Here is a 114,596-nt window from a genome sequence, read left to right as displayed (position 1 = left end):
GTACGTGACCGAGCGGGCGCTCTCCTCCTCGGAGACGTCGGCCGCCTCGGCGCTGTCCGCGCCCGCCGTCGCCTTCGCCGACTCGCGCTCGTCGGTCAGCTTGAGGGTGAGGCCCTTGTTGAGGAAGGCCATCTCCTGGAAGCGGCGCGAGAGCGTCTCGAAGGAGTACTCGGTCGTCTCGAAGATGTCGCCGTCGGCCCAGAAGGTGACGGTGGTGCCCGTCTCGTCGGTCTCCTCGTTACGGGCCAGCGGGGCCGTCGGGACGCCGAACTTGTAGTCCTGGGTCCAGCGGTAGCCGTCCGTCTTGACCTCGACGGATACCCGGGTGGAGAGGGCGTTGACGACGGAGACACCGACGCCGTGCAGACCACCGGAGACGGCGTAACCGCCGCCGCCGAACTTTCCGCCCGCGTGCAGGACGGTGAGCACGACCTCGACGGCCGGCTTGCCTTCGGACGGCACGATGCCGACCGGAATGCCACGGCCGTTGTCGACCACGCGCACCCCGCCGTCGGCGAGGATCGTGACGTCGATGGTGTCCGCGTGCCCGGCCATGGCCTCGTCGACCGAGTTGTCGACGACCTCTTGCACGAGGTGGTGGAGACCGCGCTCACCGGTCGAGCCGATGTACATGCCAGGTCGCTTGCGGACCGCGTCCAGGCCCTCGAGCACGGTGATCGCGCTGGCGTCGTACGACGCCTTCACCTCGCCCGGGACGGGAGCAGCGCCGCTCTCGCCGGGGGTGGACGGAATGTTCTCGTTGGGGTTGCCGGAATCGGCCACGAAGCGCCCTTTCTGGCACAGCACAGGCCGTTCTCCGGGCAGGCGGGAGCGGCTGCGTCGTTCGGCTTGTATCGACGAATCCCGCAAGACGCGGGATTGTTCACCAGTCTACCGGTAGCCCCGACCCGAATGGGGGTTTGCCGGTACCTGAGTACGCATGTGCCGCCCTGAATGAGCGCCTGCCGACTCCCCATATTCGGGAAGGGGCCTCAAGAGGCTCACGCGGGCATTGTGCGCTTTCGGCCTGTCAGCCTCCCGCTACGGTGAGGGACGCCCGGACACCACCATCCGGTTTCCACCACCACGTACCCGCCGCCCGAAGGCTTACGGACGCTCGACCGCCCCTCGGTCCCGCCGGTCCGCACCCGCCCGCCCGCACCGGAAGACGGCCGCGCGAAGAGGCGAAAAGCCCAGGTCATGGCGGGTCAGCCGTAGGTGTCGCCCGGGCCCGTACTCCCCGGAGCCCGCAGCGGGCCGTACCGGCGCTGCGGGCCGCCGGGCCCCAGCACCTTGATCATCCGCACCGTGCCGTGGCCCAGGTCCGTGTTCAGCCGGGCCACCAGCTGCGGCGCCAGCAGCCGCAGCTGCGTCGCCCACACCGTCGAATCGCACTGCACCGTCAGCACACGCTGATCCGGCTCCTCGTCGTACCGCACCGGCACGCAGTGCAGAGCGAGATCGCCACCGACGATCTGCGGCCAGCGGCCCATCACCCCGCCCACCGCCGCCGGCGTCTCCCAGCCGCGCTCGGTGATCAGCCGGTTGATCGCCGCCCCCAGCGGCAACGGGTCACGCCCGTCCGCCCGCGCACCGGAGCGCAGCCCTCCGCCCCGCCTGGCCTGCTTCTTCTGCTGCGCCGCCGCACCGCGCGCCCGCGCCTGCTCCTTCGCCGCGCGCAGCGCCACCCGGGCCAGGTCCACACCGGACGGCTCCGCCGGCTTCGCCCCGTCCCCGGCCGGTCCCGTTCCTTCTCCGTCGCCGCTCACAGCCGCTCCACCTCACCGGCCGACACCGCGTACCGCGCCCCCGCCAGCACGCCCGGCACGTCCTCGCCCACCGCCGCCGTCACCAGCACCTGCTCGCCCGGCGCCACCAACTCCGCCAGCCGCTCCCGGCGGCGCGCGTCCAGCTCGGCGAAGACGTCGTCCAGCACCAGCACCGGCTCGTTGCCCTCGCCGCGCAGCAGCTCGTACGAGGCCAGCCGCAGCGCCAGCGCGTACGACCAGGACTCGCCGTGGCTCGCGTACCCCTTGGCGGGCATGGAGCGCAGTCCCAGCACCAGGTCGTCCCGGTGCGGGCCGACCAGCGTCACGCCCCGCTCGATCTCCTGCTTGCGCACACCGGCCAAGGCCTCGATGAGCTGCGCGTACAGCTCCTCGCGCGTCCGCGCGGGACCCACCTCCGCGCCGACCGAGCTGCGGTACTCCAGCGTCACGGGGCCACCGCCCGGCGCCACGTCCGCGTACGCCTTGTCCGCCAGGGGCTGGAGCGTCGCGATCAGGTCCAGACGCTGGGCCAGCAGTTCGGCGCCGACCTGGCCCAGATGCTGGTCCCACACATCGAGCGTCGAGAGGTCCAGGGAGCGTCCGCCGTGCCTGCGCGCCATCGCCGCCGACTTCAGCAGCGTGTTCCGCTGTTTCAGCACCCGCTCGTAGTCGGAGCGCACCCCGGCCATCCTCGGCGAACGCGCGGTGACCAGCTCGTCCAGGAACCGCCTGCGCTCCCCCGGATCGCCCTTCACCAGGGCGAGGTCCTCCGGCGCGAACAGCACGGTCCGTACGATGCCGAGCACATCTCGCGGTCTGACCTGCGACGACCGGTTGATCCGGGCACGGTTCGCCCTGCCCGGGTTCAGCTCCAACTCGACCAGCTGCGAGCGCTCGCCCTGGGTGACGGCCGCCCTGATCACCGCCCGCTCGGCGCCCATCCGCACCAGCGGGGCGTCGGAGGAGACGCGGTGGCTGCCGAGCGTGGCGAGATAGCCGACGGCCTCGACCAGATTCGTCTTGCCCTGGCCGTTGGCCCCCACGAACGCGGTGACGCCCGGATCGAGAGGAACCTCGACCCGGGCGTACGAGCGGAAGTCGGCCAGCGACAGATGCGTGACGTGCATGGTGTGCGCCGACCTTCCCGGCTTCCTGCTCCGTGCTCCGTTGAGCGGGAGGGGCGGTCGGCCCCGTCCCGCTCCTCGTTGCGGGTTACTTCTTGTTCTCGACCGCGTGGCCGCCGAACTGGTTGCGCAGCGCGGCGATCATCTTCATCTGCGGGGAGTCGTCCTGGCGCGAGGCGAAGCGCGCGAAGAGCGACGCGGTGATCGCGGGCAGCGGCACGGCGTTGTCGATCGCGGCCTCCACCGTCCAGCGGCCCTCGCCCGAGTCGGCGGCGAAACCGCGGAGCTTCTCCAGGTGCTCGTCGTCGTCCAGGGCGTTGACCGCCAGGTCGAGCAGCCAGGAACGGATGACCGTGCCCTCCTGCCAGGAGCGGAAGACCTCGCGCACGTCGGTGACGGAGTCGACCTTCTCCAGCAGCTCCCAGCCCTCGGCGTACGCCTGCATCATGGCGTACTCGATGCCGTTGTGGACCATCTTGGCGAAGTGGCCGGCGCCGACCTTGCCCGCGTGGACCGAACCGAAGTCGCCCTCGGGCTTGAGAGCGTCGAAGATCGGCTGGACCTTCGCGACGTTCTCGGCGTCGCCGCCGTACATCAGGGCGTAGCCGTTCTCCAGGCCCCAGACGCCGCCGGAGACACCGCAGTCCACGAAGCCGATGCCCTTGATGCCCAGCTCCACCCCGTGCTTCTCGTCGTCGGTCCAGCGGGAATTCCCGCCGTCCACGACGATGTCGCCGGGTGAGAGGAGCTCGCCCAGCTCGTCGATCGTGGACTGGGTCGCGGCCCCGGCCGGGACCATCACCCAGACGACCCGGGGGCCCTTGAGCTTGCCCACAAGCTCTTCCAGGCTGTGGACATCGGCGACATCCGGGTTGCGGTCGTAACCGATGACGGTGTGGCCTGCGCGGCGGATGCGCTCGCGCATGTTGCCGCCCATCTTGCCGAGGCCGACGAGACCGAGCTCCATCAGAGATTCCTTTAGCGTTGTGCCGATTCGTACCCAGGTCCGAGCCTACGCCCGGAAGGGGACAGGACGCCGGGCATGCTCGGCGCTGAACATGCCCGTCGGGCCCTGCCGAAGCAGGGCCGGTGACCGGATCAGCCCGAAAGGCGGACCGGCATGATCAGGTACTTGTACGCGTCATCCGCCTCGGCGTCCACAGCCGGGCGGCCGCTGAGCAGCGCCGGTTTGGTGGAGGTCGTGAAGGAGAGCTGGGCCACCGGGGAGTCGATGGCGCTCAGGCCGTCCAGCAGGAACGTCGGGTTGAAGGCGATCGAGATGTCGTCACCCTCCAGCACGGCGTCGACCCTCTCCACAGCCTGTGCGTCGTCGCTGGAACCCGCCTCCAGGATCAGCACGCCCTGCTCGAAGCTCAGCCGGACCGGGGTGTTGCGCTCGGCCACCAGGGCGACACGCTTGACGGCCTCGACGAACGGGGCGGTCTCGATCACGGCGACGGAGTTGAACTCGGTCGGGAAGAGCGTCCGGTACTTCGGCAGGTCGCCTTCGAGCAGTCGGGTGGTGGTGCGACGGCCGGCGCCCTCGAAGCCGATGAGGCCTTCGCCCGCGCCCGAGCTGGACAGCGCCAGGGTGACCGTGTCACCGCTGGTCAGCGCCTTGGCGGTGTCGAGCAGCGTCTTGGCGGGCACCAGGGCGACGGCGGAGGCGTCGGCGTTCTCCGGCTTCCAGAGGAACTCGCGGACCGCGAAGCGGTAGCGGTCGGTGGAGGCGAGGGTGACGGTGTCGCCCTCGATCTCGATGCGCACGCCGGTCAGCACGGGCAGGGTGTCGTCGCGGCCCGCGGCGATGGCCACCTGGGCGGCGGCGGAGGCGAAGACCTCACCGGGCACGGTGCCGGTCGCGGTCGGCATCTGCGGGAGTGCCGGGTACTCCTCCACAGGCAGGGTGTGGAGTGTGAATCGCGAGGAGCCGCAGGACACGGTCGCCCGTACACCGTCTGTGGAGATCTCCACCGGACGGTTGGGCAGGGCGCGGCAGATGTCGGCCAGCAGGCGGCCGGAGACGAGGACGGTGCCGTCCTCCTCGACCTCCGCTTCCACCGAGACCCGCGCCGAGACCTCGTAGTCGAAGCTCGAGAAGCTGAGGGCGCCGTCCTCGGCCTTCAGCAGAAGGCCCGCGAGAACGGGCGCCGGCGGACGGGCCGGGAGGCTGCGGGCCACCCAGGCCACCGCCTCCGCGAGTACATCGCGCTCCACCCGGATCTTCACCGGAACCGCCTCCTGCTGTTGCTCGCTCGCCCTGCTGGCCTTCGTCGTCTGGTCGGGTCGCTCCGCCGATGCCGGGGGGAGGACGCCGGGGACCAGTCTGACGCACGGCACCGACACTCGGTGCTGCTCGGGGTCAAATCGCGGCAAGAGGCTCGGACCGCTCCGAGGCCGAGTTGTGCACAGGCCCCACTTCGAAACGGATTCCGAGCTAACTATGAGGGGTAGTAGTAGTAGGCCTTGTGGAAACGGTGGATAACGTCATTTGCGCAGGTCAGCGCCCGTTTTTTATCCACCGGCCCTGTGGGTGGCGCGGTGGACAACCCGGGCTTTCTGTGGACAGCCGAAAGTTGTGCACAAGCCGTACACAGGACAGGGCAGTTTCTCCCCAGGTCTGTCCCCAGTTTTACCCACGTTCCCCACAGGCCAACCGCCCCTCGTGGTGTGACGCCTTTCACTCGGGCCGGTGACGGCGGGTGTTGTGTTGCCGAACAGTGGACAGTCATGTGGAGAAGCGCCCTCCAGCTGGGGAAAACAGCCGCTGTCCTGTGGGCAGCCGGTGGACAACGCAGAGCGACCCCTGTGGACGAAAAAGTTGTCCACAACCTGTGGATCATGGTTGACCACAAATCCCCAGGCCTCTGAGCTGCCCTGATGGCATATCGGCGGGCGTGCCTGTGGAAGCAGTATGGACAACTTTTGGATCCCCAGGCTGTGGAGGGAAAAAACTGCCCTGATCTGTGGAGAACACCCGTGTCCTGGCCGGGATTCGAACAGCGCGGGCGTCCGGAAGCCGCGCCCGTCGCCGCCTGAACACCCCGCCGGGGCCGCGTGAGCGCGTCGTGGAAGCCGTGCGGAGGGGTTGCAGGGCGGCTTCACGAGGAATGCGGAAGGGCGCTGTGCGGACTCCTGACGAGTCCGCACAGCGCCCTTCGGGTGCGTGCGGGTTACGGCTGCGGGGGCGCCGTCAGCCGTTCTTGATGCGGTTGGTGAGCTCGGTGACCTGGTTGTAGATGGAGCGCCGCTCTGCCATCAGCGCCCGGATCTTGCGGTCCGCGTGCATCACCGTCGTGTGGTCCCGGCCGCCGAACTGTGCGCCGATCTTGGGCAGCGAGAGGTCGGTCAGCTCGCGGCACAGATACATGGCGATCTGCCGGGCCGTCACCAGCACGCGGCTGCGCGACGATCCGCAGAGGTCTTCCACCGTCAGGCCGAAGTAGTCCGCCGTCGCCGCCATGATGGCCGCCGCCGTGATCTCCGGAGCCGTGTCCTCGCCGCCCGGGATCAGATCCTTCAGCACGATCTCCGTGAGCCCCAGGTCCACGGGCTGGCGGTTGAGGCTGGCGAAGGCCGTCACCCGGATGAGAGCGCCCTCCAGCTCACGGATGTTGCGCGAGATGCGGGAGGCGATGAACTCCAGCACCTCCGGCGGGGCGTTGAGCTGCTCCTGCACCGCCTTCTTGCGCAGGATCGCGATGCGGGTCTCCAGCTCGGGAGGCTGCACATCGGTGGTCAGCCCCCACTCGAAACGATTCCGCAGCCGGTCCTCCAGCGTGACCAGCTGCTTCGGCGGCCGGTCGGAGGACAGCACGATCTGCTTGTTGGCGTTGTGGAGCGTATTGAAGGTGTGGAAGAACTCCTCCTGCGTCGACTCCTTGCTCGCCAGGAACTGGATGTCGTCGACGAGCAGGATGTCGACATCGCGGTACCGCTTGCGGAAGGTGTCGCCCTTGCCGTCACGGATCGAGTTGATGAACTCGTTGGTGAACTCCTCCGAGCTCACGTACCGCACCCGGGTCCCCGGGTAGAGGCTGCGGGCGTAGTGCCCGATGGCGTGCAGCAGGTGGGTCTTGCCGAGCCCGGACTCCCCGTAGATGAAGAGGGGGTTGTACGCCTTGGCGGGCGCTTCGGCGACGGCGACGGCCGCCGCGTGAGCGAAACGGTTGGACGCCCCGATGACAAAGGTGTCGAAGAGGTACTTCGGATTCAGCCTGGCATGCGGCTCGCCGGGCCCGGGGGCCGGCGAGGGCTGGGCGCCCATCGGGCCCGGGGCTCCGCCGGGCCGGCCGGTGCCGCCGCCCCCCGGCCGGTGCTGCAGCTCCGGCAGCTCGTGGCGCTCGGGGCGGGACCGCTCGGGGTGCTGCGGCTCGTAGCCCTGGCGCTCCGGCGGCTGCTGCCGGTAGTCGTGCTGCGGGGAGCGGCCGCCCCCGTACGGCTCGCGCCACTGATCGGCGGAGGGCTCGCGGTCCTGGAACCCGCCGAGCCGGGGCTGCTGCCAGGACAGGTCCTCCTGGGTGCGCGGCCAGGCCCCGGGCTCCGGGCGCTGCTGCTGGTAGTCCGGGTAGGCGGGACGGGCGGTCGGCATCCCGTCGTCCGAGGGCCGGTGCCCGTAGCCCTCGTACGCGTCGCCGTGCCGTCCCTCGTCGTGCTGCGGCCCCTGGTAGCGGTGCTGCTGCGGCTGGGGGGACTGGTGCATCGGGGGCGCCGGCGGGGACGACGGTTCGCCCGCGGAGTCGTCGACCGTGATCGCGATCCGGATGGGGCGGCCGCACTCGCGGCTCAGCGTCTCGCTGATGAGAGGCGCGAGGCGGCCTTCGAGGACCCGCTTGCCCCATTCATTGGGGACGGCGAGCAGCGCGGTGTCGGCGACCAGGGCGAGCGGCTGACAGCGCTCGATCCACTGCTTGTCCTTCGGCTCGATGCCCTGCTGCCCCTCCCCGAGGAGTTGCTCCAGCACTCGTGGCCACACTGCGGCAAGATCGGCAGGTACGTCAGCCACAAGGCACGCTCTCTCGCTGGTCCCACGAATGTGTGGTTCTCGGGACGGTATGGGTCGGGGTGGGTGAGGACCGGCAGGCGGGAAGAAAAAGAACCGGGGTTCAGCCACGGTAGTCAGCCCGACCCGCGCGGTTCAAGTCGTTGTCCACAGGCTGTGCACAATGGGGGGCCCGACAGGGGCGGTTTGACCGGATGGCGTAGCCGCGCGTACCGTGGCCAGGTCGAGTTGTCGATGGCTGCTGCCGCCTGCCTCCGATGGGCAAAGATCACGATCTGTGATTGTGAAGCGGTGCACTAGGGCGTTTACGCGAGTCTCTCGTGGGCGCACGGTGACAGCCAGGCGATGTCCCGCCAACACACGAGTCATTTCTGGAGCCCCCGAGTGAGCAAGCGCACCTTCCAGCCGAACAACCGTCGTCGCGCGAAGACCCACGGCTTCCGGCTGCGTATGCGTACCCGTGCCGGCCGCGCGATTCTTGCGTCCCGCCGTAGCAAGGGTCGCGCCAGCCTGTCCGCCTGATCGCGTACAGGTCGTCATGACGTGCTGCCTACCGAGAATCGGCTGAGGCGGCGCGAGGACTTCGCGACCGCAGTACGACGAGGGCGCCGGGCCGGTCGCCCGCTCCTCGTCGTCCATCTACGCAGCGGTGCAACCGACCCGCACGTGACTGGGGAGACCCTTCCCCCGCCGCGTGCGGGTTTCGTTGTCAGCAAAGCAGTGGGTGGTGCGGTCGTCCGCACAGCGGTGAAGCGAAAGCTTCGCCACCTGGTCCGAGAACGGCTTGCCCTGCTGCCCCCCGGTAGCCTGGTTGTCGTACGTGCGCTGCCCGGTGCGGGCGACGCCGACCATGAACAGCTGGCCCGAGACCTGGACGCCGCCCTGCGGCGGCTACTGGGAGGGGGCGCGCGATGAAGTACCCGCTGCTGGCTCTCATCAAGCTGTACCAGTGGACGATCAGCCCACTTCTCGGGCCTGTCTGCCGTTACTACCCGTCGTGTTCCCACTATGGATATACGGCGATCGACCGGCACGGAGCGATCAAGGGAACGGCGCTGACAGCCTGGCGCATCCTGCGATGCAATCCGTGGTCACCCGGCGGCGTGGACTACGTTCCACCACGCAAACGTCCGCGTTGGCACGAAATGCTGCGCAGTGCCCTACGCGGCAGCAAGGGCGGGGACTCCGCCGCTGACGTGCCTCCCGGGGGGCCGGCCACCGACCTCCCGAGTTCGGCCGCAGAGACTTCGCCCAATGCTCAAGGAGCCTGATTAGTGGACACGATTGCCAGTCTGTTCAGCTTCATCACATGGCCCGTTTCCTGGGTCATCGTCCAGTTCCACAAGTTGTACGGGGCGATCTTCGGCCCCGACACGGGATGGGCCTGGGGTCTGTCCATCGTGTCCCTCGTGGTACTGATCCGCATCTGCCTGATCCCGCTGTTCGTCAAGCAGATCAAGTCGACGCGGAACATGCAGGTGCTCCAGCCGAAGATGAAGGCGATCCAGGAGCGCTACAAGAGCGACAAGCAGCGTCAGTCCGAAGAGATGATGAAGCTGTACAAGGAGACGGGTACCAACCCGCTCTCCTCGTGCCTTCCGATCATCGCGCAGTCGCCGTTCTTCTTCGCGCTGTACCACGTGCTCTCCGCGATCGCGTCGAACAAGAAGATCGGCGTCATCGACCAGTCGCTGCTGGACAGCGCCCGCCAGGCCCACATCGTCGGTGCCCCGCTGGCCGCCAAGTTCATGGACAGCGCGGACAAGGTCGACGCGCTCGGCGCTTCGCTGACCGACGTCCGGGTCGTCACCGCGGTCATGATCGTGATGATGTCGGCCTCGCAGTTCTTCACGCAGCGCCAGCTGATGACGAAGAACGTCGACCTCACGGTCAAGACGCCGTACATGCAGCAGCAGAAGATGCTGATGTACATCTTCCCGCTGATCTTCGCCGGCATGGGCATCAACTTCCCCGTCGGTGTCCTCATCTACTGGCTGACCACCAACGTCTGGACCATGGGTCAGCAGATGTATGTGATCAACCAGAACCCGACGCCGGGCAGCAAGGCCCAGGAGCAGTACCTCGGACGGCTGCTGAAGAGCGTCACCGCGCACGGCGAGGTCCGTGGCCGGACTCGGCGCAACACCGTCAAGCGGATCGTGGCCAAGGGTCCGGACCGCAACGACATCGAGCGGAAGTTCGTCACCGGACTGGCCAAGCTCGGCCTCGCTCCGCAGGAGGACGGCACGGTGGCCAAGAGCGACACCGCTGTGGCCGACGCCGAGGGCGGAGCCGCGCAGCGGCGCCAGCAGCCCAAGCGGCAGACCAAGTCGAAGCGCCAGACCGGTACGGTCCACCCGGGCGGGGCGAGGGACAGCGACTCCTCCGAGTCGGCGTCCAGGACCTCCCTGACCAAGAAGGCCGCGCAGGACGACAAGCCCAAGCCGGCGGGCAAGACCGCGTCCGGCTCCTCACGCCAAGCCAAGACCGGGCAGCGCAAGGGCCCGCAGCGGCCCAAGCACCCGTCCAAGAAGTAAGAAGGAGTCCATCCCGTGACGGAAGGCACCACCTCCACGGCCGCTGAGGGCAGCGACACCTTGACCCGTCTTGAGCAGGAAGGGGAGATCGCAGCGGACTACCTCGAGGGCCTGCTCGACATCGCCGACCTCGACGGCGACATCGACATGGACGTCGAGGCGGACCGGGCCGCGGTCTCGATCATCAGCGAATCGGCGCGCGAACTGCAGAAGCTCGTGGGGCGCGACGGCGAGGTCTTGGAGGCGCTCCAGGAGCTGACGCGGCTGGCCGTGCACCGGGAGACCGGCGATCGGAGCCGTCTGATGCTGGACATCGCCGGCTTCCGCGCCAAGAAGCGTACGGAGCTCGCCGAGCTGGGTGCCAAGGCGGCGGACGAGGTCAAGAGCACCGGCGCGCCGGTGAAGCTGGACCCGATGACGCCGTTCGAGCGCAAGGTCGTGCACGATGCGGTCGCCGCCGCGGGCCTGCGCAGTGAATCGGAGGGCGAGGAGCCGCAGCGCTTCGTCGTCGTCCTGCCGGCCTGACCGGCCCTTCTCCTGTCGGCCCCGTCTGTTCGCAGACGGGGCCGATCTTTGTCAGCCTGATAGACAGCCGCCCATGGTGCGGTACTGCGGTATGGAAGGACGGTCCCCCGTGACGGAGGAAGTAGCACTTCCCCAGGCCCCCGACGAGGCCCGGGCGGTGTTCGGTGAGAGCTATCCCGAGGCTGTCCGGTACGCAGAACTGCTGGCGGACGCGGGGGTCACGCGCGGGCTGATCGGTCCACGTGAGGTGCCGCGCCTGTGGGAGAGGCATCTGCTGAACTGTGCGGTGCTCTCCGAGGTCGTTCCCGAGGGGGTCACGGTCTGCGATGTGGGCTCGGGAGCGGGGCTTCCGGGTATTCCGCTGGCGCTGGTGCGCCCGGACCTGAAGATCACCCTGCTGGAGCCGCTGCTGCGGCGGACGAACTTCCTCCAGGAGGTCGTGGAGCTGCTGGGGCTGGACCATGTAACGGTCGTCCGCGGCCGGGCCGAGGAGGTCCTGGGCAGCCTGCAGCCCGTCCACGTGGTGACGGCCCGGGCGGTGGCTCCGCTGGACCGGCTGGCCGGCTGGGGGGTTCCTCTGCTGCGCCCGTACGGCGAGATGCTGGCGCTCAAGGGCGATACCGCCGAGGAAGAGATCAACGGTGCCCGGGCAGCGCTCAGCAAGCTCGGGGTGGTGGAGACCGAGGTGTTGCACGTGGGTGAGGGCGTGGTCGACCCGATGTCCACCGTGGTGCGTGTGGTGGTCGGGGAGAGCCCCGGGGGTGTGAGGTTCGCCGCAAAGCGGGCCAAGGCCGCCAGGACCAGCCGGACGCGCCGCCGCCGCTGAGTGCCCGGTCACGCTGAGATCGTGGTCGCTACGTACGGCTTGGTCCAGGAATCGGTAATTTCTCCTGTCATGGAGCCGTACGTGCCCCGCGCGGAGTGTCGTGCCCCTGTAGCTACGCTGCGGAGGCATCGTGTTTCACGTGAAACGTCGTTCTCTGCTGCATGGAATCATCGGCCGCGGTCGTGCGGCTGCCGCCCCTTCCCATCGCAGGCCCGTTAGGGCTACGGAGTTGTCCACAGAAGCGGATTCCTCCACAGAAGAGCGGGCCTCGCTGGTTCACGACCCCGAAACCATGGCAGGCTCTGTGCATTGCGAGCCTGAAGCCGAGGAGAGTGAATCCTTGCGGTCCGACGCCAACATCGCGGGACCGATGACCGAACCGGTCCCCGGTCCCCGAACTGAATCGGCGGGGGACGGTGTTTCACGTGAAACACCGCCGCCGATGGACGACACACCCATCGGGCGCGCGGCCCAGCTGGCGGTGGAGGCCCTCGGCCGAGCCGGCGAGGGGCTGCCACGACCTGAGCAGACACGCGTCATGGTGGTGGCCAACCAGAAGGGCGGGGTGGGAAAGACCACCTCGACGGTCAACCTTGCCGCGTCGCTGGCACTTCACGGTGCACGGGTCCTGGTGGTCGACCTCGACCCACAGGGCAATGCCTCCACGGCTCTGGGGATCGATCACCACGCCGAAGTTCCCTCGATCTATGACGTCTTGGTGGAGAGCAAGCCGCTCTCCGACGTGGTTCAGCCCGTCCCGGATGTCGAAGGCCTCTTCTGTGCCCCGGCCACCATCGATCTCGCCGGTGCGGAGATCGAGCTGGTGTCGCTGGTGGCGCGGGAGAGTCGACTCCAGCGGGCCATCCAGGCGTATGAGCAGCCGCTGGATTACATCCTGATCGACTGCCCGCCCTCGCTGGGGCTGCTGACAGTCAACGCACTGGTGGCCGGTGCGGAGGTGCTGATCCCCATTCAGTGCGAGTACTACGCGCTGGAGGGACTGGGGCAGCTGCTGCGGAACGTCGACCTGGTCCGCGGCCATCTGAATCCCGATCTCCATGTGTCCACGATCCTGCTCACCATGTACGACGGCCGGACGAGGCTGGCGTCGCAGGTCGCGGAGGAGGTGCGCAGCCACTTCGGCAAGGAGGTGCTGCGGACCAGCATTCCTCGTTCGGTCCGCATCTCCGAGGCACCGAGCTACGGACAGACCGTGCTCACCTACGACCCCGGTTCCAGCGGGTCGCTGTCGTACCTCGAAGCGGCCCGGGAGATCGCGCTGCGAGGGGTTGGGGTGCAGTACGAGGGCCAGCACGCCCACACGGGCGGTTCGATCAGTCAGCAGAGTAATTCGGAGGGGAACCAGTGAGTGAGCGCCGTCGAGGGTTGGGGCGAGGGCTCGGTGCCCTGATCCCAGCCGCTCCGCAGGAGAAGCAGCTGTCGTCCGGCGGGCCGGGGTCCTCCTCGCCCGTCCTGACCTCGGAGCGGGGTGTGGCCGCCGCGAAGGTGACGACGCTCGGGTCCGCCCCTGTGGTGCCGGAGCCGAGCGGGCCCGTGTCGGTGCCCGAGCCGACGGTGTCGGGAGACGTGGCCGGTGCGTACTTCGCCGAGGTGCTGCTCGACTCCATCACGCCGAACCCGCGTCAGCCGCGCGAGGTCTTCGACGAGGACGCGCTGGCGGAGCTGGTCACCTCCATCAAGGAGGTCGGGCTTCTCCAGCCGGTCGTGGTGCGGAAGACGGGGACCGATCGCTTCGAGCTCATCATGGGCGAGCGTCGCTGGCGGGCGTGCCGGGAGGCGGGCCTGGAGCGCATCCCGGCCATCGTCCGCGCCACCGACGACGAGAAGCTGCTCCTGGACGCCCTTCTGGAGAACCTTCACCGGGCTCAGCTGAACCCGCTGGAGGAGGCAGCCGCCTACGACCAGCTGCTCAAGGACTTCAAGTGCACGCATGACCAGCTGGCCGACCGGATCGGGCGTTCGCGGCCTCAGGTCTCGAACACGCTGCGTCTGCTGCGGCTGTCGCCGCCGGTGCAGCGGAGGGTCGCGGCCGGCGTGCTGTCGGCGGGCCATGCCCGGGCACTGCTGTCGGTGGACGACTCCGAGGAGCAGGACAAGCTGGCCCACCGCATCGTGGCCGAGGGACTTTCGGTGCGTGCGGTGGAGGAGATCGTGACGCTCATGGGGTCCAGGCCCGCCAGCGCCACGAAGTCCAAGGGGCCTCGGGCAGGAGCCCGGTTGTCACCCGCGCTGTCCGACCTGGCGTCCCGCTTGTCCGACCGGTTCGATACCCGGGTGAAGGTCGACCTCGGGCAGAAGAAGGGCAAGATCGTCGTCGAGTTCGCTTCGATGGAGGACCTGGACCGCATCCTCGGCAGTCTCGCCCCGGGCGAGGGCCGGGTGCTGGACCGCGCTCCGTCCGAGGAGCCGGCCGAGGATGACGAGAGCTGACGCGCCCGAGCGATGAGGGCGGGCTGTTTCCGGTGGGTCACGGAACACAGCCCGCCCTTTGCTTTCTCACGGTGTCCGCTTGATTCGTGGGTGGATACGATGCGTTCTGGCAGGGCATTTCCGTTCATGACGCAGTGGGCGAGAGAAGTGAGGAACAGCCTTCATGGGGCGTCGGCTCGTACCGCTCACGCTGGACAACCTTCCCGACCTACCCCGGCGCTGCCGCTCCTGTGTGTTCTGGGAGCTCGATCCGGTGAGCGGGGAGGCCGCGGTCAAGGGTGGAAGGGCTGAGTCGGAGAAGGAGGCATGGATCTCCGCGGTGATGCTGGAGTGGGGCTCCTGCGGGCGTGTGGTCTATGTCGATGACGTGCCGGCCGGCTTTGTGCTCTACGCGCCGCCCGCATACGTTCCGCGGGCGACCGCCTTCCCGACGAGCCCCGTCTCCCCCGACGCGGCCCAGCTGATGACCGCGTTGATCATGCCGGGCTTCCAGGGCCAGGGGCTGGGCCGGGTCATGGTGCAGACCGTTGCCAAAGATTTGATCCGCCGGGGCTTCAAGGCGATCGAAGCCTTCGGGGATGCCCGGTGGAAGGAGCCGGCCTGTGTACTGCCGGCCGACCACCTTCTGGCGGTTGGGTTCAAGACGGTACGGCCGCACCCGGTGCACCCGCGGCTGCGGCTGGAGCTGCGTTCGACGCTCTCCTGGAAAGAGGATGTCGAGATGGCCTTGGACCGGCTGCTGGGCGCCGTGCAGAAGGAGCCCGCGCTCCGTCCGCTGTGACAGTCCTCGTCCGAGAACACGAAACGGGCCCGTCCTCGGAAGGAGGGGCCCGTTTCACGTGAAACAGCGGGTGCTGCGTCTGCCTTACTCGGCGATGAAGCCCGCGAGGTCGCGGAGGATCGCGGCCTTCGGCTTGGCGCCCACGATGGTCTTGGCGACCTCGCCACCCTGGTAGACGTTCAGTGTCGGGATGGACATGACGCCGTACTTGGCGGCGGTGGCCGGGTTCTCGTCGATGTTGAGCTTCACGACCTCGATCTCACCGTGCTCGGCCGCGATGGCCTCCAGCGACGGGGCGATCTGGCGGCACGGACCGCACCAGGCGGCCCAGAAGTCCACCAGCACGGGCTTGTCGCTCTTGAGGACGTCCTCCTCGAAGGAGTCGTCGGTCACGTTCTTCAGGGCGCCGGCCACGGCGGCCTCCTTAACTTCGCGGGGTGTGCCCGGGGATGTGGGTGAGACGTGTGTCAGACGGCAGCCGCAGGAGCGGCCTTCTCGTCGTCGGCGAGCGCGGCAAGGAAGCGCTCGGCGTCGAGGGCGGCGGAGCAGCCGGTACCGGCAGCCGTGATCGCCTGGCGGTAGGTGTGGTCGACGACGTCGCCGGCACCGAAGACACCGGCCAGGTTGGTGCGGGTCGAGGGAGCGGCCACCTTCAGGTAGCCCTCGTCGTCAAGGTCCAGCTGGCCCTTGAAGAGCTCGGTGCGCGGGTCGTGGCCGACGGCGATGAACAGCCCGGTCACGGGCAGCTCGGAGGTCTCGCCGGTCTTGGTGTTGCGCAGGGTCACACCGGAGAGCTTCTGTTCGCCGTTGACCCCTGCGACCTCGCTGTCCCAGGCGAACTTGATCTTCGGGTCCGCGAAGGCGCGATCCTGCATCGTCTTGGAGGCGCGCAGCGTGTCACGGCGGTGGATGATCGTGACCGACTTGGCGAAGCGCGAGAGGAAAGTCGCCTCCTCCATCGCGGTGTCGCCGCCGCCGACCACGGCAATGTCCTGGTCCTTGAAGAAGAAGCCGTCGCAGGTCGCGCACCAGGAGACGCCACGTCCGGAGAGGGCGTCCTCGTTGGGCAGTCCGAGCTTGCGGTGCTGCGAACCCGTGGTGACGATGACCGCCTTGGCGCGGTGAACCGTGCCGGCGGTGTCGGTGACGGTTTTGATCTCACCGGTGAGGTCGACGGAGACCACGTCGTCGGGAATGAGCTCGGCACCGAAGCGCTCGGCCTGGGCACGCATGTTGTCCATGAGCTCCGGGCCCATGATTCCGTCCTGGAAGCCCGGGAAGTTCTCCACGTCGGTGGTGTTCATCAGTGCGCCACCGGCGGTGACGGCCCCCTCGAAGACCAGCGGCTTCAGCGAGGCGCGCGCGGTGTAAAGGGCGGCTGTGTAGCCGGCGGGGCCGGAGCCGATGATGATCACATTACGCACGTCGCTCACGGGTTTCTTCCTCGTCTCTGCAGACTGCCTACTGTCCACGCCTAGTGGGGCCAGTTCAACCACTCCCACCCCACCCAACCGATCCTACGGGGGATGCATTCCCGACGTACGGGGGCGGCGGGCGGCGGGCGGCGTGGTTTTCAGGGGCGCGCGTAGGCGTGCGTCAGGAGGAGCCTCCCCTTGGCCGGAGGCTCGGCGTCGACGCAAGCCGCGTCCACGACGTAGGCCTGGACCCTGGTGGCGTCCGTGAGGTGTGGGAGAACGACGAGGAAGGCGGCGGTGCCCTCGTATGTGCCCTTCTCTATGGCGAGGGCGGCGGTGTTCCGCCCGATGCCCTCTTCCACGCAGGAGGGGATGGTCACGGCCGGGGAGCGAAGGGGGGACTCGGGCACCACGGAGTCCGAGGGCTGGGAGTTTGAGGGCTGGGAGTCCGAGGGATCGGTCTGGGACGAGGATTTCGCGCCGACGGACGGGGCCTGTTCCTTGCCGCTGGAGTTCTGCGGGCTGGTGGCGTCAGTGCCAGAGCTCAGCAGGTCGTGTACCTGGCCCGCGAGGGTGGACTGTGAGAACGCCTGGGCGTTGTTTGCGGGGGCCGTTGCTTCCCTCCTCAGTGCACCGGCGTCTGCATTGCTCTGTGACACCGAGACGTTCTGCAGCAGCAAGACGCTCACACCGACCATGGCAGCAGCGCCGAGAGCCGTAGCGAGCACGGTGGTGCGGCGCCGCCTTCGCCCGGGGCGACGTCCGGGGCCGGTGGCCGCACGCGGATGCCCGGTCGGGCGGTCCGGGGGTTCCGGGGCTATGGGGCGGGGCTCTGTTTCACGTGAAACATCGTCCACCGCATCCGGTTCCGTACGGGTCCGGGCCTCGTCGGCGAGTGCCGCATCGATGCGGGCGGCGACATCGGCGGGCATCGGCTCAGGGGCGGGCAGATCGCTGAGCAATCCGCGGATCTCCTCCAGCGAGGCGAGGACGTCGGTACAGAGATCGCAGCCCGCCGTATGCCCGCGGACCTCGGCCGCGCGGGTCTCGGAGAGCAGACCCTCGGTCAGGTCGGAGATCTCCGAGACATCTGGGTGCTGGGCCGTGTCGGCTGTCGACGTCATCAGTGTCCACCTCCGCCCTTCATCACAGTGGGATCGCTCGCTCCCGCATCTCGTGGTCCTGCCGCCGGTGGGACGGATGCTCTGGGCGTTCGGTTCCCTGCCGTACCGGCCGCCCCGCTGCCCTCGCCCCCACTGCGGAGATGGGCGAGCAGAGGGGCCAGCCGGGCACGGCCCCTTGCACAGCGGCTCTTCACAGTGCCGACGGGCACGTCGAGGATGCGGGCCGTCTCTGCCACGGGGTAGCCCTGCATGTCGACGAGGACGAGAGCTGCCCGCTGTTCGGCGGGGAGCGTGGCAAGGGCGGCGAGCAGTTCGCGGTGGAGATCCCGGCGTTCCGCCGGAGCCTCCGCGGACTCGTGGGGCTCCAGGAGCCGGTCGAGCCGTTCGGGGTCGTCAACGGGCGAGGTCTTCCGGGACGCGGCCTTGCGTACCCGGTCGAGGCAGGCGTTCACCGTGATGCGGTGCAGCCAGGTGGTGACGGCGGACTGGCCGCGGAAGGTGTGGGCGCCGCGGAAGGCGGAGACCAGAGCGTCCTGTACGGCGTCGGCCGCTTCCTCACGGTCCCCCAGCGTCCGCAGCGCCACGGCCCACAGGCGGTCACGATGGCGCCGCGCCAGCTCACCGAAGGCGTCCGGTTCCCCGGCCACATGCCGGGCGAGGAGGTCTGAGTCGCTGAGATGCTCGAACAGCTCGGCGGCCACCTCCCCCTCCCTCCCGTCTCCGTATCGAGGTGCGTCTGTCTATCACGGTTCCGGTGGCAGGGGGAGTGCTGATCAGCCGAGTACGGAGATCTCTGAGATACCTCCGCGATAACCACTGCCGGTGTCGTCCAGTGGCAGTTCTGTGATGTGGATCAGGAGGTAGCGGGTGTGTACCGGTTTGGAGAAGGTCTCCTTGAGGGTGCTTCCCGTGGTCTGGAGCTGAGTGAGGTGGTGCGGGAAGTCCGCGAGCGACGAGGGCGCCGACGCGTTCTCGCCGGCCGCCAGCACTTCTGCCTTCTGACCGCTGCGGTACATGGTGACGTCGATGCCTGAGACGTCCTTGACGCTGCCCAGGTCAACGACTATGCCGCTGCCGTCCTTGCGGGACGGGAGGTTACCGAAATTCGAGTAACCCCGGTAGCGCAGAGTGACCCACGAGGTGGCGGACTTGCCGTCGACGGCCTTCGGCGCATCCTCCGGCTTGATGCCCGAGCCGCTGGGCATGAACTCCGAGGCGGCGGCGATCTGCAGGGGCGCGGCAGGTGGGGGCTTGGGCTTGTCGCCGTTCTCCGGATTCGACTGGGTGGTGCCGGGGTCGCCGCCCGAGTTGTTGTCGTGGTTGAGGAGCGTCTCGGCGAGCTGCCAGCTGCCCAGGCCCAGTGCCGCGATCAGCAGCGCGGACACGGCCCACTTCAGGGCCCTTCCCGTGCGGCTCTGGAGGGGAGCGGGGGGCGCGGGGACAACGGGCTGGGTGACGACGGCACTGGGCGCGGCCGGCCGGCCGTACGTGCCCTGCTGGTACGTGGTCCGCTGGTACTCGGGCGGGGCGGTGAAGGTGGGCTCGGGCGGGCGGATGCGCGGCATCGCCGCGACGGCCCTGGCGAGCTCGTCAGGGGTGGTGCACGGCTGCTCCTGACGGGAGGCGGTGGCCCCGTCGTTGGCGAGCGCCCGCATGGCGATCTCGGAGAGCCCCCGGTGGACCCCTGCCCGCACCTGGTCGGGCGGAAGCAGCCCCACACCCTTGGGCAGGCCGGTGAGCCCGTACGCGTCGCTCTCGTACGGCCAGCGCTGGGTCAGCGCGGCGTACAGGAGGGCGCCGATGGCCTCCGTGTCGGCACGCTGGGGGCCATCGGAGGTGATGCCCCGCAGGGCGGCGTTCACCGCGAGACCGCGGATGCGGTACTGGCCCGACGAGCTGCGCAGCACGGCTCCGGGAGTGAGCCTGAGATGGGCCAGGCCCTCCCGGTGTGCGGCCGCCATGGCCTGGGAGATCTGGCTGACGAGCTGGTACGCGTCGTGGGCGTCCATCGGGCCCGCGCCCAGCAGGGCCGTGAGCTCGGTGGCGTCGGGGAGCCATTCGTGGACGACGTAGACGAGGTCGTCCTCCTCGACGGCGTCGAGGACCTGCACGAAGCGCGGGTCACCGAGCAGGGCGGAGGACCGGGCGGCGGCCAGCACCGAACGTGCCCGTGGATGGTCGGCGGGAAGGAGGTGGACGCCCACCGCACGACGCAGCTTCTCGTCGACGGCACGCCAGCTGCTGAACCCGTCCAGACGGGTGACGCACTCCTCCAGCCGGTATCGACCGGCCAGTTTGTGGCCACTGTGCAGGTCCGGGGTCGCTGCGGAGGCTTCCGGGGTTGGTTCGGAGGCTTCGGGGGCGGCCTGCTCGCCGTCCCCGTCCTGGGAGTCGTCGCCCGCCGCGCGTTGCGCTTCTGCCGTTCCGTCGGTCGTGGCCTCGTCCGCCTTGGCGGCCAGCGGTTCGTCCCCGCTGTTGTCGGCCACGTCGACGGCAGCCGTGCTACGTTCCGCCACCGTCGTTCCTGCCTCCCCATCCGTTGCGCGATGCCAGCCAGCTCTGCACAGTCACGCCAATTGTGCCCACACTCCGGCGCTATGCACGACACGCGGAGGCCGGTGATGGTTGTGCGGGCGGCTCATCCTCAGCGGCCGAGCCGTCCCCGGACCATGCCGACCATGCCGTTGATCTCTTCGATCCGCATCCTCCTGGCCGCGACGAAGAACACCCCCAGCAGCATGACCCCACCGAAGACCAGCGCGACGAGTGAGCCGAAGGCGCCTTCCCCGAGCACGTGCAGGAGACCGAAGCCGACGGCCCCGCCGACCACGGTGGCGGGAAGCGCGGCGAGGCACAGCCGGGCATAGGTGCGGACCACGTGGGCGCCGTCCAGGTCCCCGCCCAGGCGGTTGCGCAGTCGGCGCCAGGCGATCCCGACGCCGACGGCGTAGGCGAGTCCGTACGAGGCTGCCATGCCGACCACGGCCCACTGGGCGGGCAGCACGACGTAGCAGAGGGCCGAGGCAGCCGCGTTGACCAGGGCGACGATGACGGTGTTGTAGAAGGGCGTGCGGGTGTCCTCGTACGCGTAGAACCCTCGCAGCACCACGTACTGCACGGAGTACGGGATCAGTCCAAGTCCGAAGGCCATCAGGATGAAGCCCATGGAGCGGGCGGCCTCGGGGCCGCTGGACGCGTAGAGCAGTGTGCACATCGGCACGCCCAGCGCGAGGAACGCGAAGGCGACCGGCACGATGGCCACGGCGGAGTTGCGCAGCCCCTGCGAGATGTCGTCGCGGACCGCGCCGGGGTCGTTGTCGTGGGCTGCCCGGGAGATCCGGGGCAGCAGGGCGGCCATGACCGAGACGGTGATGATCGCCTGCGGCATGCCCCAGATCAGCTGGGCGTTGGAGTAGGCGAGGAAGCCCGCCCCGTTCTTTCCGGACGCCTTGCCGGCCGAGGTCGCGAGCTGGGTGACGACCAGCACGCCGGCCTGGTTGGCGAAGACGAACAGCACCGTCCACTTGGCGAGCTTGACCGTCTTGCCCAGCCCGTGGCCCTTCCAGTCGAACCGAGGACGGAAGCGGAAACCGGCCTCGCGCAGATACGGGACCATGGCCAGCGCCTGCACGATCAGGCCGAGCAGGGTGCCGATGCCCAGCAGCCGCACGCCCTCCGGCGGGATCGTCTGGACGCCCATGTGGGACTGGTGCGAGGTGCCGTAGACCCAGATGAACATGCCGAAGGTGAAGATCATGACGATGTTGTTGAGGACCGGGGTCCACATCATCGCGCCGAACTTGCCGCGGGCATTGAGGATCTGGCCCATCACGACGTGCACACCCATGAAGAAGATGGTGGGCAGGCAGTAGCGGGCGAACGTGGTGGCGACGTTGTTGGCAGCCGGGTCGTCCGCGATCGTCGACGACATCAGCCGGATGAGCCAGGGCGCGGCGAAGACCACCACGGCGACGATCACGCCGAGCGCGACCATCACCAGGGTCAGCAGCCGGTTCGCATAGGCCTCGCCGCCGTCCTCGTCGTCCTTCATCGAGCGGACGAGCTGGGGGACGAAGACGGAGTTCAGACCACCGCCCACGGTGAGGATGTAGATCATCGTGGGCAGCGTGTAGGCGATGGTGAAGCTGTCACCGAGCAGGGCCGCACCGAGGGCCGCGGTGATCACGAGGCTGCGGACGAAGCCGGTGAGGCGGGAGACGAGCGTGCCCGCCGCCATCACGGCACTGGACTTCAGCAGACCGGAGGCACGGCCGCCGGACTTGGGCGGCGCGGGAGCGGGGGCGGGCTGTGGCTGGGCGGGCGCCGGAGAGGCGGCCGGGCCCGCAGGCCCCTCCTGGTCCCGGAAGAGATGAGCGAAGGCGTCGGGCTCCTCGCGGTTCGTGGAGGCCTGGGTGACCAGATCGTCCACGCCGACGAACTGGGTCGTCGCGGCGCTGTCCCCGTACGGGAGGTGGCGCGAGGGCCCGTCGGGCTCGGGCGGCGGTGTCTGCGCCCAGATGCGGGGGTCGGGGGCGTACTGGGATGCCGGCGGCTGCTGGTAGAGCGGCTGCGGCTGCTGGTAGGTGCCGGGGGGCGGCGGCGGGTGCGCGGCGCGGTCGTACAGCGCCTCGCCCACCGGGTCCTGGGCGGAAAGGTCCTGGGACCGGTAGGGGTCGTAGTCGTACGCGGCCTGCAGATACGGGTCCGGCGCCGGTTCCTGCTCCGGCCCAGGGGGCACCGGAGGGCCGCCGGAGTACCCGGCCCCGCCCGTACCCTGACCGCGGTCACCGTCGTACGGCGCGTTCATCGAAACCCCACCTCATCGTCCCCGGCCGACCGGCCACGACAGACATCGCTCAACGGTCCACTTTCTCACCCGCGCCCGACGGCTCCGTGCTTTCGGGACCGGTGTCCGGCGTCGGGTCACTCGGCTGCTCGGGTTCACTGCCGTCGTCGCCCGCCGCGCCGCCCGCGTTGGCGCGCTTGCGATGTGCATACATCCTGATGCCGGCGAGGACCAGCAGCAGTAGCCCGCCGGCGATCACCAGAAGCACCGTCGGCGTGATCTCGGAGACCTTCACGGTGAAGGCCATTTCCGCGCCGTACGGAGTTCCGTCCTCCGTGTAGAGCTGCGCGGTCATCTGGACCTGGCCGTTGATGTTGGCCGCCGCGTCGAATTTCACCGACTGGCTGTGACCGGCGCCGATCTGGATGGGCTGCTCCGCAACACTGCCGCCGTCGTTCAGCTTGAGCCGGGTCTTGTTGTCCGACTTCAGCCGCAGCACCAGGTGACCGACGTCCTGCAGCAGCCTGTTCTGCACGGTCACGGGGATCGTGGCGCTGCGCCCGGACAGCGTGATGTCCGACTTAGAGATGAGCTGGACCTCGCCGATGAGCCCCTGCAGATAGCCGCGTACGGAGTCGCGGTACTGCTGGGCCTCCAGGGGCCTGCCTCGCCACGACGTCGACATGGACCGGTTGACCGCGTTGCCGAAGGGCGTCACCACCCGCTCGGGGTGGGTGAGGATGACCTGGAAGTTGCCCAGCGAGGACTGGATGGACTTGATGTCCTGGAAGGCCTGTGTGGGCAGCTCCTGGCTGCGCAGCTTCTTGGGGTACTGGGAGGCCGGCGCTACCTCGGTGGTCGCCTCCGCGTCGGGCTTCGTCGCGGACGCCTGGATCAGCCCCTTGGACTGCGTCCAGCGGTCGTCCTCCAGCGTGTGCAGTGCGCGCGCCATCGACTGGGCCTGGGCGACCGTCGGCATGCGCTGAGGCGCGACGACGATGCTGCGGTCCTTGTCCGTGTCCTGCTCGGCCAGAGCGAGGGTCAGGGCGAGGAACTTCTGCACCGCGAGCGTGGAGTTTCCCGCATTGCCCATGTCGCCCTGGAAGGCCGTGGAAAGCCTGGCGTCGGCGACCACCGCCGTGGTGCCGCCGCCGATCGGGCGGGCCGCGGAGGGCGTGTACGACAGGCTCCCGGTCTCTTCGAGACTGTCGCTGCGGGCGATCACGTGGTGGGCACCGGCCGAGGTGGCGACGTCCACGATGGACGGGTCAACCGCTCCGTCCACCGGCCAGGCGAAGTCCGTCGACGGCTTCAGGTGGAGGATCGTCTCCACCGTCATCCCGGCGACCTCACTGGCGGTCTGAAGATGGCTGAGGGTGCCCGATACGTTCTTGCCGCGGTGGGCGATCGACGCCAGGTCCGGGTCGCCGAACGGCAGGGCAACGACCTTGCCCTCCGACACGGCCGCTTCCAGCGAGGTGAGCCACTTCTTGGCCACCTCCTGGTTCGTCCCGGCAACCGTGGTGTCGCCGGACCTGACCCGGTAGGGCTTGGTCATCGCGTCGACGCTGGCCAGCAGATCCGGGTCGATGACCCAGGTCACGGGCAGCTGCCTGCCCAGCGACACCATCTGTTCCAGGCGGCCGCCCGGTGCGATCTCGGCGGCCAGGTCGTCGTCGGCGAACACCGGCGTCTGCTGCTCGTCGGAGCCGGTCTCCGCGGTGAGGTGTGCGGGCGCGATCAGCGGCCACAGGTAGCTGATCCCGATCTTGGAGTCGTGGTCCCCGTCCTGCCAGGGCAGGAAGGTCCGCTTGATGCCGAGCACCTGGTCGTAAACGGTGTGCGACGTGCGGCCCGACAGGGAAACGCCCAGCTGGTAGACCCCGTCGTCGCCGAGGCCCAGCTTGCTGACCGGAACCGACAACGTGAAGTCCTGGCTGATGCCCGAACGGAGCTTGTCGATCTCGACCGTGTACTTGCCCCCGATCGGATAGGGGTCGGTACCCGGCAGATATCCGGTGCGGCGGGCGGCTGTGTCGATGGCGGACCTGCTGTAGAGCCGGGGCCCCACCCGCAGGTCGACCTGGCCGTGGGTGACCGTCTCCTTGCCCTTGTTGGTCAGGGTTCCGGAGATCGTCAGCGTGTCCCCCTTCTCGGGGGCGCTCGGGGTGACCTCGTCCAGAGATACCGAGACCGTGCTGGAGCCGGTCGGAGCTTTCGCCGTGCCGCCGGCCTGCGCCTGCGGGGCGGACACTCCGGCCAGCAGAGCGGCGACGAGCGGAGCCCCGGCGAGCACGGCGGCCGTGCGCCGCAGCCACCGGCGGGCAGGAGAGGGAATCATCCCCTGGTTGTCTGCCGCCTCGGCCACGCGTACCCGTCCCTCGTCATCGTCAACTGCTGTTGATCGTCGTCCGTTGCTGCGTCCCCGCATGGTAACGAGGTGTGTCGGGACTAAGTGCTGGGGAGTGCGCTGCATGATCGGGAGAGTCTCGCAGGGTGAGGGAAACGCATGACGCCCGGACCGGCCCGGGCACGTACCCTTTTCTGTTGTGCCGAACGCCAATGAAGACAACTCCAGCGCCCTGACCCAGGTGCAGCACCGCGCAGTCAGCGAACTGCTGCGGGTCTCCCCGGTCGCCGACGATCTCGCCCGCCGATTCCAGGATGCCGGATTCAGTCTCGCACTGGTCGGCGGCTCGGTCCGCGACGCACTCCTCGGCAGGCTCGGGAACGACCTGGACTTCACGACCGACGCCCGCCCCGAGGACGTGCTGAAGATCGTCAGGCCGTGGGCCGACTCCGTGTGGGAGGTCGGGATCGCTTTCGGCACCGTGGGCGCGCAGAAGAACGGCTACCAGATCGAAGTCACGACATATCGGTCCGAGGCGTACGACAGGACCTCGCGCAAGCCCGAGGTGTCCTACGGCGACTCCATCGAGGACGACCTCGTGCGGCGCGACTTCACGGTCAACGCCATGGCCGTCGCACTCCCGGAAAAGGACTTCATCGACCCCCACGGCGGGCTGGAGGACCTGGCCGATCGGGTGCTGCGCACCCCCGGAACGCCCGAAAACTCCTTCTCCGACGACCCGCTGCGCATGCTGCGCGCCGCACGGTTCGCGGCCCAGCTCGACTTCGAGGTCGCACCCGAGGTCGTCACCGCCATGACGGAGATGGCAGGCCGGATCGAGATCGTTTCCGCCGAGAGGGTGCGCGAAGAGCTCAACAAGCTCCTGCTCTCTTCGCACCCCCGCAAGGGCCTGTCCCTCCTCGTCGGTACGGGGCTCGCCCAGCAGGTCCTGCCGGAGCTGCCGGCGCTCCGGCTGGAGAGTGACGAGCATCACCGGCACAAGGACGTGTACGAGCACTCCCTGACCGTCCTGGAGCAGGCCATCGACCTGGAGCAGGAGGGGCCGGATCTTGTTCTGCGCCTCGCTGCTCTTCTGCACGACATCGGCAAGCCGAAAACGCGTCGCTTCGAGAAGGACGGGCGGGTCTCCTTCCACCACCACGAGGTGGCGGGCGCCAAGATGGTCAAGAAGCGCATGACCGCGCTCAAGTACTCCAACGACATGGTCAAGGACGTCGCGAAGCTGGTGGAGCTGCATCTGCGCTTCCACGGGTACGGCGACGGTGAGTGGACCGACTCCGCGGTGCGTCGCTATGTACGGGATGCAGGCCCCCTCCTGGAGCGGCTGCACAAGCTGACCCGCTCGGACTGCACCACCCGGAACAAGCGCAAGGCCGCTGCTCTCTCGCGTGCCTACGACGGGCTGGAAGAGCGCATCGCCCAGCTCCAGAGCCAGGAGGAGTTGGACGCGATCCGCCCGGACCTGGACGGCAACGAGATCATGCAGGTTCTCGGTGTGGACCCTGGCCCGGTCATCGGCAAGGCGTACGCGTTCCTGCTGGAGCTCCGCTTGGAGAACGGTCCGATGGGGCACGACGCGGCCGTCGCGGAACTCAAGAGGTGGTGGGACGCACAGAGCTGAGACCCCTCACTTCTGATCCGGCCTGGCGAGCGGCGCTCATGTTTCACGTGAAACATGAGCGCCTTCGCATTCGCCGAGAGCGCTGTTTCACGTGAAACAACGCACTCGGTGGGTGTGCTGTGAGTGCCCCCGTGACTCGTGCGTCTGTCTCTGACGTGGGCGCGCTATAGGGCCTCCCCTTCCCGTCTCCAACGGGCCAAGCTCGCGGCCGCGACGGCGTAGAGGACAGCTACGCCGATCACCAGCTCGACCGACCGCCCGTCAGGAGGCAGCAGTAGCGCGGCGACTGCGGCTGACGCGACGAAAGCCACGTTGAACAGCACGTCGTAGAACGAGAAGGCCCTGCCGCGATAGGTGTCGTCCACGGACGTCTGCACCACCGTGTCCGTCGAGATCTTCGCTCCCTGGGTGACGAGTCCGAGGACGAATGCGGCGACGAGCATCGGCACAGGTGCGAACCACAGCCCCAGGGCCGGTTCGAGGACTGCGGCCGCTGCTGCGCACACCATCATCCAGCGGAACCGGCCGAGCCGCCCCGCAGCCCAAGGGGTCAGCAACGCCGCCGCGAAGAAGCCGGCACCGGACACCCCCACCGCCAGGCCGAGCAGCGCCAGACCGTCGGCCTCGCTGTCCGTCCAGGCGTACCGGCAGAGCATCAGAACCATGACGGTCAGCGCGCCGTAACAGAAGCGGATCACCGTCATCGCGGCCAGCGCCCGTGAAGCGCTCCGGTGTTCCACCAGATGGTGCAGCCCGTCGCGGAGCCCGCCGGCGGCGGTGGCGAGCGCCACCCGCAGCGGCAGTCGCACGGTGTCGCGGTCCGGCCCGAGGAGCCCTGCGGCAAGGCTCAGCGAGGCCAGTGCGGCGGCTAGGTAGAGCGCCGCCCCGAGGAGCACCACGACGGCATCGGAGTCGGCCAGCAGCAGGCGCACGACGAAGGCGAGCCCCCCGCCTGCGGTGGCCGCGAGGGTGCCCGCGGTCGGCGACAGCGAGTTGGCCAGTACCAGGCGCTCCCGGGCGACCACCCGTGGCAGAACGGCGGAGAGTCCGGCGAGGACGAAGCGGTTGACCGCGGTGACGCAGAGAGCGGAGGCGTAGAAGAGCCAGTCGGGAGCCGCCCCGATGATGAGGAGCGCGGTGCAGCAGGCCAGTGCGGCGCGCAGCAGGTTGCCGTAGAGGAAGACCTGGCGCCGGGGCCAGCGGTCCAGCAGCACACCGGCGAACGGGCCGATGAGCGAGTAGGGCAGCAGGAGCACGGCCATCGCGGAGGCGATGGCGCCTGCGGACGCCTGCTTCTCAGGGGAGAAGACCACGTGCGTGGCCAGGGCCACCTGGTACACGCCGTCGGCCGACTGGGACAAGATCCGCACGGCCAGCAGGCGGCGGAAGTTCCGTAGGCGCAGAAGTATGCGCAGGTCATGCACGACGGGCATGGGAGCAAGGGTCACATACGCCGAGGGCCCCCGGGTGGATTACCCGGGGGCCCTCAACGCTTGCGGCAGTCAAGGAGCGTTGCCGCACCTCGCTGGCCGCGCCTGCTCACGTGTGGGGTGAGTCAGTTGGAGACCTCACCGCGGATGAACTTCTCGACGTTCTCGCGGGCCTCGTCGTCGAAGTACTGAACCGGCGGGGACTTCATGAAGTACGACGACGCCGAGAGGATCGGGCCACCGATGCCGCGGTCCTTGGCGATCTTCGCGGCACGGACGGCGTCGATGATGACACCGGCCGAGTTCGGGGAGTCCCAGACCTCGAGCTTGTACTCCAGGTTCAGCGGAACGTCACCGAAGGCGCGGCCCTCGAGGCGCACGTACGCCCACTTGCGGTCGTCCAGCCACGCCACGTAGTCCGACGGGCCGATGTGGACGTTGTCCGCACCGAGCTCGCGGTCACGGATCTGCGAGGTGACGGCCTGCGTCTTGGAGATCTTCTTGGACTCCAGGCGCTCACGCTCGAGCATGTTCTTGAAGTCCATGTTGCCGCCGACGTTCAGCTGCATCGTGCGGTCCAGGATGACGCCCCGGTCCTCGAAGAGCTTCGCCATCACGCGGTGCGTGATGGTGGCGCCGACCTGCGACTTGATGTCGTCGCCGACGATCGGGACACCGGCCTCGGTGAACTTGTCCGCCCACTCCTTGGTTCCGGCGATGAAGACCGGGAGGGCGTTGACGAACGCGACCTTGGCGTCGATGGCGCACTGGGCGTAGAACTTCGCGGCGACCTCGGAGCCCACCGGGAGGTAGCAGACGAGGACGTCGACCTTGCGGTCCTTGAGGATCTGGACGATGTCGACCGGGGCCTCGTCGGACTCCTCGATGGTCTGGCGGTAGTACTTGCCCAGGCCGTCGTGGGTGTGGCCGCGCTGGACGGTGATGCCGGCGTTCGGCACGTCGCAGAGCTTGATGGTGTTGTTCTCGCTCGCGCCGATGGCGTCCGAGAGGTCGAGGCCGACCTTCTTCGCGTCGACGTCGAAGGCGGCGACGAACTCGACGTCCCGCACGTGGTAGTCGCCGAACTGGACGTGCATCAGACCGGGCACCTTGCCGGCCGGATCGGCGTCCTTGTAGTACTCGACGCCCTGGACCAGCGAGGCGGCGCAGTTGCCCACGCCGACGATGGCTACGCGAACCGAACCCATTCCGGTTGCTCCCTGTGTGTAATGGATGTTTCTGATGAACTCTCCGCGGATCTGCGGTGAGCTCACTTGGCGGTGTCGCCGGGCGTATCCGGCGGGTTGTCACCCCGCCGGGGCAGGCCGCCCGACTCTCCTGCGGTGTTCTGCTGAGCTGAGCCCTCGGGCGAGGATCGTCGCTGATCCCGTCCCGACCGCTCGCTCTCGATGAGCTCGTTCAGCCAGCGCACTTCGCGCTCCACGGACTCCATGCCGTGTCGCTGCAGCTCAAGTGTGTAGTCGTCGAGACGCTCGCGGGTGCGGGCCAGAGAGGCACTCATCTTCTCGAGGCGCTCCTCCAGCCGACTGCGACGGCCTTCCAGCACTCGCATCCGCACGTCGTGCTCCGTCTGTCCGAAGAAGGCGAAACGAGCCGCGAAGTGCTCGTCCTCCCAGGAGTCGGGGCCGGTGTGCGAGAGCAGCTCCTCGAAGTGCTCCTTACCTTCCGCCGTCAATCGGTAGACGATCTTGGCGCGGCGCCCCGCAAGGGACGAGGCAGGAGCGACGGCCCGGCCGGAACCGGGTGCCGCCTCTGCCGGAGCGTTCCCCGGCTCCTCGATCAACCAGCCGTTGGCGACCAGCGTCTTGAGGCAGGGGTAGAGGGTTCCGTAACTGAAGGCACGGAAGATCCCCAACGAGGTGTTGAGGCGTTTGCGCAGCTCGTAGCCGTGCATCGGGGATTCACGGAGCAGTCCGAGGACGGCGAACTCAAGGATGCCGGAGCGTCTGCTCAACCTCGCCTCCTCCTTCTCCGAGTGCTCTCGCGGGCCCTTGTGCCGAGTCGATGTACCGAGCTGATGTATCGACTCGATACATCAGCACGATAGATCGGACTGTTCGTCGCGACAAGGGGAGCCTCAGTGAGCGGCGTCACATCGCTAATTCCTAGGAACCGACTTGCGTTATTTGGGGTGAAGTTCGGTCCTAGAAGGGTTTTGACCGTGCGTAGTCTGTGCGGCATGCAGACCACCGGGAACCGCGAGACGCGCGGGCGCGTCAGTGTTCGCGGGCCAGCCGGATGCACTGCGGGCAAGCCTGTCGCCGGGCTGGTCCGTCATTTCGGGGGACCGGATCTCACCTGCCGCTTCCAGGCGTTTCGCCTGCCCGAGGAGTAGTCGTTCGATGAGCGAGCACCGTCGCAAAACGTCGCAACCGCAAGGTGGCGGACGTGCCGCGGCCCGACGAGCCGCCCAGCAGTCTTCAGGACGCCGTGCAGCACCGTCACGCGGAGTCACCTCAGATTCACCTTCCGAATCGCACGGCGAGGAGGCCCCCTACGGCGGGCGTGCCGCCGCCAGACGGGCCGCCCAGCGCGGCGGCGGAGGTCGTGGAGGTTCCGACGGCGGTGGTGGCCGGCGTCGCGGTGGCGGGGACGGAGGGCAGGAGGGCCCGGGCCGTGGACGCGGAGGCCGCCGACCGGCGAAGAAGCGCTTCATCGACTACCCGCGGGCCGGCAAGCAGGGCCTGCGGCGCTGGATGCCGTCGTGGAAGCTGGTCTCCGGCCTGTGCATCGGCTTCCTCGGCCTTCTGATGGGCCTCGCCGGCCTCGCGTACGCGATGGTCGCCAAACCGGACATCAAGGCGACCGCGGAGGCGGAGAACAACGTCTACTTCTGGAAGGACGGCACCCAGATGGTGGCCACCGGCGGTGAGGTCAACCGCCAGGTCATCGACTACGCGCAGATCCCGGAGGCGATGCGCAACGCCGTCATCTCCGCGGAGAACAAGTCCTTCGATCACGACCACGGCATCGACCCGATGGGTATCGCCCGGGCCCTGTTCAACATGGCCAAGGGCGGCGAGACCCAGGGCGGTTCGACGATCACCCAGCAGTACGTGAAGAACTCGCGGCTTTCCCAGGAGCAGACCCTGAGCCGCAAGTTCGAGGAACTCTTCATCACGCTGAAGGTCGGCAGCGAGATGAAGAAGAAGGAGGTCATGGCCGGGTACCTCAACGTCTCGTACTACGGGCGTGGAGCCTCGGGCCTGCAGGCGGCGGCCCGTACGTACTACGGCAAGGACGCCAAGGACCTGAATCCGAGCGAGTGCGCCTTCATGGCCAGCCTCCTCAAGGGCGCCAGCTACTACGACCCCGCGGGCGCGCCGGGGGTCGACTCGGTGCAGGCGACCGCCGAGAAGAACACGGCCAGGGCGATCAAGCGTTGGAACTGGATTCTCGACGAGGAGGTGAAGGACGGCCGGATGTCGGAGAAGGAACGCCTTACGTACAAGGAGTTCCCGATGCCCGACAAGCCGAAGAAGAACGCCCAGCTGAGCGGCCAGATCGGCTACCTCGTCAATACGGCCAAGGCCGAGTTCCTCAACAACACCGACGTCACCAGCGATCAGCTCGATCAGGGCGGCTACGAGATCCACACGACCTTCGACAAGAAGAAGGTCCAGCAGCTCAACAAGGCCGTCAAGAGGGTCTACGACGAGAAGATCGACCCCAAGAAGCGCCCTGAGACGGACACCCACGTGCAGTTCGGCGGCTCGTCGGTAGACCCCAAGACCGGGGCCATCCAGGCGATCTACGGTGGTGAGGACGCGACGAAGCACTACACCAGCAACGCCGGTCCCACCGGCGCCGCGGTCGGGTCGACCTTCAAGCCCTTCGTGCTGGCAGCCGCCATGGAGTACGGCAAGCGGGACGCCTCGGGCGGTCCGGATCAGGGCGAGTCGCAGCGTACGAAGGTCTCGCCGCTGAGCATCTACAACGGTGCCGACAAGCTGAAGATCAAGAAGTACAACGGCGAGGTCTGGACCGACAAGGAGGGCAAGGAGTGGCTGCAGACCAACGACGACCACGAGTCGTACGGCAACATCACCCTTCGTGAGGCCATGCAGTGGTCGGCCAACTCGCCCTATGTGCAGCTGGGTATGGACGTCGGCACCGACAAGGTGAAGGAAGCGGCCATCGCGGCCGGCCTGAAGGACGACCAGTACATGGCGGACGCCAGTGTTCCGTCGTTCTCCATCGGTACGTCCTCGCCCAGCGCGACGCGCATGGCCGGCGCCTACGCCACCTTCGCGGCCCGGGGTCAGCAGCGTGAGCCCTTCTGCGTCACCGAGGTGAAGAAGCGCGGAGAGGTGACCTACCGGCACAAGGCGGTCACCAAGAGCGCCTTCGACAGCGTCATCGCCGACAACGTCACGGACGTGCTGAAGAACGTCGTGGAGAAGGGGACCGGTACGTCGGCCAGGCTCCCGGACCGCGAGGTCGCGGGCAAGACCGGTACGACCGACGACAACCTGTCCGCCTGGTTCGTCGGTTACACCCCGCAGCTGTCGACGGCGATCAGCATGTACCGGCTGGACGACGACGAGAAGAACAAGAACCGCAGGTTCGAGAAGATGTACGGCACCGGTGGCCAGGACAAGATCCACGGTGCCTCGTTCCCCGCACAGGTCTGGCACGACTACATGGCCGAGGCCATGAAGGACCAGGAGGCCGTGGCCTTCCCCAAGGCGGAGCCGATCGGGGACAAGGTCTACGGCGGCGGCGCCTCCAAGAAGCCCAAGCCGACCCCCACCCCCACGCCGACCGAGTCCGAGGAGACGAAGCCGACCCCCACGACGCCGTCTCCGACGCCGGACCCCCCGACCCCCGACCCGACCGACACCTGCGGTACGTGGGACTGGAACTGCCAGAACAACAACGGCGGCAATTCCACGGGCGGGGACGACGGCGGCACGAACACGAACACGGGCACGAGCCAGGGCAACGACGGCGGTACGGACACCGGAACCTCCACCGGTACGACAGAGGGCGACGACGGCTCCGTTCCGGACCCCGTGACCGGCGGCAATGGCAACGGGAACGGGAACGGGAACGGGAACGGCAACGGCAACGGGAATACCAACGGCAGTTGGCTCGGTGGCCCGGCCGGGTAGCGCCCGGCAGCCAGCGCACCTCGTCCCCGGAGCACAGCCCGGCGCGAGGTGATCCGATCGAGCAGACGAGGGCCGCGGCACCCCAGGTGCGGCGGCCCTCGTCGTTTCAACAGTCCCGTACGGCAGGATGTGCGGCATGCCAAGCGCAGAGGACACGAGCGTGCACCAGGAACGGGCCGTCGTACGGCCCACGCACCAGGACGAGGTCGCGGCGGCCGGCAGCGAGCTGATCGGCGGGAGGTCGGGCCGCTGGGCCCGGCTCGGCAGCACCGCGCTCACCCCGGTGGGGGCCGTCGTTCTGGTGGCCATCGGGATGTTCGCGCTCGGCATGGTGCAGAAGCTGCCCTGTTACAACTGGGCGTGGTTCAGGGGCGCCGGCTCCCAGTACACCCACGCGTGCTACTCGGACATCCCGCACCTGTACTCGGGCCGCGGTTTCGCCGACGGCCTGGTGCCGTACTTCGACCGGCTGCCGGGCGACATGCAGTTCCTGGAGTACCCCGTCCTCACCGGGGTGTTCATGCAGGTCGCCGCCTGGCTGACGCCGGGTGGTTCCATCCAGGAGCAGGAGCAGGCCTACTGGCTCGTCAACGCGGGCATGCTGATGATCTGTACCGCGGTGATCGCCGTCTGCGTCGCCCGCACGCACCGGCGGCGCCCCTGGGACGGCCTCCTGGTGGCGCTCGCCCCCGCCTTCGCACTCACCGCCACGATCAACTGGGACCTGCTGGCCGTCGCCCTCACGGCGGCGGCGATGCTCATGTGGTCCAGGAGCCGCCCGCTGGCGTTCGGCATCCTCGTCGGCCTGGCCACGGCCGCCAAGCTCTACCCCGTCCTGCTGCTGGGGCCCGCGTTCGTGCTGTGCTGGCGGGCGGGCCGGTGGCGGGAGTTCGGGGCGGCCGCACTGGGCGCGGCCGGCTCCTGGCTGGTGGTCAATCTGCCGGTGATGATCTTCGCCCCGGAGGGATGGAAGAAGTTCTACACGTTCAGCGAGGAACGCTCGATCGACTTCGGGTCCTTCTGGCTGGTCATCACGCAGCGCACCGGCGAATCCATCGACGTCGGCACGGTCAACACCGTCTCGACGCTGGCCACGGTCGTACTGTGCGCCGCCATCGGTGTCCTGACGCTGACGGCCCCGCGCAGGCCGCGGTTCGCCCAGCTCGCTTTCCTCGTCGTCGCGGTGTTCATCCTCGTCAACAAGGTCTACTCACCGCAGTACGTGCTCTGGCTGATCCCCCTCGCCGCGCTGGCCAAGCCCCGCTGGCGGGACTTCCTGGTCTGGCAGGCGTGCGAGGTCCTGTACTTCCTGGGGATCTGGATGTATCTCGCGTACACGACGAGCGGTGACAAGCACCAGGGGCTGCCCACGGAGGGCTACCAGCTGGCGATCGTCCTGCACCTGCTGGGCACGCTGTACCTGTGTGCCGTCGTCGTACGGGACATCCTGGTGCCGGAGCGCGACGAGGTGCGGCGCGACGGCTCGGACGATCCGTCGGGCGGGGTGCTCGACGGGGCCGAGGACGCCTTCGTACTGACACGCCTCGTCGAGACCGGCCCCGCACGCCGTGAAGCGGTCACGGCCGAGGGACCGCGGGTGGAGTGGGGCACGGCCGGCACGCCCGCCGCCGACTGAGCGCGGGGCGGGCGCGCGGGCTCAGCGTTCGACGAGCCGGTCGTACTGCGTGGTCGTGTGGCGCAGGTGGGCCACCAGCTCGTCGCCCACCCGCGGCTCCTCGGAGTCCGAGGGCACGAACAGGATCGACACCTGCATGTGCGGCGGTTCGGCGAACCAGCGCTGCTTGCCGGCCCAGACGAACGGCGACAGGTTGCGGTTCACGGTGGCCAGGCCCGCGCGGGCGACACCCTTGGCACGCGGCATCACGCCGTGCAGCGCCTTCGGTGCCTCCAGACCCACGCCGTGCGAGGTGCCGCCAGCCACGACGACCAGCCAGCCGTCGGACGCGGCCTTCTGCTGCCGGTAGCCGAACCGGTCGCCCTTGACGACACGCGTGACGTCGAGCACCGAGCCCCGGTACTCCGTCGCCTCGTGGTCGCCGAGCCAGAGCCGGGTGCCGATACGGGCACGGAAACGGGTCTGCGGGAACTGCTGCTGCAGCCGGGCCAGCTCCTCGGCCCGCAGATGGCTGACGAACATCGTGTGCAGCGGCAGTCGGGCCGCCCGGAGGCGGTCCATCCATGCGATGACCTCCTCGACGGCGTCCGAGCCGTCGGTGCGGTCCAGCGGCAGGTGGAGGGCGAAACCTTCGAGACGTACGTCCTCGATCGCGGCGTGCAGCTGCCCGAGCTCCTCCGCCTTGACGCCGTGGCGCTTCATCGAGCTCATGCACTCGATGACGACCCGGGCGCCCACCAGGGCGTGCACCCCGTCCACGGACGAGACGGAACGCACGACGCGGTCGGGCAGCGGTACCGGCTCCTCGCCCCGCCGGAACGGCGTGAGCACCAGCAGGTCTCCGCTGAACCAGTCCTTGATGCGGGCTGCTTCGTAGGTGGTGCCCACCGCGAGGATGTCGGAGCCGAAGCGGATCGCCTCGTCGGCCAGCCGCTCGTGGCCGAAGCCGTAGCCGTTGCCCTTGCAGACCGGGACGATGCCGGGGAACTGGTCGAGAACGGATTTCTGGTGCGCCCGCCAGCGCGCGGTGTCGACGTACAGGGAGAGCGCCATGGCCGGTCCGGAACCCTTCTGGTGGCTGCGGTGGATCAGAGGTGAGGAGCGTGTTCAGGCCCCATTGAAACGAATGAAGCCGGTTTCGTCAGCTGTGGGGCATGGATCAGCGGCGTGACATGTAGATGTCGAGCGCCTTGTGCAGCAGCTTGTTGAGCGGGAAGTCCCACTCACCGAGGTACTCGGCCGCCTGACCGCCGGTGCCGACCTTGAACTGGATCAGGCCGAAGAGGTGGTCGGTCTCGTCCAGCGAGTCCGAGATGCCCCGCAGGTCGTAGACCGTGGCGCCCATGGCGTACGCGTCGCGCAGCATCCGCCACTGCATCGCGTTCGAGGGGCGGACCTCGCGCTTGTGGTTGGCCGAGGCACCGTAGGAGTACCAGACGTGGCCGCCGACGATCAGCATGGTCGCGGCCGCGACGTTCTCGCCCTCGTGACGGGCGAAGTAGAGCCGCATCCGGTTGGGGTCCTCGTTGTTGAGGGCCGTCCACATGCGCTGGAAGTAGCCGAGGGGGCGCGGCCGGAAGTGGTCGCGTTCTGCCGTGATCTCGTACAGCCGCTGCCACTCGGAGAGCTCCGCGTAGCTGCCCTGGACGACCTCGACGCCGGCCTTCTCGGCCTTCTTGATGTTGCGCCGCCAGAGCTGGTTGAAGCCCTTGTGGACGTCTTCGAGGGAGCGGTTTGCCAGCGGCACCTGGAAGATGTAGCGGGGCTGTACGTCACCGAATCCGGCGCCGCCGTCCTCGCCCTGCTGCCAGCCCATCTTCCGCAGCCGGTCGGCGACCTCGAAGGCGCGCGGCTCGATGTGTGTGGCCTCGACGTCGCGCAGGCGCTTCACGTCGGGGTCCTGGATGCCGGCCTTGATGGCGGCGGCGTCCCAGCGGCGGATGACCACCGGCGGGCCCATCTTCACCGAGAAGGCACCCTGCTGCTTGAGGTGCGCCAGCATCGGCTCCAGCCAGTCGTTCAGGTTCGGGGCGTACCAGTTGATGACCGGGCCCTCGGGCAGATACGCCAGGTACCGCTTGATCTTGGGCAGCTGCCGGTAGAGCACCAGGCCCACGCCGACGAGCTGACCGGTCTTGTCGAACCAGCCCAGGCTCTCCGAGCGCCACTCGGCCTTCACATCCGCCCATGCCGGGACCTGCATGTGACTGGCCGCGGGCAGACTCTGGATGTACGCCAGATGTTGCTCTCGGCTGATGGTCCTCAGGGTCAGGCTCATGCGGGGCGCTCCTCGGCAGGTGTGTCCCCATCGGTCAGGGGCTCCGGCTCTCGCGCCGAAGCCTACTGTGGCCGGGAAGCGCGCGGTTTGGCCCCGTCGTACCCGTCCTGCTCCGTACGGCGTGCGGGAGCGGCCCCGTCGGGTGACGGAGCCGCCCGGTCCGCACGGAGAGCCGGGTCGGTGATGTCAGCCGACCACGCCGCCGAACAGTCCGCCGTGGGCCATGCCCAGGAAGAACCCGAGGGCGGATGCGCCCATGCCGATGATCAGCGGGAACCTCTCCCGCGTGGTCACGGAGATGTACTGGCCGTACGCCCCGGTCAGGATGCCGACGAGGCCGGCCCACGAGCTGAGCAGGTGCAGGTTGTGGAACATCGCCGACACGAAGGCGAGGGCGCCGAGGACCAGCGTGATCACCACGAGGGCGTTCTGCAGCGGATGGGGCCTGCCGTCCGTGGCGAAGAGCGAGACGGCGGGACGGGTCCGCGTTGTTTGTGCCATGGAGTACCTCCTGGCCGAAAGGCGGCGTCTCGTGGCGCCGCTCACACCCGATGTGTACAGATTGCGTCCCCTGACCACCGGATTTCAACCGGAAGCCGGTCTGCGGGTACTCTGGTCGGTCTGCACCGGTGTCTGCCCAGGCCAGCACAGTCGGCCCCCTCCTCACGGAGGGTGTTGTCAGTGGCGGCTGTTCTACTCGGGCACCGTTGCTCAACGCATCACGACCCTCCTGCCACGGAACGACCGTGGCCGCTGAGTCCAAAGGAGGTGGGTTCCACATGCGTCACTACGAGGTGATGGTCATCCTCGACCCCGATCTCGAGGAGCGAGCAGTCTCCCCGCTGATCGAGAACTTCCTCTCCGTCGTCCGTGAGGGCGAAGGAAAGGTTGAGAAGGTCGACACCTGGGGCCGTCGTCGTCTCGCTTACGAGATCAAGAAGAAGCCCGAGGGCATCTACTCGGTCATCGACCTGCAGGCCGAGCCTGCGGTCGTCAAGGAGCTCGACCGCCAGATGAACCTGAACGAGTCGGTCCTCCGGACCAAGGTCCTCCGCCCCGAGATCCACTGAGCTTCTAGCTCAGCGGTCATCGGGTCCGAGTAGCAGCAAGCAGCCAGAAGCAATCCCCGCCGAGAGGTTCACCCATGGCAGGCGAGACCGTCATCACGGTCGTCGGCAATCTCGTCGACGACCCCGAGCTGCGCTTCACCCCGTCCGGTGCGGCGGTCGCGAAGTTCCGTGTCGCGTCCACTCCCCGCATCTTCGACCGGCAGACCAATGAGTGGAAGGACGGCGAAGGCCTGTTCCTCACCTGCTCGGTCTGGCGGCAGGCGGCGGAGAACGTCGCCGAGTCGCTCACGCGAGGCATGCGCGTTGTCGTGCAGGGCCGGCTGAAGCAGCGGTCGTACGAAGACCGCGAGGGCGTCAAGCGCACGGTCTACGAGCTGGACGTCGAGGAAGTCGGCCCCAGCCTCAAGAACGCCACCGCCAAGGTCACCAAGACCACGGGTCGTGGTGGCCAGGGCGGCCAGGGTGGATACGGCGGCGGCCAGCAGGGCGGCGGTAACTGGGGCGGCGGTCCCGGTGGTGGCCAGCAGGGTGGTGGCGGCGCTCCCGCCGACGACCCGTGGGCCACGAGCGCTCCGGCCGGCGGCCAGGGCGGGGGCCAGCAAGGCGGAGGCGGCTGGGGTGGAAACTCCGGCGGCTCCGGCGGCTCCGGCGGCGGCTACTCGGACGAGCCCCCCTTCTAGGGAGCTCGTACCCCCACTTCTTGATCACACAGGAGAAACACCATGGCGAAGCCGCCTGTGCGCAAGCCTAAGAAGAAGGTCTGCGCGTTCTGCAAGGACAAGACCCAGTACGTGGACTACAAGGACACGAACATGCTGCGGAAGTTCATTTCCGACCGCGGCAAGATCCGTGCCCGCCGCGTCACCGGCAACTGCACGCAGCACCAGCGTGATGTCGCCACGGCAGTCAAGAACAGCCGTGAGATGGCGCTGCTGCCCTACACGTCCACCGCGCGATAAGGGAAGGGTGACCGAATCATGAAGATCATCCTCACCCACGAGGTCTCCGGCCTCGGTGCTGCGGGCGACGTCGTCGACGTCAAGGACGGGTACGCCCGTAACTACCTGGTTCCGCGTGGCTTCGCCATCCGCTGGACCAAGGGTGGCGAGAAGGACGTGGCGCAGATCCGCCGCGCCCGCAAGATCCACGAGATCGCCACGATCGAGCAGGCCAACGAGATCAAGACCAAGCTCGAGGCCGTGAAGGTCCGTCTGGCTGTTCGCTCCGGCGACGCCGGCCGTCTCTTCGGCTCCGTCACCCCGGCCGACATCGCTTCGGCGATCAAGGCAGCCGGTGGCCCGGATGTCGACAAGCGACGCGTCGAGCTCGGCACGCCGATCAAGACGCTCGGCGGACACCAGGTGTCCGTGCGTCTGCACCCCGAGGTCGCTGCGAAGCTCGGCATCGAGGTTGTTGCCGCCTGATCAGGCCGCACCTCAGCAGAACAGTGAAGGGCCGCACCCCCAGAGGTGCGGCCCTTCGCCGTTTCACGTGAAACATGCGCTGGATGAGATGGGGCGACCTGGGCGTGGGCCTGACCCGTGCGCTCGCGGTCAGCGGGTCGCGCCGGTGACCAGCCACTTGCCCGAGCGGGTACGGAGCCAGAGCGTCGCCATTCGCACGATCATCATCAGCGCCATCGCGCACCACAGCGCGCCCAGGCCGCCGCCGAGGGCGGGGACCAGGAGCGCCGCCGGGGCGAAGACGGCGAGGGTCACGATCATGGCCCAGGCCAGATACGGTCCGTCGCCGGCGCCCATCAGCACGCCGTCCAGGATGAAGACGACACCGGCGATCGGCTGGGTGGCGGCGACCACCAGGAGGGCCGGGAGCAGGGCGTCCCGCACCGAGGCGTCGCTGGTGAACAGAGGAACGAACAGCGGGCGGGCCAGAACGATCAGCACGCCGAGCACCACTCCGGACGCGATGCCCCACTCCACCATGCGGCGGCAGGCCTCGCGCGCGCCCTGGGTGTCGTTCGCCCCCAGGTAGCGCCCGATGATGGCCTGCCCCGCGATGGCGATGGCGTCGAGGGCGAAGGCCATCAGGCTCCAGAGCGAGAGGATGATCTGGTGCGCGGCGATGTCGGTGTCGCCGAGCCGGGCGGCGACCGCGGTGGCGATGAGCAGGACGGCGCGGAGCGACAGCGTACGGACGAGGAGCGGTACGCCTGCCTGGGCGCACGCCCTGATGCCCGCGGGGTCGGGGCGCAGGGACGCGCCGTGCCGCCGGGCGCCGCGGACCACGACGACGAGATAGGCGGCGGCCATCGCGAGCTGGGCGATGACCGTGCCCCAGGCCGAGCCGGCGATGCCGAGGCCGGCGCCGTAGACGAGGCCGGCGTTGAGGGCCGCGTTGGCGGCGAAGCCGCCGATGGCGACGTAGAGGGGGGTGCGGGTGTCCTGGAGGCCCCTGAGTACGCCGGTCGCGGCCATGACCATCAGCATCGCGGGGATGCCGAGGCTGGAGATCCGGAGGTAGGTGACGGCGTAGGGGGCAGCGGTGTGGGAGGCGCCGAATACGTCCACGAACCAGGGGGCGAGGGGGAAAGTCACGGCGATGACGGCGAGACCGAGCAGGAGCGCCAGCCAGATGCCGTCCATGCCCTGGCGGATCGCGGAGGCCAGATCGCCGGCGCCGACACGTCGGGCGACGGCTGCCGTGGTGGCGTAGGCAAGGAAGACGAAGATGCTCACCGCAGTCGTCAGCAGGGCAGCCGCCACGGCCAGACCGGCCAGTTGCGGGGTGCCGAGATGGCCGACGATCGCGCTGTCGACCATGACGAAAAGAGGTTCGGCCACGAGTGCGCCGAAGGCCGGTACGGCGAGTGCGATGATCTCGCGATCGTGCCGCCGACGACGGGACGACTGGGTCCCCGGTGCCTGGATCATGGCAGCCAATCTAATCTTCCACAGGTAATAGACGCAATCCTATTGAGGCCCTTACATTTGCTCACCTGTGGGTATCTCTTGTGTGCGACATGCCGCGATCTCGGCCCGCCCCCCAAACTTTTTCTCCCCCACAGCCGGTGGATGGCGAACCTGCAGGTCACAGCGGTGATGGGGAAGCCGCTATGAGTTTGTCCACAGTGCTGTCCCCCGCTCCGTGCACAGGTTCCGCGGAGTTCTCCACAGCATCTGGTCCGTCGTCCACAAGCCCTGTGGATAACCAGATTGGCTGACGGTGCCGAGCCGCCTACCGTAGTGCGGCGCCCCCACCCCGTTTCGGCTCTGCGACACGCAGAACTCGACACACCGGAACCGGAGTCGGGGGTCTTGTTTGTCGGTGCCGTGCCGTAAGAAAGAGTGGCACGGCTAGGTCCGCGGAGCGGACGGGAGGAGGTGGCCGGATGAGCATTCCCGAACCCTTGGACGATCCTTGGGCCGACACCGGCCCCAGTGACCGGCTGCCCGTTTCCCGTCCGCGCCGGGGTGAGGACCGGGACCGAGGCGAGCGGCACGACCGCGGCCGGGAAAGCCGGGACTGGGAGGGCGGCTCCTCGGGATTCGAGCGGGTGCCGCCCCAGGATCTCGACGCCGAGCAGTCCGTCCTCGGTGGCATGCTCCTGTCCAAGGACGCCATCGCCGACGTCGTGGAGATCATCAAGGGCCACGACTTCTACCGCCCCGCGCACGAGACCGTCTACCAGGCGATCCTCGACCTCTATGCCAAGGGTGAGCCGGCCGACCCGATCACCGTGGCCGCCGAGCTGGTCAAGCGCGGCGAGATCACCAAGGTGGGCGGGGCTCCGTATCTGCACACCCTGGTCCAGTCGGTTCCGACCGCGGCCAACGCCTCGTACTACGCGGAGATCGTTCACGAGCGGGCGGTTCTGCGACGGCTCGTCGAGGCCGGTACGAAGATCACGCAGATGGGATACGCGGCCGACGGAGACGTCGACGACATCGTCAACTCCGCGCAGGCCGAGATCTACGCCGTCACCGAGCAGCGGACCAGCGAGGACTACCTTCCGCTCGGCGACATCATGGAAGGAGCCCTCGACGAGATCGAGGCGATCGGTTCCCGCAGCGGCGAGATGACGGGTGTGCCCACGGGGTTCACCGACCTCGATGCCCTGACCAACGGCCTCCACCCGGGCCAGATGGTGGTCATCGCGGCCCGCCCCGCCATGGGTAAGTCCACCCTCGCGCTGGACTTCGCCCGGGCCTGCTCGATCAAGAGCAATCTCCCCAGCGTGATCTTCTCCCTGGAAATGGGGCGGAACGAGATCGCCATGCGCCTGCTGTCCGCCGAGGCACGGGTTGCTCTGCACCACATGCGGTCCGGCACGATGACCGACGAGGACTGGACGCGGCTGGCCCGGCGGATGCCGGACGTCTCCGCGGCCCCGCTCTACATCGACGACTCCCCCAACCTCTCCATGATGGAGATCCGGGCGAAGTGCCGGCGCCTCAAGCAGCGCAACGACCTCAAGCTCGTGGTCATCGACTACCTGCAACTGATGCAGTCCGGCGGCTCCAAGCGCGCCGAGAGCCGGCAGCAGGAAGTCTCGGACATGTCGCGAAACCTCAAGCTGCTGGCCAAGGAACTGCAACTGCCGGTCATCGCGCTCTCCCAGCTGAACCGTGGCCCCGAGCAGCGCACGGACAAGAAGCCGATGGTCTCCGACCTCCGCGAATCCGGCTCCATCGAGCAGGACGCCGACATGGTGATCCTGCTGCACCGCGAGGACGCCTACGAGAAGGAGTCACCCCGCGCCGGCGAGGCGGACCTGATCGTGGCCAAGCACCGAAACGGCCCGACGGCGACGATCACGGTCGCCTTCCAGGGCCACTACTCACGCTTCGTGGACATGGCGCAGACCTGACCGGAACGGGTGGACGCGGGCGGTCCGGCGCGGGAGTCGTGGCGGCCGGGAAATGGGGTCGCCTTACAGTGGCTCGGGCGGTAGTTGTTGAGGATGACTTCTCCTGCCGAACAGTTGCTTCCCGGTACCCGGCGCGCATTGCTGCACCGCGTCGCCACCGCCCAGGCCGAAGGCCGTGCCCCCTCTCTGGTCGCTGCGGTACAGCGGCAGGGGCAGATCGTTTGGGACGGCTCCCGCAGCTGTGTCGACGGCCATGCCCCTGACTCCGACACGCAGTTCAGGATCGGCTCCCTCACCAAGACGTTCACCGCGGTACTGGTGCTTCGGCTGCGCGACGAGGGGCTTCTCGATCTGGCCGATCCGCTGGAGAAGCACCTGCCGGGCACCGGAGCGGGCGAGGTCACCCTTCATCAGCTGCTGGGGCACAGCGCCGGTCTCGGAGCAGAGACGACCGCGCCCTGGTGGGAGCGGACCCCCGGCAGTCTGCGCCCCACCCTTGCCGACGTGCTCGGTGAGCAGATCGCGATGCACCCGCCCGGTCACCGCCACCACTACTCCAACCCGGGCTACACCCTGCTCGGTTCGCTGGTGGAGGCCGTACGCGGGGCGTCCTGGGAAGAGGTGCTGCGCCGTGAGGTGCTGAAGCCCCTGGGCATGCACCGCACGTCTCCCCGGCCGCAGGCTCCGCACGCAGGCGGGTGGGCGGTCCACCCCTGGGCCGATGCCCTGCTGCCCGAACCGGCGGAGGATCTGGGTTTGATGGCGCCTGCCGGGCAGCTTTGGTCCACCACCGCGGATCTGCTCCGCTTCGCTGCCTTCCTCGCCGAAGGGGACGACCGGGTGCTGGCCGCCGCTTCGGTGGAGGAGATGAAGCAGCCTTCGACGCCCCCGGAGCCGGGGGACTGGGACGGGAACTACGGCCTGGGGCTCCAGCTGATCCGGAGGAAGGGCCGCACCTTCATCGGACATACGGGCTCGCTCCCCGGCTTCCTGGCCGCCCTCTGGGTCAGTGCCGAGGACGACGTGGCAGCCGTTGTGCTCGTCAACGCGACCTCGGGGCTGCCGATCGGCGAGGTGGCCGCCGATCTCGTGGACATTGTTGCCGAGGCCGAGCCCCGTATCCCCGAACCGTGGCGGCCCCTGCCCGAGGTCGACGCGGAACTCCTCGCCCTGACCGGTCCTTGGTACTGGGCCACGCGCGCCAACGTCCTGCGTCTGACCGCCGACCGCGGGCTGGAACTGCGTCCGGTCAACGGCCAGGGGCGGGGTGCCCGTTTCACGGCACGTCCCGACGGCACCTGGGTCGGGCTGGACGGCTACTACGCGGGGGAGACGCTGCGGATCGTACGGAACGACGACGGCACCGTGAACCATCTCGACCTGGGCTCATTCGTCTTCACGCGTGAGCCGTACGATCCAGCGGCGGCCGTGCCGGGCGGCGTGGACGAGGAGGGGTGGCGGGGCCTGGGGGACTGAGAACCGCCCGTTTCACGTGAAACAGGCGGCCCGGCGACTCAGGCCGTCAACTCCCGTTCCAGAGGGGTCCGGAAGCGCGGTGTGATCCGGGCTGCCCCCACCCAGGCCGACAGCCGGGAGGCCTCGGCCGCGATCGCCGTCGAGGCCTCCCGGCCGGCATCCGCCAGCAGACGCCAGACCGGCTCGCCGTCGCCACGCTGCGCCCAGCCACCCACGACCTGCCCGTTCCACCACACCGTGGGGCCGATGTTGCCTGAGCGGTCGAAGAGCGCCGCCCGATGCTCGGCCGGCAGGTGGAAGCCGCGATCCGCCCAGCCCATTCCGCTCGGGTCGAGCGCGGGCAGCAGAGCCGCCCACGGGGTGGGCGCCGGCTCGGGCTCGGCGTCCCCGGGTGCGACCCAGGCGGCGGCTCCGCTGTCGAGCCGTACCTCCTCGGCATCGACCGCCGCCAGCGCCGTGCGGACCTCGCGGGCGCCCCAGCCGGTCCACCACTTGAGGTCGGCCTCGGTGGCCGGTCCGTACGCCCGGAGCCAGCACAGGGCCAGCTCCGCCTGGGCTCTGGCCGTCTCCTCGGCCGGCCGGGGCCGGGCGGGCGCCCAGCGGAACTGGCTGGAGGTCCACGAACCCCGTGGCCGGTCCCGGCGAATCCTCCCCTCTGCGGCCAGCACACGGATCACGCGGGTAGCGACTCCCTGTACCGCCTCCTGCTTCTTCCCGGGAAACAGCGTGATCTTGGTGCGGAGTGCGGCCACGCCGGCGGCGAGTTCGCTGCCGGAGACCGGACCGCTGCGGTCGAGGAACGCGAGGGCGCTTCGCTCCGTTTCGTCCAGCCAGCGTTCATCCAGGCCGTTGCCGTCCTCCCGCAGGTGCTTGAGCAGGGTCCGGCGCTCCTTCGCGGCCACAGCGCGTGCGTTCGCGGCCTCGACTCGTGGGGCCAGCCCGTCCGATACGACGAAGAGGGTGTTGCGCATCGAGAGCATCCGCACCAGTGAGAGGTCCTCGTAGAGGCATCGCTCCACCGCGGCGATGTCGGGCTCGGAGAGCCGGGCGCAAGCGGAGAGGAAGACGGTGGCCGCATCGGTCGCATGGAGGGCGACGAGGGCGTCGGCCACCGCGACGGGGGACTGCGCGCGTGCGTCGGAGGCCAGCAGATGGCGGCGGCCGATCCGGATGCGCCGTTGTTCATCACTGATGCGTTGCAAGGCGGCTCCTCGGGGATGCGGCGGTGCAGGGGGGTCAGAGGGCGAGCTTGAAGCCCACATGGCTGGCCACGAAGCCGAGCCGCTCGTAGAAGCGGTGCGCGTCGGTGCGGGACGCGTCGGAGGTGAGCTGGACCAGCCGGCAGCCCTGTCGGCGCGATTCGTCCACGGCCCACTGGATCAGCCGGGTGCCGAGTCCGCTTCCGCGTTCGTCCGCGTGGATGCGGACGCCCTCGATCACGGAACGGGTCGAGCCGCGCCGGGAAAGCCCAGGGATCACGGTCAGCTGCAGGGTTCCGACGACGCGGTCCGCCTGCACGGCGACCATTATGTGCTGGTTAGGATCGTCCGCCAGTCGCCGGAGCGCAGCCCGGTACGGGGTGAGGTCGTCCGGCGACTCGCGCCGGGCTCCCAGCGGGTCATCGGCGAGCAGTGCCACGATGTCGGCCAGGTCGTCGACGGTCGCGGGGCGTATGTCCAGGTCGCTCATGATCCGCAGCCTACGCAGTCGGCGGGCAGGGCTACGCGGGAACGGCCTTCAGTTCCTCGACCGCCCGCGCGAGCGGGGCCAGCTCGGGGTTCCGGGCGGCCTCGTCGAGTGCGGAGCGAAGGGCGCTGTCATTGGTCGGCCGGGCCTCGGCGAGCAGGACGAGGCCGTCGTCGGTGACATCGGTGTAGATGCCCCTGCGGTCGGTGTCGCAGAGGTACCGGGTCAGCAGACCGCGGTCTTCGAGGCGGGTGACCAGGCGTGTGGTGGCGCTCTGGCTCAGCCCGACGGCGTCCGCCACCTGCTTCATCTGCAGGTGCCCGCCCGGTCCGCTGTGCTGGCGGCTGAGCACGTCCAGCAGGGAGTACTCCCGCACGCTGAGGCCGTGACCGCTCTGGAGGGCCCGTTCGACTCGGGTCTCGATCTTGCCGTGGAGCAGGGAGAGAGCGATCCAGCCCTGGGAGAGGGCGGTCAGGGCCGGGTTCGTCGCTGTCATGGGTCTCTCCTCCGTGCCGGAGCTGCTTACGTCCAGAGTAGCCGACGTCCGCAATAGCCAGCGCTTGCGGTCAACTAGCGTCTGCAATTATTGTCAGCGCATGTCAGGAGTAGTCGCAATCTCCTGGAAAGGCAAAACCCATGCCGCTCGCGCTCCTCGCCCTCGCTATCGGGGCGTTCGGTATCGGCGCCACCGAGTTCGTGATCATGGGGCTGCTCCCCGAGGTGGCCGCCGACTTCCAGGTCACGATTCCGACGGCAGGGTTCCTCGTCACGGGTGCGCGCTCGGCGTCGTCCTCGGGACACCGTTGATGACCGTGCTCGGCACGAAGGTCAGCCGCAAACGGATGCTGATGATCCTCATCGGCCTCTTCGTCGTCGGCAACGTGGTCACCGCGACCGCACCCGTCTTCGAAGTGATGGTCGCCGGCCGGGTGGTCGCCTCGCTCGCCCACGGCGCCTTCTTCGGTATCGGATCAGTTGTGGCGGCCGACCTGGTCGCCCCGCACAAGAAGGCCGGCGCCATCGCCCTGATGTTCACCGGGCTCACTGTCGCCAACGTCGTCGGTGTGCCGCTGACGGAGACCGCCGGATACTCGTCCTCCGCCGTCACCTGGCTGCTGGTCCTCTTCGGCCTGGGCATGGTCGGCGGCAACCTGATCGGCGGCAAGTTCGCCGACCTCCACCAGATGCCCCTGCTCCAGGTGGCACTGGGCGGTCTCGCCGTGGTGCTGGCCCTGTTCACCCTGACCGCCCACAACAAGATCACGGCAGCCGTCACCGTCGTCCTGATCGGTGCACTCGAATTTGCGACCGCCCCCCGTTGCAGAAGCGGGTCCTCGATCAGGCAGCGGGAGCCCGACCCTGGCCTCGGCCGTAAACATCGGCGCCTTCAACCTCGGCAATGCGCTCTCGGCGTGGCTGGGCGGGCTCGTCATCGCCGCCGAGCTCGGCTACACCGCACCCAACTGGGTCGGCGCGGCGCTCGCCGCCTCCGCGCTGGTGCTCGCCGTCGTCTCCGGTGCGCTGGAGCGCCGTACGACCAGCCCGAGCCGCCTCGTCGCCACCCACCCCCCGGAGCCGGCGGCCGTCCCCGCGGCCCGGAACTGACGCCACGACCCCGGCCCCGCGCCCGCGAGCACGCTCGGAGCGAGGGCCGGGCGTCAGCCCGTCGCCAGGCTCAGGGGGCCGAAGCGCTGGGCCCGGTCCCCGTGCTGCCGCCCGCCGAGGACCATCTCCGTGGTCCCCGAGTGGTGCCGCAGCCCGCACGCCCCGACCCAGTCGATCAGCTCGTCGTGGCGGGCATCGATGTCCACGCGCAGCGGCCGGTCCGTGGCCTCGGCCAGCGAGGTCACGAGCAGCTTGGCCGTGGCGGTGTCCCTGGCGATCAGCGGCCCGACCGCGTGGTTGTCCGAGCTGCGGGAGAGCGCGGCGTACCCGATCAGCTCCCCGTTCTCCTCCGCCACCCGCAGATGGTCGGCGAAGACCGGCAGCCGGGTCAGCAGGTGGGTGCGGTCGAGTCCGAAGACGACCGAGTCCAGCTGCACCATGGCTCGCAGATCCCCGGCCGAAGCAGGCCGAACGACAGTGCCCGCGCCGCCGGAAGGCTTCGCGCCGCCGGAAGCCGTCGAGCCGGTTTCCGCGGTTGGCCGGAAAGGCCCGATCAAGCGGACAGTGCGCCCAACCGGGATGAACCCGAGGCCCTCGTAGAGGGGCCGGCCCGCCGATGTCGCGTAGAGGCTGAGCGGGGTGTCCCCGGCCGCCTCGATCACCCTCTGCATCAGATACCGGCCCACGCCCCGCCGGGCATGGCGGCCGGCGACCAGCAGCATGCCGATGGCCGCCAGCTCGGGGCCGTATGAGACCACCACGCAGCTCGCCACCAGGCCTTTGGTGTCGGGGTCGTCGATGCCGTAGCCCGTTCCGGCGGCCAGCAGCAGCGCCCAGCGCTCCTCGTCGCGCGGCCAGCCGCGGTCCTCGCTGAGGTCGGCGCAGGGGACCAAGTCATCCCGGGTGAGGCGCCGGACGGGTAGATCGGTCAGCGGGTGAGGCAGTGAGCTGGGCATACGGGCCAGGCTGTCCGACCCGGTGATCGCCCGTCCACCGCTTTACCGGATCTGGCCGAGACGCGCAGCCGAAAATCGCACCGGGTAGGGGGCGCCTGATCGGTTTCACGTGAAACACGGCGTCCCCACGGGCGGTGCAGGAGCCGGCAGCCCGGGAGTAGATCGAGGGAAACAACCGAGGGAAACAACCGGGGGAAACCAACCGCATCAGCCCAGATCGTCGGCGTGCATGGCGCGGACGCCCTCGATGTTGCCGTCCAGGTAGTGCCGCAGTGACAGTGGTACGAGATGCACTGCGGCGATCCCGACCCGGCTGAACGGCACGCGTACGACGTCGTAACCCCCGCAGGGCTCGTCGACCTCGGGGCCGTGCCGCAGGGACAGGTCCATGGAGTTGAGGCGGCAGACGAAGAAGTGCTGGACCTTGACGCCCTTCACCCCGCCCTCCTCGATGTGTTCCACGGTGTCCACGAAGCAGGGCACCACATCGGTGATTTTGGCGCCGAGTTCCTCGTCCACCTCACGGTGCAGGGCGTCGACGACGGTGGCGTCCTCGGGCTCGACCCCGCCGCCCGGCGTCACCCAGTACGGATCTACTCCGGGCTTGGTGCGCTTGATGAGGATGAGGTCGTCGCCGTCGAGCAGGATGGCGCGTGCGGTGCGCTTGACCACAGGACGTTCGGTCATGGCAAGAGCGTGGCCCGCGGGACCTCTTCTGAAACACCTCGGGGCTCTTGGGCGTCCCTGAGGTCACCAGTCGGCTGCGGCACGCAGGAGCCACTCGTGCGCCCGGGCGAGATGCGGAAGCGCGAGCGTGCCGGTCCGCGCGGCCAGGAAGTAGGTGCGCAGAGGAGGGACCGGAGGGTCGAGGAGCGCCACCACCTCGCCCCGTTCCAGCGCGTCCTCGCACAGGTAGCGCGGCAGCACGGCGAGCCCGGCGCCCGCGGCCGCGCACTCCAGGACCGCCCGCAGGTCCGGCGCGATGACGGCACCGGCGGCCGCGGGCGGGCTGTCGAAGACCGCGGCCCAGTAGCGGGAGACGAGCGGCAGGCTCTCGTGCACCTCGACCACGGGCAGCTGGTCCAGGACCACGGGGCCGTCGCGCCGCAGCGTCCCCGGGCCCAGGCGCGCCGCCCAGCGCGGGGCGGCGATCAGGACGTGCTCCTCGTCGCAGAGCGGAATGGCGGTGAGCAGTTCGCCACGCGGCCGGGCCGTCACGACGGCCAGGTCGTGGTGGCCGGCGGCCAGGCCCTCCAAGGTCTCGTCCGTATCGGCGGAGAACGAACCACGCAGCGCGAGGCCCTGGGCGATCAGCGGAGTGAGCGCGGGCAGAACCCGCAGGGCGAGGAATTCAGGCGGCCCCGCCAGATGCAGCGTCCGTACGCCCGACTCCTCGTCCAGGTCGGTCTCGGCGATCTCGACGAGCGCGTCCAGATGGGGAGCGGCCCGGTGCGCGAGTTCGTCGCCGATCGTCGTCGGGGTCACCCCGCGGGCCCTGCGCAGGAAGAGCGGGCGGCCCAGCTGTCGTTCCAGGGTGCGGATCTGCGAGGTCACGGCGGGCTGCGAGAGGCCGAGGAGCGCGGCGGCGCGGGTGAAGGAGCCGGCTCGGTGCACGGTGACGAAGGTGCGCAGCAGCGCAAGATCCACGTCCCGTCCCTCCTGTCCTCACGCAGTGACGCATCCGATTGGACCCGGACAACTATAAATATGTCGATAGGTCGCTGTCGCTACTGTGATTGGACACTGACGCTGAGTCAACTAGCCTTGTCGAGGCGGTTCTTCACGCGGCAAAGGCGGGAAACGCGGCAAACGCAGTGGATGCAGCGGGCGCGGCATACGCCGGGGAACGCGGAGGACCGGGGCGGTCCGAGCCACGAGGGGGGAGGCTCGGACCGTCCGTACCGCACCGCCGAGAGGACAGGGCGGTCAATTCCCGCGAGTGGCCGTGGTCAGCGCCTGTTCGACATCGGCCACCAGGTCGGCGGCGTTCTCGGCGCCGACGGAAAAGCGGATGAACCCTTCCGGTACGGCGTCGCCGCCCCAGCGGGCCCGCCGCTCGGCGGTGGACCGTACGCCGCCGAAGCTGGTGGCGTCCTCGGCCAGATGCAGGGCCGACAGGAAGCGCTCCGCGGTCTCCCGGTCGGCCAGCACGAACGACACCACCGAGCCGAAGCGCCGCATCTGCCGCACCGCGTTCGGGTACGAGGGGTCGGCGGGCAGCCCGGGGTAACGCAGCCCGGCCACGTGCGGGTGCTCGCTGAGCGCCTCGGCGAGAGCGAGGGCGTTGGCGCACTGCCGCTCGATGCGCAGTTCCAGCGTGGCCAGCGACCGGTGTGCGAGCCAGGCCTCCATCGGCCCGGGGATCGCGCCGACCACCTTGCGCCAGCGCCGCACCCCGGCGGCCAGCTCGGCGTCCCGGCAGGTCACATGGCCGAGCAGGAGGTCGCCGTGGCCGGTCATGCCCTTGGTGTCACTGGCCACCGAGAAGTCGGCCCCCAGCTCCAGCGGGCGCTGGCCGAGCGGGGTGGCGAGGGTGTTGTCGACGGCCACCAGCGTGGAGCCGGCGTGCGCGGTCTCGACGAGCCTCCGCACGTCACAGACATCGAGCCCCGGATTGGACGGTGTCTCGATCCACAGGAGCTTCGCCCCCTCCAGGACGGCCAGCTGCGCGTCGCCCCCGGTCGGAGCGGTCCGCACCTCGACTCCGTACGCCTCCAGCTGGGCCCGTACCAGGGGAAGCGCCTGGTAGCCGTCGTCAGGCAGGACGACGGCGTCGCCGCTGCGCACCTGGGACAGCAGGACGGCCGAGATCGCCGCCATGCCGGAGGCGAAGACCGTGGTCTGCACGCTCTCCCCCGGGGCTTCGAGCTCCCCGATGGCCCGTTCCAAATGGGTCCAGGTGGGGTTGGTGTCCCGGCCGTAGGTGTAGGGGCCGGTCGGTTCGCCGGACAGATGGAAGTGCGCGGCGAAGACCGGGCCGGGGAGGGTGGGCTCGTACTGCTGCGGTTCCGGCAGGCCGGCTCGTACCGCCCGCGTTCCGTCGCCCAGGGTGCTCATGCCTCGTCCTCGCTTCTCTCCCCGGCCGGCCGCCGGTCCCGCCCGCACTCTCGCAGGTGGTCGCGGATCAGTCCTCGTCGGGCAGGACGACGTTCAGCGCCCAGGAAACGATCGAGACGATCAGACCACCGAGGACGGCGGTCCAGAAGCCGTGGACGTGGAAGCTCAGATCGAACACGTCGGCCAGCCATGAGGTGAGCAGCAGCATCAGCGCGTTCACCACGAGGGTGATCAGCCCCAGCGTGAGGATGAAGAGGGGGAGGGTGAGCAGCTTCACAATGGGCTTGACCACGAAGTTGACCAGGCCGAAGATCAACGCGACCAGGATCAGGGTCAGGGCCTTGCGGCCGGTGCTGCCGCCGGTCAGCGTGATGTCCTGGAGCAGCCAGATGGCCACGGCCAGCGCACCCGCGTTGGCGATCGTCTTGACTACGAAATTCTTCATGTGTCTGATCGTGGCAGACATGATCGGTGGCGGACACCGGCTGGACAGAGGCAAGGGGTGGACGGGCCATGAAGGCATTCAGGCTGGACGAACTGGAGGCGGAACGGGCCGCCAACGACGGTGCGTACCTGCAGTTCCTTCGCGAGCGGAACATGTCGGTAGGCCTGTACGCCCTGAACGCCGGCGAGCTCGATCCGCAGCAGCCGCACAGTCAGGACGAGGTCTACTTCGTGGTCAGCGGTCGCGCGTCGATCACCGTCGGCATGGAAACCACACAGGTGGGAAGAGGAAGTGTCGTGTATGTACCCGCCGGCACCGCCCACAAGTTCCACCACATCACCGAGGACCTGCGCGTGATGGTGGTCTTCTCACCGCCCGAGGGCTGATCCCTCGGAGGCCGTCCTCCCGGCGGCCGGTCCTCGTCCCGGGGTTCCCTAGGGGATCGATCAGGGGAGTTCAAGGGCTTCCCGGGCCCCGGCGGCCCCCCTTTCGCCTCTAGCATCGGAGCAGGAACTCACAGAGACGAGGTAAGGACGATGGCCGTGCGGGAGATATTCGCTGGTATGCCCTGGTGGGTGAAGTGGATCGCGGTGCCCGTGATCGCGATCGTCGTGTTCGGCGGCCTGATCGTCAGCCTGGTCACGTTCGTGGTCGGACTGCTCTTCAAGATCCTGATCTTCGTGGTCCTGGTCGGTGGGCTCGTCTTCGTCGTACGCAAGTTCATGTCGTCCTCAGGCAGCGGATGGTGACCGCACGCCCGACGGTCGATTAGCCCAGCGGAGTTAAGGGAAAGGCGAATAGGCGCCCGGTCACGATGCGGCCGATACAGTGACAGTCCGCTGTCGCCGCCTGGGAAAAGCGCCGTTAGTCACCACCCTGACCAGTGGTTTGTACGGGAGATCCGGCCCCCGGACCCCCAGGTCTGCGGCAGACCTGTGGGGGAGGCCCCCACGGACGGGCTGACCGCCCGTCACCATGCCTGGGGGTGACCGTTGACCACGGCATCGAGTAGGGCTGTTCCGACGCTGATCGGGTCGGTGCAGCGGGCGCTGAGACTGCTGGAGGCTGTGGGCACCCATCGCGACGGGGCCCCGGCCAAACAGCTCGCGAGGGAAGCGGGTCTTCCCCTTCCCACCGCCTACCACCTGCTGCGGACCCTGACCTACGAGGGGTACCTGCGCCGGGAGAACGGCGTCTTCCTCTTCGGCGCCGCCGCGGAACGCCTGGTGGGCGACGGCGCCCTGCCGAACCGCCGCGGCACCATGGCCCAGTCGCTGGGCCGCTGGCGGGACATCGTCGGAGCCCCTGTCTACTGCGCCATCTACCGCGAGGGCGAGATCGAACTGCTCGCGGTGGCGGACACCCCCGAGGCGCCGGCGGTCGACGAGTGGGCCGCCTTCCGGGAGACCGGCCACGCGCACGCGATCGGCCAGTGCCTGCTGAGCCGGCTCGACGAGCGGGCCCGCGAGGACCATCTGGACCGGCACCCGGTCCGTCCGTTGACCCGGTACTCCGTGCGCGACCGCTCCGCCTTCCTCGCTCGGCTGCGGTCGCTGGAGCGTACGGAACCGGTCATCGAACGTCAGGAGTACGCCCTCGGGACGGTCTGTGCGGCGATCCCGATCGCGGCCGGATTCACCGCCGCGGCGATGGCCATTTCGGTCCCCCTCGACCAGGAAGAACGGTTGCTCCCCGCAGTCGAACGACTACGCCGCGAAGTGGCCAGCCTCTTGCGTTCGTTCGTGTTCTCTATCAGTATCTGAAAAATCACTCCTTGTGATCTGCTATCGCGTGCACCACGATGGCGTCAATAGGGCCATGGGGGATCATTCCTGGCCAGATTCATCTACTGCGGGGTTGAACGATGCGCGAGTCGGTTCAAGCTGAGGTCATGATGAGCTTCCTCGTCTCCGAGGAACTCTCATTCCGTATCCCGGTGGAGCTCCGGTACGAAGTGTGCGATCCGTACGCGATCCGGATGACCTTCCATCTGCCCGGCGACGCCCCCGTCACCTGGGCCTTCGGCCGTGAGCTGCTGCTCGACGGCCTCAACAGCCCCAGTGGTGACGGCGATGTACACATCGGGCCGACGGAGCCCGAAGGGTTGTCAGATGTCCATATCCGGCTGCAAGTAGGTGCCGACCGTGCGCTCTTCCGGGCGGGCACGGCCCCCCTGGTCGCTTTCCTCGACCGTACGGACAAGCTGGTGCCGCTCGGACAGGAGTGCACGCTGGGTGACTTCGAGGGCAATTTGGAGGAGGCGCTGGGGCGCATTCTGGCCGAAGAGCAGAACGCAGGCTGAAGAGGACCGTGTCCTCGAGCCTCCCATGCCACTCGAACACGACACCTGCCGAACGGGTGAATCACGCTCCGTGTTCCGGTCAGGACTTCGCCCGTCGCCGCCGTCCCCTGCCGCTCCGCACGGGTGCCGAAGCTCCGGCTTCCGCGCCGACCCCCGTGCGGTCCGCGGAGACGACCAGCGCCGCGAGCGCGGTCGTCACCGGCACGGAGGCGACCAGTCCGATCGAGCCGACCAGCGTGCGCACGATCTCCTCCGCCACCAGCTCGCTGTTGGCGACCGTACCCACGCTGCTCTGCGCGACCGAGAACAGCAGCAGGAGGGGAAGCGCGGCGCCCGCATAGGCGAGCACCAGGGTGTTGACCACCGAGGCGATGTGATCGCGTCCGATCCTGATCCCTGCCCGGTAGAGCTGCTTCGCACTCATGGTGGGGTTGGCCTGTCGCAGTTCCCAGACCGCCGACGTCTGGGTCACCGTCACGTCGTCGAGCACGCCCAGGGAACCGATGATGACGCCGGCCAGCAGCAGGCCGCTCATGTCGATGTGCGGATACAGGCCGTGGATGAGGCCGGTGTTGTCGTCGGTGTTCCCGCTCAGGCTCGCCCAGCCGATGAACAGCGAGCCGAGCAGCCCGATCAGCAGCAGTGAGATCAGGGTGCCGATGACGGCGACGGAGGTGCGGGCGGTCGGTCCGTGGCAGATGTAGAGCGCGATCAGCATGATCGCGCCGGCCCCGACGACCGCCACCAGCAGCGGGTTCGAGCCCTGCAGGACGGCCGGCAGGATGAACAGGGTCAGCACGGCGAACGACAGGGCGAGCGCCACCAAAGCCATCACCCCGCGCATCCTGCCCACGAGCACCACCGCGAGGGCGAAGATCCCGGCCAGCAGTACCAGGGGGAACTTCCGGTTCACGTCCGTCACGGAGTACTGGAGGTCATGGGGTGCGTCGGGGGCGTACGCCACCACCACCCCCTGGCCCTCGCGCAGCTGCCTCGGTGCGTCCGGCTGCACGACCTCGATGAATGTGCGCCCCTGGTCCGGGCCGCTGGTGACCTCGACGGTGGCCTTCTCGCAGAGGTCCTTGCCGGTGGCCTGCTCACCGGTGGGCGGGGTGGTCTCGCCGCTGACGGGGAGCTGGGCGGCGTTCACGTCCTTGCAGTCGACCTTGACGACACTCACCACCTTTCCCTGCTGGGTCTGCCGGTCGAAACCGACACCTGTCCGTTCGTGCGCCGGCGCACCACCCGGCCAGAGAGCCACGAGACCGACGAACACAGCGGCCGCGAACGGGATCAGCACGGCGGCGATCACCTTGCGCAGATGGGCGGAGACCGGCGCTGCGGGGCCATGGCTGTGCGTATGGGTGTGCTGCTGCTGGTCCTGGGGGTCCGAGTCGCGATGAGGGGGCGTCACCGGCCGATCATCGCAAGAAGGACCGGGCCCTCTGTTCAGGTCGCCCTTAAGAACGCTAGCGTGGTGGCACCTTTGCACACGCGGGAGCTCGGAGCACCGGGCTGAGAGGGCGCTGACAGCCGTACGACCGTACGGGGCACGCTGCGCCGACCGCCGAACCTGTTACCGGGTAATGCCGGCGTAGGGAGTAGGTCTCATGACCACATCGGACACACGCACGCCTGCCTCCAACCAGGGCGACGAGGACGGGAAGTCCATCGGCTGGCACAAGGGATACGTCCAGGGCCCGCGCCCGGACATCCGGGTGCCGGTCCGGCAGGTGCACCTCACCAACGGCCATGACGTCACGCTGTACGACACATCGGGGCCGTACACCGATCCCGCCATCGAAACCGACGTCCGCCGCGGACTCGCATGCCTCCGCGAGAACTGGATCACCGCCCGAAGCGACACCGAGGAGTACGCGGGCCGCCCCGCACGCCCGGAGGACGACGGGCTCAAGCACACCTCTCCGCGTGGAGGGCTGCGCAATCTGGACGCGGTCTTCCCCGGCCGCCCGCGCCGGCCGCGGCGCAGCCGGGACGGGCGGCCCGTCACCCAGCTCGCGTACGCCCGCCGGGGCGAGATCACCCCGGAGATGGAGTACGTCGCCGTCCGGGAGAACGTCGCGCCGGAGGTGGTGCGCGAGGAGATCGCCGCCGGTCGCGCGGTGCTGCCGGCCAACGTCAACCACCCGGAGAGCGAGCCGATGATCATCGGGAAGCGGTTCCTGGTGAAGGTCAATGCGAACATCGGCAACTCCGCGGTGACGTCCTCCATCGAGGAGGAGGTGGACAAGATGACGTGGGCGACCAGGTGGGGCGCCGACACGGTCATGGACCTTTCCACCGGCCGCAACATCCACACCACCCGTGAGTGGGTACTTCGCAACTCCCCCGTGCCGATCGGCACCGTCCCCCTCTACCAGGCCCTCGAAAAGGTCGACGGCCGGGCCGAGGAGCTGACCTGGGAGATCTACAAGGACACCGTCGTCGAGCAGGCCGAACAGGGCGTCGACTACATGACGGTGCACGCCGGCGTACGCCTGCCGTACGTGCCGCTGACCGCCCGCCGGAAGACCGGCATCGTCTCCCGGGGCGGCTCGATCATGGCGGCGTGGTGTCTCGCGCACCACAAGGAGTCGTTCCTGTACGACCACTTCGAGGAGCTGTGCGAGATCCTCGCCGCGTACGACGTGACGTACTCCCTGGGCGACGGGCTGCGCCCCGGGTCGATCGCGGACGCCAACGACGAGGCGCAGTTCGCCGAACTTCGCACGCTCGGCGAGCTGAACTCGGTCGCCAAGCGGTTCGGGGTGCAGACCATGATCGAGGGGCCGGGCCATGTCCCGATGCACAAGATCAAGGAGAACATCGACCTCCAACAGGAGATCTGCGAGGAGGCGCCCTTCTACACGCTCGGCCCGCTGACCACCGACATCGCGCCGGCGTACGACCACATCACCTCGGGCATCGGCGCGGCCATGATCGCCTGGTGGGGGACGGCGATGCTCTGCTACGTGACGCCCAAGGAGCACCTGGGGCTGCCGAACCGGGACGATGTGAAGACCGGCGTCATCACGTACAAGATCGCCGCCCACGCGGCGGACCTGGCGAAGGGGCATCCGGGGGCGCAGGAATGGGACGACGCGCTGTCGGACGCCCGGTTCGAGTTCCGCTGGGAGGACCAGTTCAACCTGGCGCTCGACCCGGACACGGCACGGGAGTTCCATGACGAGACCCTGCCGGCCGAGCCGGCGAAGACGGCGCACTTCTGCTCGATGTGCGGTCCGAAGTTCTGCTCGATGAAGATCAGCCACAGCATCAGCGAGCAGTTCGGCACGTCGGCAGCCGCGGAGGCGACGGCCGAGGAGGTCGCCGAGGGCATGCTCCGGAAGTCGCGTGAGTTCGCGGAAGGCGGTAACCGGGTGTACCTGCCGCTGGCCGACTGACCCGGCACGGGGACCTCGTACGGGTCCGGCCCCCGCCCCCGGTCAGTCCAGCTCGTGTTCCGGGCCGCCGAAGTCGGGGCTCGTGAAGTCCGGGCTGGTGAACGTCGGGCGGGGTGCCGCGGCCGGGCCGTCGCCGGGGCCCGCGAAGTCCGGCCTGCTGTAGCCGATCTTCGGCAGACGGCCGGCCGGGCGGAACGGGGCCGGGACGGCGGGGCCGGCCGCGGGCTCGGCGAGCGCGTCGCGCAGGAAGGGCAGGATGCCCCGTTCCAGCAGGGCCTGCCGCCAGGCGTCCTTGGCCCGGGCCACCTCGTCGGTCAGCGCCTCGCCGGTTTCCTCGGCCGCCGATGACGTCGAGCCGTTGCGCAGGGCGGTGAGGAGGAGGCCGACGGCCGCGACGAAGATGGCGGCCGCGGTGACGGCGGCGAAGAACCAGCCGGCGCCGACCATGGTGGTGGCGAACGCCGGTGGTGGTTCCAGCATCTTCAGGAGGTAGCCGACCAGCAGGAAGATGACCGCCGCGGTGCCGGCCAGCATCGGCGCGAGGACGGTGACGACGGCACCTATGCCGGCGCCCGCCCCGCTGAGGGCGTCCGGCGCGGTACCACGGGCCGCGTCACGGTCGGGGACCGCGGCACGGGCCTCGTCGCGGGCCTTCACGTAGTGCTCGTACTCGGTGGCGGCCGTAGCGGTGATCAGGGCGACGGCCGCCAGTGCCATGGTGCGCAGCTGGACCGCGTTGAGGCGTTCGCCGATAGCGGCCAGTTCCGGTCGTTGATGAGCGTGACGCAGTGCGTCGTCGAGGAGCCGCTCGTACTCGGGCCGGTCCTCGGTCAGCAGGTGCGGAGCGCTGTTCATGTGCATCCCCCGATGCTCCGTCGGGCCTGTGTGCCCGCTCTGGCCGGGCAGTTGGGCGGAAACGGAGGAGAGCCTGCTACTGGTACGCCGATGGTAGAGCGCTCACAGCACGGGGTGACAGGGGATTTGCGGAAATAGGACCGGTGCCCGGCGCGGTCGGATCAGGACGCGTCCTCCCCGGGGGAAGGTCAGTCATGCAGCGGCAGCTGGACGACCAGTAGCTTTCCGGCCATGGTCACCCCGCCGTCCATGGCGATCGCCAGCCCGTCCGCGTACACGTGGGGGCCGTCGACCTGAGGTCCGGCCCCGTCCTCGCCGTCCTCCGAGCCGACCTCACCGGTCAGGTACGGGATGGGGCTGTGACCATGGACGACGCGCCGGCCACCGTAGGCCGCCGTCAGCTGCTGGACGGCCTGCGCGCCTGACTCGTCGCGGAAGGCGAACCGCTTGGTCAGCTTGCGGAACAGGTCCCAGCACTCGTCGGCGTCGTTGCGCGTGAGGATGGCGTGCACCGTGTCGTTGACGTCCTCGATGGTGGAGCCGTAGTCGAGGTACGCCGTCGTGTCGGAGTGCATCAGCAGGTGGCCGTCCTCCTCGACGACCGCGTCGAGCCGGGACATCCACTGGAGGTGAACGTCCTGGAGGCGCTCCATGTCCGTCTTCTGGCCGCCGTTGAGCAGCCAGGCGGCCTGGAAGGTGGCGGTGCCCGCGCCGGAGTTCACCGGGGTGTCGGCGAACCGCTTGGCGCCGATGAGCAGCAGCTCGTGGTTGCCCATGAGGGCCTTGCAGTAGCCGCCGGCGGCCGCAGCCTCGGCGGAGAGCCGCATGACGAGGTCGATGACGCCGATGCCGTCGGGCCCCCGGTCGGTGAAGTCACCGAGGAACCAGAGCCGCGCGTTGCCCGCGGACCAGCGGCCCTCGGTGTCGATCAGGCCCTGCTCGGCGAGGGCGGCGAGGAGCTCGTCCAGATAGCCGTGGACATCGCCCACCACGTACAGCGGACCGAGATCCGGCTCCTTGGCGGGGCGCGGTTCGGGCGCGGTCTGCACCTGGGCGGTTTCGTCGATGCTGATGACGGGAAGGTCGCGCGCCGTCGGCGTGTACCCCTCCGGCGTCTCGCCTTCCGGGAACGCGCTTCCCGGGTGCGGTGAGGCGGGCGGCGCAGGCGCCTGCGCATAGGGCGGTACGCGGAAGTCGCGCAACGTCGCCGTCCGCACCACGGGTTCCTGACCGGCCCCCTGTGTCATCGACCCCTCCACCACCGTCGCGCCGCCGTACACCTGACGGGCCCTGCTGGTCGGGTTGGTCCGCGGTGTCGTGCGCCCATCATAGGAATGCGGATCGTGCTCTGTGACGCACCAGGGGTGGTGAATCCTTCCGCAGGCCAGGTTCATCGGTCGATTGGTCCCAATTGGGATGATCAATCCCCTGCCGGGGAACGCGGCGCACTGACCGTGGTGCGCGGCGGACGGCGTTGCGAGGACGTCCGGACGATGAGCTCCGTCGGTATCACCCGCTCCACCGGACCGTCCTGGTCGATGCCCTCGATGGCGTCGATGAGCAGCTGGACGACCGCCGTGCCGATCCTGCGCGGCTTCAGCGAGAGCGTCGTGATGGGAGGCTCGGTCGTCGCGTAGACCGTGGATTCGCTGCAGCAGACGAGCAGCAGGTCCTCGGGGACGCGCAGTCCGTAGCGGCGGGCGGCCGCCAGCAGGTCCGTGCCGTTGGGGTCGAAGAGCCCGTAGACGGCGTCGGGGCGGTCCGGGCGGGCCAGCAGCCGGTCGGCGGCCACGGCGCCCGCGCACGGGTCGTGCGCCGGGTAGGACTCGTACACCGGGTCCTGCCCCACGCGCTCGCACCAGTGGAGGTAGGCGCTGGTGGACAGCCGGGTGTACGTGTCGGTCGTGGTGCCGGTGAGCAGGCCGATGCGGCGGGCGCCGGCGGCGGCGAGATGGTCGAGGAGGTCGAGCACGGCGGCCCGGTGGTCGTTGTCCACCCAGGCGGTGACCGGGAGCGACCCGGCGGGGCGGCCGTCGGAGACGACGGGCAGTCCCTGGCGGACCAGCTCGGTGACGACCGGGTCCTGGTCGGAGGGGTCGATGACGACGGTGCCGTCGAGTGCGACGTTCGACCAGACGTCGTGGCGCGAGGTGGCCGGGAGGATGACGAGGGCGTAGCCGCGGGCGAGGGCCGCCGACGTGGCCGCTCTCGCCATCTCCGCGAAGTACGCGAATTCGGTGAAGGTGAAAGGTTCATCCCCGTACGTGGTCACGGTCAGGCCGATCAGGCCGGATTTGCCGGTACGGAGCGTGCGGGCCGCGGCGGAAGGGCGATAGCCCAGGCGCTCGGCGACCTCGCGGACATGGCGGCGGGTGGCGTCCGGGAGCCTGCCCTTGCCGTTGAGGGCGTCGGACACGGTCGTGATGGAGACGCCGGCGGCGGCGGCCACATCACGGATTCCCGCACGTCCCTGCCTGCCGCCGCGCCGGGGGGTCTCCGTCCGGCTCACCTGGTGCTTCCCTGCTGCTGTCATGGCGAGCCGATAGTAGGGCTCGGAAGGACAGTTGGGCCGGTCGCATATGCACCCATTGGCAGGCACGTTTCTGCAAGGTCATTAGACGTCAAATGCCTTGTGAAGCAAGGGCGTTGCCGGGTCGGACCGTCATGTGTCATGCATCGGGCCGGATAGGCCTGCCGACGGGGCGATGTCTCGAAGAGGTCTCAACTCACCTCTTCGGGGGACGCGCGCCACGGAGTGAGCCACCGGCGCACGCCATGCCCGGGCGCGCTCCCCCTCATTCCGGGGTCCACCGGACGAATCCGCTGTCCACCCGTTCGCAGCAGCGCCCAATCCTCATATGGTGAGCAGTATTGATGTGAATGGACGGTCGAGGAGGACCTGCGGTGAGCGAGACGAGCCCCAAGCTGCGCGCCGAACTGGACGGCGTTCCCGCCTACGTGCCGGGCAAACCGGCGTCGGCGGACGGACCGGCCGCGTTCAAGCTGTCCTCCAATGAGAATCCGTATCCGCCGCTGCCGGGCGTGATGGAGACCGCACTGGCCGCGGCGGCGCACTTCCACCGCTACCCGGACATGGCCTGCACCGGGCTGATGAACGAGCTGTCCGATCGTTTCGGCGTGCCGGTCTCGCACCTGGCCACCGGCACCGGTTCGGTCGGTGTGGCGCAGCAGCTGCTCCAGGCGACCTCGGGCCCGGGCGACGAGGTGATCTACGCATGGCGCTCCTTCGAGGCGTACCCGATCATCACGCAGATCAGTGGCGCGACCTCGGTGAAGGTGCCGCTGACCGACGGTGAGGTGCACGACCTGGACGCGATGGCGGACGCGATCACCGACCGCACGCGGCTGATCTTCGTCTGCAACCCGAACAACCCGACCGGCACCGTCGTGCGCCGGGCCGAGCTGGAACGATTCCTCGACCGGGTGCCGAGCGATGTCCTCGTGGTGCTGGACGAGGCGTACAAGGAGTTCATCCGCGACGCCGAGGTGCCCGACGGCATCGAGATCTACCGGGACCGGCCCAATGTGGCGGTGCTGCGCACGTTCTCCAAGGCGTACGGGCTGGCGGGGCTGCGGGTCGGTTTCGCCGTGGCGCACGAGCCGGTGGCGGCCGCGCTGCGCAAGACGGCGGTGCCGTTCGGCGTCAGCCAGGTCGCCCAGGACGCGGCGGTGGCCTCGCTGCGCGCCGAGGACGAGCTGCTCGGCCGGGTCGGCTCGCTGGTGTGCGAGCGGGACAGGGTGTACGAGACGCTGGTGCGGCAGGGCTGGACGGTGCCCGAGTCCCAGGCGAACTTCGTCTGGCTGCGGCTGGGGGAGCGCACCCTCGACTTCGCGGCGGCCTGTGAGAAGGCCGGTGTGGTGGTCAGGCCGTTCGCGGGAGAGGGCGTGCGCGTCACGATCGGCGAGGACGAGGCGAACGATCTCTTCCTGAAGGTGACGGAGTCGTACCGCAAGGAGCTGTAGCCGGCGCCTGCCGGACAGCCGGGCCCCGTATCTCGTGCGCGAGGTGCGGGGCCCTTTCGCGTGCCGACGCAGGGGCGGGCGGGGGAGGGGCCCCCGGGCGAAGGGCCCGAAAGTGTGTGCGCCATAATTGCTTGTGAATGTGAACGCGTTCACAAGCGTGTCCTGCTTCCTCCCGTGATCCGTTGGATTTCACGGACAAATCGCCGATGCAACGGCGATGACGTAAGGAGAAGACGACGTGGAGCTAGCTCTGGCGCCGGAGACCCTGGCGCGATGGCAGTTCGGTACGACGACCGTCTACCACTTCCTCTTCGTTCCTCTGACGATCTCTCTCGCGGCGCTCACGGCCGGCCTGCAGACCGCCTGGGTGCGGACGAACAAGGAGAAGTACCTCAGGGCCACCAAGTTCTGGGGAAAGCTCTTCCTGATCAACATCGCCATGGGTGTCGTCACCGGCATCGTCCAGGAGTTCCAGTTCGGGATGAACTGGTCCGACTACTCGCGGTTCGTCGGTGACATCTTCGGGGCGCCGCTCGCCTTCGAGGCGCTGATCGCCTTCTTCTTCGAGTCCACCTTCATCGGCCTGTGGATCTTCGGTTGGGACAAGCTCCCGAAGAAGATCCACCTGGCCTGCATATGGATGGTGTCCATCGGCACCATCCTCTCCGCCTACTTCATCCTGGCGGCCAACTCCTGGATGCAGCACCCGGTCGGCTACCGCATCAACAAGGAACGCGGACGCGCCGAGCTCACCGACTTCTGGCACGTGCTCACCCAGAACACCGCGCTCGCCCAGTTCTTCCACACCATCACCGCCGCCTTCCTGGTCGGCGGGGCGTTCATGGTCGGCATCGCCGCCTTCCACCTGGCGCGCAAGAAGCACATCCCGGTGATGCGGACCTCGCTGCGGCTGGGGCTGATCACCGTGGTGATATCCGGCCTCCTCACCGCCGTCAGCGGTGATCAGCTCGGCAAGGTGATGTTCAAGCAGCAGCCGATGAAGATGGCGGCGGCCGAGGCACTGTGGGACGGGGAGGACGCCGCGCCCTTCTCGATCTTCGCCTACGGAGACGTCAGCAAGGGGCACAACTCCGTCGAGATCTCGGTCCCCGGCGTCCTGTCCTTCCTCGCCGACGACGACTTCCAGTCGTACGTGCCCGGCATCAACGACATCAACAAGGCGGAGCAGGAGCGCTTCGGGCCCGGCGACTACCGGCCCAACATCCCGGTCGCCTTCTGGAGCTTCCGGTGGATGATCGGCTTCGGCATGGCCTCCTTCGGCCTCGGCATCCTCGGACTGTGGCTCACCCGGAAGAAGTTCATGCTGCCGGAGGTGATGCGTACCGGTGAGGACGAAGTGCCGAACCTGGTCCTGTTCAAGAACAAGGCACTGAGCCCCAAGCTCGCCCGGTGCTACTGGGTCGTCGCCCTGTGGACCCTGCTCTTCCCGCTGATCGCCAACTCCTGGGGCTGGATCTTCACCGAGATGGGCCGCCAGCCCTGGGTCGTCTACGGCGTGCTCCAGACCCGGGACGCGGTCTCCCCCGGTGTCTCCCAGGGTGAGGTGCTCACCTCGCTGATCGTCTTCACCGGGCTCTACGCGGTGCTCGCCGTGATCGAAGTCAGGCTGCTCCTGAAGTACATCAAGGCCGGGCCACCCGAGCTCACGGACGACGACCTGAACCCGCCCACCCGGATCGGCGGCGACCACGAAGACGCCGACCGGCCCATGGCCTTCTCCTACTGAGAGCGCAGGAGCCGAGAGATGGAACTCCACGACGTCTGGTTCGTGCTCATCGCCGTCCTCTGGACCGGCTACTTCTTCCTGGAGGGATTCGACTTCGGGATCGGGGTCCTCACCAAGCTGCTGGCCCGGGACCGCAAGGAACGGCGGGTGCTGATCAACACGATCGGGCCCGTCTGGGACGGCAACGAGGTCTGGCTGCTCAGCGCCGGCGGGGCGACCTTCGCCGCGTTCCCCGAGTGGTACGCCACGCTGTTCTCCGGTTTCTACCTGCCGCTGCTGATCATCCTGCTCTGCCTGATCGTGCGCGGTGTCGCCTTCGAGTACCGGGCGAAGCGGCCGGAGGAGAAGTGGCAGACCAACTGGGAGCACGCGATCTTCTGGGCCTCGCTGATCCCCGCCGTGCTGTGGGGTGTGGCCTTCGGCAACATCGTGCGCGGCGTGAAGATCGACGCGCACATGGAGTACGTGGGCAACTTCTGGGACCTGCTCAACCCGTACGCGCTCCTCGGCGGCCTGGTCACGCTCTCCCTCTTCACCTTCCACGGTGCGGTGTTCGCCGGGCTGAAGACGGCCGGGGACATCCGGGCCAGGGCACGCGGGCTGGCCCTGAAGCTGGGCACCGTCGCGGCGGTGCTCGCGCTCGCCTTCCTGATCTGGACCCAGCTCGACAACGGTGACGGCCGCAGCCTCATCGCGATGATCATCGCCGCGGTGGCGCTGGTCGGTGCGATCGCGACGATCGCGGCGGGGCGCGAGGGCTGGTCCTTCGCACTCTCCGGCGTGACCATCGCCGCCGCCGTCGCCATGTTGTTCCTGACGCTCTTCCCGAACGTCATGCCGTCCTCGCTGAACGATGCCTGGAGCCTCACGGTCACCAACGCCTCGTCCAGCCCGTACACGCTGAAGATCATGACCTGGTGCGCCGGGATCGCCACTCCGGTCGTCCTGCTCTACCAGGGGTGGACGTACTGGGTGTTCCGCAAGCGGATCGGCACGCAGCACATCGCCGATGCGCACTGACGCAGTGAGTGTCCTGACCGACCCGAGCCGCATGGGGTGTTTCACGTGAAACCGATCGACCCGCGTCTGCTCCGCCACGCCCGTGCCACCCGCCTGTTCATCGTGGCCGTGGTGGTTCTCGGCGTGGCCGGGGCGGCGCTGGTCATCGCTCAGGCCACGCTCGTCGCCGAGATCGTGGTGGGCGGCTTCCAGGACGGGCTCACGACCGGCGGGCTGCGCACCCCGCTCCTCCTGCTCGCGGCGGTCGCGTTCGGCCGGGCCCTGGTCTCCTGGCTCACCGAACTGGCCGCCCACCGGGCCGGCGCGGCCGTCAAGTCCGAACTGCGCGGGCGGCTGCTCGACCGGGCTGCGGAGCTGGGCCCGGACTGGCTGAGCGGGCAGCGCACCGGCTCGCTGGTCACCCTGGCCACTCGGGGGATCGACGCGCTCGACGACTACTTCGCGCGCTATCTTCCGCAGCTCGGGCTCGCGGTGGTGGTACCGGCGGCCGTGCTCGCCAGGGTCGTCACCGAGGACTGGATCTCGGCGGCGATCATCGTCGTCACACTCCCGCTCATCCCTCTCTTCATGATCCTGATCGGCTGGGCGACCCAGTCGCGGATGGACCGCCAGTGGCGGCTGCTCTCCCGGCTCTCCGGGCACTTCCTCGACGTGGTGGCCGGGCTGCCGACGCTGAAGGTGTTCGGCCGGGCCAAGGCCCAGGCCGAGTCCATCCGCAGGATCACCTCGCAGTACCGGCAGGCAACCCTGCGTACCCTGCGCATCGCCTTCCTGTCGTCCTTCGCCCTGGAACTCCTCGCGACACTCGCGGTGGCCCTCGTCGCCGTCACCATCGGCATGCGGCTGGTCCACGGTGAACTCGACCTCTACACCGGCCTGCTGGTCCTGATCCTCGCGCCCGAGGCCTATCTGCCGATCCGGCAGGTAGGGGCGCAGTTCCACGCCGCCGCCGAGGGGCTCTCGGCGGCGGAGGAGATATTCGCCGTCCTGGAGACCGAGCCCCGCGCGAGCGGTACGCAGGAGGTCCCCGGTTCGCTGCGGCTGGAGCTGGAAGGGGTGACCGTCCGGCACGACGGGCGCTTTGAGCCCTCGCTCACCGCGACCTCACTGGTGGTGGACGAGGGGGAGACGGTCGCCCTGGTCGGCCCGAGCGGGGTCGGCAAGTCCACCCTGCTGAACGTGGTGCTGGGATTCACGGCGCCCGACGAGGGCCGGGTGCGGGTCGGTGGCACCGACCTGGCGGATCTCTCCCTCGCACGCTGGCGCGAGCACATCGCCTGGGTGCCGCAGCGCCCGCACCTCTTCGCGGGCACCATCGCGGAGAACGTGCGGCTCGCCCGCCCCGCCGCCGACGACAGCGCGGTGACGGCTGCCCTGCGCGACGCGGGGGCGTACGACTTCGTGCAGCGGCTTCCGGACGGCGACCGCACCCTCCTCGGTGAGGACGGCGCCGGGCTCTCCGCCGGACAGCGTCAGCGCCTCGCGCTCGCCCGCGCCTTCCTCGCCGACCGGCCTGTACTGCTCCTGGACGAGCCGACCGCGAGCCTGGACGGCGAGACGGAGGCGGGCATCGTCGAGGCGGTACGGAGGCTGGCCGCCGGCCGGACCGTCCTGCTGGTGGTGCACCGGCCGGCGCTGCTGGCGGTCGCGGACCGGGTGGTCACCCTGACCGCCCCGGCGCCCGGACCGCCCGCCCCGGAGTCATCCATCGCCGTCACCCGCCCCGCGAGCGTGCCCGACGACACCCGGATCACCGAGCCGGCGCACGAGCCCGACACACTGCGTGAGACCACGGACCGGCGCGGGCACGTGCTCACCCGGGTCCGGGAGGCCGCAGGCGCACAACGCGGCCGGCTGGTGCTCGCCCTGTTGCTGGGAAGTCTCGCCCTCGGTTCGGCCGTCGGGCTCATGGCGGTCTCCGGCTGGCTGATCTCTCGGGCCTCCGAGCAGCCCCCGGTCCTCTATCTGATGGTCGCGGTGACGGCGACCCGCGCCTTCGGCATCGGGCGGGCGGTCTTCCGCTACGCCGAGCGCCTCGTCTCGCACGACGCGGTCCTGAGGATGCTCGCCGAGTTGCGCGTCGCCGTGTACCGCAGCCTGGAGCGCATCGCTCCGGACGGCCTGCGCAGGACCCGGCGCGGGGACCTGCTCTCGCGGCTGGTCGCGGACGTGGACGCCCTGCAGGACTACTGGCTGCGGTGGCTGCTGCCCGCCGGGACCGCCGTCCTCGTGGGCGCCGCGACCGTCGGTTTCACCGGCCGGCTGCTCCCCCAGGCGGGCCTTGTGCTGGCCGCGGGCCTGCTGCTGGCCGGGATCGGGGTGCCGCTCGTCAGCGGTGCCTGCGCCCGCCGCGCGGAACGGCGCCTGGCCCCCGCCCGCGCCGACCTGGCCACCCGGATCACCGATCTGCTGGGCGGTACGGCCGAGCTGACCGTCGCGGGCGCCCTCCCGGGGCGCTCGGCCAGGACTCGCGCGGCCGACGCCGTCCTCACCCGGATCGCATCCCGCGCGGCGACCGCGACCGCGCTCGGCGGCGGCCTCACCGCCCTGATCGCCGGTCTCACCGTGGTGGCCGCCGCACTCGTCTCCCTGCCCGCCGTGGCGGACGGCCGGCTGGCAGGCGTGGAACTCGCCGTCGTCGTCCTCACCCCGCTGGCCGCATTCGAGGCCGTGACCGGTCTGCCGCTCGCCGCCCAGTACCGACAGCGCGTCAAGCGGAGCGCGGAGCGCGTGTACGAGGTGCTGGACGCCCCGGTGCCCGTGCGGGAGCCCGACGCCCCGGCCGCAGCGCCGAAGACCCCCTTCCCGCTGGAGGTGCGCGGGCTCTCCGCCCGGTACCCGGGAGCCGGGCAGGACGCGCTCGACTCCGTCGACCTCACGCTGGAGGCGGGCCGCCGCATCGCCGTCGTGGGCCCGTCGGGGTCCGGCAAGACCACGCTCGCCCAGGTCCTGCTCCGCTTCCTGGACGCGCGGGCGGGGACCTACCGGATCGGCGGGGTGGAGGCGTCCGCGCTGGACGGGGACACCGTGCGGCGGTTCGTCGGGCTGTGCGCCCAGGACGCCCACATCTTCGACAGCTCGCTCCGGGAGAACCTGCGGCTCGCCCGCCCCGCCGCGGCCGAGCCGGAACTGCGCGACGCCCTCGCACGGGCCCGCCTGCTCGACTGGGCCGAGGCGCTGCCGGACGGGCTGGACACCCTTGTCGGCGAACACGGCGCCCGCCTCTCCGGCGGCCAGCGCCAGCGGCTCGCCCTGGCCCGGGCCCTGCTCGCCGACTTCCCCGTCCTCGTGCTGGACGAGCCCGCCGAGCACCTCGACCTGCCCACCGCCGACGCCCTCACCGTCGACCTGCTGACGGCGACCGTGGGGCGTACGACCGTTCTGATCACGCACCGGCTCGCCGGGCTGGAGGCCGTGGACGAGGTGGTGGTCCTGGACGAGGGCGCGATCGTCCAGCGCGGACCGTACGACGTACTCGCGTCGGTGGACGGGCCGCTGCTCCAAATGCTGACGCGGGAGCGGGAGAGCGTGGGGGAGCCGGGCGCGGTCGTGGGCGCGCGGACCTGAACAGTCGCGCGCCCAGATTCCGACTTTCCTCCATAAATGGGACTAATTACGCTCTGGGTATGTCAGAGCAGGACCCGAACCACCCAGAGTCCCCGAAGGACTCACCCGACGACGTGACGGAAGCGGCTGCGGCGGAGGCCGCGGAAACGACGGACGTGGCCCGCAGTCTGCGGGGCCTGTCCACCGAGCTCACCGCCCGAGTGCCGCGGCTGCTGGAAGCCATGCGTTCCGTGGGCGCCGGCCTCGAACTGCACTCCACGCTCGACCGGATCTGCGAGACGGCGGCCGAACTGGCCCATGCCCGCTACGCCGCGATCGGGGTCGTGGACCAGGAGGGCAAGGGTCTCTCCGACTTCGTCACCTACGGAGTTCCGGAGCCGGTGGCGCACGAGATCGGCCGTCGGCCGGACGGCCACCGGGGCCTGCTCGGTGCCCTCATCCACGACCCGCGCCCGCTGCGGCTCGCCGACCTGACCACCGATCCGAGGTTCGCCGGATTTCCGCCCGGCCACCCCCTGATGCGCACGTTCCTCGGCGTTCCGATCAGGGTCCAGGGCGAGATCTTCGGCAATCTGTATCTGGCCGAGAAGGACGGCGGCGGCGAGTTCAGCGACTACGACCTGCACCTGGTGCGCGTGCTGGCCACGGAGGCCGGAATCGCCATCGGCAATGCCCGGCTGTACGAGGCGGCCCGGCAGCGCGAGCGGTGGATCGACGGTTCGGTCGCCGTGACGACCGCCCTGCTCTCCGGCGGGGACGCCGACGACGCGCTCACGGTCGTCGCCGAGCAGGCCCGCCGCCTCGCCGGTTCCGCCGCGGGCATCGTGCTGCTGCCCGCCGAGGACGGCGGCCTGGAGATCGTCGCCGTCTCGGCGGAGGACCCGACCGACTCCCTCGGCGTGATCATTCCGGCCCAGAGCCCGGTGGTCGGGATGCTCCTGGGGGGCGAGGCGGTCTTCGTCGACGACTCGGCCACCGACACCCGCATGATCACCAGACTGGCGGACAGGTTCGGGCCGAACATGCTGCTCCCCCTGCACAGCGGGGGCCGGGTGCTGGGCGCGCTCGCCACCCCCCGGGCCAGGGATGGCCGGCCGTTCACGGCGACGGAACGCACGCTGGCCACCCAGTTCGCCTCGCAGGCCGCGCTGGCCCTGATGATGGCCGAGGCGCAGCGCGACCGGGAACGGCTGGCGGTGTACGAGGACCGCGACCGGATCGCCCGGGATCTGCACGACCTGGTCATCCAGCGGCTGTTCGCGACCGGGATGATGCTGGAGAGCGCGCAGCGGCGTTCGGATGTGCCGGAGGTGCAGACCGGCGTCGGCCGCGCGGTCGGCGAGCTGGACGTGACCATCCAGGAGATCCGGACCGCCATCTTCGCGCTCCAGCAGGAGCCGGCCGAGGCGCCGTCCGGACTGCGCACGCGGGTCCTGCGCGAGATCAACATGGCGGCCGTGCCGCTCGGCTTCAAACCGTCCCACCGCTTCGTGGGGGCGGTCGACTCGCTGGTCGGTGAGCTGACGGGCAAGAACCTGATCGCCGCGCTCCGGGAGGCGCTGTCCAACGCCTTCCGGCACGCCGGTGCTGCGCGTATCGAGGTGGTTGTCGACGCGACCGCCACGCTGGACGACGGGCGGGACGCGGTGCGGCTCTCGGTCGCCGACGACGGGGTGGGCATGCCGGAGGGCGGCCGCCGCAGCGGCCTGCGGAACCTGGCCCGCCGGGCCGAGTCGCTGGGCGGGGCCAGCTGGTTCGGGCCCGGGATCGGGGAGGACGGCGGCGGGACGACGGTGGTGTGGCAGGCCCCGCTGTGAACGGGAGCCGGTGGGCGGGGCCGGCCCGCTGCCTCAGTGGCCCCATGGCCCGGCGGCCCGCCGCCGTATCAGCGCCCCGCGAGGCTTCGCGCGCGTTCGGCGAGGATGCGCTCGATGACGACGGCCACCCCGTCCTCGTTGTTCGTGACGGTACGGCCGGAGGCGGCGGCCAGGGCGGCCGGGTGGGCGTTGCCCATCGCGTACGAGGTACCGGCCCAGCTCAGCATCTCCACGTCGTTCGGCATGTCACCGAAGGCGACGACCTCGGCGGCCGAGATACCGCGCTCGGCACAGCACAGCTCCAGCGTGCTGGCCTTCGAGACGCCGGGGCCGCTGACCTCGATGAGCGCGGTGGGGCTGGACCGGGTGAAGGAGGCCCGCTCCCCGGCGGCTGCCCGGGCCAGCGTGAGGAACTCGTCCGGGACGAGTTCGCCGTGCTGGGCGAGGAGCTTCAGCACGGGGGCGCCGGCGCCCGGCGTCTCCTCGTGGAGCAGCTTCTCCGCGACGGCCACGGTGGCGCCCGGGTCGAGGTGGAAGGGCGGGTAGCCGGGCTCGTAGTGGATGCCGGTGGCCAGCTCGACGGCGAAGGCCGTACCGGGTGCGGCGGCGCGCAGGGTGTGCACGACATCGAGAGCCGTCTCCCGCTCCAGGGCCCTGACCTTCAGCAGGCGGCCGCCCGCGTGCAGATCGGCGACGGCGGCGCCGTTGGCGCAGATGGCCAGACCGTGGCCGTGGACGTGGTCGCTGACGACGTCCATCCAGCGAGCGGGGCGTCCGGTGACGAAGAAGACCTCGACCCCGGCCTCCTCGGCAGCGGCGAGCGCCCGGACCGTACGGTCCGAGACGGTCTTGTCGTCGCGCAGGAGGGTGCCGTCCAGATCCGTCGCGATCAGCCGGGGAGCGACAGGAGCGGACTGTTCGATAGCTGAGGTCACCTGTCCATTCTCGCGTACGAGGGTGCACGGGCGTGCGCAGGGGCGCCCATCTGAGTGCGCGCGCCCCTGACCAGCGGAACATTCCTATGGCATATGCCAGAGCCCCCCCCCCGACGGCGTTCACGCCACCACGGCGATGAGGAAGACCCCTGGCACGCCCCGGACGAATCCGGCGCCGCGTGCGGGGAAGGCGGGCGGCATGGGACAGATCCGGGTCGGCACCTGCTCGTGGACGGACAAGGAGCTGGTCTCCAGCGGCTGGTATCCCAAGGGCCGGCGCGACGCGGAGGGCAGGCTGCGCCACTACGCCGAGCAGTTCCCGGTGGCCGAGGTGGACTCCGCGTACTACGGGCTGCCCAGCACCCGCAACAGTCTCCTGTGGGCCGAACGCACCCCGGTCGGCTTCCGGTTCGACGTGAAGGCGTTCTCCCTGCTCACCGGACACCCCACACGGCCGGAGGCGCTGCCGGCCGACCTGCGCTCGGCCCTCGTACGGCAGCGGGGGCGAGGAGGCGTCGATCCGGGCCTGCTCGACGAGGTGTGGGACCGCTACAGCGCGGCTCTCGAACCGCTGCGGACCTCCGGCCGCCTGGGGACGGTGGTCTTCCAGTTCCCTGCCCGGCTCGTGCCGGGAAGGCCGGCTGCGGAGTTCCTGCGTCGGTGCCGTGACCGGGCCACCGGATGGCCGATGGCCGTGGAATTCCGGCATCCCGGCTGGTGGCGCGGGGAACAGGCCGACGCGACGGCCGCCCTGCTGACGGAGCTGGGCGCGGCTGCCGTGGCCGTGGACATGGCGCAGGCCCTTCCCACATCCATCCCGCCTGTCGTACGGGTCACCAACCCGGACCTCGCCCTGGTGCGCCTCCACGGCCGCAACAGCGCCTGGGGGACCGGCACCAAGGAGGAAAGGTTCCGCCACGCGTACACGCCCGCAGAGCTCGCCGAGTGGGTACCGCGCGTCCGCGAGCTGTCCGAGCGGGCCCGGGAGGTCCACGTGCTGTTCAACAACTGCTGCGGTGACGCCGCGGTCCGCGCCGCACAAGCCATGCGGCAACTGCTCGGCCTTTCGTAGGGCCCCATGCGACAGAGCGCTGTGATTCTGCCGATCCACCACTGGCACGCGGGAGGTCGCGAGCGCCGGCGGCGCGCCGAGGAGCTGGGCCTCCCAGCCGCCTACACCTACGACCACCTGTCCTGGCGGGCCTTCCGGGACGAGCCGTGGCTCGGGGCGGTGCCCACACACGGCAGCCGCTGCCGCCACCGAACGTCTCCGGCTCGGCACACTCGTCACTTCGGTCATGTGGCGTCCGCTGGAGCGGACTTACCGCGGTGAGCAGCGTGGTCGGCGCGGATACGCTCGGCCTTGCCGGACGCCTCGGCAGAGTCGACAGGGCCGTGCTCCGCTTCAGCGGCGGCGATGTACTCGTCGATGGCCTCGCGCTGGAGCCGGCCCGCTGCTCGTCCTCGCCATAGGTGTCCACCGTCGCCTCTTCGGTCATGGCCTTGAGTTCGGCCCTGCCCAAGGCGCTCATGACGCCCCACAGCAGCGGCCACTGTGGGGCGTCGGCGTGGCTACCCGAATCCGACCGTCGGCACATCCGTGGCAGCGGGAAGCCCGCGTAAGGCCGGGGTCATGCGTCTGAGCACGGTGATCCTCCCCATCCACCGGTGGGTCGAAGGACAGAAGATCCGGCGGCGGGCCGAAGGCCTCGGCTTCCATGCCGCGTACACATACGACCACTTGTCCTGGCGGGCCTTCCGGGACGGGCCGTGGTTCGGTGCGATCCCCACGCTCACGGCTGCGGCGATGGTGACTCGCAGCATCCGCCCGGGGGCGTTGGTGACCTCGGTCAAGCCTCGTTCGCCTATCTCGTCCTTAATAGGGGCGATCCTGATCTCCGGCGTTGCCACGTGAGGATCTGCCACGGTGGCGAGGGTGCTCATGGTCGCGCCGCAGTCCGGCGGTTCAGGAACAGTGGTCCTGAACCGCAAGATTCGCTTCCAGTGGTGAAAATCAGGTCCGAACTTGCTGGTGGGTGTCATCACTTGGTGTAGTGCGAAGGTGCACCAGGTGGTAAGGCGACGGGCCGTGCAGAAGGCCCTAGTAGCAGTGAGGCGGTCGGGCGTGGCACAGGTCATTGTGGGAGGGCCGGGTACGGGGGCGCGGAGCGCGCCACCGCTGGTCTTGCCGGGAGCGGACAGATTCGCGAGGGAGCTGCTCGACGGAGGCTGGGCAGCGGTGTTCCTGCCCGGTGAGCCCGCCCGGCTCGGGCGGCTGCTGCTGTGGAAGCCCGCCGGAGCAGCTGCCTGGAACGGTGCGGTACCCACTGGCGTCGAGACCGATGCGGTGGAGCTGGTACTGCCGCATGGTCGCTCGGTCCGGCGACGCAGGGTGGAGGGCTATGCGCTTCCTCCCGCCGTTGCCGTTTCCGCTCTGGCCGGAGCCGTACCGGCGCATCCCTCCGGAGTCGCCTGGCAGGCCGCCGCCCGGCTCGCGCTGCGGCTGCTCGCCGACGGCCGCCTCCACCCCGCCCTCACCCCAGCCGGCTACGACACCTGGCAGGTGGGCCCCTTCACCGCTGCCCAGCGGCAGGCGCTGGACGGTCTCGCCGCCGCCTTCCCGCCCCACGCCCACTGTCTGCCCGAGCCCGGCCCGGCCCCGGTGCGAATCGCCGAACCAGGTGCTCTGGTGACCCGGTTCTGTGACGCGGTCGCCGACGATCTGGTCCGTAGCCCGGCTGCTCCGCTCGCCATGGGGGCGCTGCCGTACGCCTGGCGTGAGGCGCGTGCGGTGCCCGCCTTGCGTGAGTGGGCCGAGGAGACCGCCGCCGCGTTCACCGCAGAGGTGCGCGTCTCGCTGCGCGTCGACGTACCGGAGGGGCGGCGTCAGCAGTTCCGGGCCGTCCTGCAGGTGCACACCGCGGCGGATTCGGCGCTCGTCGTCGAGGCCGCACGGCTGTGGAACGCGCCGGCCGAAACGGAACGGCTGCTCGGCCCGCGCGCCGAGACCGAGACGCTGCTCGCACTGCGCCGCGGCGCCCGCGCCTGGCCCCCGCTTCAGCGGCTCCTCAAGGAAGCCGTCCCTGATCAGCTCCGGCTCGCCGACGACGAAGCCCTCGACCTGCTGGGAGATGCCACCGACACTCTGCGCGCGGCGGGCATCGAGGTGCACTGGCCGCGCGAGCTGGTCAAGGCGCTTACCGCGAGCGCGGAGATCGGACAGCGCACCGCACCCGGTTCCAGCGCGGGCGGTCTCCTCGGTGCGGATGCTCTCCTCGACTTCCGCTGGAGGCTCTCGCTGGGCGACGACCCGCTCACCGAGGCCGAGATGGACGCCCTCGCCGAGGCGCGCCGCCCTCTCATCCGGTTGCGCGACCAGTGGGTGATCGCCGACCCGAAGCTGGTCGCCCGGGCCAAGCGCCGCCGGATGGAACCGCTCACCCCCATGGAGGCGCTGAGCGCCGCACTGACCGGCGAGGCGGACGAGGGCGGCGAGCCGGTCCCCTGCACAGCGGTCGGTGCGCTCGGCGCCCTCGTTGCCCGTATCCGCGATCCCGAATCCTCATCTCCGGCTCCGCAGCCTGCCAAGCTCAAGGCCACGTTGCGCGACTATCAGAAGCGGGGCCTCGCCTGGTTGGCCGAGATGTGCGAACTCGGCCTCGGCGGCTGCCTTGCCGACGATATGGGCCTGGGCAAGACCATCACCCTCCTCGCCCTTCATCTGCACCGCCAGACCGACCCGGCCACCGCGGGCCCCACCCTCGTCGTCTGCCCCACCTCCCTGCTCGGCAACTGGCAGCGGGAGGCGGCAAAGTTCGCGCCGGCCACACCCGTACGCCGCTACCACGGCGGCGACCGCCACCTCGAGGGCCTGGCCGACGACGAGATCGTGCTGGTCACCTACGGGGTCCTGCGGCGCGACCGTGACGTGCTCGCCGAGACCGCCTGGTCGCTGGTCACCGCGGACGAGGCCCAGCACGTCAAGAATCCTTACGCCGTCACCGCCCGCGAACTGCGGGCCCTGCCCGCCCGCGCCCGCGTCGCTCTCACGGGCACGCCCGTGGAGAACAACCTCTCCGAGCTGTGGGCGCTCCTTGACTGGACCACCCCCGGACTCCTCGGTCCGCTCACGGCCTTCCGCGACCGGTACGCCCGCCCGGTCGAGAAGGGCGAGGACCCCGAGGCCGCCGAACGCCTGTCCCGTCTCGTGCGTCCCTTCCTGCTGCGCCGCAAGAAGTCCGACCCGGGCATCGCACCCGAATTGCCGCCCAAGACCGAGACCGACCGCGTCGTGCCGCTGACGGCCGAACAGGCGGGACTGTACGAGGCAGCGGTCCGCGAGACCATGGCGAAGATCGCGGAAGCGGATGGCATCGCCCGACGCGGCCTGGTGCTCAAGCTGCTCACCGCTCTGAAGCAGATCTGTAACCACCCCGCCCACTACTTGCGTCAGTCCACGCCGGTAGGTGGCCGCTCCGGCAAGCTGGACCTGCTCGACGAACTGATCGACACCATCACCGCCGAGGGCGAGTCGGTGCTGGTCTTCACCCAGTACAAGCAGATGGCGACCCTCCTGGAGAAGCACCTCGCCGAACGCGGTGTCCCCACCCTCTTCCTGCACGGTGGCACGCCCGTCGCCCGGCGCGAGGACATGGTGGAACGCTTCCAGCGCGGTGACGTGCCGGTGTTCCTGCTGTCATTGAAGGCCGCGGGCACCGGACTCAACCTCACTCGCGCCACCCACGTCGTGCACTACGACCGGTGGTGGAACCCGGCCGTCGAGGACCAGGCAACCGATCGCGCGTACCGCATCGGCCAGGACAGACCCGTCCAGGTACACAAGCTTCTCGCTGAGGGAACCGTGGAGGACAAGGTGGCGAAGCTACTGGAATCCAAACGCGCGCTCGCCGACGCTGTCATCGGCTCGGGCGAGGCCGCCCTCACCGAACTGTCCGATGCCGACCTCGCCGAACTCGTCGCCCTGAGGGGGCGGCCATGAGCCCTTCGCTCCCCGGGCCGCGCCGCGCACCCGCCCGCGGCAAGCGAGCCTTCGCCGCGACCTGGTGGGGCCAGGCATGGGTGACGTCCCTGGAGGACTCGACCCTGGACGCCGGAAGGCTGTCACGCGGACGTACCTATGCCCGCAAGGGAATGGTCGGTTCGATCAACATTGCCCCAGGCCGGATCAAGGCCGCTGTCCAGGGCAGCGAGCCGCGCCCGTACCGCTCCGCGGTCCACCTGCCCGTCCTTACCGATGCGCAGTGGGACACCCTGCTGGACACGATCGCGGCCCGCGCCGGGCATGTCGCCGCGCTCCTCGACGGCGAGATGCCGGCCGAACTCGTCGACGACGCCCGCCAGTCGGGCGTGCCACTGCTGCCCCAGGCCACCGAGCTCGACCCCGAGTGCTCCTGCCCCGACTGGGGCTACCCCTGCAAGCATGCCGCCGCGCTCTGTTACGCCATCGCCGCCACCATCGACGCCGACCCCTTTGTGATCTTCGCGCTGCGAGGTCGCGATCGCGACGAGATACTCGCTCAGCTGCGCGCACGCCGTACGACAGCTCAGGAGGCCGCCACCTCACAGGCCCCGAACGGCATTCCGGCTGCCGCCGCGTACGCCCGCTGGACCGAACACGCACCCGAACCGCCCCGGCCCCCGGCCCCTGCTGCCCACGCCATCGCGCTGCCCGTCGCCCCGCCGTCCGGGACCGGCCTGGCCGCCACGGATCTGGAGCGTCTCATGACCGACGCCGCCGCACGTGCCGAGCGCCTTCTCGCGGGAGACACCACCTGCCTGTACCTGACCCAGCACCAGGACGCCGTACGGATCGCGGCGAGCGGCCCCGGACCCGAGTGGTTCCATCACCTGATCCAGAACACCGGTGCCAAGCCGACCGCATTCGCCCGTCTCACCCGTGCCTGGCGTTTCGGCGGCCCCCACGGCATCACCGTCGCCGAACAGCCCCACACCCCCGACCCGGTGGTGATGACCGCAGCCCGCACCGCCCTGAACACGGCCCTCGCCGAGATGACCACCACGCACGCTCACCTCAAGGGCTGGCGCAACCGGCTCACCCTCACCGACCACGGCATCCAGCTCCGCCTCGGCCCCGACACCCGCTGGTACCCGTACCTCCTGGACGAAGACGGCGAATGGTGGCCCGCAGCACCGGCCGAGACCGATCCGACCGCAGCGCTCACTGCGGTCTGGCGCCGGACCCAGTAACACAGTCCGGGCATCCGCTTGGTGGGGAGCGTGATGGCGTGCGTGCTCAGCGTGGCCGGCTGCGGAGCAGTTCACTGAGCCGGTCACCGATGACGGACACTCCGGGGCGCTGTTCGGACTCGACGTACCAGGGCTTGCGTCGGCGCAGGAGTGCGTCGCCGTGCTTGTTCCAGGTGAAGTCGGGCTGCCGCAGGAGTTTCCGGAACACCGTGTCGACGGTTTTCGGGTGTGCGGCGGCCAGCCGGCGGATGGGCAGCGGTGTGATCGACTCCTCGCGCAGGTACGTGCGGAGCAGGTCCTGGTGGCGTTTGCGGCCCGGGAGGCCGGGGTTCGCGAACAGGTCCCGCAATGATCCGTAGTCCGCGTAGAAGTTGAGTCCGTCGACCTGGCCATAGATGACGCCGACAGTCTCCGCCTCGGCCAGTTCGGGTGACAGTGTGAAGAGGGGCGGGTTCGGGGCGGCGTGTTGTCCGCCCCGGGGGGGGAGCCGGGGCGTTGCCCGGCGCCGGCGGCGTGCTGCCGATGGCGGTAGTAGGCATTGATACGGTCCTCGGCTTCCTCGGGCGTGAGGATCAGCTCGTCGCTGCCGAAGAACTCGGCGAAGGCGGCTCGGTCCTCACGCATCGAGTGCCATCCCTGCTCGACTTTCTCCGGGTTGCGGAAGACGAGGCCGGGCCGGCCGGCGGCCAGGTCAAGGGCCGCGGCGGCGATCTCCGGCATGGCGCTGCGAGGGTAGGAGGACATCACGCCGGAGAAGAGCCACGCGCCGGGCGCTGGTGCCAGCGCTACCAGTCTGGCGCTGAGGAAGCTTCCCTTCGCGACCCTGCGGAGAGCCGTGCGTCCGGCGTTGGTGTAGGTGCGGTACTCGAGGTCGTCCAGCAGGTTGAGCAGGAGCAGGGAGTCGCCGTTCCTGCCCCGTACCTCGAAGAGCCCCTCCACAGGGTCACGCCAGGCCAGCACCATCTGCCGGTCGGCATCGGTCAGGGCCGGTCGCCGGGTGACGAAACGGTCGGCGACCGTGTTGCCGTCAGGAAGGCGGTACTGCAGCAGGAAGTGGTCGATGACGTTGGTCGCGGTCGCCTCGTCCAACACGCCTTCGGGACCTACTGCTTCTGACAGGAGTGGATCGAGGAACCGTTCGAAGGGGCGGCCCTCCCCGAACGCTACGAGGTCTTCCTTCAGTTCGGCACTACGGCGTAGGACCTGAGCGAGATCTGTGAGGGGGTTCATGTCGTGCTCCGACGCGCTTCGGCTCTCGTCCGATTCCTCTTCATCAGCAACCGGACCAGCGCCGGTACGCCTCGACCCAGTGCGCTCCCGCCGGGGGAGGTTGCGGCAGGGGCAGTTCCGCCAGGCCGATGTCCTGCCGGAGCCCATTTCGAACGCAACGGGCGACGATGCGGGAGTCGTTCGTGAGGCGGATCTCGGCCACGTTCACCTCGACACCCCGGACAGTCGTGGTGAACGGAACGTCCAGGTATTCATCGATGATCCCCAGGAATCCGTTGACGGCCTCGACCTCGTCGTACGTGTCAACGGTCGCCTCTTCGATCAGCACGTCCAGTTCGGCGCCGCTCCTCTTTTCCACGCTGCCAGGTTAGCGAGCCTGTGCGCGCCCGGTCGTCCGTCTTCACGAGACCGCCGGCACGGTTGTGCTTCGCTGCTGGTGTGCCCGTCCCTCTCCAGCCAATTCCCGTGCGGGGGCCTGGTCCGGTGTGATGTTGTGACGGGCGCCCGCCCCTGATTGACGCAGGGGCGGGCGTCGTATCAGCTCAGGACCTGGTCAGCCGACGCATACGGTGAAGTTGACCGTGTCGCCGTTCTTGACGGTCTTCGGGGCGTGCGGGGACACGCCGAGCACCGAGCCCGGCTTGCAGCCCTTGACGGCCTTCTTGGTGACGGTGCCGAGCTTCGTCTGCGTCTTCTGCATGTACGTCGTGGCCTCGTCCAGGCTCCAGCCCGCGAAGTCGATCGGGACGCTCTGGCCGTCGGGAAAGAGGTACAGCATGGTGGTGGCGTCGCTGTTGGTGGCCGCGCTGGTAGCCGCCGAGGTCGAGCTGCTGCTGCCGGCGACCGAGGTGGCCAGGGCGGTGCCCCCGCCCGCCGCGATGAGGGCGGCGGCGACGGCGGCGACGCCGATGGTGCGCCTGCGCCGGGTGCGGCGCAGGATCTGGGACGCGTCGAAGTCGGGGGCCTCGGCGGAGTTCGCGAATCGGTTCATGGCGTTCATCAGTTCCTCTTCGAAAGGTGTGCAGCCGGAAGGCCATGCGTCGCCGTAAGAGGTCATCGGATTCCTTCCGTGTGCTGCCGTGGCGAAGGGGCGGAGAGCACGGGGATCTGACTTCTGAGTTTCTCGATCCCACGAGCCAGCTGGGAGCGCACCGTGCTGGGCGATATGCCCATGTCGGCTGCGATCTCGGTGTCGGAGAGGTCGTGGAAGTACCGCAGCACCACGACCGTGCGCATCCGCATGGGCAGTTGTTGCAGGGCGCGCACCAACTGGTCCCGGTTGTCCACCTGCCCGAACTCGTCTCCCGGAGCGGCTTTGTCGCCGCTCTCCGGATCGGAGGTCATGCCCGGACGGCGGAACCTGCGCCAGCGGTCGTTGGCCAGGTTCACCATGATCCGCCGCACATAGAGGTCCGGAGCGTCCTTCCCTGCGATGGTGCGCCATTTGCGGCAGGCCCGCTCCAGGGTCTCCTGGACCAGATCCTCCGCTGCCTCACGGTCGCCCGTCAGGACGAAGGCGCCCCGGAACAGTGCGATCGACCTCGCGGCGACGAAAACCTGGAAGTCCGTCTCCATACGCTCCCCCCTTCCTGTCACCTCTCCTCGACGTGAACACCGCCTCATCTGCTGCACGACTGCAATGAGATCTGGGTCACAGGCATCGCTGCCGCCCGGTGTCAACCGGGCGGCAGCGATGAGACCAGCGGACAGCTGCGGGCCATCGTCTCGGCTGACCGCCACAAGGGAATACGCCCGCCCACAAGGATTAAGGTCACGGCATGCGTCTGAGTACTGTCATCCTGCCTATCCACCGCTGGGCCGAAGGCCGGAAGGTCTGGCGCCGGGCCGAGGAGCTCGGCTTCCACACCGCGTACACCTACGACCACCTGTCCTGGCGGAGCTTTCGAGATCAGCCGTGGTTCGGCGCTGTGCCGACTCTCACCGCAGCAGCCGCGGCCACGGAACGTATCCGCATCGGTACCCTCGTCACCTCAGTCAAGCCTTTTTCGTACATCACGTGCTGACCTGCAGAGACTCGGTTGCCGAGATGCTCGATGCGCTGGATGATGAGGACGACGACATCGATGTGTCCGCGATGATGACCGGATACGCCCGTGTCACGGGAATTCTTCCCAGCACCAGTGCCACACCTCGGTGTGTTGTGGCGAGTCCCCTTGTGGTGGAGTACGCGACGTCCGACTCGGAGTGGGCTCCTGCGTGACTCGGCGGCAGCTTGGGTGGCAGACGGCCAACTACGTTCTGATCCTTGTGACTGCTGGATCTTTGGTTCGGCCCCTTCAGTGCGTCCATTAGCTGAGTTGCTTTAGCACCTGGGTGGCGATGCGCTCGAAGACAGCCAGGTCCGCTGCGAAGCCAGAGTCGGGGATGGGCCAGTGGACCACGATTTCGGTGAACCCGAGGTCGCGGTGGCGGCCGGCGAAGTCGACGAAGGCGTCCACGGACTCCAGCGGCCTGTTCCGGTCGGGGGTGAAGCCGTGGAGCAGGATCTTGTCGAGGTCGGCGACGTCCCTGTCGGCCTCGGAGCACGCCTTGCCGAGCCTTTCGATCTGTCCGCGCAGCGCCTCCACCGACTGCTCCGGGGTTCCCTCCTCGTACAGCTTCGGGTCACCGGTCGTCACCCACGCCTGCCCGTACTTCGCTGCGAGCTTCAGGCCGCGTGGGCCCGTCGCCGCCACTGCGAACGGCAGTCGGGGCCGCTGTACGCAGCCGGGGAGGTTGCGGGCCTCCTCGGCCGTGTAGAAGTCGCCCTTCTGCGAGACCGCGCCCTCGGTGAGTAGGCGGTCGAGCAGTGGCACGAACTCGCCGAACCGGTCCGCCCGCTCCTTCGGTGTCCACGCCTTCTGGCCGAGTGCGGTGGCGTCGAAGCCGTTGCCGCCGGCGCCGATGCCGAGGGTGACGCGTCCGCCGGAGATGTCGTCGAGCGAGATCAGTTCCTTGGCGAGCGTCACTGGGTGCCTGAAGTTTGGCGACGTAACCAGGGTGCCCAGGCGCAAGCGGTCCGTAGCCGTGGCGGCGGCGGTGAGAGTGGGCAGAGCGCCGAACCACGGGCCGTCGCGGAAGCTGCGCCAGGAAAGGTGGTCGTAGGTGTACGCGGCGTGGAAGCCGAGTTCCTCGGCGCGCTGCCACTTGGCGCGGCCACCCTCGTGCCAGCGGTCGACAGGAAGGATCACGGTGCTCAGGCGCAGACTCATGCCGGTGAGCCTACGTCGAGCGCGTTCCTGGTCGCGGCTCGACGTAGGCGAGCCCCCACTGTTCAGGCCCCGGTGCCGTGTGGCTGCCGGGCAGCCCAGAACAGCGAGAAGATTCACCTCGTGACGGTGGCCGGCCATCCGTAGCGGGAGAAGGACGGGCCGCCGTCCCTGTACGCAGCGAGGGCTTGCGCGGCGGTCGGAAACGCGGGCTCGGGGAGGCGTTCGGCCGCGAGCCACTGGACTGCGAGGTGCTTGTCCGGTTCGGCGTTGGTCAGTTCACCAGTCCAGGAGTCGGTGGCGAAGGCGAAGAGCACGAACTGCCCGGACCGGTCCCAGCCCTGCTCGACGTGAACGACGTGGACGAGTGCAAGGTTGGCCGGGTCGACGAGAAGGCCCGTCTCCTCCTTGAGTTCGCGGGCGGCAGCTTCGTCGAGGGGTTCGCCGGGTTCGGCCTTGCCGCCGGGAAGGGTCCAGACCGGTTTCGGGGACCAGCTACGGGCCCCATAGAGCAGGGATGCGACCGTGCCGGTGTTCTTGTCGTGGACGATCACGCAGACCGCATTGCGACTGTTCATCACACTCTTGCTGCTCACCGTGTCCGCTCCTTGTCGACGTGCTTCGGATTCTTCGGGGTCGTGCGGGCATCCGGGGATGCCGGCTCCCTTTTGGAGCGCGGGCGGCTTCAACGCCCGGATACGAGGTGGCCCGCATCGGTGCGCGAGAACACCAGGTCGGTCATCTCCTCGGGGACCGTGGTGCATCGAACGGGCGGCTGCGGGTGCCGCATGGTCCTGGGATAGGCGGTCGGGTCATAGTCGTTGGCGAGGTTGTACGCGTGGAAGCCGTTCTCGCTCAGGATGTCGATGATCCCGGTGGCGCTCTCGCCCTGCTTGGCCAAGAGCCGAGGGGTGATCTCCATGACAAGTTCCGCGTCGTCCGGCAAGTGCGCGAGCGCCGGTAGGAGTCCGCGGACGGCTGCTGCTTCGGCGCCTTCGACGTCGATCTTGATGATCCGAGTGGTAGCGAACTGGGCGCTGCTGATGAGGTCGGCCAGGGGCGCGGTCTGTACGTCGAAGGTCATGTGGGCATGGCGGGGCCGCACGGCGGTGGTGTGGCCGAGGTTGGTGGGGTCCTCCAGGTACAGGGTCTGCCTGCCGTGAGTGTCGGAGACGGCCGATCGGATCGACTGGATGTTGGTGCAGCGATTGGCAGTGATCGCGGCGGTCAGGTCGTCGTGGAACTGCGGGGAGGGTTCCACGGCGATGACGTGCCCGTGGGGGCCGACTGCGTGGGAGGCAAGGAGGCTGAAGGCGCCTCGGTGGGCGCCGACGTCGATGAAGGTGTCTCCGGGGCGGAGCCGGTCGCGGAGGAAGGCGCTCAGGTTCGGCTCCCACTCGCCGAAGAGGTACTGGTAGCGCTGGATGACGTCGTTGGTGGTGACGCCGATCTTGTCGCCGGACCGCAGCCTGACGGTGGTGTGGGCGGGGTGGATTCGCAGGTGCTCGTCGAGGAAGTGGCCGACGAGTCGGGCCTTGCCCACCGTTCCGGGGGCGTAGCGGACGTAGGCGCGCAGCGCGCGGGCGAGTACGGAGGCGGACACGAGCGGTTCCTTCGGGTGGTGGTGAGGAGGAACGGAGCCTTGGGCCGGCCGACGGTGGCAGACTGGCCGAGGAGCGCTGGTGGTGTTGGAGGGAGTTGGCGGTGGCCGAGGACACTCCGGTGGTGTTCCTGCTGGTGGGGCTCACCGGCTCGGGGAAGACCACATATGCCCAGCGGAGGTTGGAACCGGAGGGTGCAGTGCGGCTGTCGGTGGACGAGGTCGTCCATGAGCGGCACGGTCGGTACGGCGTCGACTACCCGGAGAACACCTACTTCGAGAAGGAGGCTCCGGTCGTCGCCGAGCTGCACGAGCGGCTCGCCGAGTTGGTCGCCGAGGGCCGGGACGTGGTGTGGGACCACGGGCTGTGGCCGCGTAAGGACCGCGATGCGATGAAGGAGCTGGTGGAGGCGGCCGGCGGCCGGTGGCGGCTGCTGTACTTCCCGGTGGAGCGCCAGGAGCTGCTGCGCAGGCTGGCGGAGCGCAATGAGCGGGAAGACGCCAACGCGCTGGTCGTGACTCCGGAGGCGCTGGACGACTTCTTTGCCCGCTTCGAGGAGCCTCAGGACGAGGGCGAGGAGACTGTCGAGCCGGGCTGGCTCTGAGCCGTGTGCGGGCGCCAGATGGCTGTGATCTTGGCGGCTTCGGTGGCCCAGCCGCTCGGCAGCCGATCAAGCGTGACGTGCCGGAAGGCCAGACGCGGGTCGGCGACATCGATTCGGCCATTGTGGCGGTCGATGTGCTGCAACAGGCGGGACGCCTCGCTGCGGACAGCCGGGGTGTGTTCAGCCCAATCGCCGGACGTGAACCGGTCGACCCTTCGGCGCAGGTCGTCCAGGATGCCCGAGCGCCACTTGAAGTGGTGCACGCATGCGAGCGTGTTCGGGTCGGGCTTGTGGCCCGGTGCCCGGTGGTTGCCGGACGCAACGGCCACCGAGGAGTGGGCGAGGACGATCTTGCGGGGATCGCCCTTGAGTAGTCGGTGGGTGAGGTGCCCGCCGAGCGGGAAGGACCGGTCCAGTCCGATTTCCGGGCGCCACAGCGCCAAGCGGCCGTCGTTCGTGGCGCGGTCGAGCATCAGCCCACCGATCACCTTGTGCTTGGCGGCCTCGGCCCAGGCGATCATCTCGGTGAGCGGGGCGGGGTAGGTCTGGAACTCGTCGGAGTCGGCGATCAGGTGCCAGCCGGGGCCTGCCTGCTCGCGCAGGAAGTCGCGGAGCCGGGTGTTGGTGTGCTCGTGCCAGGGGCCGGTGCTGATCCGTGCAGGGACAATGCCGAGGTCGTGGCTGGCCGCGACGAGCTGGTGCCGCCAGGCGTCGTGGATGTGGTCGGGGAAGTGGAAAGCGAGGTGGAACCGCTCGACGCCGAGCCGGCGGTAGTGGGCGGTCCAGGCGGCCAGCAGGGCCGGTTCGATCGGGCCGACCACCGCGACCAGGGCGGGAGAGACGGGCGTCTTCATCGGCATTCCTTGGTCAGGCGGGTGTAGGTGTCGGTAAGGAAGGCGGCCTGGTCGGCCGCCGAGTTCATGTCCAGCGCCCCGCACGCTGACGGACCCGGGCGGGCGGGAACGTCTGCCGTGAGCTGGTCCAGCGCTTTGGCGAGGGCGTGCGGATCACCGGAGGGAAAGAGCCTGGTCCACGGCTCCCCGGCGAGGCGGGCGGTCAGCTCGGGGTCGTGCGCGGAGACGATCAGCGGTACACCGAGGCGGACGGCGTCCATGACCAGCCCGGATTCCTTGCCAACGCCGGACTTCCGGGCGACGAGAGCCGCGTCAGCTGCCGCGTACACGAGCCGCAGCACCTGATCACCGACCGGGCCGGGCACGGTGTGCAGGTGGACGTTGGGTAGTTGGTGCCAGCGTGTGAGGACGGCGTCGTCCAGCGGCGTGCCGCACACCAGGACGTGAAGCGGGGCGGTGAGGCGGGCGAGGGCGGCATCGATGGTGGGAATGTCCTTGTAGGGCCACCAGCCGCCGATCACACATACCGCCGTTGCGTCGGCGGGGATCGTGAAGGCGCTACGAGCCCCGTTGCGTTCGGCGTCGGTCAGCGGGCATCCGTCATCAACCGCGAACGCCCTCACCACGCCGGGAAGGTGAGGGAAGCGCGGTCCGACCTGTTCACGGACGGCGGCGGTCGGGTACAGCGCGATCACCTGCTTCTCGCCTTTGCGGGCGAGCCGGCCCAGCCACCGGACGGGACGATCTTCGGTGGTGACCGCCTCGTGGACGAACCGCAGATGCGGGGCCCCGCCGAGCAGTGCGGTGGCACCGTGCAGGGCCTCGCTCGCGCTGAGGATCACCACGGACGAGGCTCGCGGGGCGAGACGGCGTGCGGTGCGAAGACAGGCGGCCTCGGTCAGGCACCTGGCGAGAAGGGTGACCTGGTGCGGGGACCTGCGGATCGTCTGCGGCCAGCTCCGGGTGGCGAATACCCGCTGACCGGCGGCAGCGACGCGGGCTGCCGCCCGTGCGACGGCCATAAAAATCCTCGCTGCCGGCCCGGCCGGATCGGCTGCGACTCGGACGCCCGACCGAACCAGCGGGGCCAGGTCCTCGCTCAGGCCGCCGGGGGCGATGACGAGGCTGCCCGGCCGTTCGGGGGCGAGCGCCGCCAGCGTGCGCTGGTGATGTCCGCCGCCCCGGTGGGCGTACGGCTCGATCAGCACCAGCGGCCCGGGAGCGGCGCTCATCCGGTGACCGCCTGCTCGCCGTACAGCGTGGTGAAGTGCTGGTGCAGCCAGGGCGGGTCGTTGAGAGCCTCGAAGCGCTCAGTATTTCGGGCAGCGTCCTTGGCGAAGCCGAGTCCGTCACGGGCGCCGGCCGCCGCATAGACGGCGAATTCGCCGTCGCGGCTGGCCGTCCAGGCAGCAACGCGTTCCTGGGCGGAGGCGTCAGTCATGCCGTACTCGCTGCCGCGCGCCAGCATCGCGCACTCTCGGAAGCCTGCCTTCCACGCGTGGAAGGGGCTCTGATTGAACCGCGTGACCCCGGCGGTCCGGCGGCAGAACTCGATGCGGCCGGGCAGTGCGGCCAGCACGTCGACGGCTTGGCCCATCTCCCTGAGCGCCGAGCGACGGATCAGCTTGAGGCCGCCGTAGCCGTATGTCAGGCCGTTGACCGGGTTGACCGCCTGCCAGACCCGCATCGCCACACCGTCGGCCAGAGGCTGGACCGCTGCGGTGGGGAACTCGGGGTCGATGGCGAAGTCACCATCCGCGAGGAAGAACTGTTCGGTGTCTACCAGCTCGGCGGTGAGTCGGTAGGCGCGTCGCATCCCGCGCACTCCGTGCAGGCGCTTGACGGTGCCGCGCAGCACCCGGGTGAGGCGGGTGTGCAGAGAGCCGGCCAGTGGCTCGTCGTACGAGAGCTGCACTGCCTCGAATCCGGTCACTTGATCGCCTCCAGGTAACGGGCTGCCACCACGGCGGGCGTGAGGTCGGCGGTGGAGGCATGCGCGCGCTTGGCGTGCACCAGGTAGAACTCGGCATCCGTGGCGAGCCGCTCGGCGATCTGGACGGCCTGTTCGTCGGTGTCGAACAGCAGCTCGTTGTCGATGTGCTCGGCCAGCCAGCCGGTGCGTGGGCCGATCACCGGCAGGCCCATCGCCTGGCAGTCGATCACCGACATGGACCAGGGGCAGCCCGGGCGGAAGGGGGCGATGCCGAAGTGGGTGCCGGCCAGCAGGTTGCGGTAACGGATGCGGTCGCCGCGGTCGGAGGCGATGGTGACGCCGTCCGTGGTCGCCAACTCCTCCAGGTGCCGTTCGGGGCTGGGGTCGAGGCGGATGCGCTCGGGGCTGCGGGTGCCGAACAGGTCCATCACGGTGAGCCGCACCGGGGCGTCGGCGACGAGGCGGCGGGCGAGCTGAGTGAAGCGGGCGGTGCCGTAGTGCCTGTACAGGCGGTGGTTGTAGATGCCGGTGGCCCTGCCTGCGGGCGGGGTGATGTCGGCCGGGTCGCGCACCAGCCGTACATCCCTGGGGGCGGGGACGACGTACAGCTTGTCGCCGAGTTCGACGCCGGTACGGGCGGCGGCTGCGGCGGTCCAGGAGGCTGCGGTGGAGGAGTGGACGAGGACGCGGTCGCAGGCCCCGAGGCCGGCGGCGAAGGCCAGCAGCACGCTGCGGCCCAGGCCCCGGTCGTTCATCGCGGGGTCCAGCTCCAGGACGCCGATGTCGGTGAAGGAGAATGGCAGGTAGTGGCAGTAGCCCGCGATCAGCGCGTCCACCCCTGCTTCCAGGAGCGCGGCCCGGATCGCGGGAGCGGCCTCGATCTGATTGGCCACCACGACCTCGGGTCGCTGGTCGCGGATCAGGGCGACCAGGGCGTCCATGCCGGGATCGAAGCGGGCCCGGTACTTGGTGGACGGCGAGGCGGTGAGCGCGAAGTGCACGCGGGCGTCGCCGACCGGGACGGGCGAGGCCACGGTCACCTCTGCCCCGGCGTCGGTCAGGGCCGGGGCGAGCATGTCGGCGAAGGTGTAGCCGGAATCAGCGGACAGCTGACTGGCGTTGGAGACGTTGAGCAGATACAGCACGCGCATCGCTGAGACCCTCCTCGTTGGGGCCCGGGGGTCGACCTGGGCCGGTAGAGGAAGCAAACTGGCGGACGGGGCCGTGACAGAATGGTGAATCGAGATCACTCACGGTTCATTCATCTCATCCGATGGCCGGGGCGGGGGCTTTGACGGATGCGCGGAACGATGCCTTGACGGTTGAGCAAACCGCCGAGGCGTTCGCGGCGGAGGTCGCCTACTGGCGTGAGGTGCGGGGCCTGGCCAAGCGGGAGTTGGCCAGAAGGATGGGCTTCGACCCGTCTTACGTAAGCCACGTCGAGTTGGGCCGGCACAAGCCGACCGAGGACTTCGCCCGTCGTGCGGAGGAGGCACTGAACGCGGGCAAGGCCATCTGGAAGCGCTGGCTGGAGTACGAGACGGCCAGGGCTCCCGTGGCACCGGCGACGGTCGTACCCGTCCCCCGCCGGACCGAGCAGCCATACGCGACCGGCTCGGCGATCGTCGTCGAGCACGACGCGGCCCGCCTCGACTACGACGGGCGCCTCTACAGGCTCACGAGGCGCCGGCTGCTGCGGAACACCGGAAGCGAGCCGATCACCCGTTACCTGATCCGCATCAGCGTCGACCGCTACCCCGGCGAGCCTGAACAGTCCAACGCCCACTATCGCGAGCATCCGCTGACCTGGGACGAGCTCTCGCTGACCGCGACCTGTCGAGGGGAGGCGATGCGCTGGCAGGCCAAGCACGATCGCGACGCCTTCAAAGAGGTGTGGCTGCTGTTCGAGAACAAGCAGGGTCGCTTCCCTCTCTACCCGGGTGAATCGGTGTGGATCGAGTACGCCTACTCGGTGGGCGAGGGGAAGTGGGGCCGTTGGTTCCAGCGCGCCGTCCGCCTGCCTACCGAGCATCTGGTGGTTGAACTCGCCTTTCCTGCTGAACTCGACCCTGCTGTGTGGGGCACCGAGACGTCCATGACCGCCGAAGCGGCGCCGCTGCGAACGGCGCCGGTCCAGCGCGAGGAGGGAGGAGTGCGCGTCTTCGCTTGGAGCACTTCCGCACCCGCGCTCCACGCCCGATACCGTTTGGAGTGGCGGTTCCGGGCCAGTCCCGAACATGAAGCGGATAACGGGGAGTTCAGGTGATCCAGATGCGACCCAGTGAACAGATGCGGGACCTCGGCGTCGTGCAGCGCGGGGCCCCCGTTCTTGCTGAGCGGGCGCGCGTCTTCGACTTGCCGACTGAGCGCGAGGCGGCCGAGCAGGCCATCGAGCGGCTGTTCGCTTCGATGGAGCGGATCGGGCAAGTTCACCCCTTCGCCAAGGGCATGGGCATCGCGGCACCCCAGATCGGCATCGGCCGCGCCGCCGCCGTTGTCCAGCCCCACGCACCCGAAGCTCCGGCGATCGTCTTGCTGAATCCTCGAATCACCGACCGTTCCAGCGAGGAAGACGAGCAGTACGAGGGCTGCCTGTCGTTCTTCGACGTCCGCGGCATGGTCCCTCGGCCGCTGTGGATCACCGTGGAGACCACCACGCTGGAGGGCCGTTTGGTGACCACCACTTACGAACGAGGGCTCGCCCGGTTGGTCCACCACGAGATCGACCACCTCGACGGCCTGCTCTACACCGCACAGATGCGGACGGGCGTCGTTCCCATCCCTGTGGAGGAGTACCGCCAGACCGGGCGGGCGTGGGACTACGAGCAGTAGCAGCCGAGGCGGGGCCGGGCTCCGTGTTGGTCACTTAGCGGCTCGTCCCAGATCCTTGGTCCGCTGCCCGGCAGGCTGCTTCCAGATCGTGATCGTGATCGTGGAGGGTGTCTTCGGCGAGCCATCCTGGTGCGCTCAACGGCACCGACCACTGCAGCCACGGCGAGCGGAACGCCGTCATCGCCCGTGCATGCGCTCGCGCAACGCCTGAGCCGAACCGAAAGGGGCGTGTAGCCCCCCGAGTCACCCATCCGTGCCTGGAACGCGGCGGAGCCGGACCGAGGAGTCCTCCATGGGCCCCTCCGGGACCGGCACCCACATCTCCATGGCCGTCACAATCTCCGTCAGCCGGGACTCGAAGGTCATTACACCGACCTCGTCGGCCCCATATTCTTGCCACAGCGCGACGAGCTGATCCTCACGTTCGCCGAGGTCGATCAACTTGTCGGCGAGTGCGATGCCGTCTAGAGAAGGTTTCCCGCTCTCAAGCACCCAACGGCTCGCGGCCGCATCTGCGGTGATACCGCGGCCCGCCAGCTCGACGATCCTGAACGGCACCCCGGGATCAGCTGCCACAGCCAGAAACACTGACTTCCGCACGGCCTTTTCAGCCACTCGTCAGACCCTCCCCACCACAGCAAGCCGCCTGGGCCACGACAAGTCAACCTACAGAAATGGCTAGCGTCATGGGGCTGGGGGGCCGTGACGCCGATCGCGTCCTGCGGGCCGGTGCGGGGGTGAGCGGATGGTGCTTGCCACTGCGGGGTCGTACCCTGGGGCACTGAGATTTCTTGTCTCGGGCCGATACGGACTGGCAGGTCCCGGCACCGTGTAGATCGTTTTGGGCGGTCGTCTTGGGAGTAGCAGCGGCCTTGGTGCTCCAACACCGGGGCCGCTTGTCTGCGTGGTGGCTCAGGCAGCCGTTTCGTATCGCGACGCGGTCATCAGGTCGGCCAGCCGTGCCGCGCTGTGTGGGCTGATCGTCGTGGTGAAGCCGGCGTAGACACGCCGCAGGGCCTGGGCTCGGGCTTCCTCGTGCCGTGCGGTTCGGGTCGTGGTTGTCGGTGCTGGGGTCGCCTGGGGCGGGCGCACGGGCAGCTCCTTGCGGCCGGTGCGGGGATGGCAGTCCCCGCACCGCATGAGGTCGTCGGGCGGTCGCTTGCATCGCGCTGCGTCCAGGTGCTCCAACACCTGGGGCCGCGCGTGCCGCGCTCATGACCGACTCGCAGGCCGTCCGAACGCGACGCCCTCAGTTTCCGGAGAATCGCCGGTTGGGTGAACCGGCGATCTCGTGGAAAATGCGCCCCCGCCCGAGCTGGCCCGGCCCTCAGAGCTGGTTCTGTTCGATGTCGATGCGGTCCCAGTCGAAGACTCCGCTCGGCTTGCCGGACGCGTCGATGACCACGCCGGAGAAGAGGAAGCGGAGCACCGCGTTGCGCCGCTCGTCCGTCATCTCGTCGGCCTCCCAGGTCGCCCTGGCCCTCGGACCCGTAAGTCCGTCGAGCAGCTTCACCGGACGTACGACCATCCGCTTCTGGGCCTTGGCGATCCGGTCGATGATGCCCTTGCGCATCACCCGGTACTCCGCCGTGGAGATCTCCTTGGCGGTCCACATCTGGTTTAGTTCGGCGAGCTGCCGCTGGTCCGCATCCACCGCCTCGGTCAGGGCGTTCGTGGGTGTGGCGGAGGCGAGCCGGCCGGAGACGGTGAGGCGGCCGAGCAGGTCGATCGCGGCCTCGGTGACGAACTCCTCCAGCTTCACGGCGGCGATGCGGCGGACGCACTTCTTCTCGTCGTTACGGCTCTTGCGCGTGCACAGGTACGAGGGCACCGCCCCGACCTTGGTCCGGACATGAGGGTGCCGCAGCGCTTGCACATGACCAGGCCACGCAGCAGGTAGAAGCGGCGCAGTTCCAGGTTGGTCTGGTGGATCGCGGACCGGTACTCGCGGCGGGCGCGGACCTCGGCCCAGGTGCCGGCGTCGATGATGGCGGGCCACTTCCCGGCGCCGACCTCCTCGCCCTGGTGCATGCGGATGTCGGCGACGTGGCGGGAGTCGAGCAGCGCCCGGACGGTGCCCTGGGTCCACTCCTTGCCGTACACGGTCCTGATGCCGCGCTTATGGAGGACCAGAGCGATGGCGACCGGGCTCTGGCCCTTGAGGTAGCGGTCGAAGACCTCGCGAACGATCTCGGCCTCGTCCTCCCTGATGGTCATGCCGTCGGGCTCGTACCCGAACCGCCGCTTGCCCGAGAGCGGCATGCCGGTCTCGGCCCGCTCAGCGAGCGCGGATTTCAGGCGCCGGGAGGTGTCGTCGGAGGAGCGGCAGGTGTGGGCGACCTCGATGCGGAGGATGAAGCGGTCGTTGGGGTCGGAGAGGTTCCGGCGGTTCGCCTCGCCGTGCAGCACGATCTCCTGCTCGTCGGATACCTGAAGGAGTTCCTCCAGGTCTCGCGGCTGCCGCATGAGCCGGTCGGGGTGGTACGCGATGATGTGCCGGAACTCGCGGCGCCGTGCGCATTCGAGGAGCTGGTCCCAGCCGGGGCGCTTGCGGTTGCGCCGCCAGGCGGAGCGGCTAAACGTGGGCGGGGTCGATGACCAGGCCACGCCGCTCGGCGATCTCCCGGCAGATACGCTCCTGCCGGTCGACGTCGGTCTGGTCGTCATCGTCGGCCTGGGATATTCGGCAGTACAGGGCGGCCGGTTCACCTGGGGTGATGGTCGGCTCTCGGTGTTTGGGGCGGGGCATGGGACCGATGGTATGAGCAAGGGTTGGGCTCGCCGAACTTCCGCCACCCGGTCACCCTGGCCAAGGAGCTGATCTCGCTCGACGACATCTCGAACGGCCGCATCACGCTGGGGATCGGCGCGGGTGGGAACGGCTTCGACGCGACGACCCTGCTGCGGAGCAACGAGGTGCCGTGGACGCCGCGCCAGCGCGCCGACCGCTTCGGCGAGTTCGTTCCGCTGCTGGACGCCCTGCTGCGCGAGCCGGCCGGAACGTCGTACGAAGGCGAGTTCTACACGGCCACCGAGGCACGGAACCTGCCCGGATGTGTGCAGCGCCCGCGCCTGCCGTTCGCCGTCGCCGCCACGGGACCGCGCGGGCTCGCGCTCGCCGCGCGCTACGGGCAGGCATGGGTGACCACGGGCGACCCGAAGCTGTACGAGGCGGGCAGCGCCGCCGGATCGCTCGACGCCCTCCGCCGGCAGGTGGCCGGGCTGGACCGCGCCTGTGCGGGGGCCGGGCGGGACGTGGCGGAGCTCGACAAGGTCCTGCTCACGGGGTTCACGCCGGAGTTCAACCCGGACCTCGCCGGTGCCGGGGGCCGGCCGTTCGACTCCGTCGAAGCGTTCGTGGACTTCGCGGGCCGGCACGCGGAGCTCGGCTTCACCGAACTCGTCATCCACGCCCCGGTGCCCGCCGACGGGCCGGGGTTCGACGCGGCGGTGGCGGACGAGAAGCTGTTCGAGGAGATCGCGACGCGGGGAGCGGCCCAGCTGGCCGGCTGACGGACGGCTGGAGGTGGGTGTGCCGCCTGCCCCGCTTGCGCCGCCTGCCCCGCGTGTCCCGCGTGCCCCGCGTCTCCCGCGTCTCCCGCCTCAGCCGGGCAGGCGCAGGAACTCGGCGGGTACGGCGGAGGTGAGCCACACCCCGTTGGCGCTGACGCAGAACGTGTGGCCCGCGCGGTGCATCTCCCCCGCGTCCACGGACAGGATGATGGGGCGGCCGCGCCGCGCCCCGACGCGGGTGGCGGTCTCGCGGTCGGACGAGAGATGGACATGGGTGCGGTTCATCGGGCGCAGCCCCTCGGCGCGGATCGCGTCCAGGGCCCGGCCGACCGTGCCGTGGTAGAGGTACGCGGGCGGTTCCGCCGGCGGCAGACCCAGGTCCACGGCCACGGTGTGCCCCTGGCTCGCCCGGATGCGGTCGCCCTCGACGGCGAAGCGCTGCTTGTCGTTGGAGACGACGACAAGGTCGAGTTCGGCCCGGGAGAAGGGGAAGCGATGGCGGGCCGCTGCGCGCAGCAGCTCGTCGATCGGCACCCAGCCATGGGCGTCGAGCGTAAGGCCGATCCGCTCGGGCTGGTGCCGCAGGTGTCTGGAGAGGTACTTGGACACCTTGACGGTGCGTCTTTCGTCCATCCCTTCAGCGTGCTCCTGACGCACCTCGCGGCGCATCCGCATTTCGCCGGCGCTTCATCGAAGCGATTTCCGACCAGAGGTTTGATCCACAGCTAACTGCGGTTATCCACAGGGCCCTTGGTGATTCTGTGGATAAGTAGCGCGGGCATAGTGGCATTTGGGTAACTTGTCATGAGTCGAAGGTGGGGGAGGTGAGGGCATCCAAAGCCCTCTTGTTCACCTCTCGTTCGGTGGCGGCGGTGACGAACTCAGCGACATGCTCCCTCCCAACCAGGCGCGCCACCGCGTCGATTGTGGTGGCCGGGAGCGAGACCGGGCCCGGTCGGCTGCCGGTGGGGGCCGTGGTGGTGGGACCGTCCGCGGCGAGGTGGTACTCCAGGTGCCGGGTTGCGAACAACCGCATCGCCCGAGCAAGTTCCGCGTCAACGGTCTGCTGTGCGAGCGGACGCAGTCGGCGCACCATGGAGGCCGCGCCGGCCGCGTCCGCATCGGTCGGCGGCCGGTGGCCGAGATACCGGGCGAAGACGTGCTCGGTGGTGAACTCCAGGAACCGGCAGGCTATCTGCTCGACCTGCCCACGAAGCTCCCGCAACTGCCCGGAGATCGCGGCGAGCGGAACGCCGGCCGCGTGCAACTCGACCGCCACCGCGAGCTCTTGCGGACTCGGGACGAGGAACTCGTCGTCGTGTCCCGGGACCGGCTCAAGGATGCCCAGCTCCACGGCCTCGGCGATGGCCTGCTCGTCGGCGATCCCGCCGAATGTCTTGGCGAGTTCGGCAAGGGAGACGCGGTCGGCCCGCTCGTCCGTCCATGGGCCGTGCACCTCGGCGACGAGCCCGAGCACCCCTCCGAGGCCGCGCCCCGTGTCCCACGCGTCCAGCAACTCCTTGATGCTGGCCAGGGTGTAGCCGCGGTCCAGCAGTTCGGCGATCTGCCGGAGCCGGGCTAGATGGGTGCCCCGGTACACATTGGCCCGGCCCCGCCGCTCCGGGGTCGGCAGCAGCCCGCGGTCCTGGTAGGCGCGGATCGTGCGTACCGTGGCGCCGCTGGCGTGCGCCAGGTCCTCGATCCGGTACTCGGCGGCCTCCCGCCCACCGGCCGGGGCCGCCTCGGCCCCGGAGAACACCCCACCGGCCGACGACCCCCCGCCCGCCGAGGTCTGCCCGGTCCCGGCCCGGCTCACAGCGGCGGCTTCAGCCGGGCGAGGCCGCGCAGTGCGCCCGGGCCGGCCTTGGACAGGAACCGCACCGCGTGGGACTCCGGCGTCACCGCAACAACGGCCTGGTTGCGTACGACCGCCCGGAGGACCGCTGCGGCGACCTTCTCCGGCGGGTAGTTCCGGGCGCCGTACAGCTTGCCGGCCTTCTGGCGCAGCCGCTGTTCCTCCGCCGTGTCCGTGCCCACGAAGCGTGCCGTGGACGTGATGCCGGTGTTGACGATGCCGGGGCAGATCGCGCTGACGCCGATCGACTTCTCGGCGAGCTCGGCGCGCAGGCACTCGCTGAGCATCAGGACCGCGGCCTTCGACGTGGCGTACGCGGGCAGTGCGCGGGACGGCTGGAAGGCCGCCGGCGAAGCGGTGTTGACGATGTGCCCGCCCTGGCCGCGCTCGGCCATCTGCCTGCCGAAGAGCCGGCAGCCGTGGATGACGCCCCACAGGTTCACGTCGAGGACGTTCTTCCAGTCCTCGGTGGTCGTGTCCAGGAACGGCCCGGACAGCCCGATGCCCGCGTTGTTGACCAGGACGTCCACCACGCCGTATTCGTCGGCGACCCGGGCCGCGAGCTTCTCCATGGTCTGCTCGTCGCTCACGTCCACCGCTTCGGCCCAGGCTGCCGGGGCCCCGGCCAGCCGCGCCGACTCGGCGGTCCGCTCCGCCCCTTCCGCGTCCCGGTCGACGGCCACCACCCGGGCGCCCGCCTGGGCGAAGGCGAGCGCCGTGGCCCGCCCGATCCCGCCGGCGGCCCCCGTCACCAGCACGAGTTGACCGCCGAACCGCTCCGCGTACCGCCCCTTCGCACCGGCTTCCACCGGCACACCGGTCTCCCGGGCCGATTCGGTCGCCGCGGCGAACTCCCCGATCCAGGAAGCCAGCTGGTCCGGTCTGGTGCGTGGAACCCAGTGCTTGGCCGGGAGGGAGCGGCGGGTCAACTGCGGAACCCAGGCGTTGAGGTCGTCGTAGAGCCGCTCGGAGAGGAACACGTCGCCGGTCGGTGTGATCAGCTGCACCGGCACGTGCGCGTACGCGTCGGTGCGCGGCCTGCGCAGCCGGGAGCGGACGTTGTCGCGGTAGAGCCAGGCCCCGTGCGCCGCGTCATGGGGCAGCGAGGGCGTCGGGTAGTCGCCCGGCGGCACCTTCTCCAGCCGCTCCAGGATGCCGGGCCACCGCTTGCCGAGCGGCCCGCGCCAGGCCAGCTCCGGCAGGACCGGGGTGTGCAGCAGGTACACGTACCAGGATTTGGCGCCCTGCCCGAGGAGCTGGCCGATCCGGCGCGGGGTGGGCCGGGTCATCCGCTGCTTGATCCAGTGACCGAAGTGGTCCAGGGACGGGCCGGACATCGAGGTGAAGGAGGCGATCCGGCCCTCCGTGCGGCTGACCGTCGCGAACTCCCAGGACTGCACCGAACCCCAGTCGTGCCCGACGAGATGGACCGGCCGGTCCGGGCTCACGGCGTCGGCCACGGCCAGGAAGTCGTCGGTCAGCTTCTCCAGCGTGAAACCGCCGCGCAGCGGCTTGGGCGCCGTCGAACCGCCGTGGCCCCGTACGTCGTACAGCACGACGTGCCACTCCTCGGCGAGCCGCGCGGCGACCTGGGTCCAGACCTCCTTGCTGTCCGGATAGCCGTGCACGAGCACGATCGTCGGACGCGTCGCGTCCCCCAGTTCGACCACGCACAGCTCGATACCGCCCGTGGCCACCCGGCGCTCTCGCGCCCCCGGCACATCGCGCAGGTTCACGCCGCCACCCTCTTTCCGGACTCCCCCGTGCCCGCAGGCCGTTCGTACTTCACTCGCGAGGCCATGCCACCGTCCGTTCCCTGCCGTGTGCGGTACGTGCCCGTAACGTGACACTGATGAATGTGACAATGTCCGGAGGCTGAGTCAAGGGGGGTGTGCGCCCCCTGTGGATAACCCGCTGTGTATGTCCGTTGGGGCCTTCTTCGCCCAGGGTCCGCTGTAGTCCTTCATGAGGGCCCCTTACGGGTTCCCTACAACTCGAGTCTGACGTCGAACCAGCCGTCAGGTCTGACGACCGCTGTGGTCCGCGCCACTACCGTCGGTTCTGTGAATGTCATTGCTGCCGAAGGCCTGAGCAAGCGGTTCCCCCGGGTGACCGCACTTGACCGGCTCTCTCTGGACATCGGACCGGGTGTGACCGGGCTGGTGGGTGCCAACGGAGCCGGCAAGTCCACGTTGATCAAGATCCTGCTGGGTCTGTCCCCCGCGACCGAGGGCCGGGCCGCAGTGCTCGGACTCGACGTATCGACCAGCGGCGCCGCCATCCGGGAACGGGTCGGCTACATGCCGGAGCACGACTGCCTGCCGCCCGACGTCTCGGCCACCGAGTTCGTCGTCCACATGGCGCGCATGTCCGGGTTGCCGCCGACCGCCGCCCGCGAGCGCACCGCCGACACACTGCGCCACGTCGGCCTGTACGAGGAGCGCTACCGCCCCATCGGCGGCTACTCGACGGGCATGAAGCAGCGCGTGAAGCTGGCCCAGGCCCTGGTCCACGACCCTCAGCTGGTCCTGCTGGACGAGCCGACCAACGGGCTCGACCCGGTCGGACGCGACGAGATGCTCGGTCTGATCCGCCGAATCCACACCGACTTCGGCATCTCGGTCCTGGTCACCTCGCACCTGCTCGGCGAGCTGGAACGCACCTGCGACCACGTCGTCGTCATCGACGGCGGAACGCTGCTGCGCTCCAGCTCGACCAGCGACTTCACGCAGACCACCACGACCCTCGCGGTCGAGGTCACCGACAGCGAGGCACACCCCGACGGCACCGACGCCCTGCGCCGTACCCTCACCGACGCAGGCGTCGAACTCGTCGGCCTGGACGGGCTGGACGCGCAGGGGCTGCCCGGCGCCGGCCACATCCTGCTGGTCGAGGCGACCGGCGAGGAGACGTACGACCTGGTCCGCGACAGCGTCGCCGGGCTCGGACTCGGCCTCGTACGGATGGAACAGCGCCGTCACCACATCGCCGAGGTGTTCCGCAACGACGGGGCAGCGGCGGCGCAGACCGCGGCGGTGCCCGCCGGAGTCGTACAGCAGAGCGGACCCGTCCAGCAGAAGGGGAGCGGTCGCGATGAGCACTGAGACCGGCACCGCGATCGGAAGCGAGACCTCCCGTATCCACAACATCGGCTACCGCGCCTACGACGGCCCGCGCCTGGGCCGCGCCTACGCCCGCCGCTCGCTGTACTCGCAGACTCTGCGCGGCTCCTTCGGACTCGGCCGCTCGGCCAAGTCCAAGGTGCTGCCCATGCTGCTGTTCGGCGCGATGTGCCTGGTGGCGGCGATCATCGTGGCCGTCGCCGTCGTCACCCCCGACACGACGACGCTGCCCATGAAGTACACGTCGTTCGCGGTCTACCTGCAGGCCGTCATCGGCCTCTTCATCGCCTCCCAGGCACCGCAGGCGGTCTCCAGGGACCTGCGGTTCAAGACCGTACCGCTGTACTTCTCGCGGCCGATCGAGCACGTCGACTACGTCGTCGCCAAGTTCGCCGCCATGGCCTCCGCGCTCTTCGTACTGACCGGAGCGCCGCTCGTGATCCTCTACATCGGGGCGCTGCTCGGGAAGTTCGACTTCGTGGACCAGACCAAGTGGTTCGCCCAGGGGATGGTCTCGGTGGCGTTGCTGTCCGTACTCTTCGCCGGTCTCGGCCTGGTGATGGCCGCGCTCACCCCGCGCCGCGGCTTCGGTGTCGCCGCGGTCATCGCGGTGCTGACCATCACCTACGGCGCGGTCTCCACCGTCCAGAGCATCGCCTGGACCACCGAGTCCGAAGGCGCGATCCAGTGGCTGGGACTGTTCTCCCCGATCACGCTGATCGACGGGGTGCAGACCGCGTTCCTCGGGGCCACCTCGGCCTTCCCGGGCGGGAACGGCCCGGGCGCCGGTGCCGGCGTCGTCTACCTCCTCGTTGTCCTCGCGCTCGTCGCCGGCTCGCACGCCGTACTGATGCGCCGTTACCGGAAGGTCGGGCTGTGACCACCATCGAGATCGACCACACCTCCCGCTGGTTCGGCAACGTGGTCGCCGTCAACGACGTGAGCATGACCGTGGGACCGGGTGTCACCGGTCTGCTCGGCCCCAACGGTGCCGGCAAGTCGACGCTGATCAACATGATGGCGGGATTCCTCGCCCCGTCGACGGGTACGGTCACGCTGGACGGACAGGCGATCTGGCGCAACGAGGCGGCGTACCGGAAGATTGGCATCGTGCCGGAGCGGGAAGGCATGTACGACTTCCTCACCGGCCGCGAGTTCGTGGTGGCCAACGCCGAACTGCACGGACTGGGCGACGCCGAGGCGGCTGCCGCCCTGGCCACGGTCCAGATGGAGTACGCGCAGGACCGCAAGATCTCGACGTACAGCAAGGGCATGCGCCAGCGCGTGAAGATGGCGTCCGCGCTGGTCCACAACCCGTCCGTGCTGCTGCTCGACGAGCCGTTCAACGGCATGGACCCGCGTCAGCGGATGCAGCTGATGGACCTTCTGCGGCGGATGGGCGCGGAGGGCCGGACGGTCCTCTTCTCCTCGCACATCCTCGAAGAGGTCGAACAGCTCGCCTCGCACATCGAGGTGATCGTCGCGGGACGGCACGCGGCGTCCGGTGACTTCCGCCGGATTCGCCGGCTGATGACGGACCGCCCGCACCGCTATCTCGTACGGTCCAGCGATGACCGGGCCCTGGCCGCCGCGCTCATCGCAGACCCGTCGACGGCCGGGATCGAAGTGGACCTGAGCGAGAACGCCCTGCGTATCCAGGCGATCGATTTTGGCCGCTTCACCACACTGTTGCCCAAGGTCGCACGCGAGCAGGGCATCCGCCTGCTGACCGTTTCACCGTCCGACGAGTCCCTCGAATCGGTCTTTTCCTATCTCGTAGCGGCCTGAGGCCGACAAGGAGCTGTGACGTCATGTACGACCCCACAGTCGCCCGGCTCACCTACCGGGCGCTGCTCGGCCGGCGCCGGGCCGCCATCCTCTTCGTCCTGCCCGCGCTCCTGATCGTCATCGCGGTGGCGGTACGGATGTTCGCCGGGGCCGACGACCAGATGACCTCGGACGTGCTGGGCGGATTCGCCATCGCCACCATGGTGCCGCTGATCGGCGTCATCGCCGGTACGGGCGCCATCGGGCCGGAGATCGATGACGGTTCGATCGTGTACCTGCTGGCCAAGCCGGTGAGCCGGCCGACGATCATCTTCACCAAGCTGATCGTGGCGATCGCGGTGACCATGGTGTTCTCGGCGGTGCCCACATTGCTCGCCGGCCTGATCCTCAATGGCAACGGCCAGCAGATCGCGGTGGCGTACACCATCGCCGCCCTGGTCGCCTCGATCGCCTACAGCGCGCTGTTCCTGCTGCTGGGCACGGTGAGCAGGCACGCCGTGGTCCTGGGTCTCGTCTACGCGCTGGTGTGGGAGGCATTCTTCGGCAGCCTGGTGCCCGGCGCGCGCACGCTCAGCGTGCAGCAGTGGTCGCTCGCGCTGGCCGAGAAGACCGGCGGGAACGGCACGATCACCTCGGACGTGGGGCTGCCGCTCGCCACGGTCCTGCTCGTCGTGGTCACCGTGGTGGCCACCTGGTACGCGGGGCAGAAGCTGCGCGCCCTGAAGCTCGCCGGCGAGGAGTGAGCGCGAACCCGTCCGACATGCGACAGCCCCCGGTCATCGGCCGGGGGCTGTCGCATGTCGGACAGTCTTACGCGTAACTGTACGGTTATCGGTGCGTTGTTCACGGTGCGTGGAGGCAACTGGAATCCGTGGCGTCGTAGCGTTCGTGAAATATGAGATGGCCGATGCGGCGAAGAATCACGCGCCGGTCGGTTCTTGAGTGAGTGGCAACCGTGAGCGTCCTCCGCCCCTGAAGCCCGGGGAGAGGGCTGTCCATTCCCCCGTAGCTTTCACGAACGGAAGGCATGCTCATGCCAACAGAAGTAGCCCTACTCGAATCCCGCGCGCTGCGCGATGAACAGATGGGGCGCGTCGACGTCCTGGACAAGGTGAAGTGCCTTGTCATGCTCCCGGACGGGATTCACGTTCGCACAGAGGACGTGGCTCGTTACTTCGAAGTATCCACAAGGGCGGTCAGGAGGCTGACCGACCGGCATCAAAACGAGCTCTCGGGTAACGGCATGCGCGTGCTTCGAGGCTCTGAGCTGCGCATCTTCCATAGCGACATGCTGTCGCTATGGGGCGGCGAGGCCCCCGAAAGTTATCCACAGGCGGCCACTCAGCTCCGTCTCTACACCCGCCGGACCGTCCTCAACGTCGCGATGCTTCTTCGCGACAGCGACGTAGCCCGGTGCGTGCGTACGTATCTGCTCGACGCTGAGCAGGACCGACGCGCGGGGTACGCCTCGCTCGAACACCGCGTCACCCGGGTCGAGAACTGCCTGGCTGGGGTGGGCACCGCGCTCCAGGAGCTGGGGCCGGTCCTCAGCCGGATGTCGCACCGGCTCGACAGCCTCGACCGGAGGCTGGAGGTCACCCATCAGGTCGTCGGCGCCATGAGCGTGCGGCTGGGCGGGGTCGCCGAGGACGTCGTCCGGCTCGACGACCGCATGGACGCGCTCGCCCGCAATCTGAAGGAGCTGAACCGCCGCGACAAGCGCTGATCCGGCCGTCGCAGGCTCAGGAGCAGGCGTAGAAAAAGGCTCGGGGACCGAGGCGGTGCCCCGGTCCCCGAGCCGCGCGGCGGTACGGCCGTTCCTACGACTCCTGGAGCAGCCGCTCGAGCACGACCGCGATCCCGTCGTCCTCGTTCGACGCGGTGATCTCCTGGGCGACGGCCTTCAGGTCCTCGTGCGCGTTGGCCATGGCCACACCGTGCCCCGCCCAGGCGAACATGGGGATGTCGTTGGGCATGTCGCCGAAGGCGATCGTGTCCGCGGCCTTCACGCCCAGCCGGCGCGCGGCCAGCGAGAGGCCGGTGGCCTTGCTGAGGCCCAGCGGAAGGATCTCCACGACCCCCGGGCCTGCCATGACCACGTCCACCAGGTTGCCCACCGCTGCCCGCGCGGCCTTGGCCAGCGCGTCGTCGTCCAGATCGGGGTGCTGTATGTAGACCTTGTTCAGCGGGGCGGCCCACATCTCGGCCGGGTCCTGGACGAAGACGGCCGGACGCGGACCTTCCTGTACGCGGTAGCCCGGCCCGACCAGCACCTCGCCGTCGAGCCCGTCGCGGCTCGCGGCCAGCGCCAGGGGCCCGATCTCGGCCTCGACCTTGGACAGCGCGAGCCCGGCGAGCTGCCGGTCCAGCGTGAGCGAGGTCAGCAGCTTGTGCTCGCCCGCGTGGTAGACCTGCGCCCCCTGGCCGCAGACCGCGAGGCCGTCGTAGCCGAGGTCGTCCAGGACGTGCCGGGTCCACGGGACGGCGCGGCCGGTGACGATGATGTGCGCCGCACCGGCCGCGGCGACGGCGGCCAGCGCCTCGCGCGTCCGTGCGGAGACGGTCTCGTCGTCACGCAGCAGGGTGCCGTCGAGGTCGGTCGCGACGAGCTTGTAGGGAAGGGTCACTTGGCGACCGGTTCCAGCAGCTCGCGCCCGCCCAGATAGGGACGGAGCACCTCGGGCACCCGCACCGAACCGTCGGCCAGCTGGTGGTTCTCCAGGATCGCCACAATGGTGCGCGGTACGGCGCAGAGCGTGCCGTTCAGCGTGGCCAGCGGCTGCATGACCTTCTTGCCGCCGCGGTTGTCACGCATCCGGACGGCGAGCCTGCGCGCCTGGAACTCGCCGCAGTTGGACGCGGACGTGAGCTCGCGGTACTTGCCCTGCGTCGGAATCCACGCCTCGCAGTCGTACTTCCTGATGGCCGAGGCCCCCAGGTCCCCGCTGGCGACGTCGATCACCTGGAAGGGCAGCTCGAGGCCGGTGAGCCACTGCTTCTCCCACTCCAGCAGGCGCAGGTGCTCGGCCTCCGCGTCGGCCGGGTCGACGTACGTGAACATCTCGACCTTGTCGAACTGGTGGACCCGGAAGATCCCGCGGGTGTCCTTGCCGTACGTGCCCGCCTCGCGGCGGAAGCAGGGCGAGAAGCCGGCGTAGCGCAGCGGCAGCTTCTCCGCGTCGATGATCTCGTCCATGTGGTACGCGGCGAGCGGGACCTCGGAGGTGCCGACCAGGTACTGGTCGTCCTTCTCCAGGTGGTAGACGTCCTCCGCGGCCTGGCCGAGGAATCCGGTGCCCTCCATGGCGCGCGGGCGGACCAGCGCCGGGGTGAGCATCGGGGTGAAGCCGGCCTCGGTGGCCTGGGCGATCGCCGCGTTGACGAGGGCGAGCTCCAGCAGGGCGCCCACGCCCGTCAGGTAGTAGAAGCGCGAGCCGGAGACCTTGGCGCCGCGCTCCATGTCGATCGCGCCCAGCGCCTCGCCGAGCTCCAGGTGGTCCCTGGGCTCGAATCCCTCGGCGCCGAAGTCGCGGATCGTTCCGTGCGTCTCCAGGACGACGAAGTCCTCCTCGCCGCCGACCGGCACGTCCGGGTGGACGATGTTGCCGAGCCGGAGCAGCAGGTTCCTGGTCTCCGCGTCGGCCTCGTCCTGTGCCGCGTCGGCCGCCTTGACGTCGGCCTTGAGCTGCTCGGCCCTCTTCAGCAGCTCGGCGCGCTCCTCGGGGGACGCCTTGGGGATGAGTTTGCCGAGCGATTTCTGCTCGGAACGGAGTTCGTCGAAGGCGACCCCGGACGACCTGCGCCGTTCGTCGGCGGAGAGCAGGGCGTCCACGAGCGCGACGTCCTCTCCCCGGTTGCGCTGGGAGGCGCGAACACGGTCGGGGTCCTCACGAATCAGGCGAAGGTCAATCACTCCTCCAGGCTACCGGTGTCGGCTTCCCCCGCTTGAACCGATAGGGACGAGCGGGGCGCTTTGCCTGAATTGCCAGTATTTGACATTCTGGAGTTGGATCAAGGGCCGGGATTCGAGTCGTGCGTCGAGAAAGAGCCGCTATTCCCCTAAATGGGGCAGAAGGGGTGAGGGTTCTTGACGCACCTCCCTTGCCTGTCGCGGCAGTTGGTCGCGGCTTGTCCACAGGAGTGGGTGGCCCGTCAAAGTTATCCACAGGCTGTGGGGGAAGTCTGTGGACATGGGGGAGGTCATTCCGGGGAGCCTGTGAAAACGCGCGGATTCACAGCTCAAACCCGCTTCCCGCGCTCGTTCGAGTGGGAATTGCTCGCCCTAAAGAGTTGATCAATGGAATTGAGCTGACACCGTGTGACCCGCGACCCTGTGGAGGGGTCTGAGCGGGCTGCGCTGATTTGTCGACCATGTCGCATTGCGGTGTCGACTTGTCCCCAGCCTGGGGCAGGTGCCTGTGGATAACTTTTCCCAGTAAGGGAATCAGCTGATCCCAACGGCAGCGCGGGTACGTGCCGCCCGGCGCGCGTTCCGGCCTCCGGCCGACCACGCACCGAGCCATGCCCCGCCCAGCCGGGGTGCCGTCAGGTGCGTCCGTCCTGATTGCGGGCCAGCCAGTCCGAGGCCTCGGTGAACTCGGCGTCGGACGTTCCCGCGCGCAGCGGACGTACATCCGCCGGCGTCACACCGGCCCGTGGGTAGGAACCGAGGAACCGCACGTTCGGGCAGATCCGCTTCAGCCCCATCAGCGCCTCGCCGACCCGGCGGTCCGAGATGTGGCCCTCGGCGTCCACCGCGAAGCAGTAGTTGCCGATGCCCGCACCCGTCGGCCGGGACTGGATCAGCATCAGGTTCACCCCGCGCACCGTGAACTCCTGGAGCAGTTCGAGCAGGGCTCCGGGGTGGTCCTCCCCCAGCCAGATGACGACGGAGGTCTTGTCCGCGCCGGTCGGCGCCGCGGGCCGGGCCGGCCGGCCCACCAGCACGAACCGGGTCTGCGCGTTCTCCGCGTCATGGATCTCGGTGACCAGCGGTTCGAGCCCGTACGTCGCCGCCGCGAACTCCCCCGCGAAAGCGGCGTCGTACCGGCCCTCCTGCACGAGCCGCGCCCCGTCCGCGTTGGACGCCGCCGACTCCCATACGGCCTGCGGGAGATGGGCGGCCATCCAGTTGCGCACCTGCGGCTGCGCGGCCGGGTGGGCGGTGACCGTCTTGATGTCGGACAGCGTGGTACCGGGCCGCACGAGCAGCGCGAAGGTGATGGAGAGCAGCACCTCGCGGTAGATCATCAGCGGTTCGCCGCTGGTGAGCTGGTCGAGGGTGGTGGTGATGCCCCCCTCGACGGAGTTCTCGATCGGTACGAGCGCCGCGGCGGCCGTACCGCTGCGCACCGCGTCCAGAGCCGCCGGCACGGAGACCATCGGGACCAGTTCGCGGGTGGCGGCTTCCGGGAGCGTACGGAGGGCGACTTCGGTGAAGGTGCCCTCGGGGCCGAGATAGGCGTAGCGCGTGGCGGACATACCGTCACCCTAATGCGCGGTGACGGCTCAGAGGCCCGGGACGGCTGAGCCGTTGAGGCTCAGGACTCCAGAAGCCGCTGCCCCACGTACTCCCCGGCCGCCGCCCCGCCCGGTACGGCGAACAGACCGCTCGCCTCGTGGCGCAGGAAGGGGGAGAGCGCGTCCCCCCGGTCGAGCTTGCGCTGCACGGGCACGAAGCCGCGCAGCGGATCGGCCTGCCAGCAGATGAACAGCAGCCCGGCGTCCGGGGTGCCGTCGGCGGCGATGCCGTCGTGGTACGAGAACGGCCGGCGCAGCATCGCCGCACCGCTGTTGCGCTCGGGGGAGGAGATCCGGGCGTGCGCGTTGTCCGGGATCAGGAGCTTGCCGTCGGGCCCCGCCTTGTCGAGGTCCATCGCGGTGGTCTCGGTGCCGCCGCTGAGCGGGGCGCCGTCCGCCTTGCGCCGGCCGATGACCTGCTCCTGGCGCTCCACCGGGAGCTTCTCCCAGTCGTCGAGCAGCATCCTGATCCGCCGGACCACCGCGTACGAGCCGCCCGCGAGCCAGTCGTACGCGGCGTCCTGGCCGCCGGGGACGAAGACCCGCTGGTCGAAGTCGCTGTCGGCCGGTTTCGGGTTGCCGGTGCCGTCGATCTGGCCCATGAGGTTGCGGGTCGTCATCGGCCTGGCGGTGGCGCCGGGTGTGCGGTTGAAGCCGTTCATCTGCCAGCGCACGGTGGCCGTCGAGCCGGCCTCCTTCTGTACGGCCCGCAGGGCGTGGAAGGCGACGAGCGAGTCGTCGGCGCCGATCTGCACCCACAGGTCACCGTTGGACCGGTCGGCGTCGAGGTGGTCGGACGAGAACGGCGGCAGGGGGTCGAGCCCCGGGGGCCGACGGGCGGTCAGGCCCGTGCGTTCGAAGAAGGTGGCGCCGAAGCCGAAGGTGACGGTCAGCGAGGAGGGCCCCGCGTCCAGTGCGATGCCGGTGTCGTGCCCGCTGCCGTCCGCCCCGCCGCCGGTGACGGGTTCGCCGGCCATCAGCCGCTGGGAGACGGCGGACCACCGGCGCATCAGGGCGGCGGCCTCCTTGCGCCCGGCGCCGGCGGCGAGGTCGAAGGCGATGAGGTGGCCGCAGGCCTGAAGCGGAGTGGTGATCCCCGGTTGATGTTTCCCGTGAAACACCACCTCGGTGGACCCGACCGCCGTCAGGGCCGTCGGCGCCTCGTCGCGCGTGGCGGCGTAGCCGGTGGCGCCGCCGGCCGCTCCGAGCACCAGCCCGGTCGCCCCGGCCGCGCCTGCGGTGCCGAGCAGTCGCCGCCGGGAGATGGCTCCGGTCCCGCTGTTCTCACCGCTCTTGCCGCTCTTGCTGCTTGTGCTCTGTCCGCTCACGGTCCTGCTCAGCCGATCTTCACGTTCTTGTCGACCGTCGTCTGGTCGATGTCCGAGGTCCGCACGGTCACCGCGACGTTCCAGTTGCCCGCGATCGGGATCTGGAGGCCGGTGGCGGTCCAGTGCCCCTCGGTCAGCCGGACGGGGACGGCCGGAAGGGGGCCGATGTCCTTGGACTTCAGGGTGAAGGCGAGCTTCACCTCGGGGACGTCCATGGCCTTTCCGCCGCTGTCCTCGATCCACAGGTGGAGCACGTTGGCTCCGGTACGCCCCGGGTCGATGTCCATCCTTACCGTGCCCTTGCCGTTCTCGCCGCCCGTGTCGAAGGACAGGGAGAGGTTGACGGGCCCGCTCGCCACGGGCGCGGCGGCCGCCGTCGACGAGCGTGCCTCCTCCTCCGTGCGACCGGGTTCGGTCGAGGTCAGGACGGTGGTCACGGCCAGCAGGGCCACGCCGACGCCGACCTCGGCCAGCACGGAGCGTCGCAGCGCCGCCCGGCCGGGGTCGGCGTCACGTATCCGCTTCTTCTCGGTGGTGGCCACGGCGGCCCGCTGCCGGGCGAGCTGGGCGGCCCGGGCGGGGTCCGGCGCGGCCTCCGCCTCGGCCGTCTCCTCGGGCCGGGTGGTCTCCGTAGTCCCTTCCTCTTCCTCCGTGTCCGGAGCACCGGCAGCGGCAATGGGTTCGTCCGTGCCCCCGCCCACCGCGAGCCGGCCCGTCCACCGGCGGGACGCCGACGCGACCCCGACCAGCACGGCGACGATCCCCACCTTCACGAGCAGCAGCTGCCCGTATCCGGTGCCGGTCAGCGCCGACCAGGTGCCGACCTGCCGCCACGACTGGTAGAGCCCGGTCGCGACGAGGAGGACCACGCTGACGAACGCGATCGCGGAGAAGCGCCGTACCGCGGCCGCGGTGAGGTCGGGGGTGCGGTACAGCGCGGTCAGCAGAGCCGCGAGACCGCCCAGCCAGGCCGCTACGGCCAGCAGGTGGAGCACATCGACGGGCATGGCGATACCGGGCTGGATTCCGGTCGACGCGTGCTCGGCCAGCGCCCAGGTCCCGGCGATGCCGGCGGCGATGACCGCGCCGCCGATGGCGAGACCGAAGGTGAGGTCCTTCTTCTCGCGCGGGTCCTCGCGCTTGGCGTATGCGCCGAACAGCACCGCGACGAACAGCGCACTCGCGCCGAGCAGCAGGAGCCGCGAGACGAGTGCGGCGCCGGGCTTGGTGTCGAGGACCGCCTTCAGGCCGTCGAGGTCGAAGACGTCCCCGAGCTTCCCGGACCCGGTGTACGGGTTGCGCAGGAGCAGCATCGCGATCGTGGCCGCGGTGATCGTCATCCAGCCGCGCACCACCAGGCGCTGCAGCGGACGCGCGCCCGCGCCGCGCTGCCAGCAGGCCAGGACGAAGGCGGCGCCGCCCGCGAGCACGATGAACCCGGCGTACGCGGCGTAGCGCGCGATGCCGTAGAGCGCGCCGACGAGACCGCCCCCGGCCTCGTTGTCGGGGAGGGCGACGGTGGTCTCGGAGGGCGCGCCGATGGAGAAGGTGAAGGCGCCGGAGACCGGGTGGCTGTCGGCGGAGACCGCCTGCCAGGCGACGGTGTACGTACCGTCGGGCAGGCCCGTGCGCAGGGCGACGCCGTACTTCACGGTGGAGCCGCTGTGCAGGTCGCGCGGGGCGGCCCGGGTGTCGGCGCGCTTGCCCGAGGGGTCGAGGACGCGGATGGAGTCCGCACCGAGGGCGACCTGCTCGGAGAAGGTGAGGGTGACTTCCTTGGGTGCGGTGGCGACCACCGCCCCGTCCTGCGGATCGCTCCCGGTGAGTGCGGCGTGGGCCGACGCGGGGCCTGCGACGGCCAGCAGCAGGCCGAACACCGCGCCGACTAGTGCGGCGAGGAGTCCGGCCGCGGCGAGCGGCCGTCGTGCGGCGGACGGGGGCGGCCCGAAGTGCGGGGCGGTGGCTGTCATGGTCTGTCAGTCCCTCACTGTTTCTTCGGGTTGTGGGTGGTCTCCTTCACGGGAAGGTCGACCTTGACTGCGCCGGCCTTCTCGAAGTGCAGCTCCACGGACACCTTCTGGCCCTGCTTGGGCTGCTGTTTGAGCTTCGCGAACATGATGTGGCTGCCACCGCGTTCGAGGTCCAGCTCACCGCCCGCGGGCACGTCGAAGGACGTCACCTTGCGCATGACCTGGTTCTTCGTCTCGTGGATCGTGACGTCGTCCGAGAGCGGACTGGTGACCGAGGTGAGGCGGTCGGCTCCGGTGCCGTGGTTCTGCACGACGAGGAAACCGGCCGCCATGTCGTTGACGGGCTGCGGCATGAACGCGCCGATGACCTTCAGCTCCGGGCGGTCCGATGAGGACGAGCACCCCGCCAGCGTCAGACCCGTGGTGAGGGTCAGGACGCCGGCGAGGGCCGTACGGCGGTTCACGGCTTCTCCCCCTTGACGATCTTGGGGAGGTCCTTGGTGTAGTCGTCGGGCGTGGTGTCCTCGCTGTACAGCACGTATCCCTGGTCGGTCTTCGGGGAGAACGCGATGACCTGCGAGCCGTGCATCGAGACGACCGTGCCGTCCTTCTCCTTCTTCGGCGCGTCCATGCCGATGCCGATCTGCCGGGCGCCCGCCTGGATGGTCGGGAAGTCGCCGGTGAGACCGATGAACGACGGGTCCTGCATCTTGAGCCAGGTGCCCAGCGAGGCGGGGGTGTCCCGCTCCGGGTCGGTGGTGATGAAGATGACCTGGAGCTTGTCCCGGTCGGCCTCGGAGAGGGACTTCTTGGCGATCGCGATGTTGCTCATGATGAGCGGGCAGACGTCGGGGCAGTTGGTGTAGCCGAAGTAGATGAGCGTCGGCTTGCCCTTGGTCTTCTCGCGCAGGTCGTACTTCTTGCCGTGCGTGTCGGTCAGGACGAGGTTCGGCTTGGTGAACGGCTGGTCGAGCACCGTCGCGGCCTTGGTCTTCGCCTCCACCGACACATCGGCGATGGGCTTCTTGCTGTCGTTGTCACTGCCGCCGCAGGCGGACAGGGCGAGCGCGGCCGCGACGACGAGCGCCGCGGCCGGCACGATCTTCTTAACCATGGAGCACTTTTCCTGGTGGGTCGGTGGAGCGGGTCGGGCTTGGGGGTCAGGTGGTCGTACGACGGCGGCCGGCCAGGACGCCGAAGGCCACGCCGCCGGCACCGACGACGATGCCGACGATGCCGAGCACCCGGGCGGTGTTGTCCTGGGAGGAGGCCGACGAAGCGGTGGTGGTCTCCCCGCTCTTGCCGGAGGAGTCGGAGGAGCCCGATGAGTCAGAGGAGTCGGAACCGGCCGCTGCGGTGGCCCCGTGCGCGTCACCGGACGCGGCCGTCAGCTTGAGGACGGGAGCGGGGGTGTCGGGCTCCTCGGCGCCTTCCTTCTGCTCCTCGATCCAGCGGACGACCTCCTTGTTGGAGTACGTCTGGACGGCCTTGAACACCAGCTGGTCGGCGTCCTCGGGCAGCTGGCCGACCGACAGGGGGAACTGCTGGAAGCGGCCGGGCTCGATCTTGCCGCCGGTCCAGGTGACCTTGGAGACGGCCTCGTTGATCGTCTTGCCGTGCATCTGCAGCGGCTTGGCGAGCTTGCTGGTCGTCACCTCGATGTCCCAGCCGGGCACCGGCTGCGGCATGACGGAGGCCAGCGGGTGGTCGGTGGGGAAGCTGACCTCGAGCTTGGTCGTCGAGGCGTTGTCGCGCTCGTTGGGCACCTTGAAGTTGATGACGGCGTAACCGCCCTTGGCGGCCTCGCCCTCCGGCTGGACGCTGACGTGGGCGGAGGCCGTACCGGCGAGCAGCAGCACGGTGGACGCGGCGACGCCGCCGGCGAGGGCGATGCGGGAAACGTTCATGACAGGGATCACTCCACAGAGGCACGAAGGAAAGGTGCTCCGGCGCGCGGGTACGCACCGGCATCGCGACACCTCCTCCTCACGAGCGCAGTGCGTGGACGGCCCGTACGCGCACCGTCAGGTGCGGGGCGTGGGCCGGGGTGCATCGCGTGGAGGGCGTCGCGTCAGGCTGCGAGGGTGAGTACGGGAGGCGGCCCGCGCCTGATCACCATGTGCTGCAACGGGTCCCCGGCGGCCGGGCGCGGCGCGTCCACGGCGGTACGGGGCGTGCGCGGCCCGGTCGTGAGTTCGCCGGCCAGACCCGCGCGCAGGGCGGCGACGAGGCCGAACGCGGCCCGCAGTGCCCGGAGCCGGGCCCCGGCCGCGATCTCCTGGGCGCCGTGGGCCGACAGCCGGGCGAGGCGGAACAGGGCGACCTCGCCCCGCCGCAGCAGCCAGCCGGTGGCCAGCGCGGCCAGCAGGTGACCGAGGAGCATGGGGAGGCTGGGCAGCGTTCCGGCTAGGCCGGTCGTGCCGGAGGCCTCCAGACCGCCCGACGGGGCCGCGGCCAGGTGCTGGTGGACCTGTGCGGTCACCGCCGCCGGGTCGACGCCCGCGGTGGTGACGATGTGGTGCGCGTCGGCGGCGTTCAGCCGGCCGGGCCCGGCACCGCAGACGAGGCTCGCCGCGAACCGGATGAGCGCGTCGTCGCCGCCCGTGGCCCGGGGCGTCGTGGTGTGCGTGCCCAGGCCGAAGAGGGTGTGCAGGGCGAGCTGTCCGCCGGCCAGGGCCACGGCGATGGCGGGCAGCGAGCGTTCGCGCCCGGCGAGGGGGACGGCCACCGCGAGGACGCCGAGGAAGGCGGCGAGCAGCGTCCACCAGGGGACGGTCGCGCAGGCGGCCAATGCGTGCCCCGCCGCGGACAACGCGACGCAGACCGCGGCGAACACCGCGGCCCTCAGTAGCCGCAAACCGGCTCCGGCGCGTCCCACAGACGTAGACATGGCCGGGACATCATCGCACCCTGCCCCCCGCCTCCGTACGGCAGGTCCGGAAGGTCGTCTTCCGGGCGGATTGGGCGTGAGCAGGGCCGTTCGGGCGGTTCCGCCCCGGCCCGGGTGGTGCGGAACGGCCCTGTGGGGTGGAAATACACCGGTGTGGCGCATCCGGCTACCCGCCGAACGAGCGGTATCGGAGCGCGCGCGTGCTTACGGCCGCCCCGTGTGGCAATACGTATCGGTATGTCTAGCCGCAGCCAGGAGGCCGGAGCATGAGCATCTGGTGGTCACTCCATTTGCGGCGCGAAGCTGCGAGCGTTCCGCTCGCCCGTCGGTTCCTGCTCGGCACGATGGAATCCGCGGGCGTGGACCCGGACATCTCCTTCGACCTGTCTCTCGCGCTCAGCGAAGCCTGTGCGAACGCGGTCGAGCACGGAGGAGAGCACGACGACGCCACCGGCGGCACCGGGAAGAACCGGGACGCCTGGGAGGAGCCGTCCGCCACGGCCAGTGGGCAGTACCGGGTCACCGCGTATCTGGACGGCGAGAAGTGCCGTATCGAAGTCGCCGATTCAGGGCCCGGTTTCCCCACCCGGGGCGGGCCGCGCACGTCGAAGCGGCAGCCCGGAAGCCGGCTGCCGGAACCGCAGTACGCGTCGCACCCGCCCGCCACCGCCGAGGAGGGGCGGGGTCTGTGTCTGATCGAACAGCTCGCCGACCACGTGCACTTCGGGAACCGCCCGGGGCACGCCGGCGCGGTGGTGAGTTTCGACAAGGTCCTGAAGTGGCGGAAGGGCGCCCTGCTCATGGTGTGAGCGGGGCGCCCTCCGGCGCACGGGTCCGGCCCGGTGCGGGCCGGCGAAAGGATCAGCCCTTCAGCCGGGCCATCCACGCCTCGACCTCGTCGGCCTGCCGGGGCAGCTTGTCCGAGAGGTTCCGGTTGCCGTCCTCGGTGACCAGGATGTCGTCCTCGATCCGGACTCCGATGCCGCGGTACTCCTCCGGCACGCTCAGGTCGTCGGCCTGGAAGTAGAGACCGGGCTCGACGGTGAGGCAGACGCCCGGCTCCAGCGTCCCGTTGACGTACGCCTCGGTCCGCGCGGCGGCGCAGTCGTGGACGTCCATGCCGAGCATGTGGCCGGTGCCGTGCAGGGTCCAGCGGCGCTGGAGGCCCAGCTCCAGGACCTTCTCCACCGACAGGTCGCCCAGCAGGCCCCACTCGACGAGCTTCTCGGTGAGGACCCGCTGCGCGGCGTCGTGGAAGTCGCGGAAGTCGGCGCCGGGCTTGACGGCGGCGATACCCGCCTCCTGCGCCTCGTACACCGCGTCGTAGATCTTGCGCTGGAGCGGTGTGAACGTGCCGCTGATGGGAAGCGTGCGGGTCACGTCGGCCGTGTAGAGGTCGTTGGTCTCCACACCGGCGTCGAGCAGCAGCAGTTCGCCCGAGCGGACCGGGCCGTCGTTGCGCACCCAGTGCAGGGTGGTCGCGTGCGGGCCGGCGGCGCAGATCGAGCCGTACCCGATGTCGTTGCCCTCGATGCGGGCGCGGAGGAAGAACGTGCCCTCGATGTAGCGCTCGCTCGTCGCCTCGGCCTTGTCGAGGACCTTCACGACGTCCTCGAAGCCGCGCGCGGTGATGTCGCAGGCCTTCGTCAGCTCGGCGATCTCGAAGGCGTCCTTGACCAGTCGGGCCTCGGAGAGGTGGACCCGCAGCTCCTCGTCGCGCTCGGCGGTGACCTTGTCGGTCAGCGCGGCCTCGATGTCGGCGTCGTGACCGCGCACGTTGCGCACGGGGCCGGTGGCCTCGGCCAGGGCGGCGGGCAGCTCGCGCACGTCCTTCGCCGGGATGCCCAGCAGCTGCTCGGCCTCGGCGAGGGAGTGGCGGCGGCCGACCCACAGCTCGCCCTGGCCGTCGAGCCAGAACTCGCCGTTCTCCCGGTTCGACCGGGGCAGCAGGTAGAGAGTCGCCTCGTGGCCCTCGTCCGTCGGCTCCATGACGAGGACGCCGTCCTGCGTCTGGTCGCCGGTGAGGTAGGCGTATTCGGTGGAGGCGCGGAAGGCGTAATCGGTGTCATTCGAACGGGTCTTCAGGCGGCCCGCGGGAATGACCAGGCGTTCGCCGGGGAAGCGCGCGGACAGCGCGGCACGGCGGTCGGCGGTGTGCCCGGCCTGGGCGATCGGCTCCAGACCGTGAAGTTCGGTGTCGGCCCAACCGGACTTCATGCTCGCGGCGAGCTCGTCGGAGACGCCCGGGTACAGGCCGTTCTTCCGCTGCTTGACCGTCTCTGTCTCTTCGGTCTCCGGGGTCTCCGGAATGAACTCCTCAGACACGACTTGTCTCTCCTTGATACGACACTGGGCCCCCTCCATCGTACGGGCGTACGGAAGGGGGCCCAGGGCCGGAAGACCTCTTACACAGGAAGGGTCCGGAGCGCGCCGAATCCGGGTGGCTCAGTCGAAGCGGGCCGCCAGGACGACCACGTCCTCGGCGCCGTCCGCCCGCCCGGCACCCTCCGGCAGCACGGTGCGCACCACATGGTCGGCCACCGCCCCGGCGTCC

At 69.5% G+C, this 114,596-nt stretch carries 104 protein-coding genes, 4 pseudogenes and 1 riboswitch (2 of these 109 cut by a window edge); of the genes and pseudogenes, 46 read left to right on the top strand and 62 right to left on the bottom strand.

Going from position 1 to position 114,596, the window contains the following annotated elements; all coding sequences use genetic code 11:
* From gyrB to dnaA, 6 genes are all read right to left on the bottom strand, one after another.
* On the bottom strand, positions 1-807 hold the 5' portion of the coding sequence (gene gyrB, locus E6P78_RS04885; protein ID WP_136202222.1) for a DNA topoisomerase (ATP-hydrolyzing) subunit B. 1,281 nt of this gene lie to the left of the window's left edge; the window shows 807 of its 2,088 coding nt (coding positions 1-807); the start codon lies at positions 805-807; its stop codon lies off the left edge, out of view.
* A 401-nt stretch (positions 808-1,208) separates the two neighbouring features.
* Positions 1,209-1,769, bottom strand: a complete 561-nt coding sequence (locus E6P78_RS04880) for a DciA family protein (RefSeq protein WP_136202221.1) — start codon at positions 1,767-1,769, stop codon at positions 1,209-1,211.
* Positions 1,766-2,896: a DNA replication/repair protein RecF gene (gene recF / locus E6P78_RS04875; RefSeq protein WP_136202220.1), complete on the bottom strand. Its 1,131-nt coding sequence runs from the start codon at positions 2,894-2,896 to the stop codon at positions 1,766-1,768. Before recF ends, E6P78_RS04880 begins: the two co-directional genes overlap by 4 nt.
* A gap of 85 nt (positions 2,897-2,981) precedes the next feature.
* Complete coding sequence (gene gnd, locus E6P78_RS04870) at positions 2,982-3,860, bottom strand: phosphogluconate dehydrogenase (NAD(+)-dependent, decarboxylating) (protein WP_136202219.1); 879 nt, start codon at positions 3,858-3,860, stop codon at positions 2,982-2,984.
* 131 nt (positions 3,861-3,991) lie between these two features.
* Complete coding sequence (dnaN, locus tag E6P78_RS04865; RefSeq protein WP_136202218.1) at positions 3,992-5,122, bottom strand: DNA polymerase III subunit beta; 1,131 nt, start codon at positions 5,120-5,122, stop codon at positions 3,992-3,994.
* Between the two features lie 964 nt (positions 5,123-6,086).
* Positions 6,087-7,898: a chromosomal replication initiator protein DnaA gene (gene dnaA, locus E6P78_RS04855; protein ID WP_136202217.1), complete on the bottom strand. Its 1,812-nt coding sequence runs from the start codon at positions 7,896-7,898 to the stop codon at positions 6,087-6,089.
* 381 nt (positions 7,899-8,279) lie between these two features.
* On the opposite strand from dnaA, the gene rpmH reads away from it, so the two are divergent.
* The 9 genes from rpmH to E6P78_RS04810 all read left to right on the top strand — a co-directional run bounded on the left by rpmH (position 8,280) and on the right by E6P78_RS04810 (position 15,015).
* Positions 8,280-8,417, top strand: coding sequence for a 50S ribosomal protein L34 (gene rpmH, locus E6P78_RS04850; protein ID WP_006348049.1), 138 nt, complete (start codon positions 8,280-8,282; stop codon positions 8,415-8,417).
* A 21-nt stretch (positions 8,418-8,438) separates the two neighbouring features.
* A complete protein-coding gene (rnpA, locus tag E6P78_RS04845; RefSeq protein ID WP_136202216.1) occupies positions 8,439-8,810 on the top strand; it encodes a ribonuclease P protein component in 372 nt (123 codons plus the stop codon).
* A complete protein-coding gene (gene yidD / locus E6P78_RS04840) occupies positions 8,807-9,166 on the top strand; it encodes a membrane protein insertion efficiency factor YidD (protein ID WP_136202215.1) in 360 nt (119 codons plus the stop codon). The genes rnpA and yidD overlap by 4 nt, the downstream gene beginning before the upstream one ends.
* A gap of 3 nt (positions 9,167-9,169) precedes the next feature.
* A complete protein-coding gene (gene yidC, locus E6P78_RS04835; RefSeq protein WP_136202214.1) occupies positions 9,170-10,432 on the top strand; it encodes a membrane protein insertase YidC in 1,263 nt (420 codons plus the stop codon).
* A gap of 15 nt (positions 10,433-10,447) precedes the next feature.
* A complete protein-coding gene (locus tag E6P78_RS04830) occupies positions 10,448-10,957 on the top strand; it encodes a R3H domain-containing nucleic acid-binding protein (RefSeq protein WP_136202213.1) in 510 nt (169 codons plus the stop codon).
* Between the two features lie 109 nt (positions 10,958-11,066).
* On the top strand, positions 11,067-11,783 hold the full coding sequence (rsmG, locus tag E6P78_RS04825; RefSeq protein WP_136202212.1) for a 16S rRNA (guanine(527)-N(7))-methyltransferase RsmG: 717 nt from the start codon (positions 11,067-11,069) through the stop codon (positions 11,781-11,783).
* A 292-nt stretch (positions 11,784-12,075) separates the two neighbouring features.
* Positions 12,076-13,152 carry a ParA family protein gene (locus E6P78_RS04820; RefSeq protein WP_136202316.1) on the top strand — a complete coding sequence of 359 codons (1,077 nt, stop codon included), beginning with the start codon at positions 12,076-12,078 and terminating at the stop codon, positions 13,150-13,152.
* The gene (locus E6P78_RS04815; protein WP_206307721.1) at positions 13,149-14,234 is read left to right on the top strand and encodes a ParB/RepB/Spo0J family partition protein; all 1,086 of its coding nucleotides are present in this window, start codon (positions 13,149-13,151) and stop codon (positions 14,232-14,234) included. Before E6P78_RS04820 ends, E6P78_RS04815 begins: the two co-directional genes overlap by 4 nt.
* Before the next feature lie 163 nt (positions 14,235-14,397).
* Positions 14,398-15,015: a GNAT family N-acetyltransferase gene (locus E6P78_RS04810; RefSeq protein ID WP_136202211.1), complete on the top strand. Its 618-nt coding sequence runs from the start codon at positions 14,398-14,400 to the stop codon at positions 15,013-15,015.
* Between the two features lie 84 nt (positions 15,016-15,099).
* On the opposite strand, the gene trxA is transcribed toward E6P78_RS04810, so the two are convergent.
* The 7 genes from trxA to E6P78_RS04775 form a co-directional block, all read right to left on the bottom strand.
* Positions 15,100-15,429 carry a thioredoxin gene (gene trxA / locus E6P78_RS04805; RefSeq protein WP_136202210.1) on the bottom strand — a complete coding sequence of 110 codons (330 nt, stop codon included), beginning with the start codon at positions 15,427-15,429 and terminating at the stop codon, positions 15,100-15,102.
* Between the two features lie 53 nt (positions 15,430-15,482).
* Complete coding sequence (gene trxB / locus E6P78_RS04800) at positions 15,483-16,448, bottom strand: thioredoxin-disulfide reductase (protein WP_136202209.1); 966 nt, start codon at positions 16,446-16,448, stop codon at positions 15,483-15,485.
* A gap of 140 nt (positions 16,449-16,588) precedes the next feature.
* Positions 16,589-17,554, bottom strand: coding sequence for a hypothetical protein (locus E6P78_RS04795; protein WP_136202208.1), 966 nt, complete (start codon positions 17,552-17,554; stop codon positions 16,589-16,591).
* Complete coding sequence (gene sigM / locus E6P78_RS04790) at positions 17,554-18,255, bottom strand: RNA polymerase sigma factor SigM (RefSeq protein WP_136202207.1); 702 nt, start codon at positions 18,253-18,255, stop codon at positions 17,554-17,556. Before sigM ends, E6P78_RS04795 begins: the two co-directional genes overlap by 1 nt.
* 72 nt (positions 18,256-18,327) lie before the next feature.
* Positions 18,328-20,070 carry a protein kinase family protein gene (locus E6P78_RS04785; RefSeq protein WP_136202206.1) on the bottom strand — a complete coding sequence of 581 codons (1,743 nt, stop codon included), beginning with the start codon at positions 20,068-20,070 and terminating at the stop codon, positions 18,328-18,330.
* Between the two features lie 128 nt (positions 20,071-20,198).
* Positions 20,199-22,361 carry a murein biosynthesis integral membrane protein MurJ gene (murJ, locus tag E6P78_RS04780; protein ID WP_136202205.1) on the bottom strand — a complete coding sequence of 721 codons (2,163 nt, stop codon included), beginning with the start codon at positions 22,359-22,361 and terminating at the stop codon, positions 20,199-20,201.
* Positions 22,362-22,410: 49 nt separating this feature from the next.
* Positions 22,411-24,708: a DUF6049 family protein gene (locus E6P78_RS04775; protein WP_168712562.1), complete on the bottom strand. Its 2,298-nt coding sequence runs from the start codon at positions 24,706-24,708 to the stop codon at positions 22,411-22,413.
* A gap of 181 nt (positions 24,709-24,889) precedes the next feature.
* On the opposite strand from E6P78_RS04775, the gene E6P78_RS04770 reads away from it, so the two are divergent.
* Positions 24,890-26,332, top strand: coding sequence for a CCA tRNA nucleotidyltransferase (locus E6P78_RS04770; RefSeq protein WP_136202204.1), 1,443 nt, complete (start codon positions 24,890-24,892; stop codon positions 26,330-26,332).
* 164 nt (positions 26,333-26,496) lie between these two features.
* On the opposite strand, the gene E6P78_RS04765 is transcribed toward E6P78_RS04770, so the two are convergent.
* The 3 genes from E6P78_RS04765 to E6P78_RS04755 form a co-directional block, all read right to left on the bottom strand.
* Positions 26,497-27,765 (bottom strand): MFS transporter, encoded by a 1,269-nt coding sequence (locus E6P78_RS04765; RefSeq protein WP_136202203.1) that lies wholly within the window; start codon positions 27,763-27,765, stop codon positions 26,497-26,499.
* 122 nt (positions 27,766-27,887) lie between these two features.
* The gene (locus E6P78_RS04760) at positions 27,888-28,970 is read right to left on the bottom strand and encodes an inositol-3-phosphate synthase (protein ID WP_136202202.1); all 1,083 of its coding nucleotides are present in this window, start codon (positions 28,968-28,970) and stop codon (positions 27,888-27,890) included.
* Positions 28,971-29,032: 62 nt separating this feature from the next.
* Positions 29,033-29,737, bottom strand: a complete 705-nt coding sequence (locus tag E6P78_RS04755; protein WP_136202201.1) for a PadR family transcriptional regulator — start codon at positions 29,735-29,737, stop codon at positions 29,033-29,035.
* Positions 29,738-30,125: 388 nt separating this feature from the next.
* Here E6P78_RS04755 and E6P78_RS04750 point away from each other — a divergent pair, with 388 nt between their 5' ends.
* Complete coding sequence (locus E6P78_RS04750) at positions 30,126-32,897, top strand: transglycosylase domain-containing protein (protein ID WP_240799062.1); 2,772 nt, start codon at positions 30,126-30,128, stop codon at positions 32,895-32,897.
* A 136-nt stretch (positions 32,898-33,033) separates the two neighbouring features.
* Positions 33,034-34,533, top strand: a complete 1,500-nt coding sequence (locus E6P78_RS04745; protein WP_168712561.1) for a glycosyltransferase 87 family protein — start codon at positions 33,034-33,036, stop codon at positions 34,531-34,533.
* 21 nt (positions 34,534-34,554) lie between these two features.
* Here the strand turns inward: E6P78_RS04745 and E6P78_RS04740 are convergent, their stop codons facing one another.
* The 3 genes from E6P78_RS04740 to E6P78_RS04730 all read right to left on the bottom strand — a co-directional run bounded on the left by E6P78_RS04740 (position 34,555) and on the right by E6P78_RS04730 (position 37,312).
* Positions 34,555-35,586 (bottom strand): alanine racemase, encoded by a 1,032-nt coding sequence (locus tag E6P78_RS04740; protein WP_136202200.1) that lies wholly within the window; start codon positions 35,584-35,586, stop codon positions 34,555-34,557.
* A gap of 106 nt (positions 35,587-35,692) precedes the next feature.
* A complete protein-coding gene (locus E6P78_RS04735) occupies positions 35,693-36,811 on the bottom strand; it encodes a peptidoglycan bridge formation glycyltransferase FemA/FemB family protein (protein WP_136202199.1) in 1,119 nt (372 codons plus the stop codon).
* Between the two features lie 186 nt (positions 36,812-36,997).
* Complete coding sequence (locus E6P78_RS04730; RefSeq protein ID WP_136202198.1) at positions 36,998-37,312, bottom strand: hypothetical protein; 315 nt, start codon at positions 37,310-37,312, stop codon at positions 36,998-37,000.
* 278 nt (positions 37,313-37,590) lie between these two features.
* Between E6P78_RS04730 and rpsF the strand changes: the two genes are divergently transcribed.
* The 4 genes from rpsF to rplI all read left to right on the top strand — a co-directional run bounded on the left by rpsF (position 37,591) and on the right by rplI (position 39,305).
* Entirely contained in the window at positions 37,591-37,881 is a 291-nt protein-coding gene (rpsF, locus tag E6P78_RS04725) for a 30S ribosomal protein S6 (RefSeq protein ID WP_018101872.1), read from the top strand.
* A 74-nt stretch (positions 37,882-37,955) separates the two neighbouring features.
* Entirely contained in the window at positions 37,956-38,561 is a 606-nt protein-coding gene (locus E6P78_RS04720) for a single-stranded DNA-binding protein (protein WP_136202197.1), read from the top strand.
* Between the two features lie 42 nt (positions 38,562-38,603).
* Positions 38,604-38,840, top strand: coding sequence for a 30S ribosomal protein S18 (gene rpsR / locus E6P78_RS04715; protein WP_003967857.1), 237 nt, complete (start codon positions 38,604-38,606; stop codon positions 38,838-38,840).
* Positions 38,841-38,858: 18 nt separating this feature from the next.
* The gene (gene rplI / locus E6P78_RS04710) at positions 38,859-39,305 is read left to right on the top strand and encodes a 50S ribosomal protein L9 (protein ID WP_136202196.1); all 447 of its coding nucleotides are present in this window, start codon (positions 38,859-38,861) and stop codon (positions 39,303-39,305) included.
* Between the two features lie 129 nt (positions 39,306-39,434).
* Here the strand turns inward: rplI and E6P78_RS04705 are convergent, their stop codons facing one another.
* Positions 39,435-40,772 (bottom strand): MATE family efflux transporter, encoded by a 1,338-nt coding sequence (locus E6P78_RS04705; protein WP_136202195.1) that lies wholly within the window; start codon positions 40,770-40,772, stop codon positions 39,435-39,437.
* A gap of 458 nt (positions 40,773-41,230) precedes the next feature.
* On the opposite strand from E6P78_RS04705, the gene dnaB reads away from it, so the two are divergent.
* The gene (gene dnaB, locus E6P78_RS04695; RefSeq protein ID WP_136202194.1) at positions 41,231-42,709 is read left to right on the top strand and encodes a replicative DNA helicase; all 1,479 of its coding nucleotides are present in this window, start codon (positions 41,231-41,233) and stop codon (positions 42,707-42,709) included.
* A 93-nt stretch (positions 42,710-42,802) separates the two neighbouring features.
* Positions 42,803-44,185 carry a serine hydrolase domain-containing protein gene (locus E6P78_RS04690; RefSeq protein WP_136202193.1) on the top strand — a complete coding sequence of 461 codons (1,383 nt, stop codon included), beginning with the start codon at positions 42,803-42,805 and terminating at the stop codon, positions 44,183-44,185.
* A gap of 38 nt (positions 44,186-44,223) precedes the next feature.
* Here the strand turns inward: E6P78_RS04690 and E6P78_RS04685 are convergent, their stop codons facing one another.
* From E6P78_RS04685 to E6P78_RS04675, 3 genes are read right to left on the bottom strand one after another with little or no spacing between them, the layout of a single operon-like run.
* Positions 44,224-45,387 carry a winged helix DNA-binding domain-containing protein gene (locus E6P78_RS04685; protein ID WP_136202192.1) on the bottom strand — a complete coding sequence of 388 codons (1,164 nt, stop codon included), beginning with the start codon at positions 45,385-45,387 and terminating at the stop codon, positions 44,224-44,226.
* 34 nt (positions 45,388-45,421) lie between these two features.
* Complete coding sequence (locus tag E6P78_RS04680; protein WP_136202191.1) at positions 45,422-45,874, bottom strand: GNAT family N-acetyltransferase; 453 nt, start codon at positions 45,872-45,874, stop codon at positions 45,422-45,424.
* Positions 45,875-45,905: 31 nt separating this feature from the next.
* Positions 45,906-46,367, bottom strand: a complete 462-nt coding sequence (locus E6P78_RS04675; protein ID WP_136202190.1) for a MarR family transcriptional regulator — start codon at positions 46,365-46,367, stop codon at positions 45,906-45,908.
* Positions 46,368-46,507: 140 nt separating this feature from the next.
* Between E6P78_RS04675 and E6P78_RS04670 the strand changes: the two are divergent.
* Positions 46,508-47,476 (top strand): annotated as a pseudogene (locus tag E6P78_RS04670) (MFS transporter).
* A 53-nt stretch (positions 47,477-47,529) separates the two neighbouring features.
* On the opposite strand, the gene E6P78_RS04665 reads toward E6P78_RS04670, so the two are convergent.
* From E6P78_RS04665 to E6P78_RS04645, 5 genes are all read right to left on the bottom strand, one after another.
* Entirely contained in the window at positions 47,530-48,432 is a 903-nt protein-coding gene (locus E6P78_RS04665) for a GNAT family N-acetyltransferase (RefSeq protein WP_136202189.1), read from the bottom strand.
* Positions 48,433-48,639: 207 nt separating this feature from the next.
* Positions 48,640-49,119, bottom strand: coding sequence for an NUDIX hydrolase (locus tag E6P78_RS04660; RefSeq protein ID WP_136202188.1), 480 nt, complete (start codon positions 49,117-49,119; stop codon positions 48,640-48,642).
* 63 nt (positions 49,120-49,182) lie between these two features.
* Positions 49,183-50,079 carry a LysR family transcriptional regulator gene (locus E6P78_RS04655; protein WP_136202187.1) on the bottom strand — a complete coding sequence of 299 codons (897 nt, stop codon included), beginning with the start codon at positions 50,077-50,079 and terminating at the stop codon, positions 49,183-49,185.
* Between the two features lie 279 nt (positions 50,080-50,358).
* On the bottom strand, positions 50,359-51,489 hold the full coding sequence (locus E6P78_RS04650) for a cystathionine gamma-lyase (protein WP_136202186.1): 1,131 nt from the start codon (positions 51,487-51,489) through the stop codon (positions 50,359-50,361).
* Between the two features lie 67 nt (positions 51,490-51,556).
* Positions 51,557-51,934, bottom strand: a complete 378-nt coding sequence (locus E6P78_RS04645) for a phage holin family protein (protein WP_136202185.1) — start codon at positions 51,932-51,934, stop codon at positions 51,557-51,559.
* A gap of 68 nt (positions 51,935-52,002) precedes the next feature.
* Between E6P78_RS04645 and E6P78_RS04640 the strand changes: the two genes are divergently transcribed.
* The 4 genes from E6P78_RS04640 to E6P78_RS04625 all read left to right on the top strand — a co-directional run bounded on the left by E6P78_RS04640 (position 52,003) and on the right by E6P78_RS04625 (position 54,236).
* Entirely contained in the window at positions 52,003-52,320 is a 318-nt protein-coding gene (locus E6P78_RS04640) for a cupin domain-containing protein (RefSeq protein WP_018553934.1), read from the top strand.
* Between the two features lie 150 nt (positions 52,321-52,470).
* Entirely contained in the window at positions 52,471-52,683 is a 213-nt protein-coding gene (locus E6P78_RS04635) for a DUF5326 family protein (protein WP_168712560.1), read from the top strand.
* A 243-nt stretch (positions 52,684-52,926) separates the two neighbouring features.
* Positions 52,927-53,697 carry a helix-turn-helix domain-containing protein gene (locus E6P78_RS04630; RefSeq protein ID WP_276607205.1) on the top strand — a complete coding sequence of 257 codons (771 nt, stop codon included), beginning with the start codon at positions 52,927-52,929 and terminating at the stop codon, positions 53,695-53,697.
* Between the two features lie 101 nt (positions 53,698-53,798).
* Complete coding sequence (locus E6P78_RS04625) at positions 53,799-54,236, top strand: SsgA family sporulation/cell division regulator (protein WP_114245561.1); 438 nt, start codon at positions 53,799-53,801, stop codon at positions 54,234-54,236.
* 79 nt (positions 54,237-54,315) lie between these two features.
* Here E6P78_RS04625 and E6P78_RS04620 read toward each other — a convergent pair whose 3' ends face one another.
* Positions 54,316-55,650 (bottom strand): YibE/F family protein, encoded by a 1,335-nt coding sequence (locus tag E6P78_RS04620; RefSeq protein ID WP_206307720.1) that lies wholly within the window; start codon positions 55,648-55,650, stop codon positions 54,316-54,318.
* Between the two features lie 70 nt (positions 55,651-55,720).
* Positions 55,721-55,854: riboswitch (TPP riboswitch) on the top strand.
* On the opposite strand from E6P78_RS04620, the gene thiC reads away from it, so the two are divergent.
* On the top strand, positions 55,847-57,640 hold the full coding sequence (thiC, locus tag E6P78_RS04615) for a phosphomethylpyrimidine synthase ThiC (protein ID WP_136202183.1): 1,794 nt from the start codon (positions 55,847-55,849) through the stop codon (positions 57,638-57,640). Its footprint overlaps the riboswitch before it by 8 nt.
* A 42-nt stretch (positions 57,641-57,682) precedes the next feature.
* Here the strand turns inward: thiC and E6P78_RS04610 are convergent, their stop codons facing one another.
* The 3 genes from E6P78_RS04610 to E6P78_RS04600 form a co-directional block, all read right to left on the bottom strand.
* The gene (locus E6P78_RS04610) at positions 57,683-58,501 is read right to left on the bottom strand and encodes a hypothetical protein (RefSeq protein WP_136202182.1); all 819 of its coding nucleotides are present in this window, start codon (positions 58,499-58,501) and stop codon (positions 57,683-57,685) included.
* A gap of 182 nt (positions 58,502-58,683) precedes the next feature.
* On the bottom strand, positions 58,684-59,742 hold the full coding sequence (locus E6P78_RS04605; RefSeq protein WP_136202181.1) for a metallophosphoesterase: 1,059 nt from the start codon (positions 59,740-59,742) through the stop codon (positions 58,684-58,686).
* A gap of 173 nt (positions 59,743-59,915) precedes the next feature.
* The gene (locus E6P78_RS04600; protein WP_136202180.1) at positions 59,916-61,028 is read right to left on the bottom strand and encodes a LacI family DNA-binding transcriptional regulator; all 1,113 of its coding nucleotides are present in this window, start codon (positions 61,026-61,028) and stop codon (positions 59,916-59,918) included.
* Between the two features lie 371 nt (positions 61,029-61,399).
* Between E6P78_RS04600 and hisC the strand changes: the two genes are divergently transcribed.
* From hisC to E6P78_RS04575, 5 genes are all read left to right on the top strand, one after another.
* The gene (gene hisC / locus E6P78_RS04595; RefSeq protein ID WP_136202179.1) at positions 61,400-62,479 is read left to right on the top strand and encodes a histidinol-phosphate transaminase; all 1,080 of its coding nucleotides are present in this window, start codon (positions 61,400-61,402) and stop codon (positions 62,477-62,479) included.
* A gap of 238 nt (positions 62,480-62,717) precedes the next feature.
* Complete coding sequence (locus E6P78_RS04590) at positions 62,718-64,226, top strand: cytochrome ubiquinol oxidase subunit I (protein ID WP_136202178.1); 1,509 nt, start codon at positions 62,718-62,720, stop codon at positions 64,224-64,226.
* 18 nt (positions 64,227-64,244) lie between these two features.
* Positions 64,245-65,246, top strand: coding sequence for a cytochrome d ubiquinol oxidase subunit II (gene cydB / locus E6P78_RS04585; RefSeq protein WP_136202177.1), 1,002 nt, complete (start codon positions 64,245-64,247; stop codon positions 65,244-65,246).
* A 45-nt stretch (positions 65,247-65,291) separates the two neighbouring features.
* Positions 65,292-68,813, top strand: a complete 3,522-nt coding sequence (cydD, locus tag E6P78_RS04580) for a thiol reductant ABC exporter subunit CydD (protein WP_136202176.1) — start codon at positions 65,292-65,294, stop codon at positions 68,811-68,813.
* 59 nt (positions 68,814-68,872) lie between these two features.
* Positions 68,873-70,630 (top strand): GAF domain-containing protein, encoded by a 1,758-nt coding sequence (locus tag E6P78_RS04575; RefSeq protein ID WP_240799060.1) that lies wholly within the window; start codon positions 68,873-68,875, stop codon positions 70,628-70,630.
* A 68-nt stretch (positions 70,631-70,698) separates the two neighbouring features.
* On the opposite strand, the gene E6P78_RS04570 is transcribed toward E6P78_RS04575, so the two are convergent.
* Positions 70,699-71,565, bottom strand: a complete 867-nt coding sequence (locus E6P78_RS04570) for a Cof-type HAD-IIB family hydrolase (RefSeq protein ID WP_136202175.1) — start codon at positions 71,563-71,565, stop codon at positions 70,699-70,701.
* A gap of 199 nt (positions 71,566-71,764) precedes the next feature.
* Between E6P78_RS04570 and E6P78_RS04565 the strand changes: the two genes are divergently transcribed.
* From E6P78_RS04565 to E6P78_RS33815, 5 genes and pseudogenes are all read left to right on the top strand, one after another.
* Positions 71,765-72,637: a DUF72 domain-containing protein gene (locus E6P78_RS04565; protein WP_136202174.1), complete on the top strand. Its 873-nt coding sequence runs from the start codon at positions 71,765-71,767 to the stop codon at positions 72,635-72,637.
* A gap of 6 nt (positions 72,638-72,643) precedes the next feature.
* Positions 72,644-72,872: pseudogene (locus E6P78_RS33240) on the top strand (LLM class flavin-dependent oxidoreductase); the annotation flags it as partial.
* A 326-nt stretch (positions 72,873-73,198) separates the two neighbouring features.
* A pseudogene (locus E6P78_RS04550) lies at positions 73,199-73,438 on the top strand (LLM class flavin-dependent oxidoreductase); the annotation flags it as partial.
* A gap of 342 nt (positions 73,439-73,780) precedes the next feature.
* Positions 73,781-76,564: a DEAD/DEAH box helicase gene (locus E6P78_RS04545; RefSeq protein ID WP_240799073.1), complete on the top strand. Its 2,784-nt coding sequence runs from the start codon at positions 73,781-73,783 to the stop codon at positions 76,562-76,564.
* The gene (locus E6P78_RS33815; RefSeq protein ID WP_136202171.1) at positions 76,561-77,793 is read left to right on the top strand and encodes an SWIM zinc finger family protein; all 1,233 of its coding nucleotides are present in this window, start codon (positions 76,561-76,563) and stop codon (positions 77,791-77,793) included. The genes E6P78_RS04545 and E6P78_RS33815 overlap by 4 nt, the downstream gene beginning before the upstream one ends.
* Positions 77,794-77,839: 46 nt before the next feature.
* On the opposite strand, the gene E6P78_RS33230 is transcribed toward E6P78_RS33815, so the two are convergent.
* Positions 77,840-78,142: a hypothetical protein gene (locus tag E6P78_RS33230; RefSeq protein ID WP_240799059.1), complete on the bottom strand. Its 303-nt coding sequence runs from the start codon at positions 78,140-78,142 to the stop codon at positions 77,840-77,842.
* Between the two features lie 146 nt (positions 78,143-78,288).
* Between E6P78_RS33230 and E6P78_RS33225 the strand changes: the two genes are divergently transcribed.
* On the top strand, positions 78,289-78,909 hold the full coding sequence (locus E6P78_RS33225; RefSeq protein ID WP_240799058.1) for a hypothetical protein: 621 nt from the start codon (positions 78,289-78,291) through the stop codon (positions 78,907-78,909).
* Between the two features lie 157 nt (positions 78,910-79,066).
* Here E6P78_RS33225 and E6P78_RS04530 read toward each other — a convergent pair whose 3' ends face one another.
* The 3 genes from E6P78_RS04530 to E6P78_RS04520 all read right to left on the bottom strand — a co-directional run bounded on the left by E6P78_RS04530 (position 79,067) and on the right by E6P78_RS04520 (position 80,598).
* On the bottom strand, positions 79,067-79,381 hold the full coding sequence (locus tag E6P78_RS04530; RefSeq protein ID WP_240799057.1) for a hypothetical protein: 315 nt from the start codon (positions 79,379-79,381) through the stop codon (positions 79,067-79,069).
* Between the two features lie 195 nt (positions 79,382-79,576).
* The gene (locus E6P78_RS04525; RefSeq protein WP_240799056.1) at positions 79,577-80,014 is read right to left on the bottom strand and encodes a PASTA domain-containing protein; all 438 of its coding nucleotides are present in this window, start codon (positions 80,012-80,014) and stop codon (positions 79,577-79,579) included.
* 62 nt (positions 80,015-80,076) lie between these two features.
* Complete coding sequence (locus E6P78_RS04520) at positions 80,077-80,598, bottom strand: SigE family RNA polymerase sigma factor (RefSeq protein ID WP_136202169.1); 522 nt, start codon at positions 80,596-80,598, stop codon at positions 80,077-80,079.
* A 203-nt stretch (positions 80,599-80,801) separates the two neighbouring features.
* Between E6P78_RS04520 and E6P78_RS04515 the strand changes: the two are divergent.
* Positions 80,802-81,017 (top strand): annotated as a pseudogene (locus E6P78_RS04515) (LLM class flavin-dependent oxidoreductase); the annotation flags it as partial.
* Positions 81,018-81,332: 315 nt separating this feature from the next.
* On the opposite strand, the gene E6P78_RS04510 reads toward E6P78_RS04515, so the two are convergent.
* The 3 genes from E6P78_RS04510 to E6P78_RS04500 all read right to left on the bottom strand — a co-directional run bounded on the left by E6P78_RS04510 (position 81,333) and on the right by E6P78_RS04500 (position 83,835).
* Positions 81,333-82,235 carry an LLM class flavin-dependent oxidoreductase gene (locus E6P78_RS04510; protein WP_136202168.1) on the bottom strand — a complete coding sequence of 301 codons (903 nt, stop codon included), beginning with the start codon at positions 82,233-82,235 and terminating at the stop codon, positions 81,333-81,335.
* Between the two features lie 113 nt (positions 82,236-82,348).
* A complete protein-coding gene (locus E6P78_RS04505; RefSeq protein WP_136202167.1) occupies positions 82,349-82,828 on the bottom strand; it encodes an NUDIX domain-containing protein in 480 nt (159 codons plus the stop codon).
* Positions 82,829-82,917: 89 nt separating this feature from the next.
* Positions 82,918-83,835 carry an FkbM family methyltransferase gene (locus E6P78_RS04500; RefSeq protein ID WP_136202166.1) on the bottom strand — a complete coding sequence of 306 codons (918 nt, stop codon included), beginning with the start codon at positions 83,833-83,835 and terminating at the stop codon, positions 82,918-82,920.
* Positions 83,836-83,936: 101 nt separating this feature from the next.
* Here E6P78_RS04500 and E6P78_RS04495 point away from each other — a divergent pair, with 101 nt between their 5' ends.
* Positions 83,937-84,437: an ATP-binding protein gene (locus E6P78_RS04495; protein WP_136202165.1), complete on the top strand. Its 501-nt coding sequence runs from the start codon at positions 83,937-83,939 to the stop codon at positions 84,435-84,437.
* Here E6P78_RS04495 and E6P78_RS04490 read toward each other — a convergent pair.
* Genes E6P78_RS04490 through E6P78_RS04475 form a run of 4 tightly spaced genes read right to left on the bottom strand, consistent with a single transcriptional unit; the run spans position 84,395 to position 88,375 of the window.
* A complete protein-coding gene (locus E6P78_RS04490) occupies positions 84,395-85,291 on the bottom strand; it encodes a glycosyltransferase family 2 protein (RefSeq protein ID WP_240799055.1) in 897 nt (298 codons plus the stop codon). The two genes, E6P78_RS04495 and E6P78_RS04490, sit on opposite strands and share 43 nt — an antisense overlap.
* Complete coding sequence (locus E6P78_RS04485) at positions 85,288-86,523, bottom strand: glycosyltransferase (protein WP_136202163.1); 1,236 nt, start codon at positions 86,521-86,523, stop codon at positions 85,288-85,290. The genes E6P78_RS04490 and E6P78_RS04485 overlap by 4 nt, the downstream gene beginning before the upstream one ends.
* Positions 86,520-87,224 (bottom strand): hypothetical protein, encoded by a 705-nt coding sequence (locus E6P78_RS04480; RefSeq protein ID WP_136202162.1) that lies wholly within the window; start codon positions 87,222-87,224, stop codon positions 86,520-86,522. Before E6P78_RS04480 ends, E6P78_RS04485 begins: the two co-directional genes overlap by 4 nt.
* Complete coding sequence (locus tag E6P78_RS04475; RefSeq protein ID WP_136202161.1) at positions 87,221-88,375, bottom strand: glycosyltransferase family 4 protein; 1,155 nt, start codon at positions 88,373-88,375, stop codon at positions 87,221-87,223. The genes E6P78_RS04480 and E6P78_RS04475 overlap by 4 nt, the downstream gene beginning before the upstream one ends.
* A gap of 164 nt (positions 88,376-88,539) precedes the next feature.
* On the opposite strand from E6P78_RS04475, the gene E6P78_RS32985 reads away from it, so the two are divergent.
* Positions 88,540-89,490: a helix-turn-helix transcriptional regulator gene (locus E6P78_RS32985; protein WP_240799054.1), complete on the top strand. Its 951-nt coding sequence runs from the start codon at positions 88,540-88,542 to the stop codon at positions 89,488-89,490.
* 5 nt (positions 89,491-89,495) lie between these two features.
* Complete coding sequence (locus tag E6P78_RS32980) at positions 89,496-90,056, top strand: peptide deformylase (protein ID WP_240799053.1); 561 nt, start codon at positions 89,496-89,498, stop codon at positions 90,054-90,056.
* Positions 90,057-90,299: 243 nt separating this feature from the next.
* Here the strand turns inward: E6P78_RS32980 and E6P78_RS04465 are convergent, their stop codons facing one another.
* The 4 genes from E6P78_RS04465 to E6P78_RS33210 all read right to left on the bottom strand — a co-directional run bounded on the left by E6P78_RS04465 (position 90,300) and on the right by E6P78_RS33210 (position 92,805).
* Entirely contained in the window at positions 90,300-90,671 is a 372-nt protein-coding gene (locus tag E6P78_RS04465; RefSeq protein ID WP_136202160.1) for a hypothetical protein, read from the bottom strand.
* A 712-nt stretch (positions 90,672-91,383) separates the two neighbouring features.
* Positions 91,384-91,887 (bottom strand): hypothetical protein, encoded by a 504-nt coding sequence (locus E6P78_RS33220; RefSeq protein ID WP_240799052.1) that lies wholly within the window; start codon positions 91,885-91,887, stop codon positions 91,384-91,386.
* On the bottom strand, positions 91,815-92,663 hold the full coding sequence (locus E6P78_RS33215; protein WP_240799051.1) for a recombinase family protein: 849 nt from the start codon (positions 92,661-92,663) through the stop codon (positions 91,815-91,817). Before E6P78_RS33215 ends, E6P78_RS33220 begins: the two co-directional genes overlap by 73 nt.
* Complete coding sequence (locus E6P78_RS33210) at positions 92,632-92,805, bottom strand: hypothetical protein (RefSeq protein WP_240799050.1); 174 nt, start codon at positions 92,803-92,805, stop codon at positions 92,632-92,634. The genes E6P78_RS33215 and E6P78_RS33210 overlap by 32 nt, the downstream gene beginning before the upstream one ends.
* 23 nt (positions 92,806-92,828) lie before the next feature.
* Here E6P78_RS33210 and E6P78_RS04455 point away from each other — a divergent pair, with 23 nt between their 5' ends.
* On the top strand, positions 92,829-93,569 hold the full coding sequence (locus tag E6P78_RS04455) for an LLM class flavin-dependent oxidoreductase (protein ID WP_240799049.1): 741 nt from the start codon (positions 92,829-92,831) through the stop codon (positions 93,567-93,569).
* A 90-nt stretch (positions 93,570-93,659) separates the two neighbouring features.
* Here the strand turns inward: E6P78_RS04455 and E6P78_RS04450 are convergent, their stop codons facing one another.
* From E6P78_RS04450 to E6P78_RS04440, 3 genes are all read right to left on the bottom strand, one after another.
* Positions 93,660-94,202 carry an RNA 2'-phosphotransferase gene (locus E6P78_RS04450; protein WP_136202159.1) on the bottom strand — a complete coding sequence of 181 codons (543 nt, stop codon included), beginning with the start codon at positions 94,200-94,202 and terminating at the stop codon, positions 93,660-93,662.
* 169 nt (positions 94,203-94,371) lie between these two features.
* Complete coding sequence (locus E6P78_RS04445; protein WP_240799072.1) at positions 94,372-95,328, bottom strand: MerR family transcriptional regulator; 957 nt, start codon at positions 95,326-95,328, stop codon at positions 94,372-94,374.
* 53 nt (positions 95,329-95,381) lie between these two features.
* Positions 95,382-97,160 (bottom strand): SDR family oxidoreductase, encoded by a 1,779-nt coding sequence (locus E6P78_RS04440; RefSeq protein ID WP_276607204.1) that lies wholly within the window; start codon positions 97,158-97,160, stop codon positions 95,382-95,384.
* Between the two features lie 327 nt (positions 97,161-97,487).
* On the opposite strand from E6P78_RS04440, the gene E6P78_RS04435 reads away from it, so the two are divergent.
* From E6P78_RS04435 to E6P78_RS04415, 5 genes are all read left to right on the top strand, one after another.
* On the top strand, positions 97,488-98,528 hold the full coding sequence (locus E6P78_RS04435; RefSeq protein ID WP_240799048.1) for an ABC transporter ATP-binding protein: 1,041 nt from the start codon (positions 97,488-97,490) through the stop codon (positions 98,526-98,528).
* Positions 98,518-99,426, top strand: coding sequence for an ABC transporter permease (locus tag E6P78_RS04430; RefSeq protein ID WP_136202157.1), 909 nt, complete (start codon positions 98,518-98,520; stop codon positions 99,424-99,426). Before E6P78_RS04435 ends, E6P78_RS04430 begins: the two co-directional genes overlap by 11 nt.
* Entirely contained in the window at positions 99,423-100,334 is a 912-nt protein-coding gene (locus tag E6P78_RS04425) for an ABC transporter ATP-binding protein (protein WP_136202156.1), read from the top strand. Before E6P78_RS04430 ends, E6P78_RS04425 begins: the two co-directional genes overlap by 4 nt.
* Positions 100,335-100,357: 23 nt before the next feature.
* On the top strand, positions 100,358-101,077 hold the full coding sequence (locus tag E6P78_RS04420) for an ABC transporter permease (protein WP_136202155.1): 720 nt from the start codon (positions 100,358-100,360) through the stop codon (positions 101,075-101,077).
* A gap of 290 nt (positions 101,078-101,367) precedes the next feature.
* Complete coding sequence (locus tag E6P78_RS04415; protein ID WP_136202154.1) at positions 101,368-102,060, top strand: hypothetical protein; 693 nt, start codon at positions 101,368-101,370, stop codon at positions 102,058-102,060.
* Between the two features lie 94 nt (positions 102,061-102,154).
* Here E6P78_RS04415 and E6P78_RS04410 read toward each other — a convergent pair whose 3' ends face one another.
* The 9 genes from E6P78_RS04410 to E6P78_RS04370 all read right to left on the bottom strand — a co-directional run bounded on the left by E6P78_RS04410 (position 102,155) and on the right by E6P78_RS04370 (position 112,042).
* Complete coding sequence (locus E6P78_RS04410) at positions 102,155-102,961, bottom strand: HAD family hydrolase (protein WP_136202153.1); 807 nt, start codon at positions 102,959-102,961, stop codon at positions 102,155-102,157.
* The gene (gene serS, locus E6P78_RS04405; protein ID WP_136202152.1) at positions 102,958-104,247 is read right to left on the bottom strand and encodes a serine--tRNA ligase; all 1,290 of its coding nucleotides are present in this window, start codon (positions 104,245-104,247) and stop codon (positions 102,958-102,960) included. Before serS ends, E6P78_RS04410 begins: the two co-directional genes overlap by 4 nt.
* Positions 104,248-104,879: 632 nt before the next feature.
* On the bottom strand, positions 104,880-105,815 hold the full coding sequence (gene pheA, locus E6P78_RS04400; protein ID WP_136202151.1) for a prephenate dehydratase: 936 nt from the start codon (positions 105,813-105,815) through the stop codon (positions 104,880-104,882).
* 59 nt (positions 105,816-105,874) lie between these two features.
* Entirely contained in the window at positions 105,875-107,182 is a 1,308-nt protein-coding gene (gene efeB, locus E6P78_RS04395) for an iron uptake transporter deferrochelatase/peroxidase subunit (RefSeq protein WP_136202150.1), read from the bottom strand.
* 8 nt (positions 107,183-107,190) lie between these two features.
* Complete coding sequence (locus tag E6P78_RS04390) at positions 107,191-109,152, bottom strand: copper resistance protein CopC (protein WP_136202149.1); 1,962 nt, start codon at positions 109,150-109,152, stop codon at positions 107,191-107,193.
* 14 nt (positions 109,153-109,166) lie between these two features.
* Entirely contained in the window at positions 109,167-109,616 is a 450-nt protein-coding gene (locus E6P78_RS04385) for a copper chaperone PCu(A)C (RefSeq protein WP_136202148.1), read from the bottom strand.
* On the bottom strand, positions 109,613-110,266 hold the full coding sequence (locus E6P78_RS04380; protein WP_136202147.1) for an SCO family protein: 654 nt from the start codon (positions 110,264-110,266) through the stop codon (positions 109,613-109,615). Before E6P78_RS04380 ends, E6P78_RS04385 begins: the two co-directional genes overlap by 4 nt.
* 46 nt (positions 110,267-110,312) lie before the next feature.
* Positions 110,313-111,059, bottom strand: coding sequence for a YcnI family protein (locus tag E6P78_RS04375; protein WP_136202146.1), 747 nt, complete (start codon positions 111,057-111,059; stop codon positions 110,313-110,315).
* Positions 111,060-111,223: 164 nt separating this feature from the next.
* Positions 111,224-112,042 (bottom strand): hypothetical protein, encoded by an 819-nt coding sequence (locus E6P78_RS04370; protein ID WP_206307717.1) that lies wholly within the window; start codon positions 112,040-112,042, stop codon positions 111,224-111,226.
* A 266-nt stretch (positions 112,043-112,308) separates the two neighbouring features.
* Between E6P78_RS04370 and E6P78_RS04365 the strand changes: the two genes are divergently transcribed.
* Entirely contained in the window at positions 112,309-112,851 is a 543-nt protein-coding gene (locus tag E6P78_RS04365; protein WP_136202145.1) for an ATP-binding protein, read from the top strand.
* Between the two features lie 52 nt (positions 112,852-112,903).
* On the opposite strand, the gene E6P78_RS04360 is transcribed toward E6P78_RS04365, so the two are convergent.
* Both E6P78_RS04360 and E6P78_RS04355 read right to left on the bottom strand, forming a co-directional pair.
* Positions 112,904-114,367 carry an aminopeptidase P family protein gene (locus tag E6P78_RS04360; RefSeq protein WP_136202144.1) on the bottom strand — a complete coding sequence of 488 codons (1,464 nt, stop codon included), beginning with the start codon at positions 114,365-114,367 and terminating at the stop codon, positions 112,904-112,906.
* A gap of 120 nt (positions 114,368-114,487) precedes the next feature.
* A protein-coding gene (locus tag E6P78_RS04355) for a PP2C family protein-serine/threonine phosphatase (RefSeq protein ID WP_240799047.1) crosses the window boundary here: on the bottom strand, positions 114,488-114,596 show its 3' end. 1,262 nt of this gene lie beyond the right edge of the window; 109 of the gene's 1,371 nt are visible here — the last part of the coding sequence; its start codon lies beyond the right edge, outside the window — the gene reads right to left on this strand; its stop codon occupies positions 114,488-114,490.

This window comes from Streptomyces sp. A0958, from assembly GCF_004795035.1.
GTDB lineage: Bacteria > Actinomycetota > Actinomycetes > Streptomycetales > Streptomycetaceae > Streptomyces.
This window is presented reverse-complemented; position numbering and strand designations above follow the sequence as displayed.

Bases quoted from the DNA above. Each gene is read 5' to 3' on its own strand.
- recF (WP_136202220.1), bottom strand. From the start codon at position 2,896: ATGCACGTCACGCATCTGTCGCTGGCCGACTTCCGCTCGTACGCCCGG.
- gnd (WP_136202219.1), bottom strand. From the start codon at position 3,860: ATGGAGCTCGGTCTCGTCGGCCTCGGCAAGATGGGCGGCAACATGCGC.
- yidD (WP_136202215.1), top strand. From the start codon at position 8,807: ATGAAGTACCCGCTGCTGGCTCTCATCAAGCTGTACCAGTGGACGATC.
- E6P78_RS04820 (WP_136202316.1), top strand. From the start codon at position 12,076: ATGGCAGGCTCTGTGCATTGCGAGCCTGAAGCCGAGGAGAGTGAATCC.
- E6P78_RS04810 (WP_136202211.1), top strand. From the start codon at position 14,398: ATGGGGCGTCGGCTCGTACCGCTCACGCTGGACAACCTTCCCGACCTA.
- E6P78_RS04795 (WP_136202208.1), bottom strand. From the start codon at position 17,554: ATGACGTCGACAGCCGACACGGCCCAGCACCCAGATGTCTCGGAGATC.
- murJ (WP_136202205.1), bottom strand. From the start codon at position 22,361: ATGAACGCGCCGTACGACGGTGACCGCGGTCAGGGTACGGGCGGGGCC.
- E6P78_RS04765 (WP_136202203.1), bottom strand. From the start codon at position 27,765: ATGCCCGTCGTGCATGACCTGCGCATACTTCTGCGCCTACGGAACTTC.
- E6P78_RS04760 (WP_136202202.1), bottom strand. From the start codon at position 28,970: ATGGGTTCGGTTCGCGTAGCCATCGTCGGCGTGGGCAACTGCGCCGCC.
- E6P78_RS04750 (WP_240799062.1), top strand. From the start codon at position 30,126: ATGAGCGAGCACCGTCGCAAAACGTCGCAACCGCAAGGTGGCGGACGT.
- E6P78_RS04745 (WP_168712561.1), top strand. From the start codon at position 33,034: ATGCCAAGCGCAGAGGACACGAGCGTGCACCAGGAACGGGCCGTCGTA.
- E6P78_RS04740 (WP_136202200.1), bottom strand. From the start codon at position 35,586: ATGGCGCTCTCCCTGTACGTCGACACCGCGCGCTGGCGGGCGCACCAG.
- E6P78_RS04735 (WP_136202199.1), bottom strand. From the start codon at position 36,811: ATGAGCCTGACCCTGAGGACCATCAGCCGAGAGCAACATCTGGCGTAC.
- E6P78_RS04730 (WP_136202198.1), bottom strand. From the start codon at position 37,312: ATGGCACAAACAACGCGGACCCGTCCCGCCGTCTCGCTCTTCGCCACG.
- rpsF (WP_018101872.1), top strand. From the start codon at position 37,591: ATGCGTCACTACGAGGTGATGGTCATCCTCGACCCCGATCTCGAGGAG.
- E6P78_RS04720 (WP_136202197.1), top strand. From the start codon at position 37,956: ATGGCAGGCGAGACCGTCATCACGGTCGTCGGCAATCTCGTCGACGAC.
- rpsR (WP_003967857.1), top strand. From the start codon at position 38,604: ATGGCGAAGCCGCCTGTGCGCAAGCCTAAGAAGAAGGTCTGCGCGTTC.
- rplI (WP_136202196.1), top strand. From the start codon at position 38,859: ATGAAGATCATCCTCACCCACGAGGTCTCCGGCCTCGGTGCTGCGGGC.
- E6P78_RS04705 (WP_136202195.1), bottom strand. From the start codon at position 40,772: ATGATCCAGGCACCGGGGACCCAGTCGTCCCGTCGTCGGCGGCACGAT.
- dnaB (WP_136202194.1), top strand. From the start codon at position 41,231: ATGAGCATTCCCGAACCCTTGGACGATCCTTGGGCCGACACCGGCCCC.
- E6P78_RS04690 (WP_136202193.1), top strand. From the start codon at position 42,803: ATGACTTCTCCTGCCGAACAGTTGCTTCCCGGTACCCGGCGCGCATTG.
- E6P78_RS04680 (WP_136202191.1), bottom strand. From the start codon at position 45,874: ATGAGCGACCTGGACATACGCCCCGCGACCGTCGACGACCTGGCCGAC.
- E6P78_RS04675 (WP_136202190.1), bottom strand. From the start codon at position 46,367: ATGACAGCGACGAACCCGGCCCTGACCGCCCTCTCCCAGGGCTGGATC.
- E6P78_RS04665 (WP_136202189.1), bottom strand. From the start codon at position 48,432: ATGCCCAGCTCACTGCCTCACCCGCTGACCGATCTACCCGTCCGGCGC.
- E6P78_RS04660 (WP_136202188.1), bottom strand. From the start codon at position 49,119: ATGACCGAACGTCCTGTGGTCAAGCGCACCGCACGCGCCATCCTGCTC.
- E6P78_RS04650 (WP_136202186.1), bottom strand. From the start codon at position 51,489: ATGAGCACCCTGGGCGACGGAACGCGGGCGGTACGAGCCGGCCTGCCG.
- E6P78_RS04645 (WP_136202185.1), bottom strand. From the start codon at position 51,934: ATGAAGAATTTCGTAGTCAAGACGATCGCCAACGCGGGTGCGCTGGCC.
- E6P78_RS04640 (WP_018553934.1), top strand. From the start codon at position 52,003: ATGAAGGCATTCAGGCTGGACGAACTGGAGGCGGAACGGGCCGCCAAC.
- E6P78_RS04635 (WP_168712560.1), top strand. From the start codon at position 52,471: ATGGCCGTGCGGGAGATATTCGCTGGTATGCCCTGGTGGGTGAAGTGG.
- E6P78_RS04625 (WP_114245561.1), top strand. From the start codon at position 53,799: ATGCGCGAGTCGGTTCAAGCTGAGGTCATGATGAGCTTCCTCGTCTCC.
- thiC (WP_136202183.1), top strand. From the start codon at position 55,847: ATGACCACATCGGACACACGCACGCCTGCCTCCAACCAGGGCGACGAG.
- E6P78_RS04610 (WP_136202182.1), bottom strand. From the start codon at position 58,501: ATGCACATGAACAGCGCTCCGCACCTGCTGACCGAGGACCGGCCCGAG.
- E6P78_RS04605 (WP_136202181.1), bottom strand. From the start codon at position 59,742: ATGACACAGGGGGCCGGTCAGGAACCCGTGGTGCGGACGGCGACGTTG.
- E6P78_RS04600 (WP_136202180.1), bottom strand. From the start codon at position 61,028: ATGACAGCAGCAGGGAAGCACCAGGTGAGCCGGACGGAGACCCCCCGG.
- cydB (WP_136202177.1), top strand. From the start codon at position 64,245: ATGGAACTCCACGACGTCTGGTTCGTGCTCATCGCCGTCCTCTGGACC.
- E6P78_RS04575 (WP_240799060.1), top strand. From the start codon at position 68,873: ATGTCAGAGCAGGACCCGAACCACCCAGAGTCCCCGAAGGACTCACCC.
- E6P78_RS04565 (WP_136202174.1), top strand. From the start codon at position 71,765: ATGGGACAGATCCGGGTCGGCACCTGCTCGTGGACGGACAAGGAGCTG.
- E6P78_RS33815 (WP_136202171.1), top strand. From the start codon at position 76,561: ATGAGCCCTTCGCTCCCCGGGCCGCGCCGCGCACCCGCCCGCGGCAAG.
- E6P78_RS04525 (WP_240799056.1), bottom strand. From the start codon at position 80,014: ATGAACCGATTCGCGAACTCCGCCGAGGCCCCCGACTTCGACGCGTCC.
- E6P78_RS04520 (WP_136202169.1), bottom strand. From the start codon at position 80,598: ATGGAGACGGACTTCCAGGTTTTCGTCGCCGCGAGGTCGATCGCACTG.
- E6P78_RS04510 (WP_136202168.1), bottom strand. From the start codon at position 82,235: ATGAGTCTGCGCCTGAGCACCGTGATCCTTCCTGTCGACCGCTGGCAC.
- E6P78_RS04490 (WP_240799055.1), bottom strand. From the start codon at position 85,291: ATGAAGACGCCCGTCTCTCCCGCCCTGGTCGCGGTGGTCGGCCCGATC.
- E6P78_RS04485 (WP_136202163.1), bottom strand. From the start codon at position 86,523: ATGAGCGCCGCTCCCGGGCCGCTGGTGCTGATCGAGCCGTACGCCCAC.
- E6P78_RS04475 (WP_136202161.1), bottom strand. From the start codon at position 88,375: ATGCGCGTGCTGTATCTGCTCAACGTCTCCAACGCCAGTCAGCTGTCC.
- E6P78_RS32980 (WP_240799053.1), top strand. From the start codon at position 89,496: ATGCGACCCAGTGAACAGATGCGGGACCTCGGCGTCGTGCAGCGCGGG.
- E6P78_RS33210 (WP_240799050.1), bottom strand. From the start codon at position 92,805: ATGCCCCGCCCCAAACACCGAGAGCCGACCATCACCCCAGGTGAACCG.
- E6P78_RS04450 (WP_136202159.1), bottom strand. From the start codon at position 94,202: ATGGACGAAAGACGCACCGTCAAGGTGTCCAAGTACCTCTCCAGACAC.
- E6P78_RS04430 (WP_136202157.1), top strand. From the start codon at position 98,518: ATGAGCACTGAGACCGGCACCGCGATCGGAAGCGAGACCTCCCGTATC.
- E6P78_RS04420 (WP_136202155.1), top strand. From the start codon at position 100,358: ATGTACGACCCCACAGTCGCCCGGCTCACCTACCGGGCGCTGCTCGGC.
- E6P78_RS04415 (WP_136202154.1), top strand. From the start codon at position 101,368: ATGCCAACAGAAGTAGCCCTACTCGAATCCCGCGCGCTGCGCGATGAA.
- pheA (WP_136202151.1), bottom strand. From the start codon at position 105,815: ATGTCCGCCACGCGCTACGCCTATCTCGGCCCCGAGGGCACCTTCACC.
- E6P78_RS04390 (WP_136202149.1), bottom strand. From the start codon at position 109,152: ATGACAGCCACCGCCCCGCACTTCGGGCCGCCCCCGTCCGCCGCACGA.
- E6P78_RS04380 (WP_136202147.1), bottom strand. From the start codon at position 110,266: ATGGTTAAGAAGATCGTGCCGGCCGCGGCGCTCGTCGTCGCGGCCGCG.
- E6P78_RS04375 (WP_136202146.1), bottom strand. From the start codon at position 111,059: ATGAACGTTTCCCGCATCGCCCTCGCCGGCGGCGTCGCCGCGTCCACC.
- E6P78_RS04370 (WP_206307717.1), bottom strand. From the start codon at position 112,042: ATGTCTACGTCTGTGGGACGCGCCGGAGCCGGTTTGCGGCTACTGAGG.
- E6P78_RS04365 (WP_136202145.1), top strand. From the start codon at position 112,309: ATGAGCATCTGGTGGTCACTCCATTTGCGGCGCGAAGCTGCGAGCGTT.